This window comes from Aureivirga marina (assembly GCF_015767265.1).
Classification (GTDB): Bacteria; Bacteroidota; Bacteroidia; order Flavobacteriales; family Flavobacteriaceae; genus Aureivirga; species Aureivirga marina.
In genome coordinates, this window is record NZ_JADPIB010000004.1 from 57,672 (window position 1) to 173,014 (window position 115,343).

Consider the following 115,343-nt stretch of genomic DNA (forward strand, 5'->3'; position numbering starts at 1 on the left):
TGGAAGCAGAATCTTCTTTACAGATATAAAGCAAAGTAGGTTTTTTGTGCTTTTTTTTGGGATAAATTATTTTTGGTAAAGGTTTTAAATTTTCTTCCATTTCTTTTGTGATTGGATTATGGCAACCACAATGAATACAATCATTTGTTTTTTGTTTATTCATTTTAATTAAGTTTTTAAAATAGAATTATTCAGTAAAACCATTAAATCCGCCAGAAATCGTATTAATTATAGGAGAATTTAAAAAGCTTGCATTTTTATCATAAACTAAACTTCCATTAGGTTCAATTCGATAACTATCAATACGCTCATTTAATGGATCAATCACATAAATAAAATGATCTGTAACTACTAAATCTAAAAAAGTATAATAACGAATTGTACTTTCACCTTGAATCACTGTATTTCTTGATGGAGGAGGAGTAGATTCTGTAACTAACAAAACTTCTTCTGTATAATTTCGAATATCAAATTTGAAAATTTTACCTTCTGGTGTATTACTTCCATAAAGAAAATTATTTAATTTATCCGTTTTTAGCCAGCAAATTCCTCTTTCATTTGTATCATATTCTGATAATAAATTCAGTTTATTTTCAGTATCAATTTTATAAATTCCAACACTTCCCAAACGAGCTCTCGTTACAGCAACAACATCATCTGTGATAAAAGTTGCTCCAAAAGGACGAAGAACAGCATTTTCTCCAATAGAAATAAAACCACCAGATTCGTCTAATTTTATCACATATGCTTTATCAGAAATTGTTGTTACAATCAATTTTGTTCCAGATTTATTTATGGAAACATTGGTATATCCTAAAACAGAACTATCGAATTGATGAATTGCATTTGCAATTGGTGAAGTATTTCCTTCTTTATCAATTTTAAAACCTTGTAAACCTCCATAAAGATGTAAAACATAGACAATATCTTTCACACTCGCCATGGAAGTCGGATACAAAAAATCGGTATTTTGTTTTGCTTTAAATTCTAAAGAATCAGAATGAATTTTAAAAATAGAAAAAGAAGGATCAAAATTATTTACATTTAAAACTAAACTATTTTCATGTGCAAAAATCACTGCATCTTGAGAACTATTTGGATCGGATGAAACTCCAAATTCTCTATAATCATGAAGATTTCCACCACTTCCTTTTGTTCCGTAATTTCCAAGAAGTTTTAATTCTGCATTTGCATTTCTTTGAAAATAAAATAGCTGATTTTCTGCATTTAAATTATTTAAAACAAAAAAAGCATCTTCCACTTGATTGTTTTCAGAACAACATAAATCATCATCATTAGAACACGAAAAAAGAAAAAGGAAACAACAGAAATAAAATGACTTTTTAAGATTTTTCATAAACAGTGTATTAGAAATATTTTAAAGAATTAATAATCTGAAAAGCCATTAAATCCTCCAGAAATTGTATTTACAATTGGCCAATCATTATAGCTTTTATCCGCTTGATATATCAGTGTTCCATCAGTTTCAATTCGATAAACATCAATTCGTTCATTTAAAGGATCAATTGTATAGATAAATTCTTTTGAATACACTAAATCCAAATACAAATAATGTAATGTAAAATCTCCTTGCATAACAGTATTTCTGGAAGGTGGAGGAGTAGATTTAAATGTTTGTGGCAATTCATTTTGATAATTACTTAAATCATAAACATAAATTGCACCTTGCGGAGTATTCGTAACATAAGCAGATTTTTTATCATCACTTACACGAAGCCAACAATGCCCACCTGTATTTGTGACATTTTTACTTAATAAAACCAATTCATTATTAGCATTTATATTGTAAATTCTTGTACTTCCATCAAAACCATTTGAAACAGCAATATTTGTATCGTCAATAAAAGCAGAGCCGTATGGACCAATATTTTCATCATAAATTGTTTCAGTGATTGAAGTAAAACCTCCATTACTATCTAATTGAATTACGAAAGCACGATTTCGAACTGTTGTGACAACTAAAGTGGTTGCAGAAAAATTGATTGAAACGTTTACATAAGGAGTGTGATCTGTCCCAAATTGGTGACTTGCATTTGCAATTGGAGAAGTATTTCCTTCATCATCAATTTTAAAACCTTGTAAACCACCGTTGAGGTGCAAAACATACACAAGATTTTTTCGAGTAGCCATTGCATTTGGATATTCGTAATCTGTGGCTTGTTTAGATTTAAATTCTAAAGAATCTCGATGAATTTTTAAGACAGAAAAAGAAGGATCATTGTTATTTACATTCATCACAAATTTTTTGTCTTCTGAATAAACAATTGCATCCTGAGAAATATTTGGATCCGAAATTGCACCAAAATTAGAAACTAAAAACAAATTTTCTCCACTTCCTTTTGTAGCATAACTTCCAACATATTCTAATGCATCTTTTTTATCTTTTCTTAAATAAATTAATTGGTTTCCAGAATTCAAATTATTTAAAACAAAAAAAGCACTTGTCACTTCTTCAGGAGGTGTTTCACAACAATCATCGTCATTATTACAAGAAATCGCAATTAGACAAAATAAAATAAATAAATAATTGTAAAAATTTTTCATCGATATTTAGTCTTTAAATTCACATACTTTAAGTTACGATTATTTGTTTAAATAATTAGAAATTAAATGTTTATGGTTTTGTTTGGAAAGAATTATTACCTTTAGGTGAAAATTCAAAAAACAAATTAAAAATGGAAGAAAATTCTAGTGTAAAAAAAGAAATTGCTATTGATGGTTCAAGTTTTAAACCTTGGGGAATGGAGTTAAAACAATATTTATTGTTGATGCATTTATCTCAATTAGGAGGAATGATTGTTCCTTTTGCAGGTTTAATTTTACCAATTGTCATGTGGATAACAAACAAAGATAACGACCCAAAAATTGACGAACACGGAAAAAATATTATGAATTTTATTATCAGTTGTGTGATTTATGCAACAATTGGTTTGATTCTTACATTTGTGATTATTGGAATTTTTGTGCTTTTTGCTGTTGGAGTTATTGCGATAGTTTTTCCAATTATCGGAGCAGTAAAAGCTTCTAATGGGGATGTTTATAAATATCCTTTAGCAATTCGCTTTTTTAAATAATCAGTTGATTTTTAGAGAAAACAGAAAGAACAAATTATTTGTTTGAAAATCTGCTATTTTATAATTATCAAGTTTATTATCATTTTCTAAAAAAAATACAAATCTTTAAACCTTTAGAATTTACTTTCTAGAGGTTTTTTTATGAAAAATAGATATAAATAATTTTAAGTGAAAAATTAAATTTAACACTGAAAATAAATAAAAAAATATAGGGAAATTTAAAATAAGAAAAAATTGTAGCGAGAACGAGACTTGAACTCGTGACCTTCGGATTATGAATCCGACGCTCTAACCAGCTGAGCTACCTCGCCAATAATGCATTTTGAAATTTTTTGTAGCGAGAACGAGACTTGAACTCGTGACCTTCGGATTATGAATCCGACGCTCTAACCAGCTGAGCTACCTCGCCAAAATGTATTTTGAGATTTTTTGTGGCGAGAACGAGATTTGAACTCGTGACCTCCGGGTTATGAATCCGACGCTCTAACCAACTGAGCTACCTCGCCATTTAAATAAAAAATGTTACTTTTGAGAACTTTTGTGGCGAGAACGAGATTTGAACTCGTGACCTCCGGGTTATGAATCCGACGCTCTAACCAACTGAGCTACCTCGCCTGTAAATCGGGTGCAAATATATGATAAAATTCTTTTGAAACAAGCATTTTCGTTGGTTTTTTTCATTTTGCATTAATTTTAAATTTTGTATATTGTATTAAATAACTTTAGAAAAAATGTCGAATAAAATAAAATACCAATTGGAGTTTCCTGTAAAGGCCTCACCACAACTATTATACGAATATTTCACATCACCATCTGGACTTTCTGAGTGGTTTGCGGATAATGTAAATTCGAGGGGTGAAAAGTATACTTTTATATGGGATGATTCTGAAGAAGAAGCGAAGTTATTGGTAGAAAGAGCTTATGAAAAAGCAAAATATAAGTGGTTAGAAGATGAAGGAACGGATTATTTTTTTGAATTTCGAATCATTGTTGATGAAATTACAAAAGACGTTTCCTTAGTAATTACAGATTTTGCCGAAGAAGATGAAGTGGAAGAAGCTAAAATGCTTTGGGAAAATCAAATAGACGCATTGAGACACATTTTAGGTGCATAAAACTTAAGTTAAATATTTATTTTTTAAGAGATTGTTCACTAGGGAACAATCTCTTTTTTTGTAATATTAATAAGGCATTTTTTTTGCTATATATTTAAGTGAAACGAATGAAATTTTAAAAATAATTGAAAGAATATTTTTTAAAATTATATTTTTGAATAATTATTTAAAATGAAAATGAGAAAAATAGCGCTTTTATTGTGTTTATTCACAAGTTTAATTGGGTTTTCGCAAGAAGATGATAAATTTGAAAATGAGATTCCATTGGATTCTTTATTTACAGAATACGATTTTCAAATTATCGAACAAGATAGCCTTACAATTGGATTGCATGAAGTAAAACTTTTAAAGAAAATTAAGTTTAATACTTCTCGCGATCGAAACTATTATTATTGGCTTCGAAAGAAAACTTATAAAGCGTATCCATTTGCGAAAATGGCTACGGAAAGATTGAATTCTCTGAATGAAAGACTAAAGAAAATTGAATCGAAAAGAAAAAGAAGAAAATATACCAAAAGAATACAGAAATATTTAGAAGAAGAATTTACAGATCAATTAAAAAAGCTAACAAAAACAGAAGGAAGAATTTTAATAAAATTGATTAAAAGACAAACAGGAAATACGGCTTTTGATTTGGTAAAAGAACTTCGAAGTGGATGGAAAGCTTTTTGGTATAATACAACTGCAAACTTGTTCAGTCTTTCTTTGAAAACAGAATATGATCCGTTAAACAATGATGAAGATTATATAATTGAAGATATTTTGCAAAGAGCTTTTCAAAATGGATATTTAGAAGAGCAAGATCCAGCATTTGAAATTGATTATTTTGAAATTACAGAACAAAGAAGAAAAGAAGACAGATTAATCGATACAAAAATGGTAAATGAGCAATTAAAAAAATATAAATAAAACTGTTAAAAAAATAAATTTTTGGTTTAATTATTGTAGCGAGAAATTGAACCAAAATTTTATTTGCATGATTAAAAAAGTACTATTAGTTTTTGCTTTTTTCAGTTTTATTTTCGGATTTTCCCAAGAAATCCCAAATTTAAAAGTTGAAAACGCTGAAAAAGAAATCACCCTTGAGAAATTAGTTGTAAAAACAGAAGTTATTGGAAATATTGCAACAACAACTTATGAAATGCAATTTTTCAATCCGAATCAAAGAGTTTTAGAAGGAGAATTAAATTTTCCATTAGGAGAAAATCAAAATGTAATTCGATTTGCTTTAGATATAAATGGAAATTTACGAGAAGCTGTAGTTGTTAAAAAAGAAAAAGCGCGTGTAGCTTTTGAATCTACAGTTAAAAGAAAAATTGATCCGGCACTTTTAGAAAAAGTTGAAGGAAATAATTATAAAGCTCGTGTTTATCCAATTCCTGCCAATGGATATAAAAAAGTTGTTTTAGTTTTTGAAGAAGAATTACCATTACATAAATTACAACATGAATTAAAATATTCATTTGATTTCACGAAGAAATTAGAAGAATTTTCACTTTCGATTATTGCTTTTGAACAAAAAGAAGCATCCATTTCTACCAATGGATTTTTAAAAAGAAAAAGTTTTGAAAAAGATGGAAATAACTTATTATTGAATTTTAAAAAGAAAAATTTTCAACCAAAAGAATCTATTGAAATTTGTTTTGAATTGGAAGATTCTCGAGAGAAATTAATCACTTTTGAAGAATATTTTTATTTCTATAAATTGTTAAATCCAGAAAAAAGAAAAAGAGAACAGCCGAAAAATATTGATTTATTTTGGGATTCATCTTTATCGATGAAAGAAAGAAATTTGGAAAAAGAGCTTTCAGTTTTAGGAGAATATTTTAGAAAAAATCCGAATTTACATATTTCTTTAGTGAATTTTAGCAATAGAATTAAAGAAGAAAAACATTTTAAAATTAAAAATGGAAATTGGGAAACATTAAAAATGTATTTAGAAAATACGATTTATGATGGAGCAACTTCATACAAAGCAATTCAGAAAAAACTAAAACAATCAGAATACACTTTTCTATTTACAGATGGAATGAAAAATTTTGGAAGTTTTACAAAGAGTTTTAAGAATCCAATTTTTATTTTCAATAGTGTAGCAAAATCTAATCATTTTTATTTAAAAGAGATTTGTTTGAATTCAGGTGGAAATTATTTGAATTTAAATAGAATTTCAAACATCCAAGCACAAGATATTTTAGAAAATGAAACATTTAGTTTTATTGGGTTTGAAAAAGAAACAGATTCGAATTTAGAAATTTATCCAAAAGTAAGAACGGCAGTAACGAATGATTTTTCGATTGTTGGAAAAGATTATATGATTGATGAAGTTGTAGAATTGCATTTTGGATTTGGAAATGAAATTACACAAAAAGTTCGAGTTGTTTTAAAAGAGTCAGAAAAAGAAAGTGCTAGAATTCCTAAGTTTTGGGCGACAAAAAAAATAGCTTTTTTAAGTAAAAATAAAAAAGAGAATGAAGAAGAAATAATTTCGGTTAGTAAAGAATATCAAGTGATTTCAGATTTTACTTCGATGATTGTTTTAGATAGAGTTGAAGATTATGTAGAACATGAAATTGTTCCGCCAAAAGATTTACAAGAAAGATATTTTAATTTACTTCAAGAAAAAAGCAGAAGAGAAAAGCAATTTATTGTAGATACAGAAGCTCCTAAAAGAGAATTATTAAGAGATTTTCATGATTTTGTTGCTTGGAATAAAAAAGATTATTATAGAGATCAAAGACAAAAATATATTCAAGATTCTTTGTCAAAAAGAAAAAAGTTTATTCAAGATTCTATTAATCAACTAAAAATACTCAAGAAAGGATATTTGAAAATTAATGGAACTGTTTCGGATGAAGAAGGTCCTTTGATGGGAGCAGTAGTAATTTCGAAAAATGAAAATACTTCGGTATTGACTGATTTTGATGGGAAATTTGAAATTTTAGTAAAAAAAGGAGATGTATTAGAGTTTTCATTTATTGGATTTAAAACTAAGAAAGTGAAAATTAGAAATAGCTTTAATTTTGCTATAATTTTAAAAGGTGATTCTTCTAATTTAGAAGAAATTCAGGTTGTAGGATATCAGAAAAGAAAGAGAAATAATTCAAATAATGAAGTTGAGCTTATAGAAGTAGTTGAAAATGATGAAATTATTGAAGAAATAGTAGAAGTTGAAGAAGAAGAAGAAATGAGAGTGGAATCTGAAAATGATTATTTTTCATCTCCAGAGCCTGAGGCTGAATCTGATGTTGAAGCATATAGAATGATATCTGACAAAACTTCAAATGTTGCAAATGCTTTAGAAGGAAAGGCATCAGGAGTAGTAATTTCAAATAATAACATTGAAGAAAATAATAAAGAAGAAAAATCTACAGTTTTAAAATCATGGGATTCAAAAGCGATTTATGTCAAAGATTTAAAGAAAATTAAATTGACAAAAGTTGCATATCAAAAATATTTAGAATTACGTCCAAAATATCAAAATATGCCGACTTTTTATTTTGATGTTGCTGATTTCTTTATATATAGAAAAGCACCAAAAATTGCTTTACAAATTATTTCGAATGTTGCAGAAATGGATGTAGATAATTATGAATTGTTACGAGCTCTAGCATATAAATTAGAAGCAACAAATCATTTTGAAGAAGCTGTTTTTGTATATCAGAAAATTATAGAATTACGTCCAGAAGATATTCAATCTTATCGTGATTTAGCTTTGGCTTATGAAGAAATAGGGGAATATCAAAAGGCGATTGAATTATTATATAAAATCGTAAATGGTTCTTTGTTAGAAAAAGATTCTAGAAGAAACTATCTTGGAATTGAAGAAATTTCTTTCATTGAAATGAATCACATTATTTCTAAATATCCTAAAAAAATAACTATTGATTTTATAGAAAAAGAATATATCAAAGATGTTTCGATGGATTTTAGAGTTGTTATTGATTGGAATCATAATGATACAGATATAGATTTATGGGTAACAGATGCTAATAATGAAAAATGTTATTATGGGCATAAAAAAACCAAAATTTATGGACGAATTTCTGATGATATGACAAGAGGATTTGGTCCTGAGAATTTTACTTTAAAGAAAATTAAAAAAGGAAAATATCTAGGGCAAATCAAATATTACGGTGATACAAAACAAAAAATTTCTGGTCCAACGATTTTAAAAACGACCGTTTATCAAAATTATGGAAAGAAAGATGAATCGAAAGAGATTAAAGTTTTTAGATTAGATAAAAGACAAGATATTTTAACGTTTTATGAAAAAGTGATGTAAGTATTTTAAAAGAAAAGGCGATTTATAAATTTAAATCGCTTTTTTATATTACTTCATTTTTTCCCACCAATTAGATTTTGGTAAGTCCATTGAATCTAATGAAAATGTTCTTCCGATTTCTGGAGTTGTAACTTCTACACCCAAAGAATTTGATTTTTTAATGAATCGTTCAATTGGATCCGTCCAAGTATGCATTGCAAGTTTAAAAGCTCCCCAATGAATTGGAATTACTTTTTCAGCTTTTAAATCAACTGCTGTTTGTGCTGTTTCTTCTGGAAACATATGGATTTCCTTCCATAATTTATTGTATTGTCCACATTCTAACATCGCAAAATCAAAAGGTCCATACTTATCTCCGATTTCTTTAAAATGTGTTCCATAACCAGAATCTCCGCTAAAGAAAATATTTTTAGATGGAGATTTTAAAATCCAAGAACTCCATAAAGTAGAATTTCTGTTAAAAAGTCCACGTCCAGAAAAATGTTGTGCAGGCGTACAAACTAAAGTTACATCATCCACTTTTACGGAATCCCACCAATTAAATTCCTGAATTTTATTTTTATCAACTTTCCATTCTTCTAAATGACTTCCTACTCCAAGAGGCACAAAGAATTTTTTTACTTTATGTTTAATTTTTTTGATTGTTTCATAATCTAAATGATCATAATGATCATGCGAAATAATCACCATATCAATTTCAGGTAATTTTTCTGCAATAATTGGAAGTTCTTCATTAAAACGTTTATTTCCTAATAATGGGTGAGGAGCAGGAACATCACTAAAAACTGGATCTAATAAAATGTTTTTACCTTCCATTTGAATTAAAAAAGAAGAATGTCCAAACCAAATTAAATCTGTTTTGTTTTTTATCGGATTTGCAATTTCAACAGAATCTACTTTTTGAACTGAAACATTATTTTCAGGTTTTGTATTTGGATGTTTTTTAAAAAAATATTCTTTGAACATTTTTCTAAAATTTTCCCCAGTCATGTTTACATCTGCCTTTTCTATATTTTGAAATTTTCCATTTTCATAATTAGAAGATTTTTCAAAAATAAGCTTTTGTTGCTTCGAAATATTTCCACCAAATTGTGGACTTAGATTTATAAATAAAACACCAATAACAAGAACGATTGCTACGATGGATAAAATTGTAAGTGTCATTTTCTTCAATATTTTTTTGATTCTCATATTACCGAATTTTTATTCGATTATTGTTTTAAAAAATAATCAAGTTAGCCTTGATTACTTAAAGTTTTGTATTAATTAATCTATTTTAATCTTTTGTTTTTTAATGTTTAATAGCATTCCAAGTAATGTTGAACATCATGTTTACATCTTTTTCATTTAATTTTAATTGTTTAGATGTAATAAAGAAGATAGTTTGTTTAAGTAAGGCATCAATGATTCCAAGAATGATTTCCGTTTCATAATTCTTTAAAATTTGCTCCTTTTTACCTGTTTCAATTAAATTAATTCCAAATTTCATTTTATCATCTCGAATGTTTTGTGGCACTTTCTGATAATATGGAGATTGTTTTACTTGTGTCAAAAAACTCATCTCTTTATGATTGTTTACACCAAAATGAATCCATTGCATCCAAAGAGATTTTAATTTTAGTTCTAAAGAAAATTCTTCTTTAAAATTCTCTTTTGAAATTGTCATTTGCTCTTGAATAAGTTCACTACAAATTGAAACAATTAAATCTTCTTTATTCTTATAATAAACATAAAGTGTCGAAGGAGAGATACCAACTTTTTTTGCAAGTTCAGCCATTTTCACTCCTGCAAATCCTTTCACAAAAATGATATTTATCGTTTCATTTTTGATTCGGATTCTTTTTTCTTCATCTTTTAATTTCATGCTACAAATGTATATAATCGAATTTTTATTCGATTATAAATATATGTTAAATTTTTTAATAAAAAATAGATTACGAAACTTTATATAGAGGGAAATTAGAGAGGTGAAACCATGTTTTTACTACTGTTTTAAGAGAAAATAATAGGAAAAACAGTAGGTTTTAATTTAGAAACAATAAAAATTAGTACATTTTCTGTAATAAAGTTGCAGGCTATGATTTTTTCATTCGGTAATTATAAAAACCATGTAAAATAAGGAATTTAATAAAAAATAATGTTAAAAAATTGCTATTTTAACTTTAATAATGTGAATTAAAATAAAGATGCACTTACAATTCGTTAAAATATTGTTAATATATTTGTTCCGAAAAACAAACAATTTTGTTTTTAAATAATTAATAACCTAAATACTTAAATCTAAAAAGATGAAGACAAAAATTACTCTTTCTTTGTTACTTCTTACTAGCGTTTTATTTACTAATTGTAGTAAAGACGATGAAACATTAGCAGATGCAAGCACTGGAGAAACTCCAGAAGTTGCAGCGAGAGCGGCGTCGAGCTTTCGTCAGGATGTAGCGTATCACCACGCTCCAATTCACATTCAAGATGTGGATAGAACAGGGAAAAATGCTTTAGGTGGTGTTTCTGATTATATCACTGCAGTAAATTTTGATGGAGATTGGAATTCTTCAAACAACTGGAACAATCTTTCAACAGCTTCTCAAGCGAAAGCAGTTTGTTATTATTCAGTTGCTGAAACTTCAACTCATTATTATGTAATTTATTCTTTCTTCCACCCAAGAGATTGGACAGATAATCCATTTTTATATCATTTAGATCAACATGAAAATGATTTGGAAGGAGTTTTACATATCATCAAAAAAGATGGATCAACTTATGGAACTTTACAAGGAGTTGTGACAGTTTCTCACTTAGATTTCTATTCATTTAAACCAAGTGGTTCTCCATTAACGGATGGAAATGAAGATATTGATGGAATTTGTGATAGAGAATATTACGATGGTTCTTATAGAGTTTTAACTTCTCAAGAAGCAAAAGGACATGGAATCAAAACATATCCTAAATTAAAACCAGGAGGAAGTGATTATATCAAATATTACCCAAGTCAAACAGTTTCTGATTACCCAACTAGTCCATATGACAAGTTTGTTCAGTATAAATTAATTGACATTTTCGAGCCAAACGGATTCTATGCTCGTAGATATAATACGCAATTCTTAACTAGCGCAAAATATTTCCCAAGCACTGTAGGTAACGGAAAAGCTAATGCGCCATGGAACTGGAATGATGGAAATGACAATGTAGGAACAGGAATTATTGCAACTGATCCAGCTGCTTTAGCAAATGATTATTTCAACAATTTAGGATCATTTAGCTCAACTTACATTTACAATCCTTACCAATAAAATGAATCTTTCTCAGATTTGTGTAATAAAAAACTCCATTAAGTTTTCTTAATGGAGTTTTCTTTTGAAGATAAATTATAGTTGAAAAAAATAGAAAAATTTCAATTATCTAACGAATCCCTCACGGAATCCACCATTTGCAAATAAAGCTCTTGATCGAACTTTTTGCCCATTTGTAAACATGCTCATACAAGCATCATCTGTATAATCCATGAAATTCATAAACATATCAGAAGTATTACAATGGTAAGTTGGATAACTTGGGCATCCATAATTTGGTGAGTTTTGACTAGGTGTATCATATACAAAATCATCAACAGCACAATTTCTGCTATCTCCCCAAATATGTCTTAAGTTTAACCAATGTCCAACTTCATGTGTTGTTGTTCTTCCTAAATCAAAAGGAGTTTGAACATAACCAGTAGTTCCAAAAAATTGTGGGCTTACTACAACACCATCTGTATTTGGATTTCCTCCTGGAAATTGCGCATATCCAAGAATTCCATCACCAATGTTTCCAACCCAAATATTTAAATATTTAGAAGTATCCCAAGCATCAGATCCACCACGATTTGAATATTTAATATCTGATGAATCTCCCCAAGAACTTCTATTTGATTGTACTCTCACAATCTGATCTAAGTAAAAATAGATATTAAATGCTGCTGCATCATCTTCAAACTCACTTGGAATTGTTGAAACTTCTGAGTTTAATTTATTAAAATCACGATTTAATACATCAATTTGAGATTGAATCTGAGAATAGCTGATATTTTCATAATAATTGTAATAAACAACATGAATAACAACAGGAATATATACAATAGAACTTCTTTCTGTAGCAGATCTTTCTCTAGTTCTATATGTTTTTGTAAAATCCTCAATTTGATTCATTCTCTGTAAAATTGTAGGATCTTCTAAAGCTTGTTTTTCCAATACTTCTGAAGTCAAACAATTTCTAAATTCGACATTTTCTTCAGTGCTCACATTTTCAGGCAGAGCAACTTCGTTTGTTTCTTCATCTTCGCACGATATAAGCAATAACATAAATAATGTTAAAGCCATCCATCTAACATTCCACATAAACAATAGGTATTTAAATAATTAGGTGGTAAATCTATGTAAAATTAATTATGTCTAATAAAGTTTAACTTTTGTTATAAATATTCTTTTAATTAAGAGTTTTTATTTTTTTTTATTTGGTGAAATGGTTAATTAATTAGATATATTTTATTAAAATTCGAAGTGCTAAATGTTAATGAAAATTGCTTTTTCCGTTTTTTTGTTAAAATAAAAATTAAAAAATCAACTAAAAATGAAATAGTTATATGAAAATTAACTGTGAAAATTTAATTAAAAATTAAGAAATCTAAAGATGAAGAAAAGATGAATTCTTTATAAATATTTGTGAAATTTAGGAAATTACTTTAATATTAGAGTTCTAAAATCAAATGTGTTATAGAAAGCACTTAGATTCATCCTCTCTAAATACTTACTGTGTATGAAACTTTGTTATCTTTACAGCAAAATTTTGAACAATGGCAAACATAGATTGGAAAACCGTAAAAGAATACCAAGATATTACGTATAAAAAACATAATGGAGTAGCACGAATTGCGTTTAACAGACCAGATGTTCGTAATGCTTTTAGACCACAAACTACAAGTGAATTATTAGATGCTTTTTATGATGCACAAGAAGATACTTCGATTGGAGTAATTCTTTTATCAGCGGAAGGACCTTCTTCAAAAGATGGAAAATGGTCTTTTTGTTCAGGAGGAGATCAAAAAGCAAGAGGACACCAAGGTTATGTAGGACAAGACGGATATCACCGTTTAAATATTTTAGATGTACAACGTTTGATTCGTTTTATGCCTAAAGTTGTGATTGCTGTAGTTCCTGGTTGGGCTGTTGGTGGAGGTCACAGTTTACATGTTGTTTGTGATTTAACTTTAGCAAGTAAAGAGCATGCTATTTTCAAACAAACAGATGCGGATGTTACGAGTTTTGATGGTGGATACGGTTCTGCATATTTAGCAAAAATGGTAGGTCAGAAAAAAGCCAGAGAAATTTTCTTTTTAGGTAGAAATTATTCTGCACAAGAAGCTTACGAAATGGGGATGGTAAATGCTGTAATTCCTCATGACGAATTAGAAGATACTGCGTATCAATGGGCGCAAGAGATTTTAGATAAATCTCCAACTTCTATTAAAATGTTGAAATTTGCCATGAATCTTACAGATGATGGAATGGTTGGACAACAAGTTTTTGCAGGAGAAGCAACACGTTTAGCATATATGACAGAAGAGGCGAAAGAAGGAAGGGATGCTTTCTTAGAAAAACGTAAGCCTGATTTTAGAAAAATTAAATGGATACCATAACATATGAAGATAATTTGTATAGGTAGAAATTACGCCAAACATATTGAAGAATTAGAAAATGAAAAACCAAAAGTGCCAGTAATTTTCATGAAGCCTGATTCTTCGATTTTACCTAAAAATAATCCTTTTTTTATTCCTTCTTTTTCTAATGATATTCATTATGAAATAGAAGTTTTGGTTAAAATCAATAAAGTAGGAAAATATATTGATGCAAAATTTGCACATAAATATTATGATGAAGTTGGTTTAGGAATCGATTTTACTGCAAGAGATTTACAATCAGATTTGAAAGAAAAAGGTTTGCCTTGGGAAATTGCCAAAGGTTTTGATGGTGCAGCGATAATTGGAAATTTTGTTCCAAAAGAAAAATTTGAAAATCTTCAAGATGTAAATTTCTCTTTAGAAAAAAACAATGAAGTAGTACAGGAAGGAAATACAAATCAGATGCTTTGGAAAATTGATGAAATCATTGCATATGTTTCACAATTTTACACATTGAAAAAAGGAGACATTATTTTCACAGGAACTCCTGCTGGAGTTGGAAAAGTTTCCGAAAACGATCTTCTTGTAGGAAAAATTGAAGGAGAAGAGTTTTTGAAGGTTAGAGTTAAATAAAATCGAATGAGTTACAAAAATCAACTTTTAAAATTATACTCAAAACAATCATTGATGTTATTCTCAGTGATTGCTTCGCCTTTTTTTGCTTCCTTTTTAATGGCTGCAAATTTAAGAACAACGAAGAATTCTAAGAAAATACCTATTATTATGATTTATGCATTAATTTTTACTTTTCTAGTAAATGGAATGGTATTTAATGCAGGAGGTGGAGCGATGAGCTTTTTCTTAGTTTTTGGTTTAAATTTTTTAGGAGGATTTGTTTTAAATACTTTTTTCTGGAATGAATATTTAGGAAAAGACATCATTTACGAACCAAAATCTTCTCAAAAACCAATTTTATTTTTCATCGTTTATCTTTTGATTGCTACTTTTGTGCAAGCGAAATTACTTCAATAAGAAAATCAAAATATAACTTTATAAAAATCTTTATTCCTTTTTATATATAGAAAGGAGTAAAGATTTCTTTTTTCTAAATTTGATTTTTAAAATAAAAAAATATGAATGCAGAAATAATTACTATAGGAGATGAGATTTTAATTGGACAAATTGCAGATACAAATTCACAATGGATTGCAAAACAATTAAATAAAATCGGAATTTCCGTTTTTCAAATCACTTCTATTCAAGATGATGCAAAACACATTATTAAAGCAATTGAAGAAGCACAAGAAAATGCAGACATTGTTTTGATTACAGGAGGACTTGGACCAACAAAAGATGATATTACAAAACATACAATTACAACATATTTTCATGATTCTTTAGTTTTAAATAAAGATGTAGAATCGCATATCGAACAACTTTTTGCAAAATTTGATTATCCTTTTACAGAAGTAAATAGGCAGCAAGCTTTGGTTCCTTCTAGAGCGGAAGTTTTGTTTAATGAGTTAGGAACTGCACCAGGAATGTGGTTGGAAAATGAAAAAGGAATTGTAGTTTCAATGCCAGGAGTTCCAAATGAAATGAAAGGAATTGTTTCCAATGAATTACTTCCGAAAATTCAGCAAAAATATAAATTACCTTTTATATACCATCAAACAATTGTGACGTATGGAATGGGAGAAAGTATGGTTGCAGAGAAATTGGAAAATTGGGAAGATGCTTTACCAAAACATATCAAATTAGCTTATTTACCAAATTATGGTAAACTTCTGTTAAGGCTGACTGCTAAAGGAACTAATGAACAGTTTTTGATAAATAGTGTAGCAAAAGAAGTAGAGAAAATGCAACAAATTATAGGAGATATTATTGTTGGATTAGAAGAAGGAGAAACTTTAGAAGTATCTATCGGAAAGCTTTTAACAGAAAAAAAACTGACAATTGCTACTGCTGAAAGTTGTACAGGAGGAAAAATAGCAGAAATTATAACGTCTGTTCCTGGTTCTTCAGCGTATTTTATTGGTGGAATTGTATCTTATAATGCTAGAATTAAAGTACAAGAATTGGGAGTTTTGCAAGAAACAATTGCTACTCATACTGTCGTTAGCGAAGAAGTTGCAAAAGAAATGGCTTTAGGAATTCAAAAGAAATTTAATGTAGATTATGCAATTGCAACTACTGGAAATGCTGGGCCTACTACGGATTTGACAGATGAAACAGTTGGAACGGTTTATATTTCTATTGCATCTCCAAATGGAATTATGGTTGAAAAATTTAATTTTGGGCAACCAAGACAGAAAGTGATTCACCGCACAACACTTAAGTCGTTGGAGTTACTTCAGAAAGAAATTAGAAAAAACATTTTGAATTGTTTGTAATTCGTGTAAATTATTTCTAACTTTGCACCTCGTTTTGAGATAACACTAAAAACTGTTAAAGATGTCAAAAGTTTGTGAACTTACAGGAAAAAAAGCAATGGTGGGAAATAACGTTTCTCACGCCTTAAATAGAACTAAAAGAAAATTCAATGCTAACTTAATGAAGAAGCGTTTCTATATTCCAGAAGAAGATAAGTGGGTTACTTTAAAAGTATCTGCATCAGCTTTAAAGGATATCAACAAGAAAGGAATCGCTGCTGTAATTAAAGAAGCAAAGCAAAAAGGATTTTTAAAATAATTATTTGATAATTAAAAAATCGAATTAAGATGGCAAAGAAAGGAAATAGAGTGCAAGTAATCTTAGAATGCACTGAACATAAAGCTTCTGGATTACCAGGAACTTCTAGATATATTACAACTAAGAACAAAAAGAATACTCCAGATAGATTAGAGATTAAGAAATTCAATCCAATCTTAAAGAGAATGACAGTTCATAAAGAAATTAAATAATTTTAAGTCATGGCAAAGAAATCAGTAGCGACGTTACAGTCTGGTTCTAAGAGATTAACTAAAGCTATCAAAATGGTAAAGTCTCCTAAGACGGGATCTTACGCTTTTGTAGAAACTATTACAGATCCATCACAAGTAAAAGAGTTTTTCAAGAAAAACTAATTTGTGAGAAAATATAATTTTAAAAAGGCTACTTTCATTGAATTGAAAGTGGCTTTTTTTTTATATTTGTAAAGTTTTAGTGAAAATTTGTTTTTGTAATGATATTTTCAAAAATACTTGTATAATGTGAGTTTTATTGAAAATATTTTAATTTTAAAACAGCGTTTAAGTAGCAAATTTTGTAGCTATATTATTTAATTTCCCAAAGAAAAATAGAATGAGTTTTTTTAAAAAATTATTTACAAGAGAAAAAAAAGAAACCTTAGACAAAGGTTTAGAAAAGTCAAAAACGACTTTTTTCTCTAAATTATCAAAAATTGTTGCTGGAAAATCAAAAGTTGATGATGAGGTTTTAGATGATTTAGAAGAAGTTTTGATTTCTTCAGATGTTGGTGTAAATACAACATTAAAAGTTATTGAAAGAATAGAAGAGAGAGTTTCAAAAGATAAATATTTAGGAACTGATGAATTGAACGGAATTTTAAGAGAAGAAATTGCAAGTTTATTGTCTGAAACAAATACAGGTGAATCTGTAGATTTTGAAGTTCCAAAAGATAAAAAGCCTTATGTTTTAATGGTTGTTGGAGTAAACGGAGTTGGAAAAACGACAACAATTGGAAAATTAGCTTATCAATTTAAGAAAGCTGGAAAAAAAGTAGTTCTTGGTGCTGCGGATACGTTTAGAGCTGCTGCAATTGACCAATTACAAATTTGGGCGGATAGAGTAGATGTTCCTATTGTAAAACAACAAATGGGAAGTGATCCTGCTTCTGTAGCTTTTGATACATTACAATCAGCTGTTTCTCAAGATGCAGATGTTGTAATTATTGATACAGCTGGACGTTTACATAATAAAGTAAATTTAATGAATGAGCTTTCAAAAGTAAAACGTGTAATGCAAAAAGTTGTTGGTGATGCACCGCATGAAGTTCTTTTAGTATTAGATGGTTCTACAGGACAAAACGCTTTTGAGCAAGCAAAACAATTTACAAAAGCAACTGAAGTAAATTCTTTAGCAATAACAAAACTTGATGGAACTGCAAAAGGTGGAGTTGTAATCGGAATTTCAGATCAATTTAAAATTCCAGTAAAATATATTGGAGTTGGAGAAGGAATTGAAGATTTACAAGTTTTCAATAAATATGAATTTGTAGATTCATTCTTTAAATAAAAAAGAATTTTTGATAAAAATATAGAAGGTTGTAATGAAAATTACAGCCTTTTTTTATTAAAACCAATTTTAATTTATTCATTGAAAAATTGTTAATTAATTTCCATTTATTACGAATTATAAGAATAAAAATTTAATGAATAAAACGTATATTTGTGAAGAACCTAATTTAAGCAAATATGGAAGAGATTTTAGAAAAGGCCAATCTTTGGCTTTCTGACGCATTTGACACAGAAACAAAAAATGAAATTCAAGATTTAATTGATAATAATCCAGAAAAATTAAAGGATGCATTTTATAAAAATCTAGAATTTGGTACTGGTGGAATGCGTGGAATCATGGGAGCTGGAATCAATAGAATAAACAAATATACATTAGGAAAAGCTACACAAGGTTTATCAAACTATTTACATAAGAATTTCCCAAATAAAGAAATTAAAGTAGCAATCGCTTATGATTGTAGAAAAAACAGTGATACATTTGCGAAAATTGTAGCAGATGTTTTTACTGCAAATAACATAAAAGTATATCTTTTCGATGATATGCGTCCGACACCTGAACTTTCTTTTACAGTTCGTCATCTTGGATGTGATGCTGGAATTGTTTTAACAGCTTCACACAATCCACCTGAATATAATGGATATAAAGTTTATTGGAATGATGGAGCTCAAATTGTTCCTCCTCATGATAAAAATATTATTGATGAAGTAAATAAATTAGATTTTTCTGAAATTAAATTTGATGGAAATGATGATTTAATTACTTATGAAGGCTGTGCAATTGATGATGCATTTATGGAAGCTTCACTTACAAATGGTTGTTTTGCAGAAGCAGATAGAGAAAAACTAAATGTTGTTTTTACTTCATTACATGGAACTTCAATCAAAATTGTTCCTAAAGTACTTCGTAGAGCTGGATATTCAAATGTTCATATTGTTAGAGAACAAATGGAGCCAGATGGAAACTTTCCAACGGTTGAATCTCCAAATCCAGAAGAACCAGCTGCTTTAGCGATGGCTTTAACTTTAGCTGATGAAGTGGATGCTGATATCGTTATTGGAACAGATCCAGATTCTGATCGTGTTGGAATTGCTGTTAGAGATTTAGATGGAAAAATGATCTTGTTGAATGGAAATCAAACAATGAGTATCATGACAGATTTCTTAATTAAAAAATGGCAAGAAAAAGGAAAACTAAATGGAAATCAATTTGTAGGTTCTACAATAGTTTCAACGAATTTAGTAAATGATATTGCAGCGAAATATGATGTAGATTGTAAAGTTGGATTAACTGGATTCAAATGGATTGCGAAAATGATTCGTGATTTTGATTCTATGGAATTCATCGGTGGTGGAGAAGAAAGTTTTGGATACATGGTTGGTGATTTTGTAAGAGATAAAGATGCTGTAACAGCGACTCTTTTAGCTTGTGAAATTGCAATGGATGCAAAACTAAGAGGTTCTACTTTATACAAAGATTTATTAGAGATATACAAGGAGCATTCTTTCTATAAAGAACATTTAGTTGCTTTGGTGAAAAAAGGAATTGAAGGAGCGGAATTAATCAAAAAAATGATGATTGATTTACGTGAAAATCCAAAGAAAGAAATTGCAGGTCATACAGTTACTCATGTGGAAGATTACGCTTCTTCTGAGAGAAAAAATATTCTTACTGGAGAAATAGAAACAATTGATGTTCCAAAATCAAATGTATTAATTTATTATACTGAAGATGGAAGTAAGATTGCTGCTCGTCCTTCAGGAACAGAACCAAAAATTAAGTTTTACTTTAGTGTAAAATTACCTTTAGATGCAATTGAGAATGCAAAAGAAGTAGAAAAGCAACTTGATGCAAAAATCAATGAATTTTGTAAAGAGTTTGGTTTATAAACCGTATTTTTGCATTTGAAAATATATATAAAGTCTATTCAATTTGTTGAATAGACTTTTTTTAACCAATTTTTTAAATTAAATGAACTATTTTAAAAAGATTCTGCTTTTTGCGAAACCTTATCGTAAATATGCAGTTTTGAATATTATATTTAATATTTTTTATGCACTTTTTGGAACATTAGCTTTTTTAGCTTTAATGCCAATGCTTGATGTGCTTTTCGGAATAAAAGATGCTGTGACAGAACCTCCAGTTTTTGAAGGAATTTCTAAAATGAAAGAATTTATCTTTGATTATATGAATTATGGAGCAACTACAATTCGTAATGAATATGGAGAAGGGAAAACACTAATTTTTGTATGTGGATTAATCATTGTAATGTTTTTACTAAAAAATATCTCTAGTTATTTCGCAATGTTTTTCATTACATTTTTAAGAAATGGTGTTTTACGAGATTTAAGAGATGCTACTGCAAAAAAGATTATAGAACTTCCAATTTCTTATTTTTCTGAAAAGAGAAAAGGAGATGTAATGGCAAGAATTACAACGGATATTCAAGAAATTCAATGGACTTTTTTAGCTGTTTTAGAATTAGTAGTTAGAGAACCTTTAACAATTTTAATCACTTTGATAATCATGATTACACTTAGTGCAAAATTGACATTATTTGTTTTCATTTTCTTACCAATTTCAGGAATTTGTATTTCCATGATTGGAAAGAAATTAAAAAAACATTCAGATAGAGCACAAAAAGAACAAGGGCATTTTCTTTCTTTAATTGAAGAAACATTGACTGGATTAAGAGTAATTAAAGGTTATAATGCAGAAAAGAAAATTTCAAGTAAAATTTTCACTTCTACTTCTAAATTGAATAAAATTTTAAATAGCCTTTTAAACAGACAAAATATTGCTTCTCCTTTAAGTGAATTTCTTGGAGTTGCTTCTGTGGCAGTGATTTTATGGTTTGGTGGTCAAATGGTTTTAATTGAAAAATCTATGGAAGCTTCTGCTTTTATCGTTTATATCACGTTGACATATCAGATTTTAGCACCAGCGAAACAAATTTCAAAAGCTTCTTATAATATTAAAAAAGGAAATGCTGCGGCAGAAAGAATTTTAGAAGTTTTAGAAACAAAAAATACAATTGTAGATCCTGAAAAACCTAAAGAATTAAATTCATTTAAAAATGAAATTACTTTTGAAAATATTTCATTTAAATATGATGAAGAATATGTTTTAGAAGATTTTTCTTTGACGATTCCTAAAGGAAAAACAGTTGCTTTAGTTGGGCAATCTGGAAGTGGTAAATCTACATTAGCAAATTTAATTACGCGTTTTTACGATGTAAATAAAGGTGCAATCAAAATTGACGGAACAGATATTCGTGATGTAACACAACATGATTTGAGAAATTTAATGGGAATTGTAAATCAAAAAGCAATTCTTTTTAATGATACGATTAAGAATAATATCATGCTTGGTGTGGATGAAGCGACAGATGAAGAAATTATTCATGCAGCAAAAATTGCAAATGCACATGAATTTATCATCAAACGTCCGAATGGTTATGATGATAATATTGGAGATGCAGGTGATCAACTTTCAGGTGGACAACAACAACGTTTATCTATCGCTAGAGCAGTATTGAAAAATCCGCCAATTATGGTTTTAGATGAAGCAACTTCTGCATTAGATACAGAATCTGAAAAAGCTGTACAAGAAGCGCTTGAAAACATGATGAAAAATAGAACTTCTATTGTAATTGCACATAGACTTTCTACAATTCAAAATGCAGATATCATTGTTGTTCTTCGTAATGGTAAAATTGTGGAAAAAGGCTCACATCAAGAATTAATTGCACACCAAGGAGAATATCATAAATTGGTAAATATGCAATCTTTTGATTAAAAGAAATAAATATAAAATTTATAAAAAAGGCTTCTTCTGAAGTCTTTTTTGTTTTTAATTCTTTAGTAAAATATATCCATTTAATGAGGTTGCAACGATTAACCAAAGAAAATAGGGAAGAATCAGAATAGATTTTGTTTTTAAAATATTCCAATAATTAAATAGGAAATATCCGATTAGAATTGTTAGAACAAGTATGATTATAAACCCGAAAAGAACTTTATGAAAATAGAAGAATGTTGGATTCCAACTTACATTTAAAATCCATTGTAAAACAAATAAACTTAGAAGTAAAGATTTATTTGTAGAAATTGGCCAAAGAAAAGCTAAATAAATACTGAAACAAATCATAATCGTTGTCCAAGCTGCTCCAAAAACCCAACCTGGTGGAGTCCAAGGAGCTTTATTTAAATTTAAATACCAATCGGACGGAACTCCTTTACTTGTAAAAAAGCTTCCTATTGCTAAAGCACCAAAATTTAATATTAAAAAAAGGATTAATCGTAAAATCATTGTGTTGTATTTTTCTTTATTAAAATTAATGAATTTGCTGATTTTATGAAATGATTTTATTTTTGTTTCGATTAAAAATAAATATGAAAAAGAAAATTAGATGAAAGCGTATATTCAAACAGATAAAGACGGAGATTATTTTAATGTAAATGCTTTTGTTGCTGCAACTGGATTTAAATCTTTAGGTTTTGAAATTGTGAAATATGTTGATGTTTCAGAAACAAATGAAAAAGATAAGGAAGCTATTTTTGTTGGTGGAATTGGAAATTTTCGTAAACAACTTCAAAATTTACATATAGAAATTCCAAAAGAAATTGAATATCCGAAAGAATTAGAATCGTTTTTAAATAGAAAAATTTGGAAATCTAATTTAGAAAAAGAAATTCAAAAAGAAACAACAGGAATTTTTATCAAACCTACCAAAACAAAACTTTTTACAGGAAAAGTAATTCATCAATTTAAAGATTATATCGGTTTACAATTTCAAGATGAAGTAGATATTTTATGCTCGGAAGTTATTGAAATTGCAACAGAATGGCGTTGTTTTATTCGTTATAAAGAAATTTTAGATATAAGATATTATCGTGGAGATTGGGATCAAAAATTGGATGTATCTATTATAAAAAATGCAATTTCAAAATACGATTCACAACCTGCTTCTTATTCTTTAGATTTTGGTGTAGATAAAAAAGGAAATCATTTTTTAATTGAAGTAAATGATGGACATAGTCTAGGAACGTATGGTATCGGAGCAATTTCCTATGCGAAATTTCTTTCTGCCCGTTGGTCAGAATTGACAAATACAGAGGATTATTTGAGGTTTTAAATTAATGCATCTCTTTTAAAGCTTTTATAATATTTTCATCAAGAATAATAAAAGCTTTAAAAGTTCCTTTTTCATTTGATTTTATAAATGAAAATGGGTTTATTTCAGTATTTCCAAGAAAAACATCAATATGATTTCCTTTGATTTTAGAACCTGTATCCGCTGCAAAAAAATAACCATCATGAATTTGTTCTTTTCCATTTTCATCTATATAAATTGTATTTTCAGCTTTTGGAATAAATAAAACACTTCCATAAGGAATTAAAGAATTGTCAACTGCAATAGATTTAAAAGGTTTTAAATGAAAATTTTGAACACCTTTCCCAAAACCGGAACTAAATTCCCACAATACTTTCCCTGTTTTTTCGTATGAATTATAGTTTTTATATTTTTCACAATCACGACAGTCTTTTTGAATTCTGGTAGATCTTCCAGAATAATTTAAAACATGAATTTTTCCTTCTTTTTCAATATAAACAGTTCCTTCAATATTCGCTTTACACCAATCACAAAGATTAAGTTTTAAACCCGTTTTTTTCTCTTTTTTATTTAATAAGTCGACACCAGTTTCAGAATGTTTTAATGTTGGAATATAATAATACGTTGCCCAAAGTTCTAAAGTTATTTCTTTTTTGTTTTGTTTTTGAAAACTTGAAATTAAGAGAAATAAAAAAAATAGAATTGCATTAAAAATAAATTTCTTTTTCATGGAATATGCTTTATTATTTTAGATTTAAAGTAAAACAAAAAACCTGTAATAACACAGGTTTTTATTTAAAATTAGATTTTGATTAAATTCTAAGAGTATCCCGCATTTTTATATGGTGCTTTATCTTTTTTATACATTAATAATGTTCTTTCAAAAGAAACAACTTTGTCTCCTTTTTCATCTTTCCAATAAGTTTCGATATTTAAAATTCCCTGATCAGGACGAGATTTGGAGTTTCTTTTGCTCAATACTTTTGAAACCACACGAATTTCTTCTTCTGGATAAACTTCTCTACTAAAATGAATATTTTTCCAACCTAAATTTGCAACAACTCTTCCAAAAGTTTTTGTTGTACAAGCGCAAACGATAGAAAGAATAAAAGCTTCTGAAATAGGAATTTTATTTTCCATCATAAAACTTTTAGAAAATAAAGGATCAATATATTTTGGATTCCAATTTCCTGATTTTAAAGAATGATGAATTGCTTCTTCCTGTGTGATATATTTAAAAGGAAAATGATGGTAAACTTCTTCTTTTTTTAAATCTTCAAAGTAAATTCCTGTTCGCTCAATCCACTCATTATTTTCTTTTTCATAATAAGCAGAAAACTTATCTGATTTTAAATTATAATTAAATTGTTCATGACCATAAAATGGATGATGTCCTTTTTTATAAATTAAAATAATATATTCGATTGTTGTAAAAACTTCATTATGTTGATTCATTCCAGAAGTTCGAACTAAAACTTCACCACAATCGTCATTTCCAGAATTTACATTCAAATCAATAATTTCAGAAACTGCATAAATTGTATCTCCAGCAAAAAAAGGTTTTGAAATTGTAATATCTTCAATTGTTGTAATTCGTTTTTTTCTTGCAAAAGTTTTCCAAGTTAAACCTAAAATATGTTGTACACTTAACGTACTAACACCAATACAATTTTTCCATTCTGTTTCTTTCGCATAATTCGCATCAAAATGCATCCAAGCGCCATTTATCGTATCAAAACACTCTGTTTTATTATCTTGTTGCGAAACTGTAATTCCTGGACGATGAATAAATTTCTGTCCAATTTCGAAATCTTCAAAGTTTAATCCAAAAACTTCAAAATATTCGTTTTGATTAATTTTAGCATAAGCAGGGAACATAATCTATTTATTTTTAAGTGTTTTTTGTAATTCTAATTTTCTTCCACGAATGATGATTAAAATTCCGATGAATACAAGGACACAAGAGAAAACTTTCATCCAAGAAAAATCATCTTTAAAGTCTTTTCCCTTATGAAATAAATCAGAAAAAAGAATCATCACAAAAACGGTTACAGGTTGAATATAAATGTAACTTGAAGAAACTGACGGAGGAAGATGTTTCAATGAATAAATCGCAAGAGAATAAGCTAATAAAGTTGCGATTAACACAGTGTAACCAATCATTAAATAATCATTTGTAGAAATTGCTGCCCAATTTGTATTCATCACAGGTTCATAAACAATTGGAATTATTGTCAATCCTCCAATAAAGAAAATCCAAAAAATAGAAGTAGGCGCATTATAATTTTGAATAATAGGTTTAGAAGCGACAATATATGCTCCATAGGCTAAAGAAGTTATCAAAAAAGCAATATTTCCTTTTAAAGTTGCAGCCTGATTTCCAGATTCATTTCCATAAAGAATTAAAACAACAGCACCAATTCCACCTACAATAACTCCAAGAATTTTTAAATAACTAAATTTTTCATGTTTTGCTAAAACACTAAAAAATAAAGCGAAAATTGGCGTGCAAGTCATTAAAATTGAAGCATCCACAGGTGAAGTGAGATTTAAACCATAGAAATAAGTATGATTACTTATAGTTACAATCATTATTGCACTTACGAAAAGCGGAATGAAATGTTTTTTCTTAATTCTTTGTGGCTTGAATAAATATAAAATGAATACAAAAGGAATAATTCCCCAAACTCTTGTGAAAAAAAATGCCATTGGAGATAAAACTTCAGGCATTAAAACTTTCACAAACATAAAGTTGGAACCTAAGAAAATATAAGCAAAAAAAACAGCTAAATGTCCTTTTAAATTATTTGAAATATTCATTTTTAGAATTTTCTTTTTTGTAGTAATAAATTAAGAATAAATTGATTAAGATTAATCGTGGATATGTTAAAGTTTCTATATTTTGAATTGTTAAATTTACTGAAAGCTAGATATTTATTAACTTAATACAATGGTTTAAAACAGATGAAATGCAGAAAATAGAACTTTGTCAGAATTTACTTTTTACACCAGCAAATCGAGTGGGTAGATATGAAAAAGCTGGAGAATTGTCATTTGCAGATATGATTTGTTTTGATTTAGAAGATGCAATTTCTATTCAAGAAAAAGAAGTAGCAAGAGCTGTTTTACTTTCTTATTTTCAAAAACAAAAAAACTATCCTTCCAATCATCCAATTTTGGTTTCTGTTCGTGTTAATTCTATCAAAACTTCTTTTGGCTTAAAAGATATTTCAGCATTTTTGGAAAATTCATTTATTCCAGATCTAATTGTTTTACCAAAAGTAGAATCGGTTGCGGAAGTTGAAATTTATGCTTCACTTTTTTCTGAGAAATTTTCAAAAGCTTCATTTATCGCAATGATTGAAACTGCCAAAGGTTTAGAAAATGCTTCTGAGATTGCAAAACATGAAAGAGTGGAAGTTTTAGCTTATGGAGAAATTGATTTAGCGAGTGATTTAGGAGCGAAATTGAATTTAGAAAATTCTTTAGCATTTCGAAGTAAAATTGTGCAAGCAGCAAAAGCTTCTGGAAAATTAGCTTGGGATGTTCCTTTTTTAGATTTTAAAAATCCAAAAGGTTTGGAGAAAGAAACTGAATTTGTTCGAAATCTTGGTTTTGATGCAAAAATCGCCATTCATCCAAATCAATTAGAAACTATTGTCAAAGTTTTAAATCCAACAGAAAAAGAGATACAAGAAGCAAAAGAAATCATTGAAATTTATGAAAAAGCAAATGGTTCTGTTTGTGAATATCATGGCAAAATGATTGATGTTCCAGTGATTAAGAAATGTCAGAGAATATTGGAAAAAGCAAAATATGTAAGAAAATGACTTTAGATCCTTTTAAATTTGATAAACAAGGTGTATTAGAAATCTACAATCAGAAATTAACAACTGCTACGAATGCAATAAAAGTAATTTCTCCCGATGTGAAATTTGTTACTTTTGGTTGTTATGCTGCAACGCCACCAACTTTAATGCGAACTTTTTTAGAAATTGTAAAGACAGATTATTTTAAAAATCCTGTTCGAATTTATGTGTTTCGAAGTGCAGATAATTTGGTGAATTTGTTTAATGATATAGAACTTTTAAAAAGATTGCGAATTACGACGCCTTTTATTGGAAAACCAATGCGTGATGTTTTAAATACAGCTTATGAAAATAAAAAAGGTGTTTTTTTACCAGATTTTGTTGCCACACATTTTAGTGAAATTGGAAAAAGTTTTTTAAATCAACATGGAAAACCTGATGTTCATATGTTACAAGTTTCTCCAATGGATGAACATGGTTATTTTAGTTTTGGAATTGATGGAAGTTTTTCGATAGATTCTGCTAGAATTGCGGAAAAAGTGATTGTAGAAGTAAATTCGAACTTCCCTAGAACTTTTGGAGATGGAATTTTACATGTAAGTCAAGTGGATGCAATTATTGAAAACACTTCAAATCTTTTAAAATCAAAAGAAAGAGAAATTTCTGAAGAATCTAAAATAATAGGAAAAATAATTGCAGAACAAATTCCAGATAAAGCTTGTATTCAACTTGGTGTAGGAGATGTTCCAGATGCGGTTGGGCTTTTTTTAGAAGCGAAAAATGATTTGGGAATTCATACAGAATTGTTGACAAGTTCGCAGGTGAAATTAATTTTAAATGGAAATGTGACGAATAAATATAAAAACTTGAATAAATATCATACAGTTTTTAATGTAGCAATGCTGCCAAGTCAGATTTATTATAATGTTTTAGACAATAATCCTTCGATGCTTTGTTATCCAGGTTCGTATGTAAATAATCCTAGTGTGATTTCAAAAATAGATCAGATGATTTCTATTAATTCTTTTGTAGAAATTGATTTATATGGGCAAGTTGCTTCTGAATCGATTCATTGGCAGGAAATTACTGCAACTGGTGGACAGGTAGATTTTATTCGAGGAGCGAAAAATTCCAATGGAGGAAAAAGTTTTTTAGCTGCACATTCTACTACGAAAAATGGGACAGTTTCGAAAATTGTTCCAAGATTAAATAATTTTGTTTCAACACTAAGAACTGATGTTCATCATGTGGTAACAGAATATGGTTGCGTAGATTTGTCAGGTTTGTCGAGTAAGGGAAGAGCAAGAGCTTTAATTAGTATTGCACATCCAAATCATAGAGAATCTTTAGAACAAGCAGCGAAAGAATTAAATTTAATGTAAGAAAATATAGAAGTATGAAAATGACAATAGGAGATTATTTGTTGATGCGATTAAAAGAATTGGGAATTGATGATATTTTCGGTGTGCCTGGAGATTATAATTTGGGATTTTTAGATCAAGTAATGTATTATGATGGTTTAAAATGGGTTGGAAATTGCAATGAGTTAAATGGTGCTTATGCAGCAGATGGTTATGCAAGAGTGAAAGGCGCTGCGGCAATGATTTCAACATTTGGAGTAGGAGAGTTAAGTGCAATTAATGGAATTGCTGGGTCTTTTGCGGAATATCTTCCTGTGGTGAAAATTGTAGGAATGCCATCTACGGAAGAACAAAAATCAGATATTGTTTTTCATCATTCGATTCGATCAAATGAATATGATGTTTTTGAAGAAATGTATGCGAAAATTACAGCTGCAAAAACAATTTTAACTGAAGAAAATGCAGCAGATGAAATTGATAGAGTTTTGACTGTTTGCTGGAAGAAAAAACTTCCAGTGTATATTGGAATTCCGAGTGATATGCCTTATAAAGAAATTGAAGTGGAGATAAAACCTTTAGAATTGGATTGCCCGACTTCCAATTTAGAAACGATGGAAGAAGCTTCTTTGCGAATTACAAAAGTTTTAAAACTTTCAAAAAGACCACTTTTATGCGTAGATTTATGTGCAATGCGCCATAATACAAAGGAAGATATTGAGCATTTAATTGATGAAATTCAGATTCCTTTTATTACTACAAATATGGGGAAAGCTTATATCAATGAAACAAATCCGCTTTTTGTTGGTGTTTATGGAGGAAAAAATGGAGATGAAGCTGTAAATGAATTTGTAGAAAATGCAGATTGTATCATTTCTTTTGGAGCATTGATTTCCGATTTAAATACAAGTATGCTTCCAAAATCTTCTTCAATAGAAATTCATAGTAATTATGTTCGTGTGAAAAATTCTTATTATTATGAATTATATTTTCATGATTTTATTCCTTATGTTTCTAATAAAATAAAGAAGAGTAAAATTAAATTTCCTGCTTTTACTTTGCCGAAAAAAGAAGAAAAACATTTTATGATTAAAGCAGATTCTAAAAAGATTGAACAAGAATATTTTTGGAAGCGAATGGGGTTTTTCTTTAAAGAAAATAGTATAGTAATTGCAGGAACTGGAACAAGCTTATTTGGACTTTTACCAATTAAATTACCAGATAATGTGACATTTATTTCTCAAATTATTTGGGCTTCTATTGGGTATTCTGTTGGAGCGCTTTTAGGAACTTCTATTGCAACTCCTTTTAAAGAAAATATTTTATTTGTTGGAGATGGAGCTTTTCAATTGACTGCTCAGGAAATTTCTACAATGATTCGACATAATACGACACCAATTATCTTTTTATTAAATAATGATGGTTATACAATTGAACGTGTAATTCGTGGAGAGAAAATGGAATATAATGATATTCATATGTGGAATTATGCAAAATTACCGAAGATTTTTGGAGATGAGGTTTGGACAACAAAAGTTTCTACAACAGAAGAATTAGAATCGTGTCTTTCAGAATTAAGAGCAAATGATGATAAACTTCGTTTTGTGGAAGTGATGATGGAAAGAATGGATGTTCCTGAAATGTTGATGAAAATGGTTGGGAAGAAATAAGAAATGATTTTATAGAATAATATTTTAAAGTGAACTTACTTGAAAAAGGAGTTCACTTTTTTATTTTATATTTAGAGAAAAAATGAATAATAAAATTTTAATACAATTAATAATCTTTTTCTTACCAATCTTCCTTTTTGCCGAATATAACGGAGTTGAAATTCATTTTCAAATTGAATTCAAAAATGGAAAAACAGTAGAAGGTTATCGATATTTAGCTCATGGAAAAAATACGGATACTTATAAAATATATTTAGAAGAAAATCCAAGTGTATTTTTAAGAAATGAAATGGTTTACGAGCCAGGAAATTATTGTTTTTATACTTCTAGATTAAAATATATTTATAAAAAAAATCTTTATGTTTATAAACTTGTGGAACCAAAAGAAGTGAAGTTAGATGAAATTCAAAAAGTCAAAATTTTAGACTTAGAAACTTCTTCTTATACAATTGGACTTACAGGAGAATATACTTCAAAAGATCAAAAATGGATGAATACAAAAGCCTTTACTCATTATAGTTTTGGAGAAGATTTATGTTCACATGATGTGTATATCCATGACGCTGGAAATATTTCTAAAAAAGTGAAAAATGAAATTAGAGACTTACTTCAAAAAATAAATACAAAAGTGCAGCAAAGATTTGAAAAAATAAAAGATGAAATAAATTCAGATAAAGAATTTCAAACTAAAATGAAAGATTTATTTGAAGAAAGAAAGAAGCTTTTGAAATTTTATTTTGAAAAATATAAAACTTTAAAAACTGCAACAGTTACGATGTGTACTTGTTAGATAATATTGAATTCATTTAAACTTTTTAATTCAAAATTATCTATATGCATTTTCATCGTTGGTTTGTAAAATTTTTTTGTATTGATATTTTAAGAAAATAAAAGAGTCTATGTCTAAAAGGCTATGTATTTTTGCACAAAATAAATTTAGATGTCAAAACAATTTTCTGATTTAGGATTATCAGCACCAATTTTAAAAAGTTTAGAAAACTTAAACATAAAAGTACCAACAGAAATTCAAGAAAAAACAATTCCAATTTTATTGAATTCCACGAAAGATTTTGTAGGATTAGCAAAAACAGGAACAGGAAAAACTGCCGCTTTTGGTTTGCCATTATTACAAATGATCGATGTAGAAAAAACGCAGGTACAAGCTGTAGTTTTAGTTCCTACAAGAGAGTTAGGACAACAAATTTATGAGAATTTAAAAGCTTATGCTTCCGAAATCCCAGCAATTTCTATCGCTGCTGTTTGCGGAGGAATTCCAATTAAACCACAAATAGAAAGATTAAAAGAACCAACACAAATCATTGTTGCAACTCCAGGAAGATTGATTGATTTGGTGAAAAGAGAAGCAGTTTCTATTGCAGAAGCTTCTTATTTGGTTTTAGACGAAGCAGATGAAATGGTAACTTCATTAAAAACTGATTTGAATGAAATCTTTAAAATGTTACCAAAGAAAAAGAGAACTTTCTTATTTTCAGCTACACTTCCAGGAATTACACGTTCGTTGATTAACGATTATATGTCAAAGGATATTGAAGAAATAAAAGTTGACATGAAAATCTCTGGAAATGAAAAAATCAATCATAAATATGTAATTGTTGACCCGATTGAAAAGTTAGATGTTTTGATGCATTTCTTGTCAAGTAGAGAAGGAAAACAAGGAATTATTTTCTGTAAAACAAAAGCAGCGGTTAATAAATTAGCAAAGAATTTAGCAAAACATAAATTTTCTTCAGGAGCAATTCACGGAAGTTTAACACAAGGGATTCGTGATCGAATCATGGGGCAATTTAGAGATGGATATATCGATATTTTGATTGCAACTGATTTAGCAGCTCGTGGAATTGATGTGAAAGATTTATCTTTTGTGGTGAATTATCATTTACCAGATTTATACGAAACTTACGTTCATAGAAGTGGAAGAACTGCGAGAGCTGGAGCTTCAGGACTTTCCTTGTCGATTATTCAGCAAGAAGAAGCCGTAGATATTGCAGATTTTCAAACAGAATTAGGAATTACTTTCGAAGCTTATGAAAAACCATCAGCAGAAAATATGGAAGATAATTCAGCTTTACTTTGGGCAAAACAAATCTTCAAAACAAAGATGAACAAAGAAGTTTCGCAAGAAATGAAAATGAAATTCCGAACAGTTTTACATCATTTGACAAAAGAAGAATTGATGGATAAAATGCTGTCGCATTACATCGCAAATCAAACTAAAAAAACAACAGAAGAAGAACCAAAGAAAAAGAAACGTAGAAGATAATTATATTTTGGTGCGAGTTTGTAACTCATGATTAATTTACAATAAAACCAAAAATCCTATTAGAAACTACAATTCTAATAGGATTTTTATTTTAAAGTTTTTCTATTTTCTCTAAAGCAGTTTCCAAACTTTCTAAATCAAAATCTGTCTCAGAAAGATTTGTATAAAGCATTAATGCTTGTAAATTTTCTTTAAATAATAAACCTTTGATATTGGCTTCTTCTAAAATTTGTAGAATCTCTTTCTTTTTCATAATTGGTCTGCGAAACACCCAAAGTAAATGATATTTTCCTTCATTTAAATAATGAATAAATAATTTATCTTCTTTTTGCATTTGCTTTTCAATTCCTGGTAAATTAACTTCAATTTCGTTTCTTCCAACAAAGATTCGATTTTCAAGATTATATGATGCAATTCGGACTTTATGTTTCTTTTTATAATTACTTCCCATACTATGATTTTACTGAAAAATTAGAAAGCAAAATTAGACAAATTAATGATTAAGTTTTGCTCTTTCCATATTAAAAAAATAAATAGATTTTAAGCTGATTTCACAAAGTCATATTTTTAGAATAAAAACAATTTTTATATTTGAGCAAAAATGAATAAATATTAAAAATTATGAAAAAAAGATTGGTCATTTTGACAGGTGCTGGAATTAGTGCAGAAAGTGGATTAAAAACATTTCGTGACAGTAATGGATTATGGGAAAACTTCAAAATTGAAGATGTTGCTTCAATTGAAGGTTGGCAAAAAAATCCGAGTTTAGTTTTAGATTTTTATAATGCTAGAAGAAAGCAAGCTGGGGAAGCAAAACCAAATAAAGCACATCAAGTTTTGGCATCTTTAGAAAAAGATTTTGATGTAGATATTATTACACAAAATGTAGATGATTTACATGAAAGAGCAGGAAGTTCAAAGGTTTTACATTTGCATGGAAAATTACGAGAAGCGAAAAGTTCGCTTTATCCAGAGACAATTATAGATATTGGAATGGATGAAATTAAAATTGGAGATGTATGTGATAAAGGTGCGCAACTTCGTCCGAATATTGTTTGGTTTGGAGAAGCCGTTCCGGAAATTGAAAATGCTGTTTTAAAATGTATAAAAGCAGATATTTTTGTAGTAATTGGAACAAGTTTGCAAGTATATCCTGCGGCAAATTTGATTAATTATATCGATGAAGAATGTCCGCTTTTTGTAATTGATCCACATATAGAAAAAGGAATTTTACCACCTAACGTAAATTTAATACAAGAAAATGCAGTTTTAGGTGTTGAAAATCTGAAAGAAGCTTTAAAATCTTTAGAATAATAACTAAATTAGAAGAAGGAACAATGATTTGTTCCTTTTCTTTTATTCTAAATTTTTAAATAAGAAAGCTTATGAAAATTCCAATGATTTCGCAAATTTACGAAGCCGACAGAGAAACGGTTAAAAGAGAATCCATTGCTTCAATTGAACTGATGGAACGTGCTGCTAAAGCATGTGTAAAATATATTTTGAATAAAAAAGATTGGAAAAAAAAGCGATTTTATATTTTTTGTGGAACTGGAAATAATGGAGGAGATGGTCTAGCAATTGCAAGAATGTTAGCGAAGAAAAAATATACAGTTGAGGTTTATATTGTTCCAGCAAATTCAAATAGGTCGGAAGATTTTACAACAAATTTTAATGCACTTTTAAAAAGTGGTGTTACCATTTATCAATTAGAAAAAAAAGAAGATTTTCCACATATTATAAGTAAAAGTGTCATTATTGATGCGATGTTTGGAATTGGATTAAATCGACCAGTTTTAGGTTTACCAGCAAATGTAATTGAAGAGATTAATAGAGTTTCTGATTCTAAAGTGATTTCTATTGATGTTCCCTCTGGATTTTACACAGAAAAAAGCTTGACTTCTACAGATTTTTGTATTCAGAGTGATTTAATCTTGACTTTTCAATTTCCAAAATTAGCATTTGTACTACCAGAAAATGAAAAATTCATTCATAAATGGCAAGTTTTAGATATTGGATTAAATAAACAATTTATTGAAGAATTAAAAGTTAGCGTCCAATATGTTGATATTTTAAAAATTAAATCAATTTATAGAAAACGTACAAAATTTTCTCATAAAGGAGCTTTCGGGCATGTGTTGATGATGGGAGGAAGTTATGGAAAAATTGGAGCAGCAGTTTTGGCAACAAAAGCGGCAATTCGTTCTGGAGCTGGTTTGACAACTGCTTACATTCCTTCTTGTGGTTATCAAATTATGCAAACTTCTGTTCCAGAAGCAATGGTTGAAATTGATGCGGAAAATAATTTGGAATATTTTGATTATTCTGTTCATCCTTCTGTAATTGGAATTGGTGTTGGAATTGGAACAGATTCGGAAACCATTCAAGGATTTGAAATGTTTTTACATCGAAATAAACTTCCTTTAGTTATAGATGCAGATGGAATAAATATTTTAGCGAAGAATAAATTATTATTAAAATATCTACCAAAAGATACAGTTTTAACGCCACATCCGAAAGAATTGGAAAGATTGATAGGAGAGTGGGAAAACGATTTTGAAAAATTAGAAAAATTACGAGAGTTTACTGTAAATCATGAATTGATTGTTGTGTTAAAAGGAGCAAATACAATGATTGTAAAAGAAGGAATGATTTATATAAACTCCACAGGAAATCCTGGATTGGCAACAGGAGGAAGTGGTGATGTTTTGACTGGAATTATCACAGGATTAATTGCACAAAAATACACACCTTTAGAAGCTGCAATTCTTGGAGTTTATTTACATGGATTAACAGCAGATGTTGCTTTAAAACAACATACACATGAAACTTTTATCGCTTCAGATATTATAAAATTTTTACCGAAAGCATTTAAAGCAATTCAGAAATAAAAAATGAAAGGCAAGGTTTTTTACCTTGTCTTTTTTAAAACCATTTTTTTCTTTTGAAGTAAATTAATAAAAGAATAGAAACAATTGCCATTACAATGATTGTAGCGAAATAACCATATTTCCAAGAAAGTTCTGGCATATTCTCGAAATTCATTCCGTAAAACCCAGAAATAAATGTTAGAGGGATAAAAATAGAAGCAAAGATTGTCAGTGTTTGCATGATTTGATTCATTCGTAAATTAATTTTTGATAGATATAAATCTTTTAAACCAGAATTAATTTCTCGGATATTTTCAAGAGATTCCATATGAAAATAAATATGTTCATAAATGTCATGAAAATAGTTTAGAGTTTTTGCAGAAATTAAATCAGAAGCATGTTTGATTAAAACAAAAATTTCTTCACGAATTGGAAAAATAGCCCTTCGTAAATGAATGATATATTTTTTATTATCCTGAATCAAAAATAGAGAATCATCTTCTGTCATTCCAAAAATCTTATTTTCTAAATCCTCTAAATTATCATGAAATTTATCAATTACACCGAAATATTCATCGATAATTAAATCGACAATAGAATACATTAAAAAATCATTTCCATAGGCTTGAATATTCCCGATTTTATCCAAAATTCTTTCTTTTACTAAATGTAAGTGACACTCTTCTTCTTCCTGAAAAGTAACCACACAGTTTTTGAAAAGTAGAATAGAAATTTGACGAATTTTTGGTTTATTAGAATTTGGCCGAATAGAAATTGTTTTAATACAAAGAATGATATAATGTTCTGTTTCCTCAATTTTCGGACGATGTTCTGTATTTAAAATATCTTCTAAATGAAGTTTATCAATGTTAAAAAAACAACCAATATCTTTGACAACATCAACATTATGAAGTCCACGAATATCAATCCAATTTACTTTATTATCTAAATAAATTTTCTTTGCTTTCTCAATAGAAATATCTTTTTGAACTTCTAATTTTTCTGTATCATATCCTATATAATCGATTTTCGAAGGAAAATTTCTTTTTTTTCCTACATAAACCAATGCGCCAGGTGGCATCCCCATTTTTTCGGAAACTTTCTCAATCATCGTATTCTTTTTAAAATAGATTATCTCAATAGGAATATTTGGGGAATTTTGTTAAATATAAGATACAAAAAAACCCTCAAAATTTTGAGGGCTTTCTATTTTATTCTGATTTTGCTTCTTTTTTAGGCTTTTCAATGGTAATCTTGATTTTACTATTTTTCTTATCAAAATCCATTAAAATTTCATCACCTTCTGTAAGTTTAGAAGAAACAATTTCTTCTGCTAAAGCATCTTCAATATATTTTTGAATTGCACGTTTTAAAGGTCGAGCACCATATTGTTTATCAAAACCTTTTTCTGCAATAAAGTTTTTCGCTTCTTCTTTAAGTACAAGTTTATAACCAAGTCTTTCAATTCGATCATATAATTTGCTTAATTCGATGTCAATGATTTTATGGATATCTTCTAATTCAAGCGCATTAAATACAATTACATCATCAATTCTATTTAAGAATTCAGGAGCAAAAGACTTTTTCAATGCATTTTCAATCATCAGTTTTGCATTTTGATCTGCTTGTTCTTTCTTAGAAGCAGTTCCGAATCCAACTCCAGAACCGAAATCTTTTAATTGACGAGAACCAATATTAGAAGTCATGATGATAATCGTATTTCTAAAGTCGATTTTTCTACCAAGACTATCTGTAATGTGTCCATCATCTAAGATTTGAAGTAACATATTAAATACATCAGGATGTGCTTTTTCAATTTCATCTAAAAGAACAACAGCATAAGGCTTACGACGTATTCTTTCCGTTAATTGTCCACCTTCTTCATACCCAACATATCCTGGAGGTGCACCAATTAAACGAGAAACAGCAAATTTCTCCATGTATTCACTCATGTCAATACGAACTAAAGCTTCTGCTGAGTCAAATAATTCTGTAGCAAGAATTTTAGCTAATTGTGTTTTACCAACTCCAGTTTGTCCTAAGAAAATAAAAGAACCGATTGGTTTATTTGGATCTTTAAGACCAACACGATTACGTTGAATAGCTTTTACAACTTTCTTTACGGCTTCGTCTTGACCAATAACTTTTCCTTTAATTAATTCAGGAAGTTCTTTTAAACGTTTTGTTTCCGCTTCCGCAACTCTATTTACAGGAACTCCTGTCATCATAGAAACCACTTCAGCAACATTGTCTTCCGTAACAGTTTCTCGATTTAATTTAGAAGCTTCTTCCCATTGAGCTTGTGCTAATTGAAGTGCAGATTCTAAACGTTTTTCATCATCACGTAATTTTGCAGCTTCTTCATATTTTTGACCAGTAACTGCTGCTGTTTTCTTTTCCTTGATTTCTTCTAATTGTGCTTCAATTTCAAGAATATCTTTAGGAACAACAATATTTGTGATATGAATTCTAGATCCTGCTTCATCTAAAGCATCAATAGCTTTGTCTGGAAGATATCTATCTGTCATATATCTATTAGTCAGACGAACACAAGCTTCTATTGCTTTGTCTGTATAATTTACATTATGATGGTTTTCATATTTATCTTTAATATTGTGAAGAATTTGAATTGTTTCTTCTACAGAAGTAGGTTCTACAAGAACTTTTTGGAAACGACGTTCCAAAGCACCATCTTTTTCGATGTTTTGTCTATATTCGTCTAAAGTTGTAGCACCAATACATTGAATTTCTCCACGAGCTAACGCAGGTTTAAGCATATTTGAAGCATCTAAAGAACCAGTTGCTCCACCAGCACCAACAATTGTGTGAATTTCATCAATGAATAAGATGATATCATCATTTTTTTCCAATTCATTCATCAAAGCTTTCATTCTTTCCTCGAATTGCCCTCTATATTTAGTTCCAGCGACAAGGCTAGCCAAATCAAGAGAAACGATTCTTTTATCAAAAAGAATTCTTGAAACTTTTCTTTGAACGATGCGTAAAGCTAAACCTTCAGCGATGGCAGATTTACCAACACCAGGTTCACCAATTAACATTGGATTATTCTTTTTTCTTCTACTTAAAATTTGAGAAACACGTTCTATTTCATTTTGTCTACCAACAACTTGATCTAATTTTCCTTCTTCAGCAAGTAAAGTCAAATCACGACCAAAATTATCTAAGACTGGAGTTTTTGTCTTTCGCACAGGTTTATTACTTTTTGGTTGATTAAAAGGACTTGATTTTAATTCATCAAAATCATCGTCATTAGGAGTTTCAGAAACAGGTGAATCCGTAATATCTTGTTCTTCTTCTACAAGTTCTTTAAAAATGATTTTTGCTTCTTCATAATTGATTTCAAATTTGTGAAGAAGTTTTGTTGTTGGATCATTTTCATTTCGCAGAATACACAATAATAAATGTCCTGTGTTTACCGAAGGACTTTGGTGCACTTTTGCTTCAAGAAAAGTAGTTTTCAGAGCTTTTTCAGATTGTCTTGTTAAATGAATACTGTTTTTCTCTGAATTCACATTTGAAAAGTTTCTAGGAGTAAGTTCTTCCACTTTTTTTCTCAAATGATCTAAATTTATATCTAATGCGTTTAAAATTTCGATAGCTTTACCTTCCCCTTTTCTCAATATACCTAACAGTAGATGTTCTGTACCTACAAAATCATGTCCAAGACGCAATGCTTCTTCTTTGCTGTAAGCAATAACATCTTTTACTTTTGGTGAAAAATTATCGTCCATAAATTTTTTTTTATATGGTAAAGTTACTAGAATTTATTTATTAATAACATCACATTTACTTATTTTATTTGAAAGAACAATTGAATTTAATTGATTTTTTTCAAATTAATATTATGTGAGTAAAATATTGCATTCTCTTTATTTTGAGAAAGCTAAATGTCGTCATTTTTATTGATAAAATAAGGTGTGATGGGGTGATTAAGCTCAAATTTTATTCCAAATTAATAGCTGACAATTTGACTTCTTTTAGAGAAAGTTAATCAGCTACTTTAAAAATAGAAAAAATGTTAATAACTCGCCAAAAAAAGATGTGTTAAAATTGGTGTTAAAACACATAAATAACGTATCTTGCTCTATTCAAAAAAAGACTCATAAAAATTAAATAAAATATAATATGTCAGACGGAGAAAAACTGATTCCTATCAATATAGAAGACGAAATGAAATCGGCTTACATTGATTATTCAATGTCGGTTATTGTTTCGAGGGCGTTACCTGATGTTAGAGATGGATTAAAGCCAGTACACAGAAGAGTACTGTACGGGATGCATGAATTAGGTATAAAATCTACAGGAGCTTATAAAAAATCTGCCAGAGTTGTAGGAGAAGTTCTGGGTAAATATCACCCACATGGAGATACTTCCGTTTATGATGCGATGGTACGTATGGCTCAAGATTGGAGCGTTCGATATATGATGGTCGATGGTCAGGGTAACTTCGGTTCTGTAGATGGTGACAGTCCTGCTGCGATGCGTTATACAGAGGTTCGTATGCAGAAGTTTTCTGAAGAAATGCTTTCTGATATCGATAAAGAAACTGTTGACCATAAACTAAACTTTGATGACAGTTTAGAAGAACCAACGGTTTTACCAACAAGAATTCCAAACTTATTAGTAAATGGTGCTTCAGGAATTGCTGTAGGTATGGCTACTAATATGGCTCCTCATAACCTTTCAGAAGTTTCAGATGGAATTGTTGCTTACATTGACAACAATGCAATTGAGGTTGAAGAATTAATGCAATATGTAAAAGCTCCTGATTTTCCAACAGGTGGAGTAATTTACGGTTACGAAGGTGTAAAACAAGCTTTTCAAACTGGACGTGGACGAATTGTGATGCGTGCCAAAACTTCTTTTGAAGAAGTGAATGGTAGAGAATGTATCATCGTTACAGAAATTCCTTTCCAAGTGAATAAAGCAGAAATGATCAAGAAAACTGCAGATTTAGTTAATGATAAAAAATTAGACGGAATCTCTAGTATTCGTGATGAATCTGATAGAAATGGAATGCGAATTGTTTATGTCTTAAAACGTGATGCAGTTGCTAATGTAGTTTTAAATAAATTATTTAAATATACAGCTTTACAAACTTCTTTTAGTGTAAACAATATTGCACTTGTAAAAGGTAGACCACAATTATTGAATCTGAAAGATATGATTAAATATTTTGTGGAACATCGTCATGAAGTTGTTGTTAGAAGAACACAATATGAACTTAAAAAGGCAGAAGCACGAGCACATATCTTAGAAGGGTTAATTGTTGCCAGTGATAATATTGATGAAGTAATTAAGTTAATCAGAGGTTCTAAAAATGCTGAAGAAGCTAGACAAAGTTTAATTTCTCGTTTTGAGTTATCGGAAACTCAGGCGAAAGCAATCGTAGAGATGCGATTAAGACAATTAACTGGTCTAGAGCAGGATAAATTAAGGGCAGAATATGATGAAGTGACTGAAAGAATTGCCGATTTAAAAGATATCTTAAATGATGAAGCAAGAAGAATGTCAATTATCAAAGAGGAAACTTTAGCTGTTAAAGAAAAATACGGAGACGAAAGACGTTCATTGATTGAGTATTCTGGAGGAGATATGAGTATCGAAGATATGATTCCAGATACAAAAGTTGTTGTAACTATTTCTCATGCAGGATATGTGAAACGTACAAATCTTGATGAATATAAAGTACAAAATAGAGGTGGAAGAGGACAAAAAGGTGTTGCTACACGAGATCAAGATTTCTTAGAACATTTATTTGTTGGAACAAACCACCAATATATGTTATTCTTTACGCAAAAAGGACGTGTGTTCTGGATGCGTGTATTCGAAATTCCTGAAGGAAATAAAACTTCAAAAGGAAGAGCAATACAAAACTTAATCAACATTGAACCAGATGATAAAGTGAAAGCTTTCTTGGTTACTCAAGATTTAAAAGATGTTGATTATATCAATAGTCATTACGTAATTATGGCTACGAAAAAAGGAGTTGTGAAAAAGACGCCTTTAGAACAATATTCTAGACCAAGAACGAATGGAATTAATGCAATTACAATTCGTGAAGGAGATGAGTTATTAGAAGCAAAATTAACTACAGGAGATAGCGAAGTAATGTTAGCATTACGTTCTGGAAAATGTATCCGTTTTGAAGAAGATAAAACGCGTCCAATGGGAAGAAATGCTTCTGGAGTTCGTGGAATTACATTATCTGATGATTCTGATGAGGTAATTGGAATGGTTGCTGTTGATGATATGAGTCATGATATTTTGGTTGTTTCTGAAAAAGGATATGGAAAACGATCTAAATTAGAAGATTATCGTATTACAAATCGTGGAGGTAAAGGTGTAAAAACTATCAATATTACTGAGAAAACAGGTAAGTTAGTTGCAATTAAAAATGTAACAGACGAAGATGATTTAATGATTATTAATAAATCAGGAATCACAATTCGTATGGCAATTGCAGACTTACGTGTGATGGGAAGAGCAACACAAGGAGTTAAATTGATTAATATCAAGCAAAAAGATTCTATTGCAGCTGTTGCAAAAGTAATGCACGAAGAAGACGAAGAAGAAAAGGAAAATGAAGTTGGCACAAATATTGAGCTTAACGGTGAAGAAAATAACAATCAATAATAAATAGACTAGACCCAAATGAAAAAAAAGGTAATCGTTTTATCTGCTGCTCTTTTAATTGGAACAGTAGCTTTTTCACAAAAGAAAGAAATAAAATTAGCTGAAAAGTCATTAAAGTCTCAAAGTTTTGACAGAGCTATCGAAAGTTTAAAAGAAGCAAAAGCTTTAATTGATCAAACTGGAGAGGATAAATATTTAGGTAAATATTACTTATTACAAGGTAAAGCTTACTTAGGTAAAGGTGAAAACGTAAAAGCTGGAGAGTTTTTTAGTAAGTTATTAGCTTTTGAAAAGGAAACTAATTCTAAAAAATATACTTCTGAAGCTAGTAAATTAGTGAAAGATTTAGTTTTAAAGTTTGATGATCAAGCTAGAACTAAATATAACGAAGCTAGACAAACTCAAAATGCTAAAGATTATACAGAAGCTGCTACAAACTTCTATCAAGTTTATAGATTACAACCACAAGATACTGCATATTTAGATAATGCTGCCTTAAGTTTATTCTTTGCAAAAGATTACAAAGGAGCAATTGATAAATATCAAGAATTATTAGATACTGGATATACAGGAATTAAAACTACTTATAAAGCAAAAAGTAAAGTAAACGGAAGTGTTTTACATTTTGATTCTAAAAAAGCTATGGATGCGCAAGTTCGTTTAGGAGTTGCTGAAAATCCAGAAGTTTCAGTAGAACCTTCTAGAAGAAGTGGTATTATTAGAACAATGTCTAATGCTTATATCGCTTTAAAAGATTATGATAAAGCTTTAGTTTTAATTAAGAAGCAAAGAGAAGAAGAGCCTAAGAATTACGATTTACTTTTAACAGAAGCAAACGTTCATTATGCTTTAGGTGATAAAAAAATGTTTAAAGAATTACAAGAGAAAGCTATTGAATTAGATCCTCAAAATTCTACATTATATTACAATGTTGGTGTTGTAACTTTAGATCAAGGTGATTCTGAAGGAGCTATCAAATATTTTGAAAAAGCAGCTGAAATTGATCCTGATTATGCCGAAGCATACAACAACATTGGTGTAGCAATCTTATCTGAAGAAAAAGCAATCGTTGACGAAATGAATAAGAACTTAGATAATTTCGACAAATACGATGCTTTACAAGCAAAACAATTAGATTTATATAAGAAAGCTTTACCAGCATTTGAAAAAGCATTTGCAATTAAACCAAATCCAGAAGTAGGACAAGTTCTTTACGGAATCTATGGTCAATTAGAAATGTATGACAAGCAAAAAGAAATAAAAGCTAAAATTGACACGATGCAAGTGCAATAATTTAGTTTTAAAATATTTTTTAAAAAGGGATTACCATTTTGGTAATCCCTTTTTTTATGATTTTATGAAAACCGATTTTTAAAAAATATTAGTAACTTAAGAAAGCTTATATTAATCTATGAAATATCGCATACATATGGAATTAACACAATTTAAAGTTGAAAGATTAAAAAGAAAAGATTTAAAACAAGTTTATGAATTTATAAAGGAAGAAGGTTGGAACCCTGGAAGCCATGATATAAAAGCTTTTTTTAAAACGGATAAAAAAGGTTTTTTTGGAATTCATAATGCAAATGAATTAATTGGATGTTTTTCGGCTGTAAAATATAAAGATGACTTTGGGTTTTTAGGTTGTTTTATTGTGAAAGAAGAATATCGTAAAAAAGGTTTAGGAAAAAGTCTTTGGAAACACGGTTTGGAGTACCTTGGAAATGATATTGTTGGTTTGGATGGAGTAGTGCAACGTGAGAAAAATTACCAAGAAAATGGGTTTAATTCTGCATACACAAATGTTCGATATGTGATTAATAATACTTTTAAATCAGATTATTCTAAAAAAGTAAAAAAAGCTTCTAAAGTTCCATTTGGAAGATTATATTCTTACGATTCAAAGTTTTTTCCTTCAAGAAGAAAACGTTTTTTAAAAGAATGGATTTCTCTGAAAGATTCTAAAAGTTTTGTTTTTCTAGAAGATTTTAAAGTGAAAGGTTTTATTACAATTCGAAAATGTAATAATGGTTATAAAATTGGTCCTCTTTTTTCAGAAAAACTTGGTTATGCTGAAGAATTACTAAAAGCTGCTTTTTCTTATGCAGATGATTACACAGATATTTTTATTGATATTCCTGAACCAAATTTGGAATCAAAAAGCTTAGTGGAAAAATATAATATGAAAGAAGTTTCAAGAACAATTCGTATGTATAAAAATGGAATTCCAGATTTGCCAATTGATAAAATTTATGGTGTAACTACTTTAGAATTAGGTTAAAAAAAATATAAATGCTAAAAAGAAAACAGATTTTTTAGTAATTTAATTAAAGTTAACTCTAAAAAATATTTACGATTATGACAGCTTCAAAAATAATATGGGTTCAGACTTTTAAAATATATTTATGTATCATAGTTTATTTTTTATTGATGAAATTACTAGGTCTAGATGATGTTGTGGAGCTACGACTTGTAAATTTTATTTTCGTTTTATGGGGAGTTAATGGTGCTGTTCGTAAAAATGTACACATCAATAAAGAGTATGATTATTTTCAAAATATTTCGATTAGTTTGTCAACAGCAAGTTTAGCAGTTATTCTTTCAACTGTTTCTTTAGCAATATATTTACAATTTATTTCACCTTCTTTTATTAAAGTTTTAGAAACATCTTTTGTTTGGGGAAATAATCTTACTGCTCCAATGGCAGTTTTTGCTGTATTTTTCGAAGGTATGGGATCAGCAGTGATTACCTCTTTTATAATAATGCAATATTGGAAAGACGTGAAGAAAACAATTGTTCGTAAGAAAAAAGCAAAATAAAAATATATAAACAAAACTAGCAGATTGAAGCTGTAAATTCTTTTGCCATGAGATATTACCTACTACTAGTTTTGTTTTTTTATTTTAACAATCTACTGTATTAACTGAAACAGCCAATCCTCCTGTAGAAGTTTCTTTATATTTTATATTCATATCCTGCGCAGTTTCCCACATTGTTTGAATTACTTCATCTAAGGTAACTTTTGCATGATTTGCATTACTTTCTAATGCTAATTCTGTTGCATGTATTGCTTTGATTGCTCCCATAGAATTCCTTTCAATACAAGGAATCTGTACTAAACCTCCAATAGGATCACAAGTTAAACCTAAATGATGTTCCATTGCAATTTCTGCCGCAATTGTTACTTGCTCTGGAGTGCCTCCTAATAACTCTGTTAGAGCTCCAGCTGCCATAGCCGAAGAAACACCAATTTCAGCTTGACAACCTCCCATTGCTGCGGAAATTGTTGCATTTTTCTTGAAAATACATCCTATTTCACCTGCTACTAATAAAAATCTTCTGATTTCATTTCGCGTAGCAAATTTATTTACAAAACATTGGTAATACATTAAAACAGCAGGAATTACTCCAGCACTTCCATTTGTTGGTGCCGTGACAACTCTTCCTAAAGAAGCATTTACTTCATTGACACTTAAAGCAAAACAACTGATCCATTTGAAAATTTTATGAAATTTTACATCTAATTTTCGAACTGTTTCAACCCAAGTATGTAAACTATATTCGTTTTCTTTAATTAAAGATTTATGTAAATCAAATGCACGTCTTCTAACATTTAATCCCCCAGGTAAATGTCCTTCTGTATGACATCCAAGATAAGCACATTCTAACATTGTGTTCCAAACTCGATCTAATTGATGATTGATTTCATTTTCATAACGCCAAGTTTTTTCGTTTTCTAATACAATTTCAAAAACTTTTTTATTTTTTTTCTCACAATGTTCTAATAAATCTTTGGAAGAGTTAATTGGAAAAGGAAGCTTTTTTGTTTCTTCAATATCTGAATCAGAATCTGTTTCTTTACAAATAAATCCACCACCAATAGAATAAAAAGTACTTTTAATTTCTTCTTTATTTTCAAGAATTGCTGTATAAGTCAAACCATTTGAATGAAATGGTAAAAATGATTTATGAAAAGTAATATCTTTTTCAGGAGTAAAATTAATTTGTAATTCACCATTAAAATTTAATGTTTTAGTTTCATTAATTTCATGGATAGTACTTTCAATTTTTGTGGTGTCAAAATATTCTGGATCTGCACCAAAAAGTCCTAAAATTACTGCAATATCTGTTGCGTGTCCTTTTCCTGTAAGAGAAAGAGAACCATATAAATCTACTTTAATACTCTGAACTTTATCAAAGATATTTGCTTCTTTCAATTCTTTAATCCATCGTTCAGAAGCTCTCCAAGGTCCCAAAGTATGTGAGCTGGAAGGTCCAACTCCGATCTTTAGCATATCGAAAACACTAATACTATTCATTCAAAATAAAAATTTGTATCTGCGAAATTACAACATTAATCTGAAAAAATAATCCAGATTTTTATACTGAAATCTATTTTTAGAAAAGTTTTGTGAAATAACGTTTAGATTTATGAATTTAGATTTTAAATTTTCCGAAATTTTGAAAAAAACGTAAATAAAAAAAGCAAGAAAATAAATTCTTGCTCTTTCATTAAATTTAAAAAAATAGATTATTTATTCTTTTGACATTCGTACAATTTTCGGATGAAATTTTCCAATGACATCTACTAAATCGCTCTGGTAACTCATTACTTCATTAATGTCTTTATAAGCCATTGGAGCTTCATCCAAACCAGAACCAATTACTTCTACACCATGATGTTTTAAGAAACATCGAACATCTTTTTTATGTAACATACTTTCTGCTTTTCTACGTGACATTTTTCTTCCAGCCCCATGTGATGCAGAATTCAAAGAGAGAAAACTTCCTTTTCCTCGTACAATAAACCCTGGATCTGTCATTGAACCTGGAATTATTCCTAAAACACCTTCTCCTGCTGGAGTTGCTCCTTTACGATGAACAATTCTTTCATTACCAAATTGATCTACTTCTTTCCAAGCAAAATTATGATGATTTTCAACCATTGCCAGCGTAGTTGCTTGTAAACTTTTTTCCATTCGTTCATGGATTTGGTGGTGACAAGCAGAAGCATAATCACCAGCTAAATTCATAGCTAACCAATATTCTTGTCCTTCTTGCTTATTCATATCTAGCCAAGCCAAATGTTTTGCTTCTTTCGGTAGTTTGCAATTTTTCATTGCTAATTCCGTATAATGCTTTGCAATATTTGCTCCCATCCCACGTGAACCAGAATGTGAAAGTAAACCAAGATATTTTCCAAGTGGTAAATTGAATTCATTTTCTTCATCAGTGATTTCTACAATTCCGAATTCGACAAAATGATTTCCTCCGCCAGAACTTCCGATTTGTTTTGCAGCTCGTTCTTTTAAGCTTTTTACGATTGCAATATCTTTAAAAGTAGAATGTTCTAAAATTTCATGATCCATTGGTTGTTCAAAAGAATCTCTTCCAAAACGTGTGTTTTCATTCAATAATTCTTTAAACATTCTTTTATTTTCTTTCAACATAGAAACAGGTAAATCGAAAATACTCATACACATTCGACAACCAATATCCACACCAACGGCATAAGGAATAATTGCATTTTCTGTAGCTAGAACTCCTCCAATTGGTAATCCATATCCTTGATGCGCATCTGGCATTAAAGCTCCAGCTTTTGCAACTGGAAGTTTCATTGCTGTTTCCATTTGCTCAATTGCACCTGATTCAATTTGATTTTTCCCAAAAGTTTTATAAGGAATTTCTTCCTTTAATAAAGAAATAATTGATTCTTTTTCTGAAGGTGTTATTAACTCTTTTGCTAAATCTGCAAAAGGTTCTTTTCTTATATAATTATAAGGAGCTTTTAAAACTTTTTTTAAATCTCTTTTTGCTTGTTTTTGTTTTTTTTCAGGATAAGTTTCGGCAATTTTTAGTGCTAAACCGATTTCTTTCCCTTCTTTATATCCAATTTTTATTAATTCTTTTCCTGTAATGCTCATTTTCTGATTAAATTAAGAATCACTTTCAAATGTAATTCTAGTTTTCTTCAATTTATATAATTCCATAGCCTTTTCCCCTAAATTAAATTGATTTTTTTTCATGATTCTATAATTTTTTTAATTAGTGTACTATCATTTTCAGCCTTAACGATAGTACACATGACTTTTTCTTTTTGGAAAATAGCAAATTCTCCCACTTTAGCGATTGTAATTAAAGAATGAATGTGTATTTCTTATAATTACTCTGCAAAGATGAAAAAGAAGTGCGCAATCTTTTTGCGTAGTAAAATTTTATTTAAGAAAAATGTTTTTTTTGATGGAATAAGATGAAAATATGACTCTGATTTTGACTTCGGCTACGCTCAGTCACCAAAGGTTTTAGAAATTTGATAAAAAAAATTTGACTTCGGCTACGCTTAGTCACCATAGGTTTTAGTTTTAGAAAATTGAAAAAGTGATTTTGATTTCGACTACGCTTAGTCATCGTGGAGTTTAATTTTTTAGTTTATAGAACAATAATTTTAGAACTTGATAATATATTGGTAACTGAGCGAAGTCGAAATTACTATGTTGATTGTTAAAAAGTTATAATGTTTTTTGATGTTATTTAATATTGAGATAAATTTGATTTAACTTTTTCAACCTTAAATAGTTAGATTATGAAGAATCAGAGAGGTTATTTGTTTATTTTAGGAGTTTTAGTGATTGTTTTATTTACGTCTTTATTAAAAAAAGATATTTTAAAACCTAAAAGTAATACCGAAGAATACACAAGTTTAGATTCAAAAGTTAACTTCCAAAACGGCCCAGTTCCAAATGCAGATTTTATCAATGCTGATGGTTCCGTTTCCAAACCAAATTTTTCAACCTTTCCAGAAGGTTATACTTTATTAAACGGAGGAGTTTCTGTTGCTGCTTTTCATGAATTATCGTATCAAACATTTTTATGGTTGATGTCAGAAACAGAAAATGGAAAGCTTCTTTTTGAAGAAATGTATAATTCAGATGCAATTCATCCAGATGAACCAAATCCGAAAAAACATACTTTAGGAGGAATAATGCAAGTAGATTATCGTGTTTTAGTAGATGAAAATAGTAATCCTGTTTATACAACTCTAATGATTAATCCAACTTATAGAGATTTTGTTCATAAACATAAACTTTATACAGTTGAAGGAATGGAAGCGGCAGCTGATACATTAAATTTTCCTGTAGGTTCTATGTCGATGAAAGCTTCATGGAAAATTCTGGAAGATAAAAATGATCCGTTGTATAAAACAGCTTATGTTGTAAAAAATGCAAATGTATATAAGCCCATATATCATAATGGGAAATTGACAACATCTGAATTGGTTTATGAAAATGGAAAATATTTAAAGACAACATATAAAGCGGATGTTGCTTTAGTAGGGTTTCATATTGCTGTAGTTCCAAAAGATCATTATGAATTTGTTTGGGCAACGTTTGAACATAAAAACAATGCACCAAATTTCAATCCCCAAGAGTTACTTAAAGAAGGAATTAAAAATCCATATGATCAAGTTGTTTATGATGGAGATAAGAATTATACTTTTTATAAAAATGGAACAAAAGCAAAAGATAGTAATGTTTCAGATGAAGGTTTAAAGTTTTCAGTGGATGAAGAAACAAATAAGATTTATGTGGATAATAAACCATATACAACGCAAGTTTATCGAAGATTGCAATTTGGAGGAGGAAGTGAAATAAATCGTCAAAATATTGATTCTTTAAATCGAATGGTTTATAAAAAATTGCCAGAGAATTCTATTTGGAGAAATTATTTTGAAGTAGGAGGAGTTTGGTTTAAAAATAAAACACAAAAAATATTTCCGGGTTGGACACCAGAAGTAAATTTTAGCTTAATGAACGGTTCGACAGCTTTGTGTAATTCGACAATTGAAACTTTTACGCAAGAAGAAACAAGTATTGCAGATAATTGTTTTGGTTGCCATTTTACAAAAGAATATACTTATAAGAATAAAACATTGAAAGGAAAAAATATTTTAACAAGTCATATTTTACTTCAAAATTATTTAGATTCATTTGTGGAGCCAGAAGAACAACCAGTTTTGGTTCATAGATAAAAATATAGATACTTAAGGTTATAATTTAAAACTTAAGAAATTTGAAAAGAGATCAAAGAATTTAGTTTACTTCATTTTTTGTTTTTTCTTTTCAAATTTTTTTTTCTCATGATTTTTTCTCTGTAGATACAGAAATAATAGCACTTTGTTAAATATTTGATATTTGCATTTAAATGTTTGTAAATTAAATAGTTGTGTATTTTTTTTGATGTTAAAAAATATTAAAATAACTTAAACTATATACAAACCTTAAAAGCAACAAAATGAAACGAAAAAAAAGTTATTTGTTTATTTTTGTAGGAGTTTTGGCAATAATTTTACTTACTTCACTTTTAAAGAAAAATTATATCAAAGCTGAAAATAACAAAGAAGACTACGTTAAAAATGTTTCAGGAACAAACACTTCAGATGTTCCTTTACCAAATGCAAATTTTATCAATTCCGATGGCTCTGTTTCCAAACCAGATTTTTCGACATTTCCCGAAGGTTATACCTTAGATCAAGGGGAAGCGTCGAATGCTGCTTTTCATGAAATTTCATGGCAGACTTTTTTATGGTTGACAACAGAACTGGATAATGGAACTTTAATTTTTGAAGAGTTTTATAACAATAATGCAATAAATCCTAATGAAGAAAATCCGAGACAACATATTTTAGGAGGAATTCGTCAAGCAGATTTTTATGGAAATAATTCAGTTTTAGTAGATCAAAATAGCAATCCAGTTTATACAACAATGATGATTGATACTATTTATAGAGATTTTGTTCTTGAAAATAAATTATATACTGTTAGCGGATTAGAAAATGTAAAGAATACATTGAATTTTCCTGATGGATCAATTTCATTAAAAGCTTCATGGAAAATTTTAGAAGATAAAGATGATCCATTATATAAAACAGCTTATGTTGTAAAAGATGCTAAAGTTTACAAACCTGTTGTACATAATGATAAGTTGACAACTTCTGATGAGGTTTATAAAGGAGGAAGATTTGAAGATATGACATTTACATCAGATGTTGCGATGGTTGGATTCCATATTGCAGTGGTTGTAAAAGATCATCCAGAATTTATTTGGGCAACTTTTGAACACAATACGAATGCTCCAAATTTTAATCCAGCAGATTTTAAAGATGCTTATGAACAAGTTGTTTATGATGGTGATACAGATTTTACTTTTTATAAAAATGGAACAATTGCTGGATTTTGTAATATTTCTAATGCAGGAACTAATTTTACTGTAGATAAAAATACAAATAAAGTTTATGTAGATAAAACACCTTATAAATCGCAAGTTTTTAGAAGATTAGAATTTGGTGGGGGAAAGGAAAGTAATCAAATAAATATTGATACTTTAAATCATAGAGTTTACAGAAAATTATCTGAAAATTCTATTTGGAAAAATTATTTTGAAGTTGGAGCTGTTTGGTTTAATGAAGACAATGGAGAATTGGAACCAAATTGGAGCCCAACAACAAATTATAATTTAATGACTGGTTCAACAGAATTGGCAAATGCAACAATTGAGACATTCACACAAGATGTAAATAATGTTGGAAATAATTGTTTTGGATGTCATAATACTGTTGAATTAAATTATAATGATAGAACATTAAAAGGAAAGAATGTTTTAACAAGTCATATTTTACTTCAAAATTATATTGATTCACTTACGAATCCAAAACTACAACCTGTATTGGTGAAAAGAGGAAACTAATAACTAATTAAGCTAAAAACATGTCAGAAAATAAAGATTTATTTAGAATCCATCCTGCAATAGGAATTGCAAGAGTTGGAACAAGTAGTGACTATTATTTAGGGCCAGAATCAATGGCAGGACTTCCAGACGAGAAGAATCCACATATTTTAGGAGGTCTTCCAATGAAGCCAAATACAGATGATAAAATTATTGATCCAAGTGATATTAGAGATGCTGAAGGGAGATTAAAAAAGCAAGCAGCTCGATTTAAGATTTTCGCTTATGATAGTAGTTCTGTGGGAAGTTATCCTTCTGGAGAAGGAGAAGAAATAACGATTGGTTCTACGTTTACTTATAATGGAAAAAAAGTAATGTTAGCTGACATTTATTGGACAGTTCATTTGGCAAATAAAAAAGCTAATTCATACATTATTCCAGAAGAAAAAGGAATTCTTGCTTATGAAAATGGACAAACTCCACCATTAAGAAATCTTGATTTCACTGGTAAAGAAGATGAATCAGTTAATGATATAGAAAGATTAAAAAAATTAGTAATCGATGCAGGACCACATACAATTTCTAATGGTGAAGAAGTAGAATTCGATGCAATAACAACTAATTCTTTTTATGATTTTAAAAATGGTGTAACTAAAATAGATTATCCGAAGATTTTTCCAAATTATACGGATGGAAAGCATGGAGGAGACGCTCCAGAAGAAAGTAGAATAGAAACTTTGGGAACAATGAAAACAGATGATAAGGGACGTTTGTTAGTAATTGGAGCTTATGGAAAAGCGAGTAGTTTTGAAAATGAAACAGCTTATTATGATCCAACAATTCCTTTAGATAGTAATATAGATAATGATAATTTCTTTGATGATACAGCAGATGGTTATGTTACTGCGGTTTTAAAACTAAAATTAGAAGATTCATCAGGTTGTGAAAATCCTTTTATTTATGTAAAAGAAATTGGAAATTCTTGGGTTGTATCAACAGATCCGTCTTTTGCACCGCAAATTCCAAATATTGTAAGTTTATGGGAAGATATTTATAACACTTGGATTGAAGATTTCAATTTAAGTGCAACTGTTTTTAATCCTAATACAATTAATCCAAATCCAGATCATTCACCTTATTATGTTGGAAATGGATTTAATTTAAATTATAAACCACATTATAGTCAAGATATCTTGCCATTAATTACAGCAGTTGATCTGCAACAATGGGCTTGTAATTTTGATGATACAGCAGTTAGCAAACATAAAATGGTTTCAGAATTAGGACCAAATCCAAAAGCACAGTTAGATGGGTTTAATTTGTTAGCATATATTAGAAATCCAAATTTAAATCCAGAAACAGAACAATTTAAAGAAGCAAATAATACAAGAATGCCTTTATCTTTAGGAGATACAGGGCAACCATTATTAACAGTTTCAAGAACACAATATTTTTATTTAAGTCAATGGTTAAACGGAAAAATTAATGAAAATGATGCCGTTTTTGGATCTGGAGAAAAATTAGATAGAAATATTTTAGCAAATTGTTTAGGAGGAAGATTTAGTCCAGGAATTGAAATGACATTTATTGTAAGAGATCCTAATTTGTATTTAAAAAATGGTAGTTCTATTTCAGATATTTTAAATACAGTTGGTCCTTTTAGAATTAATATGAAAGAAATGGATTATTCTAATTTAAGTAAACCATTTTTAACTTCAGGTTATTACCCAAAAAGAACACATCCCGTAGAGCCAGGAGATATTTGTAAATTTATGGCACTTCCTTGGCACACAGATTATAATTCTTGTGCAACACATCAAACAGATCCAAATCCAGATCAAAGTCTTTTAACTTATTGGTCATGGCCAGCACAAAGACCTGTTGCAGTTTATACCTATAATGATTTTGTGGCAGATGAAGGAATGTTAAGTTTTAAAAGATATTCTGTTAGAGGAGAAGGAACAGATTCGCCTAATATAGATGATAAGGGAGAACCTGTTTTATTTCCATCACAAGAAGTTGGAAGGTATCAAATTCGAGAAGAATTTGTGAAAAACTGGCATAGAATAGGAACAATTATGCAAGGAAATTCTATTTTAAATTTACATAATTCTTTAAATGTTCTTTCAAATGGACATGAAATGACTGAAAAAGAGAAGGAAGATTTGAAGAAAATTAAGGATTTAATGGAGATGAAAGTGAAATTAATAGAAAAAGAGAAAAACTTAAATCGAGAGAATCCTGCTGAATTAAGAATGATAAATATAGAATTAGGTTCTTATTTAGAAAATATTTTTGTTGAGGTTGAAAGTCAGTTTGAAATTGATGAAAGTAATCTAGTTGAAAATGCTCCTTTACAAGCAAATACTAGAACTTCGCCACCAATGCCAACACCAAAATGCCCTCATTCGATTAAAACAAATGATAATTTAAATTCTTAAAATAAAAAGAGGTGTAAATGTTTTTTGCACCTCTTTATTCTCAAAAATAAACAGAATTCAATGTTGCAAAAGATTACTCAAAATTCAAAAATTGTTATTATAGGAGGTGGAACTGCTGGAATTTCTTGTGCTTTAATGCTTAAAAAATTTCACTTTAAAAATATTCTAATTGTAGAAAAAAATAAACCTACAAAATTTATGATTGGAGAAAGTATTTCTCCTGTGATGAAAACTTATTTATTACGATTAGATTTATACTCTGATTTCTTGAAACAAAATCATGAAAAATGTTTTGGAAGTTGTTCATATTGGGGAAGTGATAGAATGGGATATAATGATACAATTTCGCATACAGGAGCAGTTGGTTGGCATATTGATAGAAAAAAATTTAATGAATTGTTTTATGAAAAAGCTATAAAAGAAGAAATAGAAATTTTAGAAAATTCTACATTTATTTCTTCGAAGAAAAATTTTAAGAATCAGTTTGAATTAAAAATTTCAAAAAAATCTGAAAAACAATTGATTTTAGCAGATTTTGTGATTGATGCAAGTGGAGCTTCGAGCATATTTTCAAAACAACAAGGAGTTTTAAAAAAGATATATAAACCGTTGGTTTGTATTAGTGCTTTTTTTGAAAAAAGAGTTCTTTTTGAATCAAAATTTACACATATTGAAACTTGTGAAAAAGGTTGGTGGTATGGTGCAAATTTACCAAATGAAAAATCAATTATTGGATTTTATTCTTTAGGAGAAATTATACAACAAGAAGAATTACATCTGAAAAATAATTTTTTAAAATTGGCTAAAGAAATGTCTATTTTTTCCAAGTTCTTCGCTGAAAATGAGAAAATCAATTTTGAATTAAAAACATTTTATGCAGCTTCTTTTTGTTTAGAAAAAGCATCAGGTGAAAATTGGTTGGCAATTGGTGATGCTGCTTCAAGCTATGATCCTTTAACCTCTTTAGGAATAGAAAAATCTATAGTTACAGCAATTTTCGCAGCAGAAATGCTTTTAGAATTGTCTAAAAATACAATTCAAGATGTAATGGGTTTTGATAAGATGATACAACAAGAATTTCAGAAATATTTGAAATTTAGGAACTACTATTACCAAAAAGAACAACGATGGAAAGATTCTTTGTTTTGGAGTAATATATTATTAGTTAAAAATTTTGTTTAAACTAAAAAAATAATATATTCATATAAAGCGTTTTAGTATTTATTGATGTTAAAATTATGTGTAAAATTCATTAATTCTGTTTTTTTATAATAAAAATTTATACTTTTGAAAAAAAATTACTAAACATATTCTTATTATGAAAAAAATTATTTTAGCTGCGGCTATTGCTATGGGATTTACTAAAGGTGTTTCTGCACAATCTTATCCAGAATTAGTTCATGGAGATTTAACTTTTTATTATGATAATGACCAACTTCATAGATATGGGTACGGTTTTTATAATGAAGGGACTTCTTCAAGTTTAAACGCTTATATGTCTAGTTATTATGGACTTAGTTTTTTTACTGAAAATAAGTTAAGATTAAAAGTTTTACAGAATGGAAATGTAGGAATTGGAACAAGTAATCCAAAATCAAAATTGTCTATTGTAAAAGGAAATTTAGGGACTTATACTGATGGTTTACAAAACTCATTACTATACTTAAATAATGGAAGTGAGGAAGATGGAAGTATTGTAATTAAATCGCATAATGGGGCAAAAGATCGTGTAATTGGTGCGATGAAATTTCAATCATCACCTGATTATGGAAATTATAGTCAAGCTTCAATTAAAGCAATTTCAGGTATATACGGTCAAGCAAATACTTTAGCATTTTTTACTGCAAAAAATAATATAGATAAAAATGGTGAGGAAGCGATGAGAATTGAAGGTAAAATAGTAAAAATTGGTAATAAAAAAACAACATCTACGAATTATAGGTTATCAGTAGAAGGTACAATCATTTCTAAAGAAGTAATTGTAGATATTGATGAATTTCCAGATTATGTTTTTGAAAAAAATTATGATTTGCCAACTTTAATGGAAGTAAAAAAATACATTAAACAAAATGGACATTTAAGAAATATACCTTCAGCAAAAGAAGTTAAATTAAATGGCGTTAAAATTGCTGAATTAAATAAGGCGTTGGTAGAGAAAGTAGAAGAATTGACTTTATATACAATACAGCAAGAAGAAAAAATTTCTGAACAAAAAGAGTTGAATAAACAACTTCAATTAAAAGTTGAAGAATTAGAAAAAGATAAAAAAAGGCTAGAAGATTTAGAGAAAAGATTGACAATATTAGAGAATAAAAACAAATAATTATGAAAAAAATACTTATATTAATTTTATTTGTATTTGTTAATTCTTTTGGTCAAGAAATATCAACAGATCCTACAAATCCAATAAATGAAGAACGTCCTGATATGTTAAATCATTTTAATTGGATGTCTGAAGAATATAATGTTTATCATCCAATTGGAGGATATACAAATGGAAGTAATAATTTTACAAAACTTCCAAACCCATATTTTGGTTCTGAAGAATATCAAAAACATTTCAATTTACATAATATACCTGTTTTAACTTCATTTGAAGATAAACTAGATAGTTTAGATTTTCACCCAAAAAATGGATGGGAGTTAATTCATAAACATAATGGTTTTATGAATGATGAAACTACTTTAATAACTAATGCTTTAGATAATAGAAATGGACCTTATGTTATTTTATATAATAAATATACAGGTAAATTAAGAGTGCTAGCTTCTTTTGATAATATTGGTAATCCTGAAAAAATAACTACTGATTTATACTTTAAAGAAGCTAATTCTTTAAAGAGTACAGCATTATTTAATCATTATGGTCGAGTTTCTCAACCATTAGATCAGGAAACTAAAATTACAAGAATTTCTCAATCTTCTAAAGGAGCAATTAATAAAGGATTTATTGATTCTGATTTTCAAATGGGATATGATCCATGTTCTTGTGAAAATAAGTCAGAATTATTTGTGTCATTTGAAGAATTGACAGAAGAAGATGTTTTATTAGAAGGTAGATTGATTGGGACAAGTGTTCCTTTAGATGGATCAGGAGAATCTCCTTTACTTAATAGAAAAAATTTTTTAACAGCTGTTTATGGTGATGATTTTTCAGTAAATGGAGGAATGTTAACTTATTCTAATATTGATTCATTAGTTCAACACTATAAAGCTCCTGAAAGAGGCCCTATAGATGAATTAATAGAAGATGGTTTTAAAGCAGCTTTAAAAGGAGGAGGTAAAGCTCTTGATAAAAATGTAATTAATAAAGGAGCAGTTATTGTCTTTGATTCATTATTTTCTGATGTTCCATTTTATAAAAAAGGTAGTAAAGCATCATTAGGTGTTGGAGCAGCAGTTACTAATTTTTTAAGTTCTGCACTTTTTCCTAATCATAGTGTACCAAATATAAGTTTTATTGAAGCAGAAATGGTGTTATCAGGAAGTGTTACTAATGAAAACCCATTTAATAATGGTTCTATAAATATTGTAACACCAGGAAGTAAAGATTCAAATTTAAGTCCATGGCAAAACTATCCTCTATATAATAAGACTCTTGGTTTGTTTACTTTACTTGAAACACCTAAAGTTAATTTTGCATATGAAACTGAAGAGGATAGAGTTAGTAGAGATGAAATTAAGATTACAAGTACAAGATATTATGGAATAGATTCTAATTCATTAAAATTTACCTTTAACCCTGATGCAAATGTCAATGTTGCTAAAACAAAGATTTATGGAGGATTAGTTCTTATTCATAAATATTCAGGTTATAACCATTCTCAATTTATAGATGATGTAGTTAAAAGAGACAGTAATTTACAAACAATTAATATAGAAAATTCAAAAGGAGAATACATAACACCTATTGTTCCACTTGATAAATTAGGATCTATTATCCCTAAATCTAGAGAATATTATAAAAGAATTTTTCTACCAACAGGAAATCTTTCACCTGAATTAAAAACAAATATTGAGGTTCAATTAAGAATAATTATTGAATATGAATTTAATGAAAATAATTATGGTGAAGTTAATAAATCAATGCAAATTTTAACTTATCCAGTTGAATTAATTAAAAAAGAATCAATAATAAATTCATATGAAAATCTTTTATCAATTCCAGAAAATCGTGTAATAAGCTCTCCTACAACAGATAATGGTCTGTTAATAAATGTTCCTAAGAGAGCTTGGAATCATATTCAAATAAACCCTGGGTATTTAAGTAATGGTTTTAATTACGCACACACTGTTAAGAGTAAAAGAATTACTATTAAATCTGGAGTTCGATTAAAACCAAAAAACTCGAGTACAGCAAGATTAACTTTTACTTCTGGTATACCATTAAATAGAACAAGTGTAATAAACCAAGTAGATCAGCAATATTTAGATTATTTTTGTGAAAATAAGTATAAAGGGAATGTTTCTAATTTAAATGCAAGAACAATTGGAAAATTAGATGAAATACAAAATGATTTATTATTAAATAATAGAGAAAATATAGTATCATTATTTCCTAATCCAACTAGAGATAATATAACTATAAGCTCTGAAGTTGAAATGAATCATATTACTATTTTAGATGTTTTTGGTAATGTTAAATATAAAAGAACTGTAAAAGGAAAATCTTTAAATATTAATGTTTCAACATATCAAACAGGATTATTTTATCTTAGTGTTATACTTTCAGATGGAACAACAAAACGAATACCTTTTCAAAAAAATTAAATATTAAAAGCTTTACCATATGGTAAAGCTTTTTTTCTCCCTTTTATTTTACAATAACTTCTTCTAAATCTTCAAATAAAAATTCGTGAACTTTATTTAAATCTCTTCCCCAAATAGTATCATATATTTCTTCTGCATCGTCTGGGCTTACAACTTTTGTTTGATTTTGAATTGTTGCTTTCAATTCTAATAATCCTCCTAAAGTCAATTTACTATTCAATTTATCCAATAAAGCATGAATCCCTTTATGATCTAATTGTTGTACAACTTGTCCTTGAAAAGGCATTTCCAACCAAATAATTTCCTTTTTTGCAACATCTAAAACTCCAAAAACTAATCCTTTTGTAATACTTTGAGAAATCGAAACTTGATGTTGAACTGTTGAAGGATCATAAGCAACTCCAGAATTTGAAACTTTCATTGGAGTAATACTATTCATCCAACCAACTTTTAAATTTGGACTTAATTCTCCATTTGTATAGGCATTACAAGTAAAAACCACATATTCTGCTTTTGCTTTTTGTAAGTCTAAAACATCAATATCAATATATTCTGCAGTCCCTGTTTTATGTGGAATTCGTTGAATATCTCCAGAATGTTGACAACCATGAATTGTTAAACTTGAATAAGAACATCTTTCAGTTTTATAAGAATAAATCACTCTACAACTTAAATCCATATCCAAATGTTGCGCAGGCAATCCTTCTCCCCATTGCATAAACAAACGAACAGTATTTCCATCAACAGGAAAACGAGTTCCCATTAAAACACTTGGTAATTCTTGAATTGTTTCAGAACGATCTCCAACAGGAATTGGAGCATGAAATAAACTTGGACTAATATAAATTGTTTCTCCTTTTTTAGACATTTTTGCAAAACGATTCGCCATAATTTCCAAACATAAATTCTTGATTGCATCTTGCATTCCTTTTAAAGTTTCATCTTCATATAAAGTCAAAAATTTATTTTTCATGATATTTTTGGAAACGCCACCTAAAGGTTTTACTTGTCTAAATCCATTAATATCAAAATAATATTCACTATACATACTTAAAGTGAAAATCAATCGAATTGGCAATAAATCAGTAATTTCTTTAAAATGTTTTAAAGTTTCATCAGCTCCAAACCAAAGCATATTCGAAAATAAAGAACGCGCAAATAATCCTGGTCTTTGCTTTAATAAACGAAATGTGTTTTTTGCATCCGATTTTAATTTAAAATGTTGAACATTTCCTTCAAAAACAACATATTCTCTTTTATAAAATGTATCTAAAACTTTTGCAAGCTTTTCGAAACCTTTTTGTTTTGCAAATTCTGTAAAACGTAAAGCTCTAATAAAACGAACCCACATTTCTCTTTTTGGATGCATATTTTCACAGATTTTTTGCACACTCAAATCAAATTCATTAAAAATAAAAGCGATTTTCCTTGCTTCTGTTCTGTTGTATCTTAATTTTAATTCTTCTTTATATTGTTTTAAAAGAACTTCTCTGTTGTAATTTGAAAAAGCTTGATTTAACATTTTTCTTTTTAAAATCACTTTTGGTTGAATGATTTGTAAAAATCCTGTATGCTGAAACCATAGATAACGTAATAAATCATTTGGCGATTTGATGAAAGTAATAATTCTTTCCAAATCGTTTTTTACAAATAATTTTTCAATCACTAATATCGATGTTTCTTTCATCGGAATTTCGATGTTTTTTGGTAAATCAAAATAATTTAAAAGTGTTTTTAATTGCCAAACTTGCGTAGCATCCAATGGAACTTTTGACTTTAATAATGTATGAAAATAATTTTCTACATCTTTATTTGTCCATAAAAGCAAATTTTTTAATTGACTTCCTTTTCCTTCTAATTTTAAAGAATCAAACTCAAATGAAGTTCCACAATAAGGACAACCATTATATTTTTCCAATTCAAAAGCATTTTCTGGAATTATATGTCCACACGGCATTTGAATTCCAGATTTATTTTTTGAAAATTGATGTAAAAATGTTTTTAAATAATCCGAAAAACTAACGCGAACTGAAAGTTTCCATTTATTTATTAAAGGTGTCCAATTCTTTTTTACACCTGTAATTTCTTGTAAAACTTCATAAATCTCTAACTTTTGTGTTGGATTTAAAGTTTGAATTGCGTGTAAAGTTTTCTCTTCAAGAATAAATCCAAGTTTTTTGATATTATGTAAAAAGTTCAAAGTAGATTCATTGATTTCAAAAGAATCTTGTTTTTCAAATGTAGGAACATATAAAGCTTCATTTTGAATAGCGATTTTTAAAATTTCTTTTTGCATTTTTTTCTTTTTTAAAATTAGTAATCCAGCAACTTGTTTTATTATCAGTAAAATGCCATTTGGCGAAGTAAGTTGTTGTTGACCAAAATTGCGGAGCAGGTAGGATTCGAACCCACGACCTCATGCTTAACAGGCAAGGAGTAAATTATAATTGTCCTAAAAGGAAATCTCAAAATTATAATGTGCTCTACCTCTGAGCTACTGCCCCAAAAAATAAAAAAGGAAATCTTTTATGTCATTTATCGGATGTTTAGAAGTAACATAAAATTGTCCTTTTTATAGAGAAACAGGTTGGATTCGAACCAACAACCTTGACAGCCGGTTTGAAGTAATTTGAATATGACCGAAAAAAGGTAATCATTTAAATTAATAAAATGTCATGCTCTATCCAGTTGAGCTACTGTTTCAATAGTTAGTAATCAAGAAACTCGAATCTTATAGTTCTGGCATAAAACGGAAGTAAGTTTCTTTTGACCAATATTTAAATAGATAATCTAGAAGCTACTGCTAAAGTGGAAATTTAGTGTCCAAAGAACGAAGTAAGCTTTTATTGATCTATTTATTTTTTTCAAAATTTGTAATCGAATAACTTTTTTTATCCCAAATAAAATGTAGAAGTAAGTTATTCTTGACAAATTGTTTTCTATATTTTTATGAATAATTCATCATTTATCTTATTTGATGAAACAAAGGTGAGAAGGAAGTGTGCAATCTTTTTGCGTAGTGAATTTTTTTTTAAAAAAGTTTGAAAAAAAAGGTTTTTAGAAAAAAAGAGTGTTTCTTTTTTATAGAATTTATTTATTAAAGTTTTGTTTTTTTTATAAAATTTAATATTAGATTAAATCAAAAAAAATGTGAGATGAATTTCTCACATTTATTACAAAAGACAACAATTTGAAGATTATTTTAATTCTTTTAAAGTTCCATTCATTGTGTAAATTTCTTTATCAACAACCATAAATGTATTAATATTTTTATTTTTTAAATTAACAACTTGGCTGACTGAAATTCCATCTTTTTCAACCCAAGAAACAAAAAACCTATGTTTACTTAATTTTTGAATTTTATAATTTTCAGTTGCTTCTTGACCTTTATATTCACCTTCTATACATTTCCAATGTAATTTGTTTTCTGAAATAAAAGTGATTTCAAATACATTTTGACCATAGTCGTATTGAAGCTTTTTACCTATTAAGTTTTTTTTATTTTCTAATAATTCCATTTCATTTGATTTTTGAAAATTACTTGCATTTATTTTTTGCGAAAATGATAGAGAAAGAATAACTACCATTAAAATCCCAATTGAAAACTTCTTTACAATCATTTTTTGTTTTTTAAAAATTACAATGCAAAAATCAACTGAAACCAGCTGCTTATCAAGGTTAATTTTGTTTTAAAAAGGTAAATCTTTGATTATTTTTTAGCAAAAATGGTATTTTGAAATTCTTTTGGAGTTTGTTGAGATTGTTTCTTAAAGAATTTTGTAAAATTTGTAGGCTCATTAAAACCTAATGAGTATGCAATTTCATTAATATTTTTTTCATTATTAATTAAATGTTGCTTTGCTTTAAGTAAAATGACTTGATTTAAAAATTTTTTTGAAGTTAAGTTTGTAAACAATTTACAAACTTCATTTAATTCTTTGAAAGAAACATTTAGCCATTTTGAATAATCATTTATATTTCTAGATTCGGCTAATTTTTGATCCATTAATTTTTGAAAACTTATAAATAATTTTTTTTGAGCTGAGTTTCCAATTGTTTTTTCTTGAATTTCATTATTTCTTATTTTCAAAAAAAAGACATATAATAAAGATTGAAGAATTTCCTTTTTTTGTTTGTTTTCATTTGATTGATACTCTTCATAAATAAATGAAAATAATTTTTGTAGAGATAAACTGAGAGATGTATTTAAACTAATTAAAGGTTCATACAAATAATTATTAAAAGGAAAAGAGTAAGATAAATCTTTAAAATTCGCTTGATTTTGTCTTAAAAAAGTTTCTGTAAATAGTAGAAAAAAACCTTTAGTGTTTTTATATTCTTTCCAACAATGAAGTTGTTCTTTATTGATGAATAAAACATCATTTTTTTGATAAGAATATGTTTTGAAATTAATTTCATGTTTTCCACTTCCTTCTGTAATAAAAAGAATGATGTAAAAGTTTACAATATGAGGAGTTTCTCTAAAAATATCTGGTTGATTATAGAAATCCTTAAAAGAAATTATTTCAAATTCCATTTTAGAATTAGAATCTCTAAAGTTTAAAGTAATTAAATCTTTTTTCATTTTATATTTAAATAGATTTCAAAATAATAAGAAAATAATATGAATTTAACTTGATTTTCTATATTCATTAGGTGTTTTTCCAATGTTTTTCTTGAAAAATCTACTAAAATACTGTGAGTAAGAAAAACCAAGTTCAAATGCAATTTCAGAAACAGTTTTAGAGGAGTTTAATAAACTACTTTTTGCTAATTCTAAAATTTTATAATTAATATGTTCTGAAATACTTTTTCCTGTTTGTTTTTTGATTAATTCATTTAAATAATTCGGGGAATAATTCAGTTTTTTAGCAAAATATTGTGTTGTTGGAATTCCAGATTCTTTCTGAATATTTTTCTCAAAATAAGAATCTAATTCGTCTGAGAATAACGTAATGATATCAGAATTGAACCTTTTTCTAGTGATAAATTGTCGATTGTAAAACCTTTTTGAATAATTAAATAAAAGTTCCAAATTAGAAACAATCACTTCTTCACTAAAATCATCTAAATTAGAATCTAATTCTATCTGAATTTTATAAATAATCGATTCAATAATTTCTTTCTCTTTTTCAGAAATATGTAAAGCTTCATTAGATTGATAATTAAAGAAATTATATTCTTTCATTTTTTTATCTAAAGAAAAAGAACGAATCAAATCTGCATGAAAAAATAAAGTCCAACCACTATTCAATTCAATTTTTTCCGAATTTCCATATTCCACAACTTGATTTGGCGCAACATAAATCAAAGTTCCTTCTTGATAATCATATGTTTCTCTTCCATATTTTACAAAACCATTTTGATCACTTTTAAAAGAAATCTGATAGAAATTACAAAGAAATTTATGTTTTGGTAACTTTAATTTTAAAGGAGTTTTGGAATAATCAATCAAAGTGATTAATGGATGTTTAAGGTTGGGAATATTTAAAAACTTAAACATTTCTGAAAGAGTCTCTATTTTATAAAAATCACTCGTCATCTGATAAAAATAAGATTTAATTTACAAACCAACTTGTTTTTTAGAAAGTTCCCAAACTTTGTTTACTAATTCTTCATCTAAAGCTTCTGGATTTGGTTCACGAATTTTTTCTTCATAAATATATTTTCCATTTTCATGATTAAATTCATCAGACAGTGCAAGATTTAAAATTCGATTTGCACCAACTTCCGTTTTAGAAGCAAAGAAAAACATATAAGGAATTCCAACTAAAGATTCCCAGCCTTTTAAATCTCGTAAAAGATTTGTTTTAATAAATCCAGGATTCAAAGCATTTACTGTTACTTCAGAGTTTTCCAATTCTTTTGCTAATTTTCTTGTACACATATTCATCGCTAATTTTGCTTGTGTATAAGATCTAAAAGTGCTCCATTTTTTTGTCAGTTGAATGTCGTTCAAATGAATATGACCACTTTTTTCTGTTGCAGAAGAAAGATTTATAATTTTTGAAGGCGCAGAAGAAATTAGTCGATCTAATAACAATTGATTTAATAAAAAAGGTGCTAAATGATTTACAGCCCAAGTCATTTCCAAACCATCTTCTGTTAATTTTCGTTCACCTGCATTCATTCCTGCACAATTAATTAAATAATCAATTTTTGGACAATTATCTAAAATCATTTTTGCTGCATTTCGAATACTTTTTTGAGAAGATAAATCACAAGGAACATAAAAACAGTTTTGCTTTTTTGTCGTTTGTATTAGTTCATTTAAGACTTCCATTGTCTTTTGTTTATTTCTTCCTAAAAGCAAAATTTTCGCTCCCATTTTTGCAAGTTTTGTAACTGCAATTTTTCCCATTCCATCTGTTCCTCCAGTAAAAACAATTGTTTTTCCCGTTAAATCTTTATTTAGAAAATTTAAATTCATTGTTTCTTTATTAAATTTTATGATGCAACAAAATTGAGAAGATTTTAAACCAAAAATTGTATACAATTCATCGCGATTTGTATACAATTTCTTCTTTATTAAAAAAATGCTTACTTAAAAGATACGTTTTTATTCTGAAAATTATTCTAAATTGCAGATTCAAAAAGAAAATGATATGAAAGATTACTTTGATGTTTATACAACATACAATGATATTGAAAGAGGTCCACTTTTTTATAAATTTTACGAATGCTTTCCTTCTGAAATTTCTCTTGATATTACTTTAAAAGCAAAAAAAGAGAATATGAAAAAGGCGTTAGATTTAATCGATTTAGAAATATTTGATTTTGAATTAATCAAAAAAACATGGAAAATTTCGGATAAACAAGATGCTAAATTTGAAGACGATTATGTCAACGAATACTTTTATAAAAGCAATAAGAAAAAAATCACTATTTGGATTTGTTTACGAAGTGAATCTTTGGATGTGGAATTTCAATATGATGGAAAAGATACAGAATTAGAAACATGGATTTTAAAAACGAATCACGATTTAAGAGAAAAACTTTGTGAAAAACCATCTCCATCATTTAAAGTTTTAACAAGTGGAAATGCAGGTTTTTCTACGCAAGAAGTGAAAACGGATTTTGTAAAATTAGATGTTGAGAAAAATTATAATGAAGATTTTCAAGAAGTCAATAAAACGATTTTAGATTGTTTTGAAGAAGACCAATCTGGTTTGATTCTTTTACATGGTTTACCAGGAACTGGAAAGACAACTTATATTAAAAATCTGATTACAAAATTTGATGAATTAAGTTTTATTTTTGTTCAAAATGATTTTGTAAGTGAGTTATTAAATCCTGGATTTATTTCTTTTTTAATCGAAAACAAAAATGCAGTTTTAATTATTGAAGACGCTGAAAAAGTGATTATGAAAAGGGAACATTCTGGACAAAATTCAGTGGTTTCTACAATTTTACAATTGACAGATGGATTGTTTAGTGATTATTTAAATATTCGAATTATTTGTACATTTAATTCTGAATTAGATAAAATCGATAAAGCGCTTTTACGAAAAGGAAGAATGATTGCTTATTATGATTTTAAGAAATTATCTGTGGAAAAATCAAATGTTCTTTTAGAAGAAATGGATTGTGAACAAACTTTTGAAGAATTGACATTAGCGGAAATATTTAATTATAAAAAGAAGAATTACCAACAAGAAGAAAAAATGAAAATAGGGTTTTAAAACCCTATTTTTTTATATAAATAATAATTAATTAAAACACAGATTTTCTTCGCTATATTTTAAAGAATAATTTTTGCTTTCTGATTGCCAGCTTGTTTTTCGATTCATAAATAAAATGCTTTCTGCAATGATGCTTGGAGTAATTTGAACATTTTCTGCCCAAAGACTAAAACGTCGATTAGGTTTTTCTTCTAAACCAATATTTGCTTTCACTTCTGAAGTTTCATTAACTAAATCAACTTTGAAATAATAAACCGTTGAATCAATAGTAATTTTTCGAATCCCTTTCTTTTTTGGTAGTGCCATTTTTTGAAGCTGATTTTAATTAGTGTACTATCATTCTCAGCCTTAACGATAGTACACATGACTTTTTCTTTTCGGGATTAGCAATTCTCCCACTTTAGCGTAAATAATTATGAATTGATGTGTATTTCATAATTACATTGCAAAGATGAAAAGTAAGTGCGCAGTCTTTTTGCGCAGTAGAATTTTTTTTCAAAAAAATAGGAATTTTATGCACTTTTATGATATTTATATTTTGTTTTTAAAATTAAATTGAGCAGAATTTGCTGTTTGAAGCCTTAATTTGGTTGTTTAAAGGATTTTTTTTTACATAAAATAGAATAGTTTATTCTTTGTAATAAATTTAAAATATCCAGTATAGATTATAGTTCTATATGATAATGAAATAATACAAAATGAGTAAGAATAAAAAAGTTCCGTATTATGTACGATTAATACATAGATATCTTGGTTTTTTTCTAGCAGGGATTATGTCTGTTTATGCAATAAGTGGAGTTGTGCTTATTTTTAGAAATACAGATTTTTTAAAATATGAACAATCTGTTGAACGAAAAATTAAAACAGATTTGAAAAAAGAAAAACTCGGTAAGGCCTTGCGTATAAGAAATCTTGAAATTACGAAAATTGAAGGAAATCTTATCTATTTTAAACAAGGAGTTTATAATAAGCAAACAGGAGTTGCAAACTATACAAAAAAAGATTTAGCTCCCGCATTAAAAAAGTTGAATCAATTACATAAGTCAACTACGAATACACCTTTGTATTGGTTGAACATATTTTTTGGATTTTCACTTTTATTCTTTTCTCTTTCTGCTTTTTGGATGTATTTACCTAAAGCTAAAATTTTTCGAAAAGGATTATATTTTGCTTTTGGAGGAATTGTTTTAACATTGCTACTTCTTTTTATGTAGTAATTCTGAAAAGAGAATTTTTTTTCAAAAAAAAGACTTCTTTTTCTCTTTTTTTAAAGAATTCATTGATTTTAGAGTATTTTTACCTTTTGAAAATAGAATTCTATAGTTTATGACAACATTATTTTTAAACATAAAAGAATTATTACAAACGGAAGATGCACCAAGAAAAATGGTTTCTGGTGCCGAAATGAAAAATTTACCAACAATCAAGAATGCTTATCTTTTAATTGAAGATGATGAAATTCGAGATTTTGGTTCTATGGAAAATTTACCGAAAATTAATGCAGATAAAACAGTTGATGCTTCGGGGAAAATTATTTTACCAACTTGGGTAGATAGTCATACACATATTGTTTATGCTGGAAATAGAGAACAAGAATTTGTAGATAGAATTAATGGATTGAGTTATGAAGAAATAGCAAACAGAGGAGGAGGAATCTTAAATTCAGCAAAAAAACTACAAGAAACTTCAGAAGAGGAATTATTCGAACAATCTAGAAAAAGACTAGAAGAAGTAATGGCTTTAGGAACTGGAGCTGTAGAAATTAAATCGGGTTATGGATTGACTTTAGATGCAGAGTTAAAAATGCTTCGAGTGATTAAACGATTAAAAGAAACTTACGATTTACCAATAAAAGCAACTTTTTTAGGAGCACATGCAGTTCCAGCAAATTATAAAGGAAACAAAGATGGTTACATGGATTATGTAATTAATGAAATGATGCCAAAAGTTGCAGAAGAGAATTTAGCTGAATTTGTAGATATTTTCTGTGAAACAGGATATTTTTCTGTTGAAGATACAGACAAACTTTTAGAAGCTGGAAAAAAATATGGATTAATTCCAAAAATTCATGTAAATCAATTTACTGCAATTGGTGGAGTACAATCTGGAGTGAAATATGAAGCTTTATCTGTTGATCATTTGGAAGAAATGAGAGAAGAAGATATTGAGATTTTAAAGGGAAGTAAAACAATGCCAGTTGCACTTCCATCTTGTTCTTATTTTTTAAGTATTCCATATACACCTGCAAGAAAAATGATTGATGCAGGATTACCTTTAGCTTTAGCAACAGATTATAATCCAGGATCTACACCTTCTGGAAATATGAATTTTGTAGTTGCTACAGCATGTATTAAAATGAAAATGACACCAGAAGAAGCTATTAATGCAGCAACAATTAATGGAGCTTATGCAATGGGAATTTCTGATACACATGGAAGTATTTGTAAAGGAAAAAAAGCAAATTTTATGTTGACGAAAGAAATTCCTTCTTATGGATTTATTCCTTATTCTTTTGGAAGTAATTGTATTGAGAAAGTATTTATAAATGGTAAAGAAATCTAAGATGGAAAGATTAGTAGTTTATAATAAAAAAACAATTGCTTCTTATATCTCAAAAAGAAAAGGAGAAACAAAATATGGAGAAGTTGTTCAATTTCTTGAAAACCCTGAAGAAATTGAATCTTGTTTATTGAATTCTTCTGCTGAATTTGTCTTACTAGGAGTTCCAGAAGATATTGGAGTTCGAGCAAATCATGGAAGACCTGGAGCAACAGGAGCTTGGGAAGTTTCCTTAAAAGCTTTGTTAAATACACAGGATAATAAGTTTAATAGAGCAGAGAAATTATTAATTCTTGGGCATTTAGATTTTTCGAAAGAAATAGAAGAGATGGATGCAGTTGATTTTTCAGAAAAAGAACATTTTGAAAGAGCAAATGAATTGGTTTCTTTTATTGATGAAGAAGTTACGAAAACCGTTAAAGCAATTGCAGATGCAGGAAAAACACCAATTGTAATAGGAGGTGGGCATAACAATGCTTATGGTTGTATTAAAGGAACAGCTTTGGCGTTTGGAAGAGCAGTGAATTCTATAAATTTTGATGCACATTCAGATTTTAGAAGTTTAGAAGGAAGACATAGTGGAAATGGATTTAGTTATGCATTTGAAGAAGGTTTTTTAAGTAAATATTTTATGTTTGGAATTCATGAGAACTATACTTCAGCGACTATTTTAAAAACATTTAAAAAGCATAAGAAAAAACTAAAATATGTAACTTTTGAATCTATCGAAGTGGAAAGAGATAATTTCTTTGATGAACAAATGCGTAGAGCGACAATGTTTATTGAGAAGAAACCTTTTGGAATCGAAATTGATTTGGATGCAATTCAAAGTTTTCCATCTTCAGCAATGGCTCCAAGTGGATTTTCAGTGAATAAAGCAAGAAGATTTGTTTCCTATTTAGGATTACAATCGAATGCTTCTTATTTACATATTTGTGAAGGAGCTCCAGTTTTAGGAGAAAAAGGACAAGAAATGCAAGTAGGGAAGTTGATAAGCTTTTTAGTTACCGATTTTATTAAATCGAAATCGTTTTCTTAATAAAAAATATAAAAAATAAAAAGAGCACATTAATTAAAATGTGCTCTTTTTGTCTTCAATAAAAAATTAAACTAAACAAATATTTTCTTTACATATATTATTCTTCGTTACAATCTTCAACGAATTCCCAAACATCATTTTGTCCTGGAATTTCCCCTGGATTCGCATACCATTTATTTTGCCAGATTTTTCCGTTATGGTATACCTTAGTTCCAGCGTTTGCATACGTTAAAGTTTCTTTATAATCAGGAATTCCACAGTGTTTTCCTCCGCCTTCTTCTCCGCTACAATCTGTTGCACCACCAGTATAAGTCATCATTTCAAAGTTGTTTGCTTGGGAAATAGCACTACTTTTTGAACTTCCGTTTAATACTTTTGAAGCAACATTTAAGTAAGAATAAGATGAAGAAGAACCACCACCTAATAATAATTGCCAAATCATAACACCATCTAATTGACCTTGTCTATCTGGGTGTTCAGAAATATGCTCTGCTAAATCAGCAACATTTTCGTGTGTATATGTATAATATGGTCCCCAAGGTTCGTTTGGATAATGTGTTCCAGCAGCAATTTTAAATCCGTATGTTTTTGCATAATGAGCATAAGCATCATACATGATTGTTCTATTTTGACTTCCTCCAGTATTATATCCTTGATAAGCAATTAAATCAATTTTATCACCAACAGCTTGGATTACAGGAATCATATGTCCAGTTGAGGTAAATCCGTATAAATTAATTCCGTTAGTTTGTGCAGAACCAACATAAAGATTTGCATCACTTTCTCCAGTTATAGTATTTCTATTTTCATAAGCATAAGGAGAGTTTGGGTCGTTATTTAATTGTCCACCGATTGCACCTACACCAGCAGGAGCACAAGCTAGAATGTATTTTTCTTTAGGCATGATTGCTCTAGAATTGTTAAAGAAATCGATAAAATGTTGTACATTTTCTGGGTTTCCAATTCCTGCAAAAGATCCATCAGGTTCGTAATCCCAATCAATTCCTGCAAATCCCATATCATCCACTAAATCTTTAATTTGGTTATAATTTATATTGTAAGTATCTGGAGCATTCCAATAAGTTTCTCCTCCAATAGAAAGAATCACACGAATTCCTTTATTTTTAAGAGCATTTACACTTTCTACTAAAGTACATCCGTCATAAGGAACTTCAATTCCAGTTTGTGAAATATCATAAGAACCTTTTACATAAGTTAAATTTGGTTTTGCAAAAGAAAGGAATACATAATTTACGTAAGAAGGGATTTCACGTAATTTAGAATTTTGTTCTGAAGTTACATAATTTTCAGACCAAGAAGGGAAGTAAGCTAATACGACAGGACTTGTCATTGGGTCTAAATCTGGAACTTCTCCATCATCACCATCGTCGCCATCATCACCATCACCTGGATCTTGATCATCTGGATCGTCTGGGTCATCGGGATCTGTATTGTCTGGATCATCTGGATTGTCAGGGTTTTCAATGTTGTCGTCTGGTGGAGTTGTGATTACATCGTCTTCGCTACAAGAAATAGCTACAAAAACGAATAAAATCACAAAAAGTTTTGATACGTATTTCATAATCTTCAAATATGTTAATTGGTTTTTGCACAAGTTGAAAATACTGTACCAAAAAATTAAGTTTTAAGATAAAATAGTATCGGTTTGAATTTTTAATTTAAAGTGATTAATTAAGTATTAATAGCTTATTATTTGTTTATTAGAAAATTATGAAAATTTAAGATTGAAATGTTAAAATTTTTTTTTAACATTTCAATACTATATTAACATTTTAAAATTATCAATTTAACATTTAGAAATTTCTAACTTCTATTGTTTTTTGTTCTGGTTCAAATCCTTGAACGAATTTATAAAGTGGAACAAAAACTAAAATTGCTACTAAAATCATAAAAACGATTTTAACAAATAATGGAACCTTTTTCCTTGTCGGAAGTTCTGTCGGAAATAAATCAATCTTTTTCATAATTATTGAATTTAAAGGTTACTACTACAGATTTAGTTGTAAAAAATTAGAATTCTTTACAAATTATTTTTTAATTCCCTTGAATAAACAAACACAACCAATGATTTTCATTGTATATTCATCAAAGCGTTTTTTAAGGTTTTCTTCCAAATCTTCATATGTATCATTTTCATTAGAAAAAATTCCTTTTTTATTGTAGAAATCCATTAATTTTTGTGCTTTTTTCGAGCGTTTAATATTTCCTTGAAGAATTGTTGAACCAAAAATAACTCCGTTTTTATTTAAGATTGGAAGAAGATTGTCAAAAACAATAGATTTTTCAGAAATTGTTCCTGGAAGACAATGGAGAAGATAATTGATAGAAATAGAATCAAACGGATTAATTTGAAACTGAATTGGTTCTAAAATATTTTGAATAAAAGTTACAGGTTTTAAATCTTTTGCATTTTCTGCAGCAACATTTAAACTATTTTTGTTTAAATCCATTAAAACCAAACGCGTATTTTCAGGAAAATTACAATTTTTCAAATAATATCCAGTTCCTACACCAACATCCAAATGATTGTTGGTAAGATTTGCATTGTAAAGAGAAATTAAGTTTTTCGTTGGGCATTTCCAGATATATGTATTGGAAATTTTTAAAACCAACAAATCGTAAATGAATAACAATGCTTTTGTATATGCTGCCTGTCCTTTTCTAACATCTTCATCCATACAAAACTGATTTTCAATTTTACAGAATATCAAAGTTATTTTCAAAAACTAAGTTTTGACGTTAAAAAAGATGTAATATTTTATAGTTTTACAAAAATTTAATATTTCTAGAAGTTAAATTTTGTGTTGAATTCTAAGAAAATAAATATTGCTTAAAAATGAAGATTAGCTTATTAGCAAAAATAGGATTGATTATAAGAAATTATTTTACTTTAATAATTTTAGTTGTTTTATACTTTTCATTTAAATCCATGCAAAATTTATATAAAGAAGTAGATTTTGTATCGTGGTATTATTTAAATAAAGATTTGAAAACTACTGAAGGAGAAATTTTAGATGTTTTTGCAACAGATATTTATGAAGTGATAGATGAAGAAGAATATCAGATTGAAGGATTTGAATATTTTTATATTGTAGATGGAAAAAAATATCGTTGGATTTCTTATTCTTATTTAGATTTATATTATCCTGGAGATAAAATTCAATTGGAATACAATCCAGAAAAACCAGAATTTTCAAAAATTAAAGGAATGATAAATTCACCATCTGATGAATATTTTTTGTTTTGGCTATTTGTTTTTTTACTTTTTAGTTTTCTGTTAATTAAAAATTTAAGAAAAGGATATAAAGAATATTTAGAATATAAAACTTGGGAAATTGTTCCATTAAAAAGAATGAATTGTTTCAGGAAAAATAAGAGAGATCACATTAGAGATTATAGATTTACTTTTGAGTATACAATAAATGAACACAAATGTTTATATGTAATTGACACAATACATTTTGATAAATATGCAAAAAAATCAGAGCAGAATTTCTTTATTGTTTGTAATCCAGAAAAACCAAATTTAGAAAGAAAATTAATCGATAATTTTTCAATTGTTACTTCTTATTTTTTGAAGAAAGAGAATAATCTTTAAGATATTATATGAAAAAAAGCTTTGAATTGTTTTATTTTTCAAAGCTTTTTAAACTAAAGTATAATTATAAAGAATTATTTCTTTTTTTGAATGTAAGTTGTGTCATCTTCTGTAATACAAGGAATTTCACTTATTTTTTGTCCCAAATGAACAATTCTACTTCCAGATTGATTTACAGGATTTACACTTTTTCCAATGATAATTCCATCTTCGGGAGCAAAATATTGTTTTATAACTGTTCCAAATATATCTTGAGTTTCTGCAATTAATTCTCCCTTTTTAATTTTTTGTTTTAATTCAGGTTTTACAGAAAGTATTCCTCCTTCATCCGTATAATACCAAGAAGAAGTTTCGCAAAGAATGGTATTTTTTACAGGACATAAAACTTCACCTTCAATCATTTTTAGGAAAAACAAAACATTATGAATTCCAATTAAACTATCTTCAATTACATCATATTGAAACAAATTAGGATCTTTTAATTCTAAAGTAATAGAAGGAATTCCTAATCCTTGAGCGTTTCCACGAAGTGTTTTATCATTTGGTGGATTGTGTAAAATGATGTCTGGATTTTGAAGTCGAGCTAATTTTGAAGTGATAGGATCAGACATGTCAGCTCGGATATAATAAGAATTTACGCGACCAACGCTTGCTGTGTGTAAATCAATATGGAAATCGAATTTCGAAACAATTCGATCAATAAGACGATTGATATAAAGTTCAGATTGATTTCCATTTGCTTTTCCTGGAGCAATTCTGTTTAAATCAACGTCATCATTGAATTTTCGTTGTTCTAATAAATATCCTGGAACATTTGCTACTAAAACGCCGATGATTGTTCCACTTAATTCTTCAACGTCAATATCATTAAAAAGTTTTTGAATTACAGGAATTCCGTTTAATTCATTTCCATGAAGAGAAGAAGTTAAACCCAAAACAGGACCGTCTTTTTTACCTCTTGCAATAAAAATTGGAATTCTGATTGGTTCACCAATTCCGTTATTGATGATGTGTAACCAAACTTTTTTTATACTACCTTTTTTGAATTGTTCAATATCAAGGTTGTTTATGGTTGTTTCATTTTTACTATGCATCTTTAATAATTTAAATATCTGATAATCAATAATATAAAAATAATTAAAAAGCTTATAATAAAAAAATAGACTACCCATCTACAAAGGTAGTCTATTGTAATAATTTAAGAATTAAGAGTAAAAATTAAATATCTTCAAAGCTTATATCTGTAAAGCTGTCAGGTGTTTGAACTGTTTCAAGTTCTGAAGATTTTTTATAATCTTTTTGGTGGCGTTCAGAAATAACTTCTTCGCCTTTTTGATCAATGATATACTCAGTAGCTTTCTGTAGCATTTCATTGAATTCTGTAAAATCTTCTTTGTATAAATAGATTTTGTGCTTTTTGTAATGAAATGATCCATCTTCATGAGTAAATTTTTTACTTTCCGTAATGGTAAGATAGTAATCATCCGCTTTTGTAGATCTTACATCAAAAAAATAAGTTCTTCGCCCTGCACGTAATACCTGTGAAAAAATTTCCTCTCTTTCTAGGTGTTCTTTTTCATTCATAATAATCTTTCAGTTTAGTTAATCATTTTCATTTGAATACTTCACAAATCTAAAAAAATATTTGACTTTCACAACAAAAATTACAATTCTTTTTCCATAAGTTGTTGTTCATAAAGTTCTTTGTAAAATCCATCTTTTTTTAGTAATGAGTTATGTGTACCGCGCTGAATCACCTTTCCTTGCTCTAAAATAATGATTTGATCTGCATGTTTTACAGATGAAATTCGATGACTTACAATAAACGTTGTTTTTCCTCTACTTACTCGATAAAGATTACTTAAAATTTTCTCTTCTGTTTCTGTGTCTACAGCAGAAAGACAATCATCAAAAATTAAAACTTTCGGATTTTTAATAATTGCTCTAGCAATAGAAATTCGTTGTTTTTGTCCTCCTGAAAGTGTCACACCACGTTCTCCAACAAAAGTTTGGTATCCTTCTTTGAAAGTTTCAATATTATGATGAACATAAGCATCTTTTGCAGCTTGAATTACTTTTTGTTCATCTGCATCTTCATCTCCAAACTTGATGTTATTTTCTATCGAATCTGAAAATAAAAAAGCTTCTTGAGGAACAAATCCGATATTCTTCCTTAAATCATCAAGATTAACTTTTTTAATATCTGTATTATCAATTTTAATTTCACCTTCAGAAACATCATATAACCTAGAAACTAGATTTAAAATGGTTGATTTTCCACTTCCAGTTTTTCCTAAAATCCCGATAGTTTGTCCTTGCTTTACATGAAAAGAAATATGATCTAAAGCAGTGATATTTGTATCTTCATAAGTATAAGTTACATCATCAAAAATAATATCTCCTTGAATTTCTGATGGAGAAGAATTGTTATTTTGAATTTCTGGCGTTTCATGCAAAAATTCATTAATTCTTTTCTGAGAAGCTTCAGCTTGTTGAATGATAGAAGTTACCCAACCAACAATTGCTACTGGCCAAGTAAGCATATTTACATAAATTAAGAACTCTGCGATAGTTCCAAGATTAATTCTTCCATCAATATATTGTTTTCCTCCAATATAAATTACGATGATATTACTAATTCCAATTAAAAAAATCATCATTGGAAAGAAAAGAGCTTGTACTTTGTAAAGATGAATGTTTTTTTCTTTACTTGTGTTAGAAACTTCTTCAAATTCGCGAATCGTATCTGGTTCAATTCCATAAGATTTTATAATACTAATTCCAGAAAATTTTTCTTGAGCAATCGTTGTCAAATGCGAAAGATATTGTTGCACAATTGTTGTTCTTTCATTAATCATTTTGCTTAAATAATAAATAGAAATAGAAAGAATCGGAAATGGAATCATAGTATAAAGCGTAAGTTTTACATCGATTTTAAGCATTTCCACAATAGCAACGATAAAAAGAACAACCATGTTAATACTATACATGATTGCAGGACCGAAATACATACGAACTTTACTAACATCTTCATTGATTCTATTCATCAAATCACCTGTTCGATGTTTTTTATAAAAATTTAAAGAAAGCAATTCGTATTGACGAAAGATTTCATTTTTCAGGTCAAACTCAATTTTTCTTGAAGTTACGATGATTAATTGGCGCATTAAAAATGTAAAAGCACCAGAAATCAGAGCAGCTCCTATGATATATAAAATATTATAAAAAAGTTGTGTTCTAACATCAGAAAGCTCTGTAACCACTCCGTTTTTGTAATCCGTCACAATATCAATAGATTGTCCAATAATTTGCGGCACAAAAAGAGCGAATATTTTTGCCAAAACGGTAATAATTAACCCAAGGATTAATTGAAATTTATATTTTATGAAGTATTTATTTAAATATTTTAAAGCTTTCATTTTAAAGTTTTGTTATTTTATTTCTGCGAAAATTGTATAAAAACAATTGAATGTTTTGAAATCGTAAACTAAAAAATTAAATTTGCGAACCATACTATTGAATGAATGCAAATTTTTTTGTCAAAAATAATAGAGAAATTCACTATTTGCTAACGAAATCTTTTTTTTAACAAGATAATTTTAAAAGAATGATTTGTTTGAAAAATTGACTAAAAGTACTAAAAGAATTCATTCACTTGGATATTAAAGTTTCAATTAACAAAAATATACAAAATGACATCAGAAACTATCGAAGTAAAAGACCTTAAAAAAATGGATCCAGTTTTCGGACAACTTTCATTTAATGGTCACGAACAAGTTGTTTTTTGCAATGACGAAGAAACAGGTTTAAAAGCTATTATCGGTATTCACAACACAGTTTTAGGTCCTGCTTTAGGAGGAACAAGAATGTGGAATTATAAAAGTGAATGGGAAGCTTTAAACGATGTATTACGTTTATCAAGAGGAATGACTTTTAAATCTGCTGTTACAGGATTAGACCTTGGAGGAGGAAAAGCTGTAATTATCGGAGATGCAAAAACACAAAAGAATGATGCTTTAATGGCAAAATTCGGAGAATTCGTTCACTCATTAGGAGGTAAATATATTACTGCTGAAGATGTAGGAATGGAAACTCGTGATATGGATGTTATTCATGATGTTACACCACACGTAACAGGAATTTCTGAAAGTAGAGGAGGATCTGGAAACCCATCACCAATTACTGCATACGGAGTATTTATGGGAATGAAAGCTTCTGCTAAACATGTTTTCGGAACAGATAAATTAGAAGGAAGAAAAGTTTTAGTTCAAGGTGTTGGACACGTTGGAGAAACTTTAGTTGATTATATTACAAAAGAAGGAGGAGAAGTAATTATCAATGATATCAGTGAAGATCGCTTATTAGAATTAAGCAAAAAATATGGAGCAACAGTTCATATGGGATCTGATATTTACGGATTAGATGTAGATATTTATGCACCTTGTGCTTTAGGAGCAACAATTAACGATAACACAATTGAGCAATTAAATGCGAAAATCGTTGCTGGAGCTGCAAACAATCAGTTAGCTGATGAAATTAAGCATGGACACAGATTAAAAGAAAGAGGAATTCTTTACGCTCCTGATTTCTTGATTAATGCTGGAGGAATCATCAACGTTTACGCGGAGATTGCTAAGTATGGTAGAGATGAAATCATGACAAAGACAGAAAATATTTATAATACAACATTAGATATTTTCTCTGTTGCTGAGAAAGAAGGAATTACTACTCATGAAGCAGCATTGAATGTAGCACAAGCAAGAATTGATGCTAGAAAAAATGAAAAAAAATAATATAGATTTAAAAAAATATATTTAATTTTGCAGAGCGGAAACTAAAACAGTCCGCTCTTTTTTTTTACCCTAAAAATAAAAAAACGTTCTTTAGATGATTAATAGAAGACATATCAGAGTAAAAGTAATGCAGTCGGTGTACGCAATGCTAAAGTCAGGAAGCGATAACTTGGCGAAAGAAGAGAAGTTCTTACTTCATAGTATTGATAAAATGTATGATTTGTACCTGTTGAAATTAGACTTATTGGTACGCGTAAGAGATATGGCTCGTAATCATATAGAGATTTCGAAAAAGAAATATCTTGCTTCCAAAGAGGAATTAAATCCAAACACAAAATTTATTGACAATCAAGTTTTACAAGTATTAGCTGAAAGTACGTCTTTATATGATGCTATTGAAGAGCGAAATATTACGAACTGGAATTTAGATGATGAGTATGTTCGTTTGATTTGGAATTTGATTAAAGAGAGTGATTTCTATACAAGATATATGGAAAACGAAAAAAGGTCTGCTGAAGAGGATAAGACTTTCGTGATTAATATCTTTAAGCATATTGTTGCTCCAAATGAAAAATTAGAGGATTATTTCGAAGATCAATTTATCGGTTGGGTTGATGATATTCCTTTTGTGAATACTTGGATTTTAAAGAATCTTAAGAAGATAAAAACAGATCGTCAGTTTGTAATTGATAAATTATATAAAGATTCTGATGATGAGCGTTTTGTGTTGAATTTATTTAGAAAAGTAGTTTTACACCATGATAAATATGGTGAGGAAATTGCAGATAAAACACCGAATTGGGATACGGAGAGAATTGCTGAAATGGATATGATTTTAATCAAAATGGCAATTGGAGAATTTTTAAAATTCCCTTCAATCCCTGTAAGAGTGACTATAAATGAGTATATTGAAATCGCTAAAGATTACTCTACAACTAAAAGTAGTTATTTCATAAATGGAGTGTTAGATAAGCTTCAAAAAGAGTTTATGGAATCAAAAAGAATCGAAAAAGTTGGTAGAGGATTGTTATAATTTTTTATTTTTACCAAAATTAATCATAAAACAAGATGAAAAAAACAACTATTATTTTAGGAGCTTTTATAGCTATGGCATTTGCTTCTTGTAACACAGGAGGAGATGCAGCGACAAAAGTTGACTCTGCAAAAGTAGAAGCAGCAAAGGAAAGAGATGCTAGAAATACTGAAAATGCACCAACAATTACATTTGAAACTACAGAACATGATTTTGGTGATATTAATGAAGGTGACATTGTAGAGACTGTATTTAAATTTAAGAACACTGGAAAATCAGATCTTATTATTTCAAATGCAAAAGGATCTTGTGGATGTACTGTTCCAAACTGGACAAAAACTCCTATTAAACCAGGAGAAGAAGGAACTATTGGAGTTAAATTTAACTCAAATGGAAAACCTAACAGACAAACAAAAACTGTTACTTTAACTACAAATACTGCAAAAGGTAGAGAGCAAATTAAGATTAAAGCTAATGTAGCCGCAGATCCAGAAAAAGAAGCTGCAAGAAAGAAAAGAGCAGAAGAAAGAAGAGCTAAAAGAGAAGCTGAGCAAGCAAAAAAAGCAGCAGAATCAGCTAATCAACACTAATTTAAAAGAATAAAACACAGATGATACATTCAGCAATATTTTTACAAGCAGCAGGTGGTGGATACAACATGATTTTGATTTTAGTAATGTTTGTTGTTCTTTACTTTTTCATGATTCGTCCACAAGTAAGGAAACAAAAACTAGAAAAGAAATTTCAATCAGATCTTACAAAAGGTAAGAAAGTAATCACTACAAGCGGAATTCACGGAAAAATTGTAGAAATCAATGATAATGATAATACAGTAATCGTGGAAACAAGTGCTGGGAAGTTAAAAATGGAAAGATCAGCAATTTCGATGGAATTGAGTAAGAAATTCGATAAAACTTCAGAGAAAAAATAAGCTGAATTGAAAATATTCTAATCAAAGTGAGCTTATATGGCTCACTTTTTTTATCTTACGAGGTAAGATATAAAATTGTAAAAGAATATGATGTCATTTCGAAAATTAAAAGAAAATAAGAAATTTCAAACATTTCTTATTTTTTTATGCCTTTCAGTGATTAGTTGGTTATTGATTAAATTATCAAAAGAATATACAACGTCTGCATATTTCGATATTCGTTATATTAATTTGCCAAAAAATAAAGAGTTAAGTAGTTTTTCAAATAAACAAGTTCATGTTTTAATAAAAGGAACGGGATTTAATTTATTAAAATATAAACTGAAAACACAGACTTTGAATATTGATTTGAGAGATGTGGAAATGCAGTATAAAGATTCTTATTATTATTTGCCAAAATCACATTTTGTAAAAATACAAGGGCAATTAGATAAGAACATCGATTTGAGAAATATTTATAATGACACTATATTTTTACAATTAAATCAGAATATTTCTAAAAAAATACCTGTACTTGCAGATGTAACTTTTCAATTTGAAAATGGAAATAATATTAATGGAAATTATTCTTTGATTCCAGATTCTGTAGAAGTTTATGGTCCTGTGAAAATTTTAAAGAAATTAAATGAAATTTATACAGAAAAATATGATTTTACAGAAGTTTCATCAAATATAAAGCAAATTTTATCGTTGCAAATACCAGAAAACTTAAAAGATTTGAGTTTTTCAGATAAAGAAGTAGTTTTGGAAGCAGAGGTATTAAAATTTACAGAAGCAAATTTAGAGATCCCATTTACAGTTAAAAACGTGCCAGAAGGATTTAACTTGATTACTTTTCCAAAAATGGTTAAAGTGATTTGTCAGGTTCCCTTAAATAAATTTAGCGAATTAAATGAGGATTCTTTTTTCATAGAATGTGATTATAAATATTCCGAAGAACAAAATATTAATTATTTAATACCAATTGTTATTTCGAAGCCAAAGTTTGTAAATTCAGTTAAAATTGTCCCAAAGAAAATAGAATATTTAATAAGTAAATGATAGTTGTCGGATTAACAGGTGGAATTGGAAGTGGTAAATCTACCGTAGCAAAATTGTTTGAAAAATGGAATGTTCCAATTTATATAGCAGATATCGAAGCTAAAAATATAATGAACACCTCAGAAACACTTCAAAAAAAAATTATTAAAAATTTTGGTGAAAATTCTTATAAAAATCGTAAATTGAATAGAGAATATTTAGCAAATATTGTTTTTAATGATAAAAAAAAGTTGAAATTGTTAAATTCAATAGTGCATCCGGAGGTTTTTAAGCATTTTGAAATGTTTAAAGAAAAGTACCGACAAAATTCATACATTATTTATGAAAATGCTATTTTATTCGAAAATAAAAGTGACGTTCTTTGTAATAAAATCATTGTAGTTACAGCCCCAACAGAGGAAAAAATACGTAGGGTAATGGATAGGGATAATTGTTCTAGAGAGGAAGTTATTGCTAGAATGAATAATCAAATGTCTGATGCTGAAAAAATCAAGCGAGGAGATTTTATCATTCATAATAACAATAAAATGGAGTTAGAAGCTGAAGTATTCGAAATTCATAAAAAAATGCTTCAAATCAGTGAAAAAAATGTCTAATATTTATTTTTTTTTGTTAAAAATGTATTAAACGTTTTTTGTTTATGTTAATAAAAGTTAAAAAATTTATAATTATCCTGTTAAAAGAGTAGTTTTGTAATATGGGAAAAAAGGTATTTATACTCATAATTTTACTCATGAGTATTTCCTTAGTGGGAATTATTGTAGTGCAGGTTTATTGGATTAAAAGTTCCATAGAAATTCGAGATAAAGAATTTAAACAAGATGTACAATTTGCTTTAGCAAATGTTTCAGAAGATATTAAGAATAATGAAGTACTTTATTGGTACAAAAAAGTTTCTAAGAAAATTTCTGAAATAGATAAACCAAAAAGTTCTGATATAAAGCAAATTATATTCAAGCAAATTGATACAACAGGAAATATAACATTTATCTATACGCAAAGTATATTTGAAGAAAAATATGATGTGCCAGCTGAAATCTTTGAAAATGATTCTTTGAGCTTTAAAAAAATATATAGTAAGGAAGAAGTTAATGTATTTCATGAATCGCTTGATGGGCAACCAACAATGTCGGAAGAAAATAATGAAAATTATACGAGATACGCAAGATTTGGAGACTTACAATTAACAAATTTTGAGATGATTTTTGATGCTGCTGCGAAAGCAATTCCTATTCAAAATAGAGTATCAAATGATGAACTTAAAAAAGCAATAGAAAAGGAATTAAAGCAAAGAGGAATTTCAACAGATTTCAAATACGGAGTGTATAATAATCATTTTGCAACTCCAATACGTTCTGGATATTTTAATAAAGATGACGGTCAAACTTACAAAGTACCGATGTTTGAAGACAAAGAAGGATTCAGTGAATATCAATTATACGTAAGTTTCCCAAAACAAAAGAGATATATATTATCAACAATTTTTAAAATGTTGATTCTTTCAGTCTTTTTTATCATTATTATCATTTTAGCATTTGGTTCAGCGATTTATCAAATGATAAAGCAAAAAAGAATGTCTGAAATGAAAACAGATTTTATCAATAATATGACGCATGAGTTTAAAACTCCGATTGCAACAATCAATTTAGCGTTAGATGCGATAAAAAATCCGAAGATAATTAATGACGAAGAAAAGGTCTCTAGATATATCAACATGATACGTCAAGAAAATAAAAGAATGCATTCTCAAGTGGAAAATGTATTACGTATTTCAAGATTAGAGAAAAATCAGTTAGATATAGCGAAAGAAAATATAGATATAAAGACATTAATGGATGAAGCTATTGAGCATGTAGATTTAATTGTAAAATCAAGAAATGGTTACATTAAAAAACATTACAGCGCATCCAATACACATTTTTTAGGAAATCAATTTCATATAACAAATGTTCTTGTAAATATGTTAGATAATGCAATTAAATATTCTGAGGAGGCCCCAAAAGTAGATGTTTACATCGAAAATACAGCTAAGAATATTTTAATTAAAATACAAGATCATGGAATGGGAATGAGTAAAACAGTTCAAAAAAATGTGTTTAAAAAGTTTTATAGAGAACAACGAGGTAATATTCATAATGTAAAAGGACACGGTCTAGGACTGTCATACGTTAAAAAAATAGTTGAGGAACATCAAGGCGTAGTTTACGTAGAGAGTGAGAAAGGAAAAGGAAGTACTTTCTATATTAAATTACCTTTGATTTAAATAGTGAAGATATGAAAAACGGTAAAATTTTATTGGTTGAAGATGATCCAAATTTTGGAACAGTATTAAATGATTATTTAGCATTAAACGATTTTGATGTGACACATGCTAAAGACGGATTGGAAGGTTTAATTATGTTTAAAAACGATGATTTCGATCTTTGTATTTTAGATGTAATGATGCCAAGAAAAGATGGTTTTTCTTTAGCAAAAGACATTAGAACTACAAACCCTGAAGTGCCAATTATTTTTCTTACAGCTAAAACAATGAAGGAAGATGTTTTAAGGGGTTATCAAGCGGGAGCAGATGATTATTTAAATAAACCTTTTGATTCAGAAGTTTTACTGTACAAGGTTAAAGCAATCTTACAGAGAAAAGAAGCAGACAAAAATTCAGATGCTGATCAATTCGAATTTACAATTGGTAAATTCCATTTCAATTCTAAATTGAGACATTTATCTTTCGATGGTGAAGAGCCACAAAAACTTTCACCAAAAGAGAACAAATTACTTAGAATGTTAGTTATCCACAAAAATGACTTAATGCCAAGAGAGTTAGCATTGACGAAAATTTGGAGAGATGACAATTATTTCACATCAAGAAGTATGGATGTGTATATCGCAAAACTTCGTAAGTATCTAAAGAGAGATGATTCTGTGGAAATTTTAAATATCCATGGAGAAGGATTTAGATTGGTTGAGAAAGTATAAAACATATTATTAGTTCTCTTTAAGATAAAGGTTATTCAGCAATGAATAACCTTTTTTTATGTGTTAAATAAAATAAATCCAACGTTATTTTTTTATTTTTGGGAAATTTTAAACTATTCATTAGATGAAATCAACCCGAAAAGTTATTTATTCTTCCCTGATATTATTTCTGTTTATTTTTTCCTGTACAACAATCGATGATGGAATTACAAGAGATAAATTTTCTCCAATTGGTAAATGGAAATTAATTGCTTTTAGTAATACACCTGAAGTAAATTGGATTGAAGTAGAAGACGGTTATGAATTTAATTTATTGCCAAATTATACTTTTGAATCTGAAAAATATGAAAGTTGCCCAACAGGACATTTTGAATTAATCAACAAAACTATTCATTTTGATTACGATTGTACTATTTTAGGTGAATTTGAAAATGCAGAAGGTAAAATCTTAGATTCCTATTATTTCGATGAATTAGACTTAGTTTTAACTCCAAAATATGGAGATTGCCAGAATATTTGTTTCTATAAGTTTGAACGAATTGAAGGAATTGAAGAGGAATAAATAATTATTTTCTGTATATTTCATTTGAAACTATTATATTGAAAACCGACTCACTAAACCCTTTCAAATACTAACTAAATGAAATATTATAGACTATTTTTAATATTAGTTTCCTTTATTTTCATGTCCTGCCTCAACCAAGAAGAACTTATTCATGTTGAAATTGTAGGAGATTGGAAACTTGAAAAAATTCAAGAATTTGATGGATTAAACGATGAAGATTTTTTAGAATATGATTATGCTGATACTGAAATTATCTTTCATTTTGAACCAAATGGCCAACTAGAAATTTCTGAAGACAATTCCATCTTGGAATTTGGAAATTATTTTTATGAAGTTACTTCTCATGATAATATTTCCTGTATAGAAATTGATGGTTTAAAATGGAATTATGCTTTAGTAGGTGATAATCTAATTTTAGATAGATCTTTTATTTTTGGGCCTACAGTATTTTTAACGAATCAATTCTAAAAATCTTTAAAATTAAACGTACTTTTGCGTTTCAAATAACGAAGTATGAGTACGGAAAAAAGTATGGAGCAAAGATTACAAGAGCTTCCAAAACTTTCTAAGGAGAAAATGGTAGAATCTAGAAAATATTTTGCCAGACTTAAAAAAAGAACTCCTAAAAATTTAGATTTGATTATGCAGGATTTGCATGAGGAAGAATTTGCAAAAACAGATTGTCTTTCTTGTGCAAATTGTTGTAAAACTACAAGTCCGATTTTTACTGAAAAAGACATTCAACGAATTTCGAAACATTTACGAATGAAAGAAATTCAGTTTATGAAAAATTATATTGAAAGAGATGAAGATGATTTTTATGTGTTAAAATCTAGCCCTTGTCCTTTCCTTGATAATGATAATGAATGTTTTATCTATGATGTTCGTCCAAAAGCATGTGGTGAATATCCTCATACAAATAGAAGAAAATTTATACAAATTACAGATTTAACGCTAAAAAATACTGAAATTTGTCCAGCTACTTATGAAATAGTTGAGAATTTAAAAAAGAAACTTCCAAAATAAAATTTAGAAAAATTAGGTAAATATGCTTTTAAAAGTACAATTTTAAGAGAAAATTTATGGAATAAAACTTGCTTTTAAATTGAAAATAAAGTCTCGTTTTATTAGAATTCTCTTTAAGAAATTAGTTACTTTTGTAGGCAACAACATAACATAAAATCAATGAAAAAATATACATTCACAGAAAAGAAAGACACTCGTTCAGGATTTGGAGATGGTTTGACAGAACTAGGAAAAACAAATGAAAATGTAGTTGCACTTTGTGCAGATTTAACAGGTTCATTAAAAATGAATGAATTTGAAAAAAATCATCCTGATCGTTTCTTTCAAGTAGGTATTGCAGAAGCAAATATGATCGGAATGGCAGCTGGAATGACAATTGGAGGAAAAATTCCTTTTACTGGAACTTTCGCAAATTTCTCTACAGGTCGTGTTTATGATCAAATTCGTCAATCTGTTGCTTACTCTGGGAAAAATGTGAAAATCTGTGCTTCACATGCTGGATTGACTTTAGGAGAAGATGGAGCAACTCACCAAATTTTAGAAGATATTGGTTTAATGAAAATGTTACCAGGAATGACAGTAATCAATCCTTGTGACTATAATCAAACAAAAGCTGCGACAATTGCAATTGCAAAACATGAAGGTCCTGTTTATTTACGTTTTGGTCGTCCAAAAGTTCCTGTATTTATGCCAGATGAACCATTTGTAATTGGAAAAGCAATTCAATTAACAGAAGGAACAGACGTTACAATTGTTGCTACTGGACATTTAGTTTGGGAAGCTTTACAAGCTGCTGAAAAATTAGAAGCAAAAGGAATTAGTGCAGAAGTAATCAATATTCACACAATTAAACCTTTAGATGAAGAAGCAATTTTAAAATCTGTAGAAAAAACTGGATGTATCGTAACTGCTGAAGAACATAATATTTTAGGTGGTTTAGGTGAAAGTGTTTCTAGAGTTTTAATTCAAAATAATCCTGTTCCTCAAGAATTTGTAGCTGTAAATGATAGTTTCGGAGAATCTGCAACTCCAGCTGAATTAATGGAAAAATATGGATTAAGTGAATCTGCAATTATCGAAAAAGTAGAAAAAGTAATTAAAAGAAAATAAATCATAACCATTGATATAATTATTTCAAATGAAAAAACTAATTTTAACTTTAGCAATCGTTTTAGGAGCAATTCAATTTTCAAATGCTCAAATTGCAATCGGAGCAAAAGCTGGAGTAAACTTCGGAAAAACAGGAGAATTTAAAGCTTTTAATCAATTAATTTCTCAGTCTATTAATGCTGATAATAAAACTGGTTACGCTTTTGGTGCTTGGGTTCGTGTAAAAATTCCTGTAATTGGATTTTATGTTCGTCCTGAATTAAATTATGTTCGTATACAATCAGAATACGATGTTAATGGAAATGAAGATTATTCTTTAGATAGATTAGATATTCCAGTATTATTTGGAAAGAAATTCTTAAAAGTTGCAAATGTATTTATAGGTCCTAATTTCCAATACACTTTAGGAAATGATTTTGATGCTGGAAACTTAAGAGAAGCTGAATCAAAAGATTTTTCTTTAGGATTAGTAATCGGAGCTGGAGTTGAATTAGGAAAATTTGGTCTAGATATCCGTTGGGAAAAAGGTTTATCTGATTCTACTATTGAATATATTGAAGATAATACAAATACAAACTTTAAGTTTGACAATAAAACAGAACAAATTTCTATCAATCTTTCATATAGATTATTCGGAAAATAAACTGTTTTTGATATAAATTAAAACGACCTTTAATAGAGATTAGAGGTCGTTTTTTTGTATTTAAACTAATTAATTTTAGATTTCTGAAACCAAAACCCTTCTAAATCTAAGCTTAAATTGAGCATGTGATAGTTTTCTTGAATTAAATCATTGCTTAATTCTCCTTTTCTTCCATAAGAATAATTAATATCAATCAAGGACGAAGTTCGTTTATTCAGTGGTAAACCTAAACCAAGATTGACTGAATAATTTTTAACTCTATCTTTATTAACAAGTACATTTCCAGTGTCGTAATTTAATCCAAAACGATATTGAATTCGTTGCGAATATGTAATTCCATTTTTTTTAGGAATAAATTCCATTCCCAAACCAAAATTATCTTGATCTACAAAATCGCCAAAAGAAGCATGTTGATTTGTACTTTTCCAAAAACTTCTTCGATAATCTAGATTTAAAGCAACTTTTGGTGAAAGCTTTTTATAAAATCCAATTCCAACTTCAAAAGGCAATTTAAATGCTTCTACATCATCATTTGTTTCAATTGCTTCTTCTCCTAAAACAGCAATATATCTTTTTTGTTCACCATTTAATTTTGTCGGAAAAGTAACAGTTGCACCCAGAGAAAAAGTATTGTTTACATCGTATTGAATTCCATTTTTAAATTGGATTCCTCGATAATAATTTTGTATTTCAATTACTAATCTTTCTCTATTAATATAATTTGTTTCTAAATCTGTAATTTTCCCAAAATAATAAGAAGCAGAAATTCCAATTCGTAAATTTTCCATTAACTTATAACCATAATTTACTTGAAAATTATTCAATCCACCAGAACCTTCAATGTCAGCTAAATAAGTTTCTTGGCTTCCTTCAATTTCAAATTCAACATCTTTAAAAAGATAACCAACATTTGTATAAGGCGTCAAAGAAATTCCTAAACCAGAATTTTTTGAAATAGGAAAAGCTAAAGCAATTCCAGAAAAAGTTGCATTGATTCTTTTTTCTGAATTTGCATTTTGTTCTAAAGTCTCCGTTTGCGATTTCATTCCAATTGTAAACAAAAATGAATTTTCATTAAATGAGCTAAAAGCAGCGGGATTAGATGAATTTATAAAATCTGAAGACGGAATTGCAATAGCAGATTTTCCTAAGGTATTTATTTTTCCAAAATTGGATTCATTAAAAACACCAAGTCCAAAAATGGAATATGGAGAACTTGTGAATTTATTTGTTTGAGCGAAAATTTTAAAACCAATTAAACAAAAAACTATGAAAATTATATTTTTATTCATCATCATAAAGCGCGTAAGTTAATTCTAGAGTTGCTCTTTTTTCTTCTTTTGAAGGATTGTTTTCAAAAACAATTCTTTCCACAGAGTTTTGAAAATTGACAGGATACACACCAAGATAATATTCTGTAAAAGGTTCTCTTAGTTTTAATTCTAAAAAAGATTTGATATCAAATTCATAGAAAAGTTCATTGAATTCGTTGTTCTTTCGATTCAAAATTCCAATCACAGCAGCATCTTCTTTTGTTTGTTTAAGTTCATCAAAAGGAGTGTGATTTGAATTTAAAATAATGATTCTTAAAGAATCAGAAATATAAAGATTATCACTTTCGGAATTAGCTTTTACAGGCAATTTTAATTTTGCTCCAACAATAGTTCCTTCTCCCTGAATATCGTAGATACTTTCATAATGTGGAATGTCAATTTTTGTCAAAATTCCTGTTCCAGCTTGTGCGTAAGATTCATTATTATTTGAAATTGAGCTAACTTCATCTTCTTCCGTTTCCAAATCCGACAAAACAGTATTTTCCTTATTTGTTTGAATGTTATTAAAACTATTCCAAAACAAAACATTAAAATCTTTTTGATATTCTGCTTCTTCTTCAAACTCACTTTCATTTTTATAATAAAGTCTTAAAATACTATTTTCAGAGAATCCAATAACCGAAGCATTGTCTTGTGTATTTTCAACAATTAATCCTTTATATCTTTCATAAAATTCATTTGCATCATTGATTTCATCGTGCTTTATTTCATTAAATAATTGTTCTCCAAAAGCATCATCCAATCGAATATGAATTGAATCATTTTTTATTGGATTTGGATGATAAGAAAAGTTAGCCAAAGGAAAATTACTAGATTCTATTTCATTTGTGTTGTAATAAACATCATTTTCAATAGGTTTTAAATCATCTGTTATCTCAGAAACTTTTAAAAATTGTGGTTGTAAAGTATCATTATAAAAATAATTGTCATGCATTAAAATCAAGGCAATCGAATCGTATTCACTATGAGAATTAATACTATTAAAACTTGTATAATTTAAATACAAATAACTTTTTGTTTGAATTTTTCCAAGATAAGAATCCTGATAAGAACCAGTAAGAATTCTTTCTGTATTCATCAGGATAGAATCTAGTTGTATCGTAGAAGTTTGTACTTTCATCGTATCGATAAAAATTACTTTTGTATCAGAGTTTATCCATTCTTCACCAATCGTCAAAGGATCGTCATTATTTTGTGTACAGGCAAATAATAGACATCCAATGAAAATCATAAATATATATTTCATTTTATCTAATTTTCGCCAAAAATAGATTGCTTCTAAAAGCTTCGCTAAAAAGTTATATTAAACAAAGAAAAATCTAGACAAATACAGGAAAAGAATCGATAAATACAAACAGAGATTTTTATCGGTAAAAACATAGGTTTTGTATAGAGAAAAAGTGGTTTTATCTATTATATTTTCTGAGATTTTAAGCTAAGAATACATTTGCCTGAAAATAATAAGAAATGAAGGTGAGATTGTTTTTTTTAGGATTATTTTTTGTTTGCTTACATAGTAAAGCACAAGATAGAGAGTTTTTCAGATTTTCATATAAATTAAATCCGATGGGAGATGTAGAAATGAATGAAACTTCTGTTCGCTTTACAATTCCAACGAAAATTAGTGAAGATAAATTTTTGTTTCATACAATTGGTGGAAGTTATTACGATTTCTCTTATCATGATACATTTTATTTTCAAACAGAAAACTTAGAAAATATTTATAGTTTTCACTATACTTTGGCTTATAATCAGAAAGTTTCTGAAAATTGGAGAATGCATATGTATGCAAGAATTGCTTTAAATTCCAATTTAGAAGGAAGTTTATCTACATCTGATTTTTTTCCAACAGGAGGGATGGTTTTTAACAAGAGAAAAGGAGGGAAAACAAATTTCTCTAATTTGTCTTTAGGAGTTGCATACACAACTCGTCTAGGAAAACCTCGAGTTATTCCAGTAATTAAATATTATAAGCAAATTAATGCATTCATGGCATATAATATTGGTTTAGCTGAAACCTTTTTTAAATACTCTTTTGACCAACGAAAATCTTTAAAGTTTGGAATTCAATTAAATGGTTTTAACGCAAACATTTCAAATTCTCTTTATGTAGATGGAAAACAGGCTTCAAATATTGTTTTTAGCACAGGAAATTTAGGATTAGAATATAATTATAAACTTTCAGAATCTTGGTCAATCTTCGGAAGAGGTGGATATTCTTTATGGAATACGTATGCTTTAGAAGATGATGATTATAATAAAGTTTATGAATTTGATACAACAACAAATTGGTTTTTTTCAACAGGAATCAAGTTTAACTTTTCAAAATAATAGAAATTAAAAATGAAGATGAATACAATTTATAAAGTAAGTTTATTTTTTATGACAATTGCTTTTGCAAGTTGTTCAAGCGATGATGATTCGCAAATAGGAAACTGGGTTTCTAAATCTGTTTTTGACGGAATTCCAAGAAGTAGTGCTGCAAGTTTTACAATTGGAAATAAAGGATATGTAGGAACAGGTTATGATGGTGATGAATATTTAAATGATTTTTGGGAATATGATAGTGATGGTGATTATTGGGTTCAGAAAGCGGATTTTCCAGGCGTTAAAAGAAGTTCGGCAATTGGTTTTGCAGTTAATCAAAAAGGATATGTAGGAACTGGATACGATGATGTTAACGAACTTCAAGATTTTTGGGAATATGACCCGACATTAAATGTTTGGGAACAAAAAGCAGATTTTGCTGGTGGAGTTAGAAGATCTGCTGTCGCTTTTGAAGGAATTAATTCTGGTTATGTAGGAACTGGATACGATGGAACAAATGATAAAAAAGATTTCTGGAAATATGAACCTATTACAGATTCTTGGACAGAAGTTGTTGGTTTTGGAGGAGAAAAAAGAAGAGCTGCTGCTACTTTTACTATTGATGGAAAAGTTTATTTAGGAACGGGTGTAAGTAATGGTTTATACAAAAGTGATTTTTGGGTTTTTGATCCATCAACAGAAATTTGGACGCGAAAAAAAGATTTAGATGAAGATATTGATAGTTATAATATTTTAAGATCAAATGCTGTTGGACTTGCAATTGGTGAATTCGGATTTTTTACAACAGGATTTAATGGAGGATCTTTAAATAGTACTTATCAATACGATCCGTATTCGGATTCTTGGGAGGATATAACTGGTATTGAGGGAGTTTCAAGACAAGATGCAACAGGATTTAATATAAATGGCAAAGGTTTTGTGGTATTAGGAAGGACAGGTTCTCTGTATTTAGATGATAATTATGAGTTGCTTCCTTTCGAAGAATATGATGAGGAAGACTAAAAATATAAAGTAAAAATCGTATTAAATAATTTCGTTTTATTATTTGGCTCATCTGAAGTTAGACATTTTTTTTCATATATTTATTAGAACACAATAGGTAATAATTATACGGAGGATGAGCCTTTTTCTTTTCAAATGAAAAATAACTTTCACTATATTTTTTTCGTATTTTTTTTAAGTTTTTTTGTAATTTCTTGTACAGAAAACAAAGTTGATTTAGATTCTTTAAATATAGAAATAATTAAAAATTCTTATGGTTTTGGATACGAAATCAAACAACAAAGTAAAATTTTAATTAAACAAGATTTTATTCCAGCAATTCAAAATAGAAAAAGATTTTGTTCCTTTGAAGACGCAAATAAAATAGCTTCTTTAGTTGTAAAAAGAATTAAAAACAAAAAGAATCCAAGAATTACTTTACAGGATTTACAAGAATTGAAAATAGAATTAAATTGTAAAAAATAATAGATATTCTATGTGGAGTTTTTTTAAAAATAATGGCATTGTTGTAAAACATATTTTTGTTTGGTCACTTATTATTGTTGCCATTTCTCTTCAATTATATTATCTCACAGATCGAATTCCTTACCCATTTTTATCACGAATTTCATTCAATATTGGGCTTTATTATTTAAATTATATTTATCTAGTTCCTTATTTATTACTAAATAGAAAAAAAGTTGCTTATTGGATTATCGTTTTTGTGCTTTGTATTGGAGTTGCTGTAGTTTTTGAGAAATATTTGACTGTTCCACGACAATGGGATTATTTTAAATATGCGAAAAATTCTCCATATTCACCAAAATTAGCAATTACATTAGTAGTAAATTTTTTATTGATTTTTATCGGAATTTCTAATAAAATTTTCGATGAATGGAGCAAAAGAGAAAAAAGAGAAAAAGAAGTTGAAAAGCAACAAATTGTCGATAAATTAGAATATTTAAAACACCAAATCAATCCACATTTCTTATTTAATTCTTTGAATAGTATTTATTCTTTAAGTGTAAAAAAATCAGATAATGCACCAGAAGCAATTATCACACTTTCTGATTTGATGCGTTATATGTTATACCAAACAGATAGCGAATTTGTTCCACTTGAAAAGGAGTTAGATTATATCCGAAATTATTTTAATTTACAAAGATTACGAATTGCAAAAAGCGAAAAAGTAAATCTTCGAATTGAAGGTTTGAATTTCAATTATAAAATCCGTCCATTAATTTTGATTTCTTTTATTGAAAATGCTTTTAAATATGGAACAAACACAGATGGAAATACAGAAATTGATGTGCGAATTTATATTGAAAAAGAACGATTATTTTTCTATTGTGAAAATATTATTGGAAATATGAAACAAAAGGAAAATAGTTATGGAATTGGTTTGAAAAATACCAGAGAAAGGTTGAACTTACTCTATCCAAATCAATATGAATTGAAAGTAGAAACAGTGAATAATAAATTTCGAATCGAATTAATTTTAAATTTAGAAGTATGAATTGTGTAATAATTGATGATGAACCTCTTGCAGTTGATATTATCGAAACTTTTGCTGAAAAAGTTTCTTTTTTAAAGATTGTTGCCAAATTTAATAATGCTTTAGAAGCTTTTACTTATTTGAATTCACATAAAGTTGATTTGATGTTTTTAGATATTGAAATGCCAAATTTAACTGGTGTTGAATTGGTGAAATCTTTGGATTCACAAAATACACAAGTTATTTTCACAACCGCTTATTCTGAATATGCTTTGGAAGGTTTTAATTTAAATGCAACAGATTATTTATTAAAACCTATTTCTTTTTCTCGATTTTTAAAAGCAGTTACAAAAGCAAAAGAAAAATTTGATTTAACACATAAAAAGGAAGAAAATTCTACACATATTATTGAAAATGTAAAATCAGAATTTGTTTTTGTAAAATCAGAATATGAAAACATAAAAATAAACCTTGAAGATATTATGTACATTCAAGGTTTAAAAGATTATATAAAAATATATGTAAAAAACAGTGATAAAGCGATTTTGACACTTTCTAGTTTTAAAGAAATATTGCAAAAATTGCCAAATAATTTTCTGAGAGTTCACCGTTCTTATATTGTAAATTCAAAATTTATTGATTCGATTCAAAAATCGAAAGTGATTATTGAAAAGCAACGAATTCCAATTGGAGACACTTATAAAGATGAAGTTTTTGAAAAATTAGGAATCTAATCTTTTTGAAAAATAAATTCGTTGGTGACCTTCTGGGAAATTTTCTATTTCACCTATGATTTTATACTGTTGTTTTAAATAAAATTCTTTTGCTTGAAAATCAAAAGTATCTAACATTGCTATTGTCGCTCCTTTTTCTTTTGCAATTTTTTCAGCTTGATTTAAAATTTTAGATCCAATTCCTTGGTTTCTATATTTTTCATTTACCCATAAAACTTTAATTTCAAATCCATTCCAACAACCAATTCCTCCAAGAATTCCACCGATAACTTTTCCGTTTTCATTTTCTGCAAAATATTCAATTGGTGTCCAGTTTGGCGCTAAAAAAGGGACTTTTTGTAAATTATAAGAATTGATTCCGTCTACAATTTCTTTAATTGCTTTTTCGTTACAAATTTTAATTTCCATTTTCTTTTAAAATTTTTGACAAATTTATAGTAATAAATGACTTTTAGAAGAAAATCGATTTTAAATCGAAAATAAAAATGAAGTTAAGATAATTTTATTTTTCATAATCTGTAACTTAAAATCTGTAATTTGATTGTGAAAATTTAAATTATAAACTAATGCTTTTATTCATTGAATTTAAAGGAATTTTTAATAAATTGGAACATTCAATTTTAAATTAAAATTGATAAATTTAAGTAAATAAAATAAAAATAGGGGTTATGAATACATCGTTAAAGTTTGTCGGAATTATAGGAGTTATTGGAATTAGCTTGACTTTGATCAATGCTAAAAATATCAATGAAGTTGATACAGCAATTTCAAAAAGAGATACAGTGAATGTAAATACAAGTAAATTGTATGAAATTAAAGCATTAAAAATTCCAGAAAATTTGAATTTTGCTGGAGAAAAAGTTCCACTTGAAGAACACGATGTAAAAGAACGAATTGACAGAGAATTATTAGTAAATACTTACTGGCAATCCAATGGATTGTTGTTGATAAAAAGAGCTGAAAAGTTTTTCCCTATTATAGAGCCGATTTTGGCAAAGCACGGAATTCCAGATGATTTTAAATATTTAGCTGTTATTGAAAGTGGTTTGATGAATGTTTCTTCACCTGCTGGAGCGAGAGGATATTGGCAACTGATGAAAAAAACAGCGAAAGAGCTTGGTTTGGAAGTAAATGAAAATGTAGATGAAAGATATGATATTAAAAAATCTACAGAAGCAGCTTGTAAATATCTTTTAAAATCTAAAGAAAGATTTGGTTCTTGGACTTTAGCTGCTGCGGCTTATAATGCAGGGAATGCTGGAGTTTCAAGAAGATTAAAAGCACAAAAAGTAGAAAATTATTACGATTTATTATTAGTTTCAGAAACTTCAAGATATGTTCCTCGAATTATTGCCGTAAAAGAAATAATGGGAAATCCACAGAAATATGGATTTGTATTTGAAGCAGAAGATTTATACCAACATCCAGATTTTAAAGTTGTTGAAGTTGATTCTGTTATTACGAATTTGGCTGATTTTGCTTTAAAAATGAATACAAATTATAAGAAATTAAAAATTTATAATCCTTGGTTACGCCAAAATAAATTAAATAATAAATCGAAAAAGAAATACTTTATAAAAATACCGAAACAATCATAAATGAAAATGACAACATTATTAATTGCAATTTTAATTGGAATTTCTGCTGGAATGTTAAGTGGACTTGTTGGCGTTGGTGGCGGAATTTTAATGGTTCCAATGTTTGCTTATTTTTTGGGACTTTCTCATCATAACGCCCAAGGAATGAGTTTGGCAGTGATGCTTCCGCCAGTAACAATTTTAGCAGTAATGAATTACCATAAAAGTGAACCAATTGATTGGAAAGTTGCAGCAATTGTTGCCGCATTTTTTATCATTGGTGGATTTTTTGGATCTAAAATAGCTTTAATTATCAATCAAGCAGTTTTGAAAAAAATCTTCGGAGTATTGATGATTATTGTAGCTATAAAACTTATTTTTAGTAAATAAACGACTTAATTATACTAATTTATAGAAAGCTTCTAAAATTTATTTAGAAGCTTTTTTTGTTTTTATATTTGTAAAAGAATTTTTATGAAAAATATGTAAATGATTGATAATTAAAAAAATAAATGAAAATATATTAATAAAAATTAAGAGAATTGTTTAAAAAGTTATAACTTAAATAATAGAAATCTTTACATTATTTGGTTATGATGGAATTTAAAAATAATAGACCTTTTTTGAAGAAATCAGAAGCTTTAAATTATGTAGAATTGTTATGTGAAAATGCAATTTTATCTGAAAAAGGAAAAAGCTTATTTGTGGATTTATTAGATTTTGACGATTATCTTACCAGAACAAAATTACTTTATTTGTTGGTGAATTTTTTTCAAAATGATTTTGAATATCGAACAGGTTTGAACATGTATGAAGCCTTGTTGGAGAAACGAAAAGAAGGTGAAATATTGGATATTGAAAAAGAGTTTGAAAAGAAATATTTTAACTCAAAAGCATATCTTATCGAAGCGGAAATTGAAAACGAAGAAGTTTCTTATGATGCGGAATTAGTTCTTTCTTTAGACGAAATTCCCTCGCTTGATATTCATGAAACAGATATCATTCATCCAAAAAGAAGTGTTTTAGGAAAAACAATTACACGAACTTTGTTTGATTTACAAATGATTGGCTTGATTGATGATCAGATTTTAAATGAAGTTTTATCAAATATTGATAACGAACATTTGTTTTTAGAATCTGCTGTTATTGATTTTGCTGCAAAAAGATTACATGAAAAAGAAAATTTTACTTCAGAGCATAAAAAACAATTGGAAATTTTAAAACAATTGAAAACAGAGAAATTTCTGAGTGAAGAAAGTTTTGCAGCAATTTTATCAACTTATGAACCAGATAGATTAAAGACAATTTTTGAAATTTTTGATCTTTGTCCAAATGTGATGAAATGGAGTTTTTCGGAATATTTTGATAAAAATGAAATCATTCATAAATACTATCAAGTTTTTAAAGATTTTCAAGAAGTTATTCCAAACTTTAAAATGGTTGAGTTTTCGATGAACGTTAGAAATGAAGAGGAAGAATCATTTGATTTGGCAATTCACTTCAAAATAGATCATCTTTTTTATGGTACTGTGATTCCAATTTATAAATATAAAAAAGGATATAAATTTAAAGTTGACAATCAATTATTAGTTCCTATAAATAAATTCCTCAAGGAAAATATTTCTGATTTTCTATGTTTTTCAGTACAAAATTACAATGTCGACATTGATCGTGTTGAATTTTATTTATTGAAATTAAATGAAAAACAAAGAGACGTTCTTGAGCTTTGGGAATATAAAAAATACTTTCAATTTATAGGAGGAGAGGAGTTTGATTCGATTTTTTCGCCATCAAAAATACAGAAAGCTATTATGCTTTTAGAAGAAATAGGTTTTTTTGATGATATGACAAAGCAAGAAATTAAAGTTGGAATTCGAAATTGTGTAGAAAATGCAGTTTCTAGTTTTGAAGAAATTGTTTCTTTTTTCCCTAATACGTTGTTTTCTTTTTTGGAAGTTATGGAAGATTTAAGCAGACCTTATGAGAAAGAAACGATTCGTTTTTTTGAGTTTATCCGAATTAATTTAATTCCACAAAATATTTTAGATACTTATATTTTACAAGAGTTAGATTGCTTGCTTTCCTTTGAAGTTCAAGAAAAAAGATATCATCAAATTTTAGGAATTGATGAAGATTATTATGATATGCTTTATAAGGATTTATTGTTAAGAGCAGCAAAAGATTTAGGTGTGAATTTGGTTTGTTTTGATAATTTATTTTACATGAAATTTTCAGAAAATCAGTTGAAAAAAATTAAAAAAGAATTCCCGGAATTTTGTGAAAGAATTAAAAAAATCTAAATCATGAAAAAAATCTACTTGCTATTTTTAATCAGTTTTCTTTGTTTTTCTTGTAAACATAAAACAAAAAAAGAATTGAAAACTGGAGAAGTAAAAAGATATGTTACAAAAGACAATTTTTTTAGAGGATTTTTGTTTAGTGAAATTAAAAAATCAATGAGTTTGAGTGATTTTGAAGTTTCAAAAGTAGATACAGATTCTGTGATTTTTCATAAAGAAATAGATCCTATTGAAACAATTTATGGACAACCAATAGGAAATGATACGATTCTTTATTTTGTAACTTATTCTGCTGGAAGTGGAGCGTATAAACATATTTACCCGTTTCGAATTGAAACAAATAGAAAAGTAAAATATGTTTCTTTTCCACCAATTTCAACAGAAGGTTACATGGGACATGATTCTATTTATTTTCAAAATGGAAAAATTTATTGGAAATTTCCACTTTTCAAACAATCTGATACAAATATGAAACCAACAGGAAAAGTGGAAACAAATGTGTATCAACCTGTAATTGTAAATGATAGTTTATTTTTCAAAGAAGTTTTACCTTAAAATTAATTGTTCTACTGTATTTACTCCAATTTCGCGATTTAGCATTTCAATTATTTTTGGTTTTCCATGACTTAATTCTTCACGAAGTACAGAAGAAGAAAGTTTGACAATCATTGTTTTTCCTTTTAATTCTACATTTTCGGTATAAGAATTTACACCATTTCCCATAATTTTCACCCAAGCTTCTTGTGCATTAATTTTAACAAAACCTCGTTTTAAATTATTTTCTTGAATAAAAGCATCCATTAAATCTTTTATAGAAAAAGAATCATTTTGTCGTTTTGCCATGTTGGATTTGAATTAAAAGTTAATTAGAATTTTTGCAAAGAAACAAATTATAATTTAATTATTTTATAAGGTTGTTTGGTTTCTTTTACTACTTTTTCGGTTCTTTCAAAATGTGTATCACTTATGAAGATTTGCCCAAATTGTTCGTCGTTTACTAAGTTAACAATTTGTTGAACACGAGTTGCATCTAATTTATCAAAAACATCGTCTAAAAGCAAAATAGGAAGTCGATTAGATTGTTTTTTGATGAAATCGTATTGTGCAAGTTTTAAAGCGATTAAATAAGTTTTTTGTTGTCCTTGCGAACCAAATTTTTTAATAGGGAAACCATCAATTTCAAAAGATAAATCATCACGCTGAATCCCGACACTTGTATATTGTAAAACTCTGTCTTTTTCTAAAGATTTTTCCAATAAAATATCCAATGATTCCTCATTTAATTTAGATTTGTAAACTAGAGAAACTGTTTCTTTGTTTTCAGAAATTACAGCATGCCATTTTTGAAAAATCGGAATAAATTCTTTGATAAATTTCGTTCTTTTTTCATGAATTATTTTTCCTAAATCACAAAGTTGTTCATTATAAATTTCAAGATTTAAAGCATCGAAAGTTCTATTTGCAGCAAAATATTTCAACAAAGCATTTCTCTGAGATAAAACTTTATTATAAGAAATTAAGGTTTGAAGGTAAGGTTTGTCCAATTGAGAAATAACACCATCCAAAAATTTTCGTCGACTTTCACTTCCTTCTACGATTAAATCTCTATCCGCAGGTGAAATTATTACCAAAGGAACAGAACCAATATGATCAGAAAACTTTTCATAGATTTTTCCATTTTTCTTTAAAATTTTCTTTTGCCCTTTTTTTAAACTACAAATTATTTTATCAGATTCACCATCTATAAAATAATCTCCTTCAATCATAAAAAAATCTTGATGATGTCTAATGTTTTGAGAAGCAATAGGGTTAAAATAACTTTTTGCAAAGGAAAGATAATAAATTGCATCTAGCACATTTGTTTTCCCAACACCATTATTCCCAACAAAACAATTTATTTTGGATTCAAACTCAAAAGTTTCGGATTCAAAATTCTTAAAATTAAACAATGTTATTTTTTGTAAATACATATACAATTTCCCGTTCTTAAAATAAATCGCAAATTATTAATAATTTTGATAATAATGTGTTTTTACTTTTCAATTAAAAAAGTTACTTTTGCGCTTACTAAATTAAAAATAACATATGGCAACGTACAAAAAGAAACCAACTAAGGAGAAAAAGGTAGTTGTTGAACAAGAGCAACCAGAAATCGAAGAACACAGTACAACAGCTGAAGTTTTTGATACTTTAGATGAAACTGCTTCTAAATCGGAAGAGTTTGTAATGAAGAATCAAAAAGCCATTTATGGTACAATTGGTGTTGTCGTTGTTTGTGTATTAGGATTTTTAGGTTACCAAAAATTTATTGCTGGTCCTAACGAATCAAAAGCAGCTGACGATTTAGCATATCCAAAACAATATTTTACAGAAGCTACTACAACAGAAGTAGCGAATGATTCTTTATTAAGATTAGGATTAACAGGTGCTGATGGAAGATTTGGATTTGAAGATGTAGCTTCTCAATATTCAGGGACAAAGGCAGGAAACTTAGCAAATTTTTACGCTGGAGTTTCTTATTTAAAATTAAAAGAATACCAAAAAGCAATTGAATTTTTAGATAAATTCACTGCTGATGATGAAATATTAGCTCCTACTGCTACTGGAGCAATTGGAGATGCTTTCGCTAATTTAGAGCAATTAGAGCAAGCTCTTACTTATTACGAAAAAGCTGCAAACTTAAAAGCAAACGATTTTACAACTCCATTATTTTTATACAAAGCTGCATTAACAGCAATGGATTTAAATAATTTTGCAAAAGCAGAACAATATTTTACAAAAATTAAAAACGAGTATCCTTCTTCAAACGAAGGAAAAGACATCGATTTATATATCAATAAAGCGAAATTTGCTCAAAAATAATTTGTAATGGCAACAGAAAATTTATCAAAATATGATAAATCAACAATCCCAAATTTGAATAACTATCGATTTGGGATTGTTGTTTCTGAATGGAATTCAGATATCACAGAAAACCTTTGTCAGGGTGCAATTGACACTTTGAAAGAACATGGTGCAACAGATGAAAATATCGTACGTTGGGATGTTCCAGGAAGTTTTGAACTTATTTATGGTTGTACTAGAATGGTTAGTACAAAAGAATTAGATGCAGTTATTGCAATTGGAAATGTAATCCAAGGAGAAACAAAGCATTTTGATTTTGTATGTGAAGGAGTAACGCAAGGAATTAAAGATTTGAATGTTCAACAAGACATTCCAGTTATCTTTTGTGTGCTTACTGACAATACGAAACAACAATCTATTGACAGATCTGGAGGTAAATTCGGAAATAAAGGCGTAGAGTGTGCTGTGGCAGCAATCAAAATGGCAGTTTTAAAGCGAGAAACTGAATAAATTTAACATATTATACTTGGTATAATATTTGAGAACTTTGGATTAATTAAGTAACTTTGGTTAATCAACCGTAAAAAGAAAAAGATTATGCTTTTTAATGCCTTTAAACCTCGTGCAAACTATGTGTTTGATTATAAACCTCGATATTACAATCCGAGAAAGGAACGTCTTGAGGAATTAAAAAAGAAATATGAAAAAAAAGAAGGAGAGGCTACGGAAAATTCGTCAAATGAAGAAATAAAAGTTACACTTACCAAGAATAACTTAAAAGATGATTGGAAGCGTCATAAAGGTATGGCTGTGGATAGAAGATCTAATAGAAGATTGGCTATAATCATCACAATTTTGGTTGCAATTGTAGCTTATTTACTTGGATTTATATAAAAAATTAATGGCAGATATAATACAGTTACTACCAGATCATGTGGCAAATCAAATTGCTGCAGGTGAAGTTGTGCAACGTCCTGCATCTGTAGTTAAAGAACTTTTAGAGAATTCTATTGATGCTGGAGCTACTGATATTAAATTAATTGTAAAAGATGCTGGAAAAACACTAATTCAAACCATTGACAATGGTATTGGAATGAGTGCTACGGATGCTCGACTTTCTTTTGAAAGACATGCTACTTCAAAAATTAGAGATGCAAAAGATTTATTTTCTTTAGAAACAAAAGGTTTCCGAGGTGAAGCTTTGGCTTCCATTGCTGCAATTGCTCATGTAGAACTTCGTACTAGAAGAGAAGAAGATGAGTTAGGAACTTTGATAAAAATTGAAGGAAGTGATGTTGTGAATCAAGAAGTAGTTTCTACTGCAAAAGGAACAGCTATTTCAGTAAAAAACTTATTTTATAATATTCCTGCAAGAAGAAATTTTTTAAAATCTAATACAGTTGAAATGCGTCATATTGTAGATGAATTTCAACGAGTTGCTTTGGCACATCCTGCAATTTCTTTTTCTTTATATCATAATCAAAGTGAAATTTACTATTTACCAAAAAGTAATTTAAGACAAAGAATTGTTGCAATTTTTGGTACGAAAACAAATGAAAAATTAGTTCCTATTCAAGAGGAAACAGATATTATTACAATTACAGGTTTTGTAACAAAACCAGAATATGCAAAAAAGAAACGTGGAGAACAGTTCTTTTTTGTGAATGATCGATTTATAAAAAGTACCTATTTAAATCATGCAGTAACTTCTGCTTTTGAAGGATTATTGGCTAAAGATGCTTTTCCTACGTATTTTTTATATTTAAATGTTCCACCAAATAGTGTTGATGTAAATATTCATCCGACAAAAACTGAAATTAAGTTTGAAGATGAAAAAACATTATATGCGATTTTACGCTCTACAATTAAACATAGTTTAGGACAATATAGTATTGCGCCTGTGTTAGATTTTGATAGAGATACTTCCATGGATTCTCCTTATACGCCGAATACACAATCTGTAAATTCGCCAACAATTAAAGTAGATCCAAATTTTAATCCTTTTGCAGAGGAAAAACAGCATTCATTTTCGAATAATTTCAAAATTCCCAAACAAACAAATTCTTGGGAGAGTTTATATGTAGATACCTCTCCGACAGAAGAATCTGTGACGAGTTTTGAATCTAAAATGGGAAAACTTCCAGAAGAAAATTCGAATACTTTTGAATCAAAACTAGATAAATTACCAGAAACAGAATCTAATTTATTTGAATCTAAATTTGATAAAATTTCTGATGAAGAAGTGAATACTACTTTTGAGTCGAAAATGGGAACATTACCAACAGATACTCAAGAAAATTTATTTGAAACTTCATTTACAGATTTTGATTCGAAAAAAGAAGAAACGAATGAAGATCATTTTGTAATTCCTTCCAAGAGTAATTTTATTGATGTGCAGGCAGAAGTTGTTTCACCAACACTTTTTGATGATGAACCAAATATTACTGTAAATAAAACACATCAAATTCATAAAAAATATATTGTTAGTACGATAAAATCTGGAGTAGTTTTTATCAATCAACAATTAGCACATCAGCGAATTTTATACGAAGAATATTTAGAAAATATTACAGTGAAAGAAGCTGCAAGTCAGCAACTTTTATTTCCTTTAGATGTTGTTTTTACGAAAACAGATATCACTTTGATAAAAGAAATTCAATTAGATTTAGAGAATATTGGATTTGTTTTTGAAAATATTTCAGAAGATACAATTACAGTATCTGGAATTCCGACAAGTATTACGGAATCACAAGTACTCATAATAATAGAACAATTATTAGAAGACATAAAAAATGAAGTTCCTGAAACAAGTTTTAGTCAATTAGATATTATGGCTAAAAGTTTGGCTAAAAGTTTAGCAATTAAAACAGGAAGCATTTTGACAAATAAAGAGCAAGAAGAAATTGTAAATAAACTTTTCTTATGTAAAGAACCGAATGTTTCTCCATTTGGGAAATCCACTTTTATTTCGGTATCTTTAGACGAGATAGATAAAAGATTCAGATAAATGAATAGAATTACCGAAGCTGTAAAGCATCTGATTATCATAAACGTGATTATGTTTTTGATAACAATGTTTGTTAATCCAGGTTTACAAAATACATTAGCATTACATTTTCCATTAAATCCAGAATTTGGTTTTTGGCAATATATTACAAGTATGTTTATGCATAGTCAAACGACTATTTTTCATATTTTGTTTAATATGTATGCTCTATGGGCTTTCGGGACACCGATGGAGCAGATTTGGGGAACAAAAAAGTTTGTGTTTTTCTATTTTTCTGCCGGATTAGGAGCAGGAGCGATTTATACGCTTGCGAACTATTATCAATATATTTCTATTTATGATGATTTAAAAAATATTGGTTTAACAGCTACAGATATTAATACAATTCTTACAGAAGGAAAATATAATACTTCAATTTTACAACATATTTCAGAAAAAAAACTCAGTGAATTTTGGGGAACTTTTAATTCGACAGCTGTAGGAGCATCAGGAGCTGTTTACGGAGTTTTAGTAGCTTTTGGATTGTATTTCCCAAATGCAAAACTTGCTTTAATATTCTTTCCTGTTCCAATTTCCGCAAAATATTTTATTCCTGTATTAATTTTATTAGATTTATTCATGGGAGTAAGTGGTTATAATTTTGGAATCGCAAATTTTGCACATTTAGGTGGAGCTTTATTTGGATTTATAATGGCTTATTATTGGAAAAAAAATCAGTTTAATCATAATCGTTGGAATTAATAAATGAGTATCGCAAATGACATAAAACATGCTTATAATAAAGCATCGATTAATGAAAAGATTATTTATTTGAATGTTCTTTTCTTTTTAATTGCTTTTATAAATATTCCGTTTTTTGTCAATTGGTTTGCATTGCCAACAACTTTTTCAAAGTTCTTAACAAGACCTTGGACTGCGATTACTTATGGGTTTTTCCACATTCGTTTTTTTCATATCCTTTCGAATCTTTTGGTTTTATATTATTTTGGAAACTTGTTCCTTGATTTTTTTACACCTAAGAAATTTCTTAATTATTATTTTTTAGGATTACTTTCTGGAGCTTTATTTTTCTTAGTATTTTATCAGATTCAACCTTATAATTCTGCATTTCCATTAGGTGGAGCTTCTGCCGCAGTTTCAGCTATTTTAGTGGGAATTACAACAAAAATTCCACAATATTCTTTCCATGTCCGTTTTTTAGGACCAATTAAAATTATTTTTATCGCAATTATTTGGATTGCTTTAAATTTATTTCAATTAGGAACAGTTAATGCAGGAACTTCTATAGCACATTTAGGTGGAGCTTTATTAGGTTTTGTTTATACAAAAGGATTGGAAAAAAATATAGACATTGGAAAATGGTTTGAAGTTTTGATGCAAACAATTTTTTCATTTAGAAAGAATGTAAATTCATCAAAATCGAAATTAAAAACGGTTCATAAATCAAATCAAAGAAAGACACCAAGAAGTTATTCACCAAAAGAACGTCAAAATAAAATTGATGCGATTTTGGATAAAATAAGCAAATCTGGATATGATAGTTTATCAGCAGAGGAAAAGGAGTTTTTATTTAACGAAGGAAAGAAATAGCAATGAAAGATTTATCATTTCTTGATAAAATAATTTTTTTTATAAATAGTATTGTAGGAGTAGTTTTACTAATTTCCTATTTACTTCCATTTATAAACCCAATTCATTTTGCTGCAATTTCCGCGTTTAGTTTAGCTGTTCCAGTTCTTATTTCAGTCAATTTACTTTTTATGATTTATTGGTTAATTCGTCTTAAAAAACAAGTGATTCTTCCTGTTTTATTGTTTTTGGTTGGACTTCCAATTTTTCCTTCTTTTTTTAAAATGCGTAAAAAAGAATTTGTAAAGAAAGAAACTTCGATTGATGTGATGAGCTATAATGTTCGTATGTTTAATCTTTATAAATGGATTCCAGAAGAGGGAATTGATAAGAAAATAGCAAATTTTATCAATGAAGAAAACCCAGATATTATTTGCTTTCAAGAATACCATCCAGATAAAAATATCCATTTAGATTATCCTTATCAATACGTTCAAATTCATAACAAGAAAAATAATTTTGGTCAAGCAATTTTTTCTAAACATCGAATTATTAATAAAGGAGTTTTGAATTTTGAAAACACAAATAATGATGCCATTTTCGCTGATATAAAAATTGATACTACAATTTTAAGAGTTTATAATATTCATTTGGAATCACTTAAAATTAATCCTTCTAAAGAAAATTTTGGTCAAAAAGATGGAAAAAGACTGCATAATCGTGTTGCAAATGCTTTTGAAAGGCAAGGAGCTCAAGCTTTAAAAGTTTTAAATCATGAAAAAGGTTCACCATATAAAACTATTTTATGCGGAGATTTTAATAATACGCCTTTTTCTTGGGTTTATTATAAATTAAAAGGAGCAAAAAAAGATGCTTTTATCGAAGCAGGAAAAGGTTTTGGTAGAACTTTTAACTATCCATTTCCCGTGAGAATTGATTTTATTTTAGTTGACGAAACTTATGAAGTTGATGAATTTGAAGTTTATCCTTTAGATTATTCAGATCATTTTCCAATTACAGCAAAAGTAGAGCTGAAATAAAAAAGAGACTGAAAAAATCAATCTCTTTTATTATTTTAATATTCAATTTTGTCTTGTTTCTCTGTCCATTTTTGAAAAGGCTCTAAAGCAAATTCTCTTCCACATTGCTCAAAAGGAATACTTCTTTCTTCGTATGGTAAAGGAATTTCTTTATAGATAAACTGATCATCAAATCCAATATTTGCAGCGTCAACATGGTTACTTCCATAAAAAACTTTCTTTGGTCTTGCCCAATAAATTGCACCTAAACACATCGGACAAGGTTCGCAAGAAGTATAGATAATACAATCATCTAACTGGAAGCTACCTAAGTTTTTACAAGCATCTCTAATCGCTGTAACTTCTGCGTGCGCAGTAGGATCATTTGTAGAAGTTACTTTATTATTCCCTCTTCCTACAATTTCACCATCTTTTACAATGATACAGCCAAAAGGTCCACCCTCATTATTGTTCATTCCATTTAATGCAGCTTTTACTGCTTCAGACATGAACTTTTCATCATTATTCTTACACATATTCTTCGTAAAATTTTTTAACGTACAAATTTAAAGTATTCTTAGAGAATTCCTAAATTTTTAACTATTGAAAATCAAGATTTCATAAAAATGCATTAGAATAAAACTAAAAAATCATTAAGTAATTGTTATTAAATATTCTTTTTTAATTAAAAATTAAATCAAATATGAATCATGTGATTTATAATTAAAATTTTTTTAAGTTTGTTAAAAGGTAGAATAATTTGAAAAAGTTAAATAGCTATGATAGATTTGTTTGTCTACTTAAAAACGACTTTTTCGCTTGAAAATAAATTATAATGAACAAAATTGATTTTAAAAAATAATGTTATGAAAGAAAAAATCTTATTTACTGAAAAGCCATTAAACAAAGAAGTAATTTTAAAAGAATTAGAAGATTTAGGGGAAAAATATAATTATATCATCGTAAAAAAGGACACGTATAAAAATGCAGATATCGACTTTTATACAGATTATTCCTATGATTATTTAATTAGTTTCAGTTTTACTAAACAAAAAACAAATGAGAAATATTCTTATAAAAAAGAAGATAGAAATATTCAAACATATATGGCAATTCAATACGAAGTTGAATTAGATGAAAAATTGAATATTTTATTAAAAGAAATTCTTCAAAAATATCCAGAAATGTATGTTTCTAATGATTCTCAACAAGAATTTTATAATATTGAAAATTTTAATTCAAAAGTAGAAGTTGCTTCTGTTTAGTAAAAAAACTCTTTATTTATTAATTTTTTATTCAGCATGATTGTAGAGCTGCTCATAAAATTTTAATTAATAACCTATGAAAAATTAAAAATTGATGAAAAATAATAAAAAGAAAAATGTTGCCATAGTTTCTACTGTTTGTATAGTAGTAGTTACTTTTTTTACTTATAAAAAGTATGTAAAAATAAAAGATACAGAAAATCTAACGCCTACTCAGTGGGAGAAGAAATATAAATAGAATATTAAAAATAAAGGCAATTCTTAATTTAGAATTGCCTTTTTTAGAAGTTTTATTTTACAAGAAATTTTAGAATAGATTAAACTTAATTAATCTCCAATTCTAATTTATTTTGTTTCCAATTTTCGATAAAAGAAATAAGAGGCAAGTATCAAAATTAAAACAATTGAAGATGCAAAATATTCATTATCATGAACATTTAAATGCGCTGAAATTGCTAATAAAAGATTTAAAACAAATGCTGCATAAGCCCATTCTTTTAATCGATTCGATTTACTAAACCAAATTACAATTACTCCAATTAATTTTGCAATTCCCATTGGATAAATTAAATAGGTTGGGAAATGTAAATTTGTAAACATTTCTTTTACCATTTCATGATTGAAAAAATATTGACTAACACCTATTAAAACTAAAAGAGAAAATAGGCCAGTTACAATTCGATAAATAAGTAAGTTTCGTTTTTCCATGATATCTTAATTTTTAGTAATTACAAAATTTTCTAATGCTTTTCGAACTTTTGGAAGCTCCGCCATTTTTTCTTCTTCTGATCGATATCCAATTGGAAGAATTACTACAGGAAGCAAGTTTTCTGATTTTAAATTCAAAATTTCTTGGTATTTTTCTGGCTCAAATCCTTCCATTGCACAAGAATCAATTTTTAAATCAGCCGCCGCCGCCATTACAGTTCCAAGAGCAATATATGTTTGATTTGTTGCCCAACTTCTTTTTCTTTCTTCATCCATCATAGAAAGATAATTACTCATTGAATTTTTATGATTTTCAAAATCTTTTGCCTCCACATTTCGTATTTCTATGGTACGTTGAAAATAATTTTCAATTGTTTGTTGGTTGATTTCTGTTTCAATTGCAAAAATTAAAATATGAGAAGCATCCGCAACTTGTTTTTGGTTATATGAAAATGGAACCAATTTTTGTTGTATTTCTTCATTGTTTAAAACAATAATTTTAAAAGGCTGTAAACCCATAGAAGTTGCAGTCAAATTTCCTGCTTCTACAAGTGTTTCCACATCTTTTTGACTTACTTTTTTTGCTGAATTAAAATTTCTAACAGCAGCTCTCCATTTTAAAGATTCAATAATATTCATAATTCTAGTTTTAAATTTTTATTTATTACACATGAAAATATTTTACATGAAAAATATTAGAGTAAAATTTTTTATTCTCTTAATTTATCTAAAACATCACTAAACATTTTAGCTTCTTCTTCAGTGATTTTTTCGATAATATTTAAATGTTCTTGATTGTCAGCTTCATCAATTTCAGTCAGTAAATTCATACCTTTTTCTGTGATTTTTAAATACACAATTCTTCTATCAGAATCACTTCTTCTGCGTTCGATCAATTCTTTTTCCAATAATTTATCCGAAAGTCGAGTAGTATTTGGAAATTTATCAATCATTAAACTTTTTATATCATTCATCGTTACCCAATCTCCATTTCCTCTTAAAATTCGAAGAATATTAAATTGCTGAGATGAAAGATGAAAAGGTTTTAAAAATTCTTCAAATTGTTTTTGAAACCAATTAGACGTAAATATCAAATTAGTGATAAAACGATGTTTATCATTCATAAATTTTGTTTTTACTTCGTCGTCTATTTTTGCCATTTCTAAAATCTTTCTTTGACAAAGGTATAAAATTATTTTTCATGTAAAATATTATTTTGAAAAATAATTTAAAAAAGAGAAAATAGTGTTTTAAAAAAAATTAAAATCTGTTATTTTGCATTAAAAGATTTAAAAATGAAAAAAGCATTTAAAATTGCTTTAGTATCTGGAATTATTGTATTTATTGCCTTAGAAATAAGTATTGTTGTAGATGGACTTTCTGATGAACTGATTTCAGAAAATGCAACTATTGTTGTTTTAGGTACTACTGTACATGAAAATGGAGAAGTTTCAAATCGATTAAAATCTAGATTAGATGAAGCTTTTTCTTTGTTTCAAAAATATAAAACAAATACTATTGTTGTTAGCGGTGGTTTTGGAAAAGAAGGACATTATGAAGGGACTGTAATGAAAAATTATCTGGTTAAAAAAGGAATTCATTCTGATAAAATTATTGTAGATAATCATGGAAATACAACAAGACTAACAGCAAAAAATTTTAGTTTAAATAATAATTTGGACCAAGAAATTATGGTAGTTTCTCAATTTTTTCATGTGAAAAGAAGCAAATTAGCTTTTAAACAATTCGGTTTTAAAAATATAAAAGGAAGTCATGCAAAATATTTTGAAATAAGAGATATATATTCGTTGTTTCGAGAGTTTTTCGGTTATTTGAAATATTATTTAATGTATTAAAAGACAATAAATTTTTATAAATAATGATTCTATAAATTATAGTTCAAATAAAATTTTAAAATGAAAATAGAATTAATTAAAGGAGACATTACCAAACAGGAAGTTGATGGAATTATAAATGCAGCAAATACTTCACTTTTAGGTGGAGGAGGAGTTGATGGAGCAATTCATAGAATAGGAGGAAAAGAAATTTTAGAAGAATGTGTCAAAATCCGAAATCGTCAAGGAGGTTGCAAAGTTGGTGAAGCTGTGATAACAAATGCAGGAAAATTAAAGACTAAAAAAGTGGTTCATACTGTTGGACCAAGATGGAATAATGGAAAATCCGATGAAATACAAAAATTAGAAAATTGTTATATAAATTCTTTAAAATTAGCGGAAGAAAATCAGTTAGAAACTTTAGCTTTTCCAAATATAAGCACAGGAATTTATCGTTTTCCAAAACAGTTAGCTGCCGAAATTGCTATAAAAACAATAAAAAATAGTAAAATTACAATTGTTAAGAAAGTAATTTTCGTTTGTTATGATGAAGAAAATTATTCTATCTATGAAAATATTTTAAACAAAAAATAAAAAGAAAAAGCACTTAATTGTGCTTTTTTTAATGTCTATTATCACATCTAATAGTAATTGGAGGTTCTAATTTATCTAAAAATGTGAATCCTGTACAACCAAAACTTTCCGTATAAAATCCGAAAATCACAGGTGGTTTGTTTTTAAACAAAGTTCCTGTTAATTGAGATCCGCTATATTTTGAATCTTCTGTTATAAGTGAATTTAATTCTGAACCTTCTGAATTATATTGTACTGTTTCAAAAATAAATTTATTGGAGATAGTATCTTTAATAATGAAATATCTTTGTTCTAAATAGCTTTCTTTTTTTAGGATTTGAATATAATATTCAAAATGTTTATAATTGAATTTATATGAATCTCCAGGAGTTGCTCCTTCAAACCATTGTTTAATTTTCTTTGATTTTATAAGATCTAATGAAAATTCTTTTGGAAATTCAGTTTTTGGTATTTTTTTCCAAATAATTTCTTCTAATTGATTTGTTTGAAATGGGTTTTCTTTACCAATAAAAACATAACTATGCTCTTGAAAAGGATATGCATCTACATCAAAACTATAATAATAATCATAAGCATCATAAGGAGGATTATTATCTATATAACCACTTAAAGTTGCTACAATATCTAATTCGCTTACTGGAGATTTTAGGATGTTTTCATGAGAATAGTCATAAACATAAATTGTATCTTTTTCTGAAAAAGGAATACTTTTATAAAATGATTTTTTTTGACTGGAATTTAAACGAATATACTTCTTCGATAAATCTCTACTTTTTAAAATAGGATGTTTAGAATCAAGATTTACAACTTCTGAAACATTTATCGTAGAAATATATTCATCTCCTGTTGTATTCATTGATGAAATAAGAAAAATATCTATATCAGAAGGAGTGATATAAGGTGATAAAAATCCATTAAAAACATAAACAGTATCCTTTTCATATTCAACGCCAAGCCATTCTCCTTTGATGATTTCATTTTCATCTTTAATTTCTTCAGTGATATTTGTACGTGAGACAATTTTTAAAAGTTGATTTAAAGGAAATTTTCCTAAAACTTTTCCTTTTGGAACATTTCTATAGTTAAGTCCAGATTTAGCACTTACATATAAATATTTAGAATAAGGTTCCGTTTTGATACTTTTATTTTCATTGTTTTTATTTGTAGATATTTCTTGATTTTCAGCATTGTTTTTAGATTTATTTTGATTACAGCTAAAGAGTAAAAAGACAAAAATAAAAGAGATTTTATAATACAATTTCATGTTAATAGATTTTTGCTGAATGTATTAAATAATTTTTATTTAAAACGTTTTATTTTTAATTATTTCAGGTAAACTTTTATCAATTCTTTTAGCTAATTCAGGTAATTTAATTGTTGGAACAGCAGGGAATAAATGATGTTCTAAATGGAAAAGCATTCCAAAAGTTAATTTATTTTTGAGTCAATTTCTTTGTGTTCTTGCAAATTCAGGTTTTTCGGAAGTATCATGATGCACTAACCAAACAGCAAAAAATGACATTAAAAATTCTCCTAAAACCATCATCAAAATATGATATTGCAACCAAATAAGTTGAAAATAAAAAGCAGAGAAAATAAACAATCCAATTGCAAATAATTCTAAAAGCATATTTTTCTTATATTTTTTATTTGCCAATTTCCATGTGATTGTGTGAATTTTTATCAAGTGAATTGGACCATAAAAAATAGCTTGATACCAAGTCATGTGCGCAGATTTTCCTTCTTGATCTTCTTCAGATAAGCAATATTTATGATGACGTAAATGATTAAATTTAAAAGCATGATTAGAAGTTATTATCAAAATACTATTGCTAAATAAAGTAAACCAAGTTAAGAATTTACTTGTTCCTAAAGAATTATGTAAACCATTATGAACTTGCCTTAAGCTTGTCAGAAAAAAATATGCAGAAAATGGGATTGCTAATAAATAATGTTCATAAAAAGCTAAAAACATAGAAAATAAAAACCATGGAATTGTAATATTATTTTCAATTAATAATTCTTTTGTATTTAGCTTTTTTAAATCTTTCCATTCAATTTTTTTAATAATTTCTTGATGTGTCATAGTTCCTTTTTTTTCAATTATTTTTTAAAACTAAAAGCTAGTTTTTTCAAAAATAAATTATCTAAAAAGATAAATCAAGAAAATAAAAAAACATTACAGATTTATAGATGTTCTGTAATGTTTTTCAATTATAATTTTTTTAAAGTTGGAACTAATACATCTGGATTTGGGCGATTTGTATAATCAATAGAATATTCAACATATTTTATAATTTTATCCGTTCCAATGATGAATCTTGCAGGAATTGGTAAAGTCCAAGAATCATCTCCATTATATTTTGGAATTTGAATGTCAAACGTTTTAGTATAAAGAGATTTTAAAGGATCTTTCATTTGCCATGTCAAACCAAATTTATTTGCAACAACATTTCCTAAATCACTCAAAACATCAAAGTTTAATTTATGTCTTTCTACAATTTGTTTATTATACTTAATTATTTGAGGTGAAATAGAAATTAAATGTGCATTTAAAGCATCAAATTCTGGTTTATATCTTTTTAAATAATTTAAATCTGTATTACAATATGGGCACCAAGTTCCTCGATAAAATGTAATAATTACAGGACCTTTTTTCAATAAATCAGAAAGAGAAATTTTTTCATTATTTTGATTTGGTAAAGTAAATTCAGGAGAAAAATCACCAACTTTTAAAATTGAATTTTCAATTCCAGAATCTTTTAAACCTTTTGTAGTCTGATGCATGATTTTTATATATTCATCTGGAAGCCCACTTTCTATTTTTGCTTTTAGTTTTGCTAAACTTTCTTGTAATGTCATCACTATTTTTTTATTGCTGAAAAACCAATAATTGGAGGATCACTAAGAAATTCTTTCCAAAATGGATTTCTAAATTGAGAATCTTCCATGGTTGTCAATTGCCAATTAAAATTCTTAAAACCAGCTTTTTTAAAGCATTCATCATACGTTGATGGGTTCAAATATCTTGTATCAAAACCACATTCCGTTCCATCTTCATTATAGAGAGTTTGGTAAATTGGATCACCTTCTTTTCGACTTTCATATTGGTTTACTGTGAATCCATATTTTTTGGTTTCTTCAAAATATGTAAAGCGATAAAAAGGATTAAAATTATAACCAAAAATTGTTCCTTTAGACTTTAAATTAGAAGAAATTGAATGTAACATTTCTTGAAGTTCTTCTTTTGATTTTGCATAGTTTAAAAGATAAACTGCATTTACCATATCAAATTCTTTCACTTTTTCCAAAGACAAAACATCATGAACCATATAACAACAACCTTGAGGATTTTCTTCTTCATGTTGCTCGGCAAGTTTAATCATTTCATCTGAAACATCAATTCCTAAAACAGCTTTTGCTCCATGTTCCATTAATTTTCTAGAGTAATAACCATCTCCACAAGCCAAATCCAAAATTTCCATTCCAGAAATATCTCCTGCGATTTTGAATAAATTATATTCTTCAATCATTTTTCTGTATAATAACTTTTTCGATTCTGCATAAGAAGAAGCGATTTCATTATAAACTGGTTTTTTTGAATTCTTTTCTTTCATGTTGTTGATTTTTAATAATATAAATTTAGAAAAAGAAGAAGAGAA

At 28.2% G+C, this 115,343-nt stretch carries 110 protein-coding genes, 6 tRNA genes and 1 pseudogene (1 of these 117 only partly in view); 70 read left to right on the plus strand and 47 right to left on the minus strand.

Going from position 1 to position 115,343, the window contains the following annotated elements; genetic code table 11:
* The 3 genes in view from I1A51_RS09270 to I1A51_RS09280 are tightly spaced (at most 29 nt apart) and all read right to left on the minus strand, a layout consistent with a single transcriptional unit that may run on beyond the window.
* Positions 1–163, minus strand: the beginning of a protein-coding gene (locus tag I1A51_RS09270; protein WP_196893256.1) for an amidohydrolase. Its footprint begins 1,715 nt before the window's first position; the window shows 163 of its 1,878 coding nt (coding positions 1–163); its start codon is at positions 161–163; the stop codon falls past the left edge of the window.
* A gap of 24 nt (positions 164–187) precedes the next feature.
* Positions 188–1,357, minus strand: a complete 1,170-nt coding sequence (locus I1A51_RS09275) for a hypothetical protein (protein WP_196893258.1) — start codon at positions 1,355–1,357, stop codon at positions 188–190.
* A 29-nt stretch (positions 1,358–1,386) separates the two neighbouring features.
* Positions 1,387–2,565 (minus strand): lactonase family protein, encoded by a 1,179-nt coding sequence (locus I1A51_RS09280; protein WP_196893260.1) that lies wholly within the window; start codon positions 2,563–2,565, stop codon positions 1,387–1,389.
* A 131-nt stretch (positions 2,566–2,696) separates the two neighbouring features.
* On the opposite strand from I1A51_RS09280, the gene I1A51_RS09285 reads away from it, so the two are divergent.
* A complete protein-coding gene (locus I1A51_RS09285) occupies positions 2,697–3,095 on the plus strand; it encodes a DUF4870 domain-containing protein (RefSeq protein WP_196893261.1) in 399 nt (132 codons plus the stop codon).
* 237 nt (positions 3,096–3,332) lie between these two features.
* Here I1A51_RS09285 and I1A51_RS09290 read toward each other — a convergent pair.
* The 4 genes from I1A51_RS09290 to I1A51_RS09305 form a co-directional block, all read right to left on the minus strand.
* A tRNA-Met gene (locus I1A51_RS09290) sits at positions 3,333–3,406 on the minus strand.
* 24 nt (positions 3,407–3,430) lie between these two features.
* Positions 3,431–3,504, minus strand: a tRNA-Met gene (locus tag I1A51_RS09295).
* Between the two features lie 23 nt (positions 3,505–3,527).
* Positions 3,528–3,601, minus strand: a tRNA-Met gene (locus I1A51_RS09300).
* 35 nt (positions 3,602–3,636) lie between these two features.
* A tRNA-Met gene (locus I1A51_RS09305) sits at positions 3,637–3,710 on the minus strand.
* A gap of 116 nt (positions 3,711–3,826) precedes the next feature.
* Between I1A51_RS09305 and I1A51_RS09310 the strand changes: the two genes are divergently transcribed.
* From I1A51_RS09310 to I1A51_RS09320, 3 genes are all read left to right on the plus strand, one after another.
* Entirely contained in the window at positions 3,827–4,210 is a 384-nt protein-coding gene (locus I1A51_RS09310) for an START-like domain-containing protein (RefSeq protein ID WP_196893263.1), read from the plus strand.
* 177 nt (positions 4,211–4,387) lie between these two features.
* Entirely contained in the window at positions 4,388–5,119 is a 732-nt protein-coding gene (locus I1A51_RS09315) for a DUF4294 domain-containing protein (protein WP_196893265.1), read from the plus strand.
* Between the two features lie 67 nt (positions 5,120–5,186).
* Positions 5,187–8,492, plus strand: coding sequence for a VIT domain-containing protein (locus tag I1A51_RS09320; RefSeq protein ID WP_196893267.1), 3,306 nt, complete (start codon positions 5,187–5,189; stop codon positions 8,490–8,492).
* Between the two features lie 48 nt (positions 8,493–8,540).
* Here the strand turns inward: I1A51_RS09320 and I1A51_RS09325 are convergent, their stop codons facing one another.
* Together I1A51_RS09325 and I1A51_RS09330 are read right to left on the minus strand one after the other, a co-directional pair.
* On the minus strand, positions 8,541–9,683 hold the full coding sequence (locus I1A51_RS09325) for an MBL fold metallo-hydrolase (protein ID WP_231374005.1): 1,143 nt from the start codon (positions 9,681–9,683) through the stop codon (positions 8,541–8,543).
* A 100-nt stretch (positions 9,684–9,783) separates the two neighbouring features.
* Positions 9,784–10,356, minus strand: a complete 573-nt coding sequence (locus I1A51_RS09330) for a TetR/AcrR family transcriptional regulator (RefSeq protein ID WP_196893268.1) — start codon at positions 10,354–10,356, stop codon at positions 9,784–9,786.
* A gap of 424 nt (positions 10,357–10,780) precedes the next feature.
* On the opposite strand from I1A51_RS09330, the gene I1A51_RS09335 reads away from it, so the two are divergent.
* Positions 10,781–11,782 (plus strand): hypothetical protein, encoded by a 1,002-nt coding sequence (locus tag I1A51_RS09335; protein WP_196893269.1) that lies wholly within the window; start codon positions 10,781–10,783, stop codon positions 11,780–11,782.
* A 105-nt stretch (positions 11,783–11,887) separates the two neighbouring features.
* Here the strand turns inward: I1A51_RS09335 and I1A51_RS09340 are convergent, their stop codons facing one another.
* On the minus strand, positions 11,888–12,865 hold the full coding sequence (locus tag I1A51_RS09340) for a zinc metalloprotease (protein ID WP_231374006.1): 978 nt from the start codon (positions 12,863–12,865) through the stop codon (positions 11,888–11,890).
* Between the two features lie 455 nt (positions 12,866–13,320).
* On the opposite strand from I1A51_RS09340, the gene I1A51_RS09345 reads away from it, so the two are divergent.
* From I1A51_RS09345 to I1A51_RS09390, 10 genes are all read left to right on the plus strand, one after another.
* Entirely contained in the window at positions 13,321–14,163 is an 843-nt protein-coding gene (locus I1A51_RS09345; RefSeq protein WP_196893270.1) for a 1,4-dihydroxy-2-naphthoyl-CoA synthase, read from the plus strand.
* 3 nt (positions 14,164–14,166) lie between these two features.
* Positions 14,167–14,778, plus strand: coding sequence for a fumarylacetoacetate hydrolase family protein (locus tag I1A51_RS09350; protein WP_196893271.1), 612 nt, complete (start codon positions 14,167–14,169; stop codon positions 14,776–14,778).
* 6 nt (positions 14,779–14,784) lie between these two features.
* Entirely contained in the window at positions 14,785–15,177 is a 393-nt protein-coding gene (locus I1A51_RS09355; RefSeq protein ID WP_196893272.1) for a hypothetical protein, read from the plus strand.
* A gap of 101 nt (positions 15,178–15,278) precedes the next feature.
* On the plus strand, positions 15,279–16,538 hold the full coding sequence (locus I1A51_RS09360; protein ID WP_196893273.1) for a competence/damage-inducible protein A: 1,260 nt from the start codon (positions 15,279–15,281) through the stop codon (positions 16,536–16,538).
* Positions 16,539–16,599: 61 nt separating this feature from the next.
* Positions 16,600–16,836 carry a 50S ribosomal protein L28 gene (gene rpmB / locus I1A51_RS09365; RefSeq protein WP_196893275.1) on the plus strand — a complete coding sequence of 79 codons (237 nt, stop codon included), beginning with the start codon at positions 16,600–16,602 and terminating at the stop codon, positions 16,834–16,836.
* A 29-nt stretch (positions 16,837–16,865) separates the two neighbouring features.
* Entirely contained in the window at positions 16,866–17,048 is a 183-nt protein-coding gene (gene rpmG / locus I1A51_RS09370; RefSeq protein ID WP_196893277.1) for a 50S ribosomal protein L33, read from the plus strand.
* 9 nt (positions 17,049–17,057) lie between these two features.
* Positions 17,058–17,210: a DUF4295 domain-containing protein gene (locus I1A51_RS09375; protein WP_196893278.1), complete on the plus strand. Its 153-nt coding sequence runs from the start codon at positions 17,058–17,060 to the stop codon at positions 17,208–17,210.
* Positions 17,211–17,427: 217 nt separating this feature from the next.
* Positions 17,428–18,381, plus strand: a complete 954-nt coding sequence (ftsY, locus tag I1A51_RS09380; protein WP_196893280.1) for a signal recognition particle-docking protein FtsY — start codon at positions 17,428–17,430, stop codon at positions 18,379–18,381.
* Positions 18,382–18,560: 179 nt separating this feature from the next.
* Positions 18,561–20,270 (plus strand): phospho-sugar mutase, encoded by a 1,710-nt coding sequence (locus tag I1A51_RS09385; RefSeq protein WP_196893282.1) that lies wholly within the window; start codon positions 18,561–18,563, stop codon positions 20,268–20,270.
* Positions 20,271–20,352: 82 nt separating this feature from the next.
* The gene (locus I1A51_RS09390; protein WP_196893284.1) at positions 20,353–22,179 is read left to right on the plus strand and encodes an ABC transporter ATP-binding protein; all 1,827 of its coding nucleotides are present in this window, start codon (positions 20,353–20,355) and stop codon (positions 22,177–22,179) included.
* Positions 22,180–22,233: 54 nt separating this feature from the next.
* Here I1A51_RS09390 and I1A51_RS09395 read toward each other — a convergent pair whose 3' ends face one another.
* Positions 22,234–22,692: a TspO/MBR family protein gene (locus I1A51_RS09395; protein ID WP_196893285.1), complete on the minus strand. Its 459-nt coding sequence runs from the start codon at positions 22,690–22,692 to the stop codon at positions 22,234–22,236.
* 100 nt (positions 22,693–22,792) lie between these two features.
* On the opposite strand from I1A51_RS09395, the gene I1A51_RS09400 reads away from it, so the two are divergent.
* Positions 22,793–23,518 (plus strand): ATP-grasp domain-containing protein, encoded by a 726-nt coding sequence (locus I1A51_RS09400; RefSeq protein ID WP_196893286.1) that lies wholly within the window; start codon positions 22,793–22,795, stop codon positions 23,516–23,518.
* Between the two features lies 1 nt (position 23,519).
* Here the strand turns inward: I1A51_RS09400 and I1A51_RS09405 are convergent, their stop codons facing one another.
* From I1A51_RS09405 to I1A51_RS09415, 3 genes are all read right to left on the minus strand, one after another.
* On the minus strand, positions 23,520–24,227 hold the full coding sequence (locus I1A51_RS09405) for a 3D domain-containing protein (RefSeq protein ID WP_196893287.1): 708 nt from the start codon (positions 24,225–24,227) through the stop codon (positions 23,520–23,522).
* Positions 24,228–24,316: 89 nt separating this feature from the next.
* Complete coding sequence (locus tag I1A51_RS09410) at positions 24,317–25,375, minus strand: MaoC/PaaZ C-terminal domain-containing protein (protein WP_196893288.1); 1,059 nt, start codon at positions 25,373–25,375, stop codon at positions 24,317–24,319.
* Positions 25,376–25,378: 3 nt separating this feature from the next.
* Entirely contained in the window at positions 25,379–26,317 is a 939-nt protein-coding gene (locus I1A51_RS09415; protein ID WP_196893290.1) for a DMT family transporter, read from the minus strand.
* 149 nt (positions 26,318–26,466) lie between these two features.
* On the opposite strand from I1A51_RS09415, the gene I1A51_RS09420 reads away from it, so the two are divergent.
* The 5 genes from I1A51_RS09420 (at position 26,467) to I1A51_RS09440 (ending at position 32,615) form a co-directional block, all read left to right on the plus strand.
* Positions 26,467–27,327, plus strand: coding sequence for an HpcH/HpaI aldolase/citrate lyase family protein (locus I1A51_RS09420; protein ID WP_196893292.1), 861 nt, complete (start codon positions 26,467–26,469; stop codon positions 27,325–27,327).
* Entirely contained in the window at positions 27,324–28,688 is a 1,365-nt protein-coding gene (locus I1A51_RS09425; RefSeq protein WP_196893293.1) for an acetyl-CoA hydrolase/transferase family protein, read from the plus strand. The genes I1A51_RS09420 and I1A51_RS09425 overlap by 4 nt, the downstream gene beginning before the upstream one ends.
* 14 nt (positions 28,689–28,702) lie before the next feature.
* Positions 28,703–30,334 (plus strand): alpha-keto acid decarboxylase family protein, encoded by a 1,632-nt coding sequence (locus I1A51_RS09430; RefSeq protein WP_196893295.1) that lies wholly within the window; start codon positions 28,703–28,705, stop codon positions 30,332–30,334.
* A gap of 82 nt (positions 30,335–30,416) precedes the next feature.
* Complete coding sequence (locus tag I1A51_RS09435; RefSeq protein ID WP_196893297.1) at positions 30,417–31,124, plus strand: hypothetical protein; 708 nt, start codon at positions 30,417–30,419, stop codon at positions 31,122–31,124.
* Positions 31,125–31,274: 150 nt separating this feature from the next.
* Positions 31,275–32,615, plus strand: coding sequence for a DEAD/DEAH box helicase (locus I1A51_RS09440; protein ID WP_196893299.1), 1,341 nt, complete (start codon positions 31,275–31,277; stop codon positions 32,613–32,615).
* A gap of 91 nt (positions 32,616–32,706) precedes the next feature.
* Here I1A51_RS09440 and I1A51_RS09445 read toward each other — a convergent pair whose 3' ends face one another.
* Complete coding sequence (locus I1A51_RS09445) at positions 32,707–33,066, minus strand: hypothetical protein (protein ID WP_196893300.1); 360 nt, start codon at positions 33,064–33,066, stop codon at positions 32,707–32,709.
* Positions 33,067–33,236: 170 nt separating this feature from the next.
* On the opposite strand from I1A51_RS09445, the gene I1A51_RS09450 reads away from it, so the two are divergent.
* The gene (locus I1A51_RS09450; protein WP_196893302.1) at positions 33,237–33,929 is read left to right on the plus strand and encodes a Sir2 family NAD-dependent protein deacetylase; all 693 of its coding nucleotides are present in this window, start codon (positions 33,237–33,239) and stop codon (positions 33,927–33,929) included.
* Positions 33,930–34,000: 71 nt separating this feature from the next.
* On the plus strand, positions 34,001–35,506 hold the full coding sequence (locus I1A51_RS09455; RefSeq protein WP_196893304.1) for an NAD(P)H-hydrate dehydratase: 1,506 nt from the start codon (positions 34,001–34,003) through the stop codon (positions 35,504–35,506).
* A 34-nt stretch (positions 35,507–35,540) separates the two neighbouring features.
* Here the strand turns inward: I1A51_RS09455 and corA are convergent, their stop codons facing one another.
* Both corA and I1A51_RS09465 read right to left on the minus strand, forming a co-directional pair.
* The gene (gene corA / locus I1A51_RS09460; protein WP_196893305.1) at positions 35,541–36,596 is read right to left on the minus strand and encodes a magnesium/cobalt transporter CorA; all 1,056 of its coding nucleotides are present in this window, start codon (positions 36,594–36,596) and stop codon (positions 35,541–35,543) included.
* Between the two features lie 100 nt (positions 36,597–36,696).
* Complete coding sequence (locus I1A51_RS09465; RefSeq protein WP_196893307.1) at positions 36,697–39,237, minus strand: ATP-dependent Clp protease ATP-binding subunit; 2,541 nt, start codon at positions 39,235–39,237, stop codon at positions 36,697–36,699.
* Positions 39,238–39,631: 394 nt separating this feature from the next.
* Between I1A51_RS09465 and gyrA the strand changes: the two genes are divergently transcribed.
* The 4 genes from gyrA (at position 39,632) to I1A51_RS09485 (ending at position 44,962) form a co-directional block, all read left to right on the plus strand.
* Positions 39,632–42,142, plus strand: coding sequence for a DNA gyrase subunit A (gene gyrA / locus I1A51_RS09470; RefSeq protein ID WP_196893309.1), 2,511 nt, complete (start codon positions 39,632–39,634; stop codon positions 42,140–42,142).
* Between the two features lie 18 nt (positions 42,143–42,160).
* The gene (locus tag I1A51_RS09475; RefSeq protein WP_196893310.1) at positions 42,161–43,435 is read left to right on the plus strand and encodes a tetratricopeptide repeat protein; all 1,275 of its coding nucleotides are present in this window, start codon (positions 42,161–42,163) and stop codon (positions 43,433–43,435) included.
* A gap of 118 nt (positions 43,436–43,553) precedes the next feature.
* Positions 43,554–44,423 (plus strand): GNAT family N-acetyltransferase, encoded by an 870-nt coding sequence (locus tag I1A51_RS09480; protein ID WP_196893312.1) that lies wholly within the window; start codon positions 43,554–43,556, stop codon positions 44,421–44,423.
* A 149-nt stretch (positions 44,424–44,572) separates the two neighbouring features.
* Entirely contained in the window at positions 44,573–44,962 is a 390-nt protein-coding gene (locus tag I1A51_RS09485; protein WP_196893314.1) for a hypothetical protein, read from the plus strand.
* Positions 44,963–45,046: 84 nt separating this feature from the next.
* Here the strand turns inward: I1A51_RS09485 and I1A51_RS09490 are convergent, their stop codons facing one another.
* Complete coding sequence (locus tag I1A51_RS09490) at positions 45,047–46,462, minus strand: L-serine ammonia-lyase (protein ID WP_196893316.1); 1,416 nt, start codon at positions 46,460–46,462, stop codon at positions 45,047–45,049.
* A gap of 216 nt (positions 46,463–46,678) precedes the next feature.
* A complete protein-coding gene (locus I1A51_RS09495) occupies positions 46,679–48,067 on the minus strand; it encodes an RtcB family protein (RefSeq protein WP_196893318.1) in 1,389 nt (462 codons plus the stop codon).
* A gap of 659 nt (positions 48,068–48,726) precedes the next feature.
* On the opposite strand from I1A51_RS09495, the gene I1A51_RS09500 reads away from it, so the two are divergent.
* The 6 genes from I1A51_RS09500 to I1A51_RS09525 all read left to right on the plus strand — a co-directional run bounded on the left by I1A51_RS09500 (position 48,727) and on the right by I1A51_RS09525 (position 59,077).
* Positions 48,727–50,172, plus strand: a complete 1,446-nt coding sequence (locus I1A51_RS09500; protein WP_196893319.1) for a hypothetical protein — start codon at positions 48,727–48,729, stop codon at positions 50,170–50,172.
* A 263-nt stretch (positions 50,173–50,435) separates the two neighbouring features.
* Positions 50,436–51,887, plus strand: a complete 1,452-nt coding sequence (locus tag I1A51_RS09505) for a hypothetical protein (protein WP_196893321.1) — start codon at positions 50,436–50,438, stop codon at positions 51,885–51,887.
* 20 nt (positions 51,888–51,907) lie between these two features.
* The gene (locus I1A51_RS09510) at positions 51,908–54,307 is read left to right on the plus strand and encodes a LodA/GoxA family CTQ-dependent oxidase (RefSeq protein ID WP_196893323.1); all 2,400 of its coding nucleotides are present in this window, start codon (positions 51,908–51,910) and stop codon (positions 54,305–54,307) included.
* Between the two features lie 60 nt (positions 54,308–54,367).
* Positions 54,368–55,489 (plus strand): NAD(P)/FAD-dependent oxidoreductase, encoded by a 1,122-nt coding sequence (locus I1A51_RS09515; protein ID WP_196893324.1) that lies wholly within the window; start codon positions 54,368–54,370, stop codon positions 55,487–55,489.
* A 136-nt stretch (positions 55,490–55,625) separates the two neighbouring features.
* Complete coding sequence (locus tag I1A51_RS09520; protein ID WP_196893326.1) at positions 55,626–56,630, plus strand: hypothetical protein; 1,005 nt, start codon at positions 55,626–55,628, stop codon at positions 56,628–56,630.
* Between the two features lie 2 nt (positions 56,631–56,632).
* Positions 56,633–59,077 carry a T9SS type A sorting domain-containing protein gene (locus I1A51_RS09525; RefSeq protein ID WP_196893328.1) on the plus strand — a complete coding sequence of 815 codons (2,445 nt, stop codon included), beginning with the start codon at positions 56,633–56,635 and terminating at the stop codon, positions 59,075–59,077.
* A 43-nt stretch (positions 59,078–59,120) separates the two neighbouring features.
* Here the strand turns inward: I1A51_RS09525 and I1A51_RS09530 are convergent, their stop codons facing one another.
* From I1A51_RS09530 to I1A51_RS09560, 7 genes are all read right to left on the minus strand, one after another.
* Positions 59,121–61,373: a hypothetical protein gene (locus I1A51_RS09530; RefSeq protein WP_196893330.1), complete on the minus strand. Its 2,253-nt coding sequence runs from the start codon at positions 61,371–61,373 to the stop codon at positions 59,121–59,123.
* A gap of 91 nt (positions 61,374–61,464) precedes the next feature.
* A tRNA-Asn gene (locus I1A51_RS09535) sits at positions 61,465–61,581 on the minus strand.
* A 74-nt stretch (positions 61,582–61,655) separates the two neighbouring features.
* A tRNA-OTHER gene (locus I1A51_RS09540) sits at positions 61,656–61,780 on the minus strand.
* Positions 61,781–62,274: 494 nt separating this feature from the next.
* On the minus strand, positions 62,275–62,697 hold the full coding sequence (locus I1A51_RS09545; protein ID WP_196893331.1) for a MoaF-related domain-containing protein: 423 nt from the start codon (positions 62,695–62,697) through the stop codon (positions 62,275–62,277).
* 89 nt (positions 62,698–62,786) lie between these two features.
* Positions 62,787–63,662 carry an AraC family transcriptional regulator gene (locus tag I1A51_RS09550; protein ID WP_196893333.1) on the minus strand — a complete coding sequence of 292 codons (876 nt, stop codon included), beginning with the start codon at positions 63,660–63,662 and terminating at the stop codon, positions 62,787–62,789.
* Positions 63,663–63,707: 45 nt separating this feature from the next.
* Positions 63,708–64,619, minus strand: a complete 912-nt coding sequence (locus I1A51_RS09555) for a helix-turn-helix domain-containing protein (RefSeq protein ID WP_196893335.1) — start codon at positions 64,617–64,619, stop codon at positions 63,708–63,710.
* Positions 64,620–64,640: 21 nt separating this feature from the next.
* Positions 64,641–65,507: an SDR family NAD(P)-dependent oxidoreductase gene (locus I1A51_RS09560; protein ID WP_196893336.1), complete on the minus strand. Its 867-nt coding sequence runs from the start codon at positions 65,505–65,507 to the stop codon at positions 64,641–64,643.
* Between the two features lie 175 nt (positions 65,508–65,682).
* Here I1A51_RS09560 and I1A51_RS09565 point away from each other — a divergent pair, with 175 nt between their 5' ends.
* Positions 65,683–66,759, plus strand: coding sequence for an AAA family ATPase (locus tag I1A51_RS09565; RefSeq protein ID WP_196893338.1), 1,077 nt, complete (start codon positions 65,683–65,685; stop codon positions 66,757–66,759).
* A gap of 27 nt (positions 66,760–66,786) precedes the next feature.
* Here I1A51_RS09565 and I1A51_RS09570 read toward each other — a convergent pair whose 3' ends face one another.
* A complete protein-coding gene (locus tag I1A51_RS09570) occupies positions 66,787–67,065 on the minus strand; it encodes a hypothetical protein (protein WP_196893340.1) in 279 nt (92 codons plus the stop codon).
* Between the two features lie 392 nt (positions 67,066–67,457).
* Between I1A51_RS09570 and I1A51_RS09575 the strand changes: the two genes are divergently transcribed.
* The 3 genes from I1A51_RS09575 to I1A51_RS09585 all read left to right on the plus strand — a co-directional run bounded on the left by I1A51_RS09575 (position 67,458) and on the right by I1A51_RS09585 (position 70,357).
* Positions 67,458–67,973: a hypothetical protein gene (locus tag I1A51_RS09575; protein WP_196893342.1), complete on the plus strand. Its 516-nt coding sequence runs from the start codon at positions 67,458–67,460 to the stop codon at positions 67,971–67,973.
* Between the two features lie 112 nt (positions 67,974–68,085).
* A complete protein-coding gene (gene hutI, locus I1A51_RS09580; protein WP_196893344.1) occupies positions 68,086–69,321 on the plus strand; it encodes an imidazolonepropionase in 1,236 nt (411 codons plus the stop codon).
* A 1-nt stretch (position 69,322) separates the two neighbouring features.
* Positions 69,323–70,357 carry a formimidoylglutamase gene (locus tag I1A51_RS09585; RefSeq protein WP_196893346.1) on the plus strand — a complete coding sequence of 345 codons (1,035 nt, stop codon included), beginning with the start codon at positions 69,323–69,325 and terminating at the stop codon, positions 70,355–70,357.
* A 97-nt stretch (positions 70,358–70,454) separates the two neighbouring features.
* On the opposite strand, the gene I1A51_RS09590 is transcribed toward I1A51_RS09585, so the two are convergent.
* The 3 genes from I1A51_RS09590 to I1A51_RS09600 form a co-directional block, all read right to left on the minus strand.
* Positions 70,455–71,939: a glycosyl hydrolase family 18 protein gene (locus tag I1A51_RS09590; RefSeq protein ID WP_196893348.1), complete on the minus strand. Its 1,485-nt coding sequence runs from the start codon at positions 71,937–71,939 to the stop codon at positions 70,455–70,457.
* A 232-nt stretch (positions 71,940–72,171) separates the two neighbouring features.
* Positions 72,172–72,342 carry a hypothetical protein gene (locus tag I1A51_RS09595; RefSeq protein ID WP_196893350.1) on the minus strand — a complete coding sequence of 57 codons (171 nt, stop codon included), beginning with the start codon at positions 72,340–72,342 and terminating at the stop codon, positions 72,172–72,174.
* Positions 72,343–72,405: 63 nt separating this feature from the next.
* Positions 72,406–73,056 (minus strand): class I SAM-dependent methyltransferase, encoded by a 651-nt coding sequence (locus I1A51_RS09600; RefSeq protein WP_196893352.1) that lies wholly within the window; start codon positions 73,054–73,056, stop codon positions 72,406–72,408.
* 251 nt (positions 73,057–73,307) lie between these two features.
* Between I1A51_RS09600 and I1A51_RS09605 the strand changes: the two genes are divergently transcribed.
* Entirely contained in the window at positions 73,308–73,976 is a 669-nt protein-coding gene (locus I1A51_RS09605; protein ID WP_231374007.1) for a DUF3592 domain-containing protein, read from the plus strand.
* 74 nt (positions 73,977–74,050) lie between these two features.
* On the opposite strand, the gene I1A51_RS09610 is transcribed toward I1A51_RS09605, so the two are convergent.
* From I1A51_RS09610 to I1A51_RS09620, 3 genes are all read right to left on the minus strand, one after another.
* On the minus strand, positions 74,051–75,070 hold the full coding sequence (locus I1A51_RS09610; protein WP_196893356.1) for a succinylglutamate desuccinylase/aspartoacylase family protein: 1,020 nt from the start codon (positions 75,068–75,070) through the stop codon (positions 74,051–74,053).
* Between the two features lie 124 nt (positions 75,071–75,194).
* Positions 75,195–75,560, minus strand: a complete 366-nt coding sequence (locus tag I1A51_RS09615; RefSeq protein WP_196893358.1) for a PUR family DNA/RNA-binding protein — start codon at positions 75,558–75,560, stop codon at positions 75,195–75,197.
* An 80-nt stretch (positions 75,561–75,640) separates the two neighbouring features.
* Positions 75,641–77,395 (minus strand): ABC transporter ATP-binding protein, encoded by a 1,755-nt coding sequence (locus I1A51_RS09620; protein WP_196893360.1) that lies wholly within the window; start codon positions 77,393–77,395, stop codon positions 75,641–75,643.
* A gap of 273 nt (positions 77,396–77,668) precedes the next feature.
* Between I1A51_RS09620 and I1A51_RS09625 the strand changes: the two genes are divergently transcribed.
* The 13 genes from I1A51_RS09625 to I1A51_RS09685 all read left to right on the plus strand — a co-directional run bounded on the left by I1A51_RS09625 (position 77,669) and on the right by I1A51_RS09685 (position 88,091).
* Complete coding sequence (locus I1A51_RS09625) at positions 77,669–78,769, plus strand: Glu/Leu/Phe/Val family dehydrogenase (RefSeq protein ID WP_196893362.1); 1,101 nt, start codon at positions 77,669–77,671, stop codon at positions 78,767–78,769.
* Between the two features lie 94 nt (positions 78,770–78,863).
* Positions 78,864–79,802, plus strand: a complete 939-nt coding sequence (nusB, locus tag I1A51_RS09630) for a transcription antitermination factor NusB (RefSeq protein WP_196893364.1) — start codon at positions 78,864–78,866, stop codon at positions 79,800–79,802.
* A 35-nt stretch (positions 79,803–79,837) separates the two neighbouring features.
* Positions 79,838–80,392, plus strand: a complete 555-nt coding sequence (locus I1A51_RS09635) for a DUF1573 domain-containing protein (protein ID WP_196893366.1) — start codon at positions 79,838–79,840, stop codon at positions 80,390–80,392.
* Between the two features lie 20 nt (positions 80,393–80,412).
* On the plus strand, positions 80,413–80,733 hold the full coding sequence (yajC, locus tag I1A51_RS09640) for a preprotein translocase subunit YajC (RefSeq protein ID WP_196893367.1): 321 nt from the start codon (positions 80,413–80,415) through the stop codon (positions 80,731–80,733).
* 171 nt (positions 80,734–80,904) lie between these two features.
* Positions 80,905–81,774 carry a YbbR-like domain-containing protein gene (locus I1A51_RS09645; RefSeq protein WP_196893369.1) on the plus strand — a complete coding sequence of 290 codons (870 nt, stop codon included), beginning with the start codon at positions 80,905–80,907 and terminating at the stop codon, positions 81,772–81,774.
* A complete protein-coding gene (gene coaE / locus I1A51_RS09650; protein WP_196893371.1) occupies positions 81,771–82,370 on the plus strand; it encodes a dephospho-CoA kinase in 600 nt (199 codons plus the stop codon). The genes I1A51_RS09645 and coaE overlap by 4 nt, the downstream gene beginning before the upstream one ends.
* 137 nt (positions 82,371–82,507) lie before the next feature.
* The gene (locus I1A51_RS09655) at positions 82,508–84,037 is read left to right on the plus strand and encodes a sensor histidine kinase (RefSeq protein ID WP_231374008.1); all 1,530 of its coding nucleotides are present in this window, start codon (positions 82,508–82,510) and stop codon (positions 84,035–84,037) included.
* A gap of 11 nt (positions 84,038–84,048) precedes the next feature.
* Positions 84,049–84,747, plus strand: a complete 699-nt coding sequence (locus tag I1A51_RS09660; RefSeq protein WP_196893375.1) for a response regulator transcription factor — start codon at positions 84,049–84,051, stop codon at positions 84,745–84,747.
* A gap of 124 nt (positions 84,748–84,871) precedes the next feature.
* Positions 84,872–85,309 (plus strand): hypothetical protein, encoded by a 438-nt coding sequence (locus tag I1A51_RS09665; protein ID WP_196893377.1) that lies wholly within the window; start codon positions 84,872–84,874, stop codon positions 85,307–85,309.
* Positions 85,310–85,387: 78 nt separating this feature from the next.
* Positions 85,388–85,780, plus strand: a complete 393-nt coding sequence (locus I1A51_RS09670; protein ID WP_196893379.1) for a hypothetical protein — start codon at positions 85,388–85,390, stop codon at positions 85,778–85,780.
* A gap of 63 nt (positions 85,781–85,843) precedes the next feature.
* The gene (locus I1A51_RS09675) at positions 85,844–86,338 is read left to right on the plus strand and encodes a YkgJ family cysteine cluster protein (RefSeq protein WP_196893937.1); all 495 of its coding nucleotides are present in this window, start codon (positions 85,844–85,846) and stop codon (positions 86,336–86,338) included.
* A 159-nt stretch (positions 86,339–86,497) separates the two neighbouring features.
* Positions 86,498–87,448, plus strand: a complete 951-nt coding sequence (locus I1A51_RS09680; protein ID WP_196893380.1) for a transketolase family protein — start codon at positions 86,498–86,500, stop codon at positions 87,446–87,448.
* Positions 87,449–87,476: 28 nt separating this feature from the next.
* Positions 87,477–88,091 (plus strand): outer membrane beta-barrel protein, encoded by a 615-nt coding sequence (locus tag I1A51_RS09685; protein WP_196893381.1) that lies wholly within the window; start codon positions 87,477–87,479, stop codon positions 88,089–88,091.
* A gap of 65 nt (positions 88,092–88,156) precedes the next feature.
* Here I1A51_RS09685 and I1A51_RS09690 read toward each other — a convergent pair whose 3' ends face one another.
* Positions 88,157–89,389, minus strand: a complete 1,233-nt coding sequence (locus tag I1A51_RS09690) for an OmpP1/FadL family transporter (protein ID WP_196893382.1) — start codon at positions 89,387–89,389, stop codon at positions 88,157–88,159.
* Positions 89,376–90,671 (minus strand): DUF4270 family protein, encoded by a 1,296-nt coding sequence (locus I1A51_RS09695; protein ID WP_196893383.1) that lies wholly within the window; start codon positions 90,669–90,671, stop codon positions 89,376–89,378. Before I1A51_RS09695 ends, I1A51_RS09690 begins: the two co-directional genes overlap by 14 nt.
* 221 nt (positions 90,672–90,892) lie before the next feature.
* Here I1A51_RS09695 and I1A51_RS09700 point away from each other — a divergent pair, with 221 nt between their 5' ends.
* From I1A51_RS09700 to I1A51_RS09720, 5 genes are all read left to right on the plus strand, one after another.
* Positions 90,893–91,756, plus strand: coding sequence for a DUF6268 family outer membrane beta-barrel protein (locus I1A51_RS09700; RefSeq protein WP_196893384.1), 864 nt, complete (start codon positions 90,893–90,895; stop codon positions 91,754–91,756).
* A 12-nt stretch (positions 91,757–91,768) separates the two neighbouring features.
* Positions 91,769–92,755, plus strand: coding sequence for a Kelch repeat-containing protein (locus I1A51_RS09705; RefSeq protein ID WP_317192843.1), 987 nt, complete (start codon positions 91,769–91,771; stop codon positions 92,753–92,755).
* Positions 92,756–92,890: 135 nt separating this feature from the next.
* Positions 92,891–93,220, plus strand: a complete 330-nt coding sequence (locus I1A51_RS09710) for a DUF4907 domain-containing protein (RefSeq protein WP_196893385.1) — start codon at positions 92,891–92,893, stop codon at positions 93,218–93,220.
* Positions 93,221–93,230: 10 nt separating this feature from the next.
* Positions 93,231–94,250 (plus strand): sensor histidine kinase, encoded by a 1,020-nt coding sequence (locus I1A51_RS09715; protein WP_196893386.1) that lies wholly within the window; start codon positions 93,231–93,233, stop codon positions 94,248–94,250.
* Positions 94,247–94,963 (plus strand): LytR/AlgR family response regulator transcription factor, encoded by a 717-nt coding sequence (locus tag I1A51_RS09720; RefSeq protein ID WP_196893388.1) that lies wholly within the window; start codon positions 94,247–94,249, stop codon positions 94,961–94,963. Before I1A51_RS09715 ends, I1A51_RS09720 begins: the two co-directional genes overlap by 4 nt.
* Here I1A51_RS09720 and I1A51_RS09725 read toward each other — a convergent pair.
* Positions 94,952–95,371 carry a GNAT family N-acetyltransferase gene (locus I1A51_RS09725; protein ID WP_196893389.1) on the minus strand — a complete coding sequence of 140 codons (420 nt, stop codon included), beginning with the start codon at positions 95,369–95,371 and terminating at the stop codon, positions 94,952–94,954. The two genes, I1A51_RS09720 and I1A51_RS09725, sit on opposite strands and share 12 nt — an antisense overlap.
* Before the next feature lie 260 nt (positions 95,372–95,631).
* Between I1A51_RS09725 and I1A51_RS09730 the strand changes: the two genes are divergently transcribed.
* From I1A51_RS09730 to I1A51_RS09745, 4 genes are all read left to right on the plus strand, one after another.
* Positions 95,632–96,561, plus strand: coding sequence for a lytic transglycosylase domain-containing protein (locus I1A51_RS09730; protein ID WP_196893390.1), 930 nt, complete (start codon positions 95,632–95,634; stop codon positions 96,559–96,561).
* Positions 96,562–96,930, plus strand: a complete 369-nt coding sequence (locus tag I1A51_RS09735) for a TSUP family transporter (protein ID WP_196893391.1) — start codon at positions 96,562–96,564, stop codon at positions 96,928–96,930.
* Positions 96,931–97,133: 203 nt separating this feature from the next.
* Positions 97,134–98,840, plus strand: a complete 1,707-nt coding sequence (locus I1A51_RS09740; RefSeq protein ID WP_196893392.1) for a hypothetical protein — start codon at positions 97,134–97,136, stop codon at positions 98,838–98,840.
* A gap of 3 nt (positions 98,841–98,843) precedes the next feature.
* Complete coding sequence (locus I1A51_RS09745) at positions 98,844–99,395, plus strand: hypothetical protein (protein ID WP_196893393.1); 552 nt, start codon at positions 98,844–98,846, stop codon at positions 99,393–99,395.
* Here the strand turns inward: I1A51_RS09745 and I1A51_RS09750 are convergent.
* Positions 99,387–99,683, minus strand: coding sequence for a DUF721 domain-containing protein (locus I1A51_RS09750; protein WP_196893394.1), 297 nt, complete (start codon positions 99,681–99,683; stop codon positions 99,387–99,389). The two genes, I1A51_RS09745 and I1A51_RS09750, sit on opposite strands and share 9 nt — an antisense overlap.
* 47 nt (positions 99,684–99,730) lie before the next feature.
* Positions 99,731–100,810, minus strand: coding sequence for a DNA replication/repair protein RecF (gene recF / locus I1A51_RS09755; protein WP_196893396.1), 1,080 nt, complete (start codon positions 100,808–100,810; stop codon positions 99,731–99,733).
* A gap of 115 nt (positions 100,811–100,925) precedes the next feature.
* Here recF and I1A51_RS09760 point away from each other — a divergent pair, with 115 nt between their 5' ends.
* The 7 genes from I1A51_RS09760 (at position 100,926) to I1A51_RS09790 (ending at position 107,300) form a co-directional block, all read left to right on the plus strand.
* Positions 100,926–101,702: a tetratricopeptide repeat protein gene (locus I1A51_RS09760; protein WP_196893398.1), complete on the plus strand. Its 777-nt coding sequence runs from the start codon at positions 100,926–100,928 to the stop codon at positions 101,700–101,702.
* 6 nt (positions 101,703–101,708) lie between these two features.
* Complete coding sequence (gene ribH / locus I1A51_RS09765; RefSeq protein ID WP_196893400.1) at positions 101,709–102,194, plus strand: 6,7-dimethyl-8-ribityllumazine synthase; 486 nt, start codon at positions 101,709–101,711, stop codon at positions 102,192–102,194.
* An 87-nt stretch (positions 102,195–102,281) separates the two neighbouring features.
* Positions 102,282–102,578 (plus strand): hypothetical protein, encoded by a 297-nt coding sequence (locus I1A51_RS09770; RefSeq protein ID WP_196893402.1) that lies wholly within the window; start codon positions 102,282–102,284, stop codon positions 102,576–102,578.
* 7 nt (positions 102,579–102,585) lie between these two features.
* The gene (gene mutL, locus I1A51_RS09775; RefSeq protein ID WP_196893404.1) at positions 102,586–104,691 is read left to right on the plus strand and encodes a DNA mismatch repair endonuclease MutL; all 2,106 of its coding nucleotides are present in this window, start codon (positions 102,586–102,588) and stop codon (positions 104,689–104,691) included.
* Complete coding sequence (locus tag I1A51_RS09780) at positions 104,692–105,432, plus strand: rhomboid family intramembrane serine protease (protein ID WP_196893406.1); 741 nt, start codon at positions 104,692–104,694, stop codon at positions 105,430–105,432.
* Between the two features lie 3 nt (positions 105,433–105,435).
* Positions 105,436–106,281 (plus strand): rhomboid family intramembrane serine protease, encoded by an 846-nt coding sequence (locus tag I1A51_RS09785; protein WP_196893413.1) that lies wholly within the window; start codon positions 105,436–105,438, stop codon positions 106,279–106,281.
* 2 nt (positions 106,282–106,283) lie between these two features.
* Positions 106,284–107,300, plus strand: a complete 1,017-nt coding sequence (locus I1A51_RS09790; RefSeq protein ID WP_196893415.1) for an endonuclease/exonuclease/phosphatase family protein — start codon at positions 106,284–106,286, stop codon at positions 107,298–107,300.
* A 35-nt stretch (positions 107,301–107,335) separates the two neighbouring features.
* Here I1A51_RS09790 and I1A51_RS09795 read toward each other — a convergent pair whose 3' ends face one another.
* A complete protein-coding gene (locus tag I1A51_RS09795; protein ID WP_196893417.1) occupies positions 107,336–107,815 on the minus strand; it encodes a nucleoside deaminase in 480 nt (159 codons plus the stop codon).
* Between the two features lie 330 nt (positions 107,816–108,145).
* On the opposite strand from I1A51_RS09795, the gene I1A51_RS09800 reads away from it, so the two are divergent.
* Positions 108,146–108,544, plus strand: coding sequence for a hypothetical protein (locus tag I1A51_RS09800; RefSeq protein WP_196893419.1), 399 nt, complete (start codon positions 108,146–108,148; stop codon positions 108,542–108,544).
* 345 nt (positions 108,545–108,889) lie between these two features.
* On the opposite strand, the gene I1A51_RS09805 is transcribed toward I1A51_RS09800, so the two are convergent.
* The 3 genes from I1A51_RS09805 to I1A51_RS09815 form a co-directional block, all read right to left on the minus strand.
* A complete protein-coding gene (locus tag I1A51_RS09805; protein WP_196893421.1) occupies positions 108,890–109,252 on the minus strand; it encodes a DoxX family protein in 363 nt (120 codons plus the stop codon).
* A gap of 6 nt (positions 109,253–109,258) precedes the next feature.
* Positions 109,259–109,891, minus strand: a complete 633-nt coding sequence (locus I1A51_RS09810) for an NAD(P)H-dependent oxidoreductase (protein WP_196893423.1) — start codon at positions 109,889–109,891, stop codon at positions 109,259–109,261.
* Between the two features lie 71 nt (positions 109,892–109,962).
* Positions 109,963–110,412 carry a MarR family winged helix-turn-helix transcriptional regulator gene (locus I1A51_RS09815; protein WP_196893425.1) on the minus strand — a complete coding sequence of 150 codons (450 nt, stop codon included), beginning with the start codon at positions 110,410–110,412 and terminating at the stop codon, positions 109,963–109,965.
* Positions 110,413–110,547: 135 nt separating this feature from the next.
* Here I1A51_RS09815 and I1A51_RS09820 point away from each other — a divergent pair, with 135 nt between their 5' ends.
* Positions 110,548–111,108, plus strand: coding sequence for a YdcF family protein (locus tag I1A51_RS09820; protein WP_196893427.1), 561 nt, complete (start codon positions 110,548–110,550; stop codon positions 111,106–111,108).
* Between the two features lie 60 nt (positions 111,109–111,168).
* The gene (locus I1A51_RS09825) at positions 111,169–111,681 is read left to right on the plus strand and encodes an O-acetyl-ADP-ribose deacetylase (protein WP_196893429.1); all 513 of its coding nucleotides are present in this window, start codon (positions 111,169–111,171) and stop codon (positions 111,679–111,681) included.
* A 28-nt stretch (positions 111,682–111,709) separates the two neighbouring features.
* On the opposite strand, the gene I1A51_RS09830 is transcribed toward I1A51_RS09825, so the two are convergent.
* From I1A51_RS09830 to I1A51_RS09850, 5 genes and pseudogenes are all read right to left on the minus strand, one after another.
* The gene (locus tag I1A51_RS09830) at positions 111,710–112,945 is read right to left on the minus strand and encodes a hypothetical protein (protein ID WP_196893431.1); all 1,236 of its coding nucleotides are present in this window, start codon (positions 112,943–112,945) and stop codon (positions 111,710–111,712) included.
* Between the two features lie 39 nt (positions 112,946–112,984).
* Positions 112,985–113,104 (minus strand): annotated as a pseudogene (locus I1A51_RS09835) (fatty acid desaturase); the annotation flags it as partial.
* 21 nt (positions 113,105–113,125) lie between these two features.
* Positions 113,126–113,767 carry a fatty acid desaturase gene (locus I1A51_RS09840; protein WP_196893435.1) on the minus strand — a complete coding sequence of 214 codons (642 nt, stop codon included), beginning with the start codon at positions 113,765–113,767 and terminating at the stop codon, positions 113,126–113,128.
* 128 nt (positions 113,768–113,895) lie between these two features.
* Complete coding sequence (locus tag I1A51_RS09845; RefSeq protein ID WP_196893436.1) at positions 113,896–114,543, minus strand: peroxiredoxin-like family protein; 648 nt, start codon at positions 114,541–114,543, stop codon at positions 113,896–113,898.
* A gap of 2 nt (positions 114,544–114,545) precedes the next feature.
* The gene (locus tag I1A51_RS09850) at positions 114,546–115,298 is read right to left on the minus strand and encodes a class I SAM-dependent methyltransferase (protein WP_196893438.1); all 753 of its coding nucleotides are present in this window, start codon (positions 115,296–115,298) and stop codon (positions 114,546–114,548) included.
* Between the last annotated feature and the right edge of the window lie 45 nt (positions 115,299–115,343).

Coding starts and splice junctions, on each gene's coding strand:
- I1A51_RS09745 (WP_196893393.1), top strand. CDS start 98,844: ATGAAAAAAATCTACTTGCTATTTTTAATCAGTTTTCTTTGTTTTTCT.
- I1A51_RS09415 (WP_196893290.1), bottom strand. CDS start 26,317: ATGAATATTTCAAATAATTTAAAAGGACATTTAGCTGTTTTTTTTGCT.
- I1A51_RS09500 (WP_196893319.1), top strand. CDS start 48,727: ATGAAGAATCAGAGAGGTTATTTGTTTATTTTAGGAGTTTTAGTGATT.
- I1A51_RS09730 (WP_196893390.1), top strand. CDS start 95,632: ATGAATACATCGTTAAAGTTTGTCGGAATTATAGGAGTTATTGGAATT.
- I1A51_RS09395 (WP_196893285.1), bottom strand. CDS start 22,692: ATGATTTTACGATTAATCCTTTTTTTAATATTAAATTTTGGTGCTTTA.
- I1A51_RS09450 (WP_196893302.1), top strand. CDS start 33,237: ATGAAAAAAAGATTGGTCATTTTGACAGGTGCTGGAATTAGTGCAGAA.
- I1A51_RS09710 (WP_196893385.1), top strand. CDS start 92,891: ATGAAAAATAACTTTCACTATATTTTTTTCGTATTTTTTTTAAGTTTT.
- I1A51_RS09525 (WP_196893328.1), top strand. CDS start 56,633: ATGAAAAAAATACTTATATTAATTTTATTTGTATTTGTTAATTCTTTT.
- I1A51_RS09510 (WP_196893323.1), top strand. CDS start 51,908: ATGTCAGAAAATAAAGATTTATTTAGAATCCATCCTGCAATAGGAATT.
- coaE (WP_196893371.1), top strand. CDS start 81,771: ATGATAGTTGTCGGATTAACAGGTGGAATTGGAAGTGGTAAATCTACC.
- I1A51_RS09575 (WP_196893342.1), top strand. CDS start 67,458: ATGAGTAAGAATAAAAAAGTTCCGTATTATGTACGATTAATACATAGA.
- I1A51_RS09350 (WP_196893271.1), top strand. CDS start 14,167: ATGAAGATAATTTGTATAGGTAGAAATTACGCCAAACATATTGAAGAA.
- I1A51_RS09475 (WP_196893310.1), top strand. CDS start 42,161: ATGAAAAAAAAGGTAATCGTTTTATCTGCTGCTCTTTTAATTGGAACA.
- I1A51_RS09670 (WP_196893379.1), top strand. CDS start 85,388: ATGAAATATTATAGACTATTTTTAATATTAGTTTCCTTTATTTTCATG.
- rpmG (WP_196893277.1), top strand. CDS start 16,866: ATGGCAAAGAAAGGAAATAGAGTGCAAGTAATCTTAGAATGCACTGAA.
- ftsY (WP_196893280.1), top strand. CDS start 17,428: ATGAGTTTTTTTAAAAAATTATTTACAAGAGAAAAAAAAGAAACCTTA.
- I1A51_RS09720 (WP_196893388.1), top strand. CDS start 94,247: ATGAATTGTGTAATAATTGATGATGAACCTCTTGCAGTTGATATTATC.
- I1A51_RS09660 (WP_196893375.1), top strand. CDS start 84,049: ATGAAAAACGGTAAAATTTTATTGGTTGAAGATGATCCAAATTTTGGA.
- I1A51_RS09740 (WP_196893392.1), top strand. CDS start 97,134: ATGATGGAATTTAAAAATAATAGACCTTTTTTGAAGAAATCAGAAGCT.
- rpmB (WP_196893275.1), top strand. CDS start 16,600: ATGTCAAAAGTTTGTGAACTTACAGGAAAAAAAGCAATGGTGGGAAAT.
- I1A51_RS09375 (WP_196893278.1), top strand. CDS start 17,058: ATGGCAAAGAAATCAGTAGCGACGTTACAGTCTGGTTCTAAGAGATTA.
- I1A51_RS09680 (WP_196893380.1), top strand. CDS start 86,498: ATGAAAAAATATACATTCACAGAAAAGAAAGACACTCGTTCAGGATTT.
- I1A51_RS09485 (WP_196893314.1), top strand. CDS start 44,573: ATGAAATTACTAGGTCTAGATGATGTTGTGGAGCTACGACTTGTAAAT.
- I1A51_RS09840 (WP_196893435.1), bottom strand. CDS start 113,767: ATGACACATCAAGAAATTATTAAAAAAATTGAATGGAAAGATTTAAAA.
- I1A51_RS09405 (WP_196893287.1), bottom strand. CDS start 24,227: ATGAAAAAGAAATTTATTTTTAATGCAATTCTATTTTTTTTATTTCTC.
- I1A51_RS09555 (WP_196893335.1), bottom strand. CDS start 64,619: ATGACGAGTGATTTTTATAAAATAGAGACTCTTTCAGAAATGTTTAAG.
- I1A51_RS09780 (WP_196893406.1), top strand. CDS start 104,692: ATGAATAGAATTACCGAAGCTGTAAAGCATCTGATTATCATAAACGTG.
- I1A51_RS09520 (WP_196893326.1), top strand. CDS start 55,626: ATGAAAAAAATTATTTTAGCTGCGGCTATTGCTATGGGATTTACTAAA.
- I1A51_RS09690 (WP_196893382.1), bottom strand. CDS start 89,389: ATGATGATGAATAAAAATATAATTTTCATAGTTTTTTGTTTAATTGGT.
- I1A51_RS09330 (WP_196893268.1), bottom strand. CDS start 10,356: ATGAAATTAAAAGATGAAGAAAAAAGAATCCGAATCAAAAATGAAACG.
- nusB (WP_196893364.1), top strand. CDS start 78,864: ATGATTAATAGAAGACATATCAGAGTAAAAGTAATGCAGTCGGTGTAC.
- I1A51_RS09410 (WP_196893288.1), bottom strand. CDS start 25,375: ATGTTCCCTGCTTATGCTAAAATTAATCAAAACGAATATTTTGAAGTT.
- I1A51_RS09845 (WP_196893436.1), bottom strand. CDS start 114,543: ATGACATTACAAGAAAGTTTAGCAAAACTAAAAGCAAAAATAGAAAGT.
- I1A51_RS09400 (WP_196893286.1), top strand. CDS start 22,793: ATGAAAGCGTATATTCAAACAGATAAAGACGGAGATTATTTTAATGTA.
- I1A51_RS09665 (WP_196893377.1), top strand. CDS start 84,872: ATGAAATCAACCCGAAAAGTTATTTATTCTTCCCTGATATTATTTCTG.
- I1A51_RS09800 (WP_196893419.1), top strand. CDS start 108,146: ATGAAAGAAAAAATCTTATTTACTGAAAAGCCATTAAACAAAGAAGTA.
- I1A51_RS09355 (WP_196893272.1), top strand. CDS start 14,785: ATGAGTTACAAAAATCAACTTTTAAAATTATACTCAAAACAATCATTG.
- I1A51_RS09430 (WP_196893295.1), top strand. CDS start 28,703: ATGAAAATGACAATAGGAGATTATTTGTTGATGCGATTAAAAGAATTG.
- I1A51_RS09465 (WP_196893307.1), bottom strand. CDS start 39,237: ATGGACGATAATTTTTCACCAAAAGTAAAAGATGTTATTGCTTACAGC.
- I1A51_RS09695 (WP_196893383.1), bottom strand. CDS start 90,671: ATGAAATATATATTTATGATTTTCATTGGATGTCTATTATTTGCCTGT.
- I1A51_RS09420 (WP_196893292.1), top strand. CDS start 26,467: ATGCAGAAAATAGAACTTTGTCAGAATTTACTTTTTACACCAGCAAAT.
- I1A51_RS09495 (WP_196893318.1), bottom strand. CDS start 48,067: ATGAGCATTACAGGAAAAGAATTAATAAAAATTGGATATAAAGAAGGG.
- ribH (WP_196893400.1), top strand. CDS start 101,709: ATGGCAACAGAAAATTTATCAAAATATGATAAATCAACAATCCCAAAT.
- I1A51_RS09345 (WP_196893270.1), top strand. CDS start 13,321: ATGGCAAACATAGATTGGAAAACCGTAAAAGAATACCAAGATATTACG.
- I1A51_RS09790 (WP_196893415.1), top strand. CDS start 106,284: ATGAAAGATTTATCATTTCTTGATAAAATAATTTTTTTTATAAATAGT.
- I1A51_RS09830 (WP_196893431.1), bottom strand. CDS start 112,945: ATGAAATTGTATTATAAAATCTCTTTTATTTTTGTCTTTTTACTCTTT.
- I1A51_RS09675 (WP_196893937.1), top strand. CDS start 85,844: ATGGAGCAAAGATTACAAGAGCTTCCAAAACTTTCTAAGGAGAAAATG.
- I1A51_RS09565 (WP_196893338.1), top strand. CDS start 65,683: ATGAAAGATTACTTTGATGTTTATACAACATACAATGATATTGAAAGA.
- I1A51_RS09455 (WP_196893304.1), top strand. CDS start 34,001: ATGAAAATTCCAATGATTTCGCAAATTTACGAAGCCGACAGAGAAACG.
- I1A51_RS09550 (WP_196893333.1), bottom strand. CDS start 63,662: ATGAAAAAAGATTTAATTACTTTAAACTTTAGAGATTCTAATTCTAAA.
- I1A51_RS09815 (WP_196893425.1), bottom strand. CDS start 110,412: ATGGCAAAAATAGACGACGAAGTAAAAACAAAATTTATGAATGATAAA.
- gyrA (WP_196893309.1), top strand. CDS start 39,632: ATGTCAGACGGAGAAAAACTGATTCCTATCAATATAGAAGACGAAATG.
- I1A51_RS09810 (WP_196893423.1), bottom strand. CDS start 109,891: ATGAATATTATTGAATCTTTAAAATGGAGAGCTGCTGTTAGAAATTTT.
- I1A51_RS09760 (WP_196893398.1), top strand. CDS start 100,926: ATGGCAACGTACAAAAAGAAACCAACTAAGGAGAAAAAGGTAGTTGTT.
- hutI (WP_196893344.1), top strand. CDS start 68,086: ATGACAACATTATTTTTAAACATAAAAGAATTATTACAAACGGAAGAT.
- I1A51_RS09770 (WP_196893402.1), top strand. CDS start 102,282: ATGCTTTTTAATGCCTTTAAACCTCGTGCAAACTATGTGTTTGATTAT.
- I1A51_RS09325 (WP_231374005.1), bottom strand. CDS start 9,683: ATGAGAATCAAAAAAATATTGAAGAAAATGACACTTACAATTTTATCC.
- I1A51_RS09490 (WP_196893316.1), bottom strand. CDS start 46,462: ATGAATAGTATTAGTGTTTTCGATATGCTAAAGATCGGAGTTGGACCT.
- I1A51_RS09320 (WP_196893267.1), top strand. CDS start 5,187: ATGATTAAAAAAGTACTATTAGTTTTTGCTTTTTTCAGTTTTATTTTC.
- I1A51_RS09850 (WP_196893438.1), bottom strand. CDS start 115,298: ATGAAAGAAAAGAATTCAAAAAAACCAGTTTATAATGAAATCGCTTCT.
- I1A51_RS09605 (WP_231374007.1), top strand. CDS start 73,308: ATGCAAAATTTATATAAAGAAGTAGATTTTGTATCGTGGTATTATTTA.
- I1A51_RS09385 (WP_196893282.1), top strand. CDS start 18,561: ATGGAAGAGATTTTAGAAAAGGCCAATCTTTGGCTTTCTGACGCATTT.
- I1A51_RS09390 (WP_196893284.1), top strand. CDS start 20,353: ATGAACTATTTTAAAAAGATTCTGCTTTTTGCGAAACCTTATCGTAAA.
- I1A51_RS09310 (WP_196893263.1), top strand. CDS start 3,827: ATGTCGAATAAAATAAAATACCAATTGGAGTTTCCTGTAAAGGCCTCA.
- I1A51_RS09480 (WP_196893312.1), top strand. CDS start 43,554: ATGAAATATCGCATACATATGGAATTAACACAATTTAAAGTTGAAAGA.
- I1A51_RS09785 (WP_196893413.1), top strand. CDS start 105,436: ATGAGTATCGCAAATGACATAAAACATGCTTATAATAAAGCATCGATT.
- I1A51_RS09600 (WP_196893352.1), bottom strand. CDS start 73,056: ATGGATGAAGATGTTAGAAAAGGACAGGCAGCATATACAAAAGCATTG.
- I1A51_RS09820 (WP_196893427.1), top strand. CDS start 110,548: ATGAAAAAAGCATTTAAAATTGCTTTAGTATCTGGAATTATTGTATTT.
- I1A51_RS09585 (WP_196893346.1), top strand. CDS start 69,323: ATGGAAAGATTAGTAGTTTATAATAAAAAAACAATTGCTTCTTATATC.
- I1A51_RS09735 (WP_196893391.1), top strand. CDS start 96,562: ATGAAAATGACAACATTATTAATTGCAATTTTAATTGGAATTTCTGCT.
- I1A51_RS09625 (WP_196893362.1), top strand. CDS start 77,669: ATGACATCAGAAACTATCGAAGTAAAAGACCTTAAAAAAATGGATCCA.
- I1A51_RS09505 (WP_196893321.1), top strand. CDS start 50,436: ATGAAACGAAAAAAAAGTTATTTGTTTATTTTTGTAGGAGTTTTGGCA.
- corA (WP_196893305.1), bottom strand. CDS start 36,596: ATGATTGAGAAAGTTTCCGAAAAAATGGGGATGCCACCTGGCGCATTG.
- I1A51_RS09545 (WP_196893331.1), bottom strand. CDS start 62,697: ATGATTGTAAAGAAGTTTTCAATTGGGATTTTAATGGTAGTTATTCTT.
- I1A51_RS09620 (WP_196893360.1), bottom strand. CDS start 77,395: ATGAAAGCTTTAAAATATTTAAATAAATACTTCATAAAATATAAATTT.
- I1A51_RS09515 (WP_196893324.1), top strand. CDS start 54,368: ATGTTGCAAAAGATTACTCAAAATTCAAAAATTGTTATTATAGGAGGT.
- I1A51_RS09595 (WP_196893350.1), bottom strand. CDS start 72,342: ATGAAAAAGATTGATTTATTTCCGACAGAACTTCCGACAAGGAAAAAG.
- I1A51_RS09315 (WP_196893265.1), top strand. CDS start 4,388: ATGAGAAAAATAGCGCTTTTATTGTGTTTATTCACAAGTTTAATTGGG.
- I1A51_RS09560 (WP_196893336.1), bottom strand. CDS start 65,507: ATGAATTTAAATTTTCTAAATAAAGATTTAACGGGAAAAACAATTGTT.
- I1A51_RS09725 (WP_196893389.1), bottom strand. CDS start 95,371: ATGGAAATTAAAATTTGTAACGAAAAAGCAATTAAAGAAATTGTAGAC.
- I1A51_RS09805 (WP_196893421.1), bottom strand. CDS start 109,252: ATGGAAAAACGAAACTTACTTATTTATCGAATTGTAACTGGCCTATTT.
- I1A51_RS09570 (WP_196893340.1), bottom strand. CDS start 67,065: ATGGCACTACCAAAAAAGAAAGGGATTCGAAAAATTACTATTGATTCA.
- I1A51_RS09590 (WP_196893348.1), bottom strand. CDS start 71,939: ATGAAATACGTATCAAAACTTTTTGTGATTTTATTCGTTTTTGTAGCT.
- I1A51_RS09700 (WP_196893384.1), top strand. CDS start 90,893: ATGAAGGTGAGATTGTTTTTTTTAGGATTATTTTTTGTTTGCTTACAT.
- I1A51_RS09435 (WP_196893297.1), top strand. CDS start 30,417: ATGAATAATAAAATTTTAATACAATTAATAATCTTTTTCTTACCAATC.
- I1A51_RS09275 (WP_196893258.1), bottom strand. CDS start 1,357: ATGAAAAATCTTAAAAAGTCATTTTATTTCTGTTGTTTCCTTTTTCTT.
- I1A51_RS09360 (WP_196893273.1), top strand. CDS start 15,279: ATGAATGCAGAAATAATTACTATAGGAGATGAGATTTTAATTGGACAA.
- I1A51_RS09795 (WP_196893417.1), bottom strand. CDS start 107,815: ATGTGTAAGAATAATGATGAAAAGTTCATGTCTGAAGCAGTAAAAGCT.
- I1A51_RS09340 (WP_231374006.1), bottom strand. CDS start 12,865: ATGTGGAATGTTAGATGGATGGCTTTAACATTATTTATGTTATTGCTT.
- I1A51_RS09425 (WP_196893293.1), top strand. CDS start 27,324: ATGACTTTAGATCCTTTTAAATTTGATAAACAAGGTGTATTAGAAATC.
- I1A51_RS09825 (WP_196893429.1), top strand. CDS start 111,169: ATGAAAATAGAATTAATTAAAGGAGACATTACCAAACAGGAAGTTGAT.
- I1A51_RS09280 (WP_196893260.1), bottom strand. CDS start 2,565: ATGAAAAATTTTTACAATTATTTATTTATTTTATTTTGTCTAATTGCG.
- I1A51_RS09285 (WP_196893261.1), top strand. CDS start 2,697: ATGGAAGAAAATTCTAGTGTAAAAAAAGAAATTGCTATTGATGGTTCA.
- mutL (WP_196893404.1), top strand. CDS start 102,586: ATGGCAGATATAATACAGTTACTACCAGATCATGTGGCAAATCAAATT.
- recF (WP_196893396.1), bottom strand. CDS start 100,810: ATGTATTTACAAAAAATAACATTGTTTAATTTTAAGAATTTTGAATCC.
- I1A51_RS09685 (WP_196893381.1), top strand. CDS start 87,477: ATGAAAAAACTAATTTTAACTTTAGCAATCGTTTTAGGAGCAATTCAA.
- yajC (WP_196893367.1), top strand. CDS start 80,413: ATGATACATTCAGCAATATTTTTACAAGCAGCAGGTGGTGGATACAAC.
- I1A51_RS09750 (WP_196893394.1), bottom strand. CDS start 99,683: ATGGCAAAACGACAAAATGATTCTTTTTCTATAAAAGATTTAATGGAT.
- I1A51_RS09715 (WP_196893386.1), top strand. CDS start 93,231: ATGTGGAGTTTTTTTAAAAATAATGGCATTGTTGTAAAACATATTTTT.
- I1A51_RS09635 (WP_196893366.1), top strand. CDS start 79,838: ATGAAAAAAACAACTATTATTTTAGGAGCTTTTATAGCTATGGCATTT.
- I1A51_RS09610 (WP_196893356.1), bottom strand. CDS start 75,070: ATGCATAGTAAAAATGAAACAACCATAAACAACCTTGATATTGAACAA.
- I1A51_RS09440 (WP_196893299.1), top strand. CDS start 31,275: ATGTCAAAACAATTTTCTGATTTAGGATTATCAGCACCAATTTTAAAA.
- I1A51_RS09655 (WP_231374008.1), top strand. CDS start 82,508: ATGAGTATTTCCTTAGTGGGAATTATTGTAGTGCAGGTTTATTGGATT.
- I1A51_RS09615 (WP_196893358.1), bottom strand. CDS start 75,560: ATGAATGAAAAAGAACACCTAGAAAGAGAGGAAATTTTTTCACAGGTA.
- I1A51_RS09445 (WP_196893300.1), bottom strand. CDS start 33,066: ATGGGAAGTAATTATAAAAAGAAACATAAAGTCCGAATTGCATCATAT.
- I1A51_RS09530 (WP_196893330.1), bottom strand. CDS start 61,373: ATGCAAAAAGAAATTTTAAAAATCGCTATTCAAAATGAAGCTTTATAT.
- I1A51_RS09335 (WP_196893269.1), top strand. CDS start 10,781: ATGAAGACAAAAATTACTCTTTCTTTGTTACTTCTTACTAGCGTTTTA.
- I1A51_RS09705 (WP_317192843.1), top strand. CDS start 91,769: ATGAAGATGAATACAATTTATAAAGTAAGTTTATTTTTTATGACAATT.